Genomic DNA, 81,558 nt, shown 5'->3' with positions numbered 1-81,558 from the left:
TGCGCAGACTCAGCCCCTTCCCCCGCCGCATGATCGCCACATCGACACCCCATCAACACATGTGGAGCAAAATGTGTAGCAATTTGCGGAGCAAAACAAGACGCGATACTCTCGACACCCCGAGGAATAGCGGGCATATCGTTGAGATATCTACAGAAATTGTGTCATGTGAGAAGATTTTTTGGCGGAAGCGGTGGGATTCGAACCCACGATACGGTTCCCCGTACGCCAGTTTTCAAGACTGGAGCCTTCAACCACTCGGCCACGCTTCCGGTGCCGAGTGGATTAGCCTTCCAATCGCTGCAGTGCAAGGGTCGATCCGGGGTATCGGCCACTTGGGTGGCAAGACAGGAGCGCGATGGTGGCTCAACCCCGCCGATCACGGGTCTGTGCCCTTTTCCTTCGTGACGGCAGTCGTTATCATACCCTCAATATCCGGACGACAGGTTGTTCGGCAAAATGACAGGCAGATGGACCCGGACGCGGGTTCCAAACGGCGCGCGCCGCCAGTCGCGCGCCCTAGGGGGCAAAGAATGGCAGGTGGGCTGGTCAGACATCTGATTCTGGCGGGGTTAGCGGCGACCCTTCTTGCAGGATGCATGCCGGGATCCGACAAGGATGCACCGACGGACGCGGCTCCGAAGCCTCTGCTCGGCTTGGGCAAGTCCAAGTCACAGGGCGAGGAAGTCGAGGCGCCCGAGGTATTCCAGACAACTGATATGGCGCTGTGGGACGGTCGTCCTTCGCTGGGCGGCGTTTGGGTTGCCGCGCCCGAGGCCAAGGACCCCGAGCGGGTCATCATCCGCAACACCGAGAACGGCAAGTCGGTCGTGGGTGCCCTGTTCCGCCGTGAACGCGAGCTTCCCGGTCCGCGCCTGCAATTGTCATCGGACGCTGCCGCCGCAATCGGCCTGCTTGCCGGGCAACCCGGCAAGGTCAGCGTGACTGCGCTCAGGCGTCAGGAAGCCGCCGCCGAAGCCCCGGCCGAGACCACCGCACCTGCCGCCGCGACGGCAGCCGCTGCTGCAGCGGCTGCGCCGGAAGTGAAGGCTGCACCTGCCACGACAAAGCCGCCCGCAAAGCCTGCAGCTCCAGCGCCCGCTGCGCCTGCCGCGGCACCCGCGGCCGCACCGCCGGCCGCCGGCGCACCCATCCCGGCTGGCACCATTGCAGAACGTCCGATCGCCGCGCCCCAGGCTGCGCCCGCCAAGGCGGCACCGGCAGCAAAAGCGGCGCCCGCCAAAGGCGCGCAGAGCGTGCGTATCGGCACCTTCTCGCAAGAGGCAAATGCAAAGGCAGCCGCCAAGATGTTGGGCGATGCAGGAATTGCGGCGACCACAGTCAAAGGCCAGACGGATGGCAAGGACTACTGGCTTGTCACCGCGACGGGCTCTGATGGCGATGCCCTGCTCGCCAAGGTCAAGGGCCTTGGCTTTGCTGACGCCTACAAGAACAACTGAACACGCCCGGCGACGGGGATACGCCCCGGCCTAACCGGCAGAAGGAACCGAACATGCTGCGCCGCTTCAGCCTTGCACTCGCCCTGATCCTGACTTCAACGCCGGTCTGGTCGTTTGAGACGCAAGCCACCGCCGCCTGGGTCTATGATGTCACCACCGGAACCGTGCTGATGGACAAGAACGCCCAGACGCCGATCCCTCCCGCCTCGATGTCCAAGCTGATGACCCTGAACATGCTGTTCGAGGCGCTCGCCGAGGGCCGCTACAACAAGGACACCACATTCGCCGTGTCTGAAAAGGCATGGAAAATGGGCGGCTCGAAGATGTTCGTAAAGCCGGACGACCGGCCCACGGTGGATGAGTTGATCCATGGCATCATCGTGAACTCGGGCAACGATGCCTGTGTCGTTGTGGCCGAAGGCATGGCCGGAAGCGAGGACGAGTTTGCCCGCAAGATGACGGCGCGCGCGCAAGAACTTGGCATGAACAACTCGCATTTCAGCAACTCCTCGGGCTGGCCCGACCCGGATCACCGGATGAGCGCGCATGATCTCGGTCTGCTGGCCGTGCGGCTGATTGAAGAGTTTCCCGACTACTACCCTTACTTCGCGCTGGAAGAATACAGCTATCAGGGCCGCGTTCCCGCAAATAGCCGCAACCGGAATCCGCTGTTGCGCATTCAGGGCGGCGACTGGCAGGCAGACGGTCTGAAGACCGGCCACACTCAGGAGGCAGGCTATGGCCTTGTCGGCTCTGCCGTACAGGACGGTGGGCGACGGATCGTCTTTGTCATCGCGGGCCTCTCATCCGAACAGGCGCGGGCCGAGGAAAGCGAACGGATCGCCAACTGGGCCTTCCGTGAGTTCGCCATGAAGACGCTCGCCAAGGGTGGTCAGCGCGTGGCCGAGGCCGAAGTCTGGATGGGCGCCGCAGATACCGTCGGGCTTGTCCCCGCGCAGGATGTAGAGCGACTGATCCCCGCAGGTGCCGCCGGCAAGATGACCGCCGAGGTGGTCTATGCCGGTCCGCTGAAGGCCCCGATCGCCAAGGGTGATCAGATCGCCGAGCTGGTGGTGCGCATCCCCGGTCTGCCGGACTCGCGTATTGCACTTGAGGCGGAGGCCGATGTTCCTGCCGGTGGGTTCACGAAAAAGCTGATGACGGCGGCGCAGGTGCTGATGCAGCGCTTCTTCCCTGCCGACGCTCCGGCAACCTGACGGCCACGGAATGCCAGGCGGGTTCATCAGTTTCGAGGGGATCGACGGTTCGGGCAAAAGCACGCAGGCGCGGCGTCTGGCTGATGCCTTGCGCCAATTGGGCCGGGATGTGACCCTGACGCGCGAACCCGGCGGCAGCCCCGGCGCGGAAGAGATCCGCCGCCTTGTGCTTGAGGGCGCGCCTGACCGCTGGTCGCCCGAGACCGAGCTTCTGCTTTTCACCGCCGCGCGGCGGGACCATCTGGAAAAGACCATCCGCCCTGCCCTGGAACGTGGCGAGGTGGTGATCACCGACCGTTTCGCCGACAGCAGCCGGATGTATCAGGGCATCTCGCGCGGCGATCTGGCGGCCACGGTCGATGCGCTGCACGCGCTGATGATCGGGGTGGAGCCTGATCTGACGCTGCTCATCGATATCGACCCCGAGGTGGGCCTGTCCCGCGCGGTCGCCCGCAAAGGGCACGAGCAGCGGTTCGAGGATATGGGGCTGGATCTGCAACGGCGAATGCGGACAGGATTTCTGGACCTTGCCGCCCGCTATCCGTCGCGCTTTCGGGTGATCGATGGCGCGCGCGCGCCTGACGCAGTGGCCGCCGACGTTCTGGCCGCCGCCCGCACCCATCTGGGGCTCTAGATGCCCTCGGTTTATCTGGCCGATTTCCCCGAGCCCGACCGGATCGAAGGCGCCCCCCACCCGCGCGAGACCGCGCATTTGTTTGGGCATGAGGCCGCGCAGGCCGAGTTTCTGGCCAGCTACACCGCGGGCAGGCTGCATCATGGCTGGATGATCACTGGCCCGCGAGGCTTGGGCAAGGCGACACTTGCCTGGCGGCTGGCGCGGTTTCTGCTGGCAACGCCTGCCGACGATGGCGGCATGTTCGCCCCGCCCCCGCCAACGTCGCTCGACATTCCCGACGACCATCCGGTTGCCCGGCGCCTGGCCGCGCTGTCCGAGCCCCGCCTCTATCTTCTGCGGCGCGGACTGAACGACAAGGACACGCAGCCCTCACAAGAGATCCTCGTCAAGGAGGTTCGCAAGCTGAAAGAGTATTTCGCGCTTTCCGCCGCGGACGGTGGGCGCCGTGTGGCGATCGTTGACAGCGCGGACGAGCTGAACACCAACGCCGCCAATGCGCTATTGAAGCTGCTGGAAGAGCCACCCGCAGGTGTGACCTTCTTTCTAATTGCGCACCAGCCCTCTGCCCTTCTGCCGACGATCAGGTCGCGCTGTCGGGAACTGCGTCTGTCAGCGCTGCACCCGCATGAGATGGCTGCGGCGCTGGCGCAGGCCGGAACCGAGGTTACCGACCCGCAAGCGATGGCCGAGCTTGCCGGTGGTTCGGTTGGCGAGGCGATCCGGATCGCCCAGCTCGACGGGCTGGAGCTTTACGGTGATCTGATCGGGCTTTTCGCGGAACTGCCCCGGATGGATCGGCGTAAGCTGCTTGCGATCTCGGAGATGGGGGCTGGCAAGGGCAACGAGGCGCGCTTCGATCTGGCGGTCACGCTGCTTGATCTGGCACTGGCGCGGCTCGCGCGGGCGGGCACTCTGGGCCAGCTGCCGCCAGAGGCAACGCCGGGCGAAGCCGACACGATCGCCCGCCTGTCGCCCGATCCCTGGGCCGCCCGCGCATGGGCGGATCTGGCGCAAAGCCTGTCGGCGCGGGCCAGGCGCGGCAAGGCGGTCAACCTTGACCCTGCTGCACTTCTCATGGATATGTTCCTCCAGATCGAACAGACTGCGGCCACGCTCGCCGCCAGGTGACGCATGACCCCGCCAGACGCCCCGATACCGCACGCTGCGCTGCCCGAACTGGTGGACAGCCATTGCCATCTCGACTTTCCGGATTTCGAGGGCGAGCTGCCGCGCATTATCGCCTCGGCCCATACGGCGGGCGTGCGTCGCATGGTGACCATCTGCACGCGCCTTCGGAACGAACCCGCCGTCCGCGCCATTGCCGAGGCGCATGAGGGCGTGTTCTTCGCCGCTGGCACCCACCCGATGAGCGCGGCGGAAGAGCCGCTGGCCACAGTGGATCAGCTGATCGCCCTGTCGCGCCACCCGAAGTTCGTGGGCATCGGGGAAAGCGGGCTTGACTATCACTATACCGCCGACAGCGCCGAGGTGCAGAAGACCTCGCTGCGCATCCATATTCAGGCCGCGCAGGAAACGGGACTGCCGTTGATCATCCACGCCCGCGCGGCGGATGACGACATGGCTCGCATCCTGACCGAAGGCTACCGCGCGCGACCCTATTCCTGCGTGATGCACTGCTTTTCCTCGACGGCAGAGCTGGCGCGTGCAGCGCTGGATCTGGGGTTCTACCTGTCCATGTCGGGCATCGCGACATTCCCCAAAAGTCAGGAACTGCGCGACATCTTTGCCGCCGCGCCGCTGGACCGGATCCTGCTGGAGACCGACAGCCCCTATCTGGCGCCGGTGCCCTATCGCGGCAAACGGAACGAGCCGGCCTATACGGCCTTCACGGCCCGGACGGGCGCTGCGATCTTCGGCCTTGACGTGGCGGATTTTGCGGCGGCCACGACCGCGAACTTTGACCGGCTGTTCACCAAGGCTCGCATCAAGGCCGAGGTGATCTGATGCTGCGCTTTACCATCCTTGGCTGCGGGTCGTCAGGCGGCGTGCCGCGCCTTGGCGGCGATTGGGGCGCATGCGATCCGTCGAACCCGAAGAACCGCCGCCGCCGCTGTTCGATGCTCGTCGAACGCATTGGCGGCGACGGCGTGACGCGGGTACTGATCGACACCTCTCCCGATATGCGGGAACAGCTGCTTGACGCAGGCGTCGGCACGCTGGATGCGGTTGCGTTTACACATGCCCATGCCGACCACACCCACGGGATTGACGACCTGCGGCAGGTGGTCTTCAACATCCGGCGCCGCCTTGCCGTCTGGGCGGATGGCCCCACACAGGGCGCACTGATCGACCGCTTCGCCTATGCCTTCGTGCAGCCCGAAGGCTCGCCCTATCCGCCGATCCTTGATCTGCACACCATCGATGGCCCCTTCACCATCGAAGGCGCCGGCGGGCCGGTGACGCTGCATCCGTTCCTCGCCAATCATGGCACGATCGATGCGCTTGGTTTCCGTATCGCGGGCCTTGCCTATCTGCCCGACGCGGTGGCGATCCCGGCGGAAAGCTGGCCCATGCTCGAGGGGCTGGACCTCTTTGTCATCGATGCGCTGCGGCGCAAGCCGCATCCGACCCACGCACATCTCGACATGACACTGGGCTGGATCGACCGGTGCAAGCCCGCGCGGTCGATCCTGACCAACATGCACAACGATCTGGACCATGCCACCCTCTCGGCCGAGCTACCGGCAGGGATCGAGCCCGCATTCGATGGCATGGTGCTAGAGCTTCCGGCCCCGGCCCGGGTATGACGGTCGCCTTTGACGTCATCCTGCCGGTCTTTCTGGTGATCGCCGCAGGCTGGTTTGCAGCACAGCGCGGCCTGATGACCGACAATATGGTGGACTCCCTGATGCGCTTTGCACAGGGCATCGCAGTGCCGGTGCTACTTGCGCAGAGCATCGGACGGCTCGATCTGGGCGCAAGCTACGATATGGGCCTGTTCATCAGCTTTTACGCAGGCGCCCTTGCCAGCTTTGGCCTTGCCATTCTGGGCGCGCGCCTTCTGGGACGGCCCGGACAGGATGCGGTCGCCATCGGCTTTGCCGCGATGTTTTCGAACTCGTTGCTGCTTGGCGTGCCAATCACCGAGCGCGCCTTTGGACCTGATGCCCTGGCGGCAAACTTCGCAATCATCTCGATCCACTCGCCCCTGCTCTATGCAATCGGTATCGTGACGATGGAGCTTGTGCGCAGCCATGGTCGGGGTCTGCCGGGCGGTCAGATCGCGGCACAAGTCGGGCGGGCGATCGTCACGCAGCCGATGGTCGTCGGCATCACTGCAGGCTTTGCGATCAACCTGACCGGAAACCCCCTGCCCGGTTTCGTCTGGGACGCGATGAAGATCATCTCGGGCGCGGCCATTCCCTGCGCGCTGTTCGGGTTGGGCGGGGTGCTGCTGCGCCTGCGCCCTGAGGGTGACGGGCGCGCCATCGGCATGGTGATGGCGCTGTCGATCCTTGTGCACCCGGCGATCGCCTGGACCTTGGGGACCATGGTCTTCGATCTCTCGACAGACCAGCTCCGCTCGGCGGTCGTGACGGCGTCGATGGCTCCGGGGGTTAACGCCTATCTCTTCGCCAATGCCTATGGCGTGGCCAAGCGGGTCGCAGCCTCGGCGGTGCTGCTGGCAACACTCGCCTCGATTGGAACGATCTGGATGTGGTTGCACATCCTGCCCTGACATCAGGACACCAGACATGCAAACGGGGGGCACTTGGCCCCCCGTTTCCGTTTGTCGTTGCGTCCCGCCCGCTTACTGCGGCGTCACGCCCCGGATGCGTTCCGACCGACGGCGCAGCAGCTCGACCGTGGCCAGAAGCGAGATCGAGATCAGCACGAGGATCGTCGCGACCGACAGGATGGCCGGGCTGATCTGTTCGCGGATGCCATTCCACATCTGGCGCGGGATGGTCTGCTGATCGGGGCCTGCGATGAACAGCACCGCAACAACCTCGTCGAACGAGGTGACGAAGGCGAAGAGCGCACCCGAAATCACACCCGGCAAGATCAATGGCAGAACGATCTTGAAGAAGGTGTAGGACGGCGATGCCCCAAGGCTGGCCGCCGCACGGCTGAGCGACTGGTCAAATCCGATCAGCGTGGCAGTCACCGTGATGATCACGAAGGGAATGCCCAGCGTCGCGTGCGCCAGAACGACCCCCGTGTAGGTCGAGGTCAGCCGGCCGCATTCTGTGCCAAGGATCGAGCAGGGGTTCGAATAGAAGAAGAACAGCCCCGTCGCGATGATGATGATCGGGACGATCATCGGCGAGATCAGGATCGCCATGATCGTGCGGCGGAAGGGCATCTCGCTGCGCGCCAGACCAAGTGCCGCAAGGGTGCCCAGAACGGTCGCCACGATCGTCGACCAGAAGCCGATGATGATCGAGTTCTTGGCGGCTTTCACCCAGGTTGCGTTCTGCCACACATCTGCCCACCAGCTGGAATCGCGCACCCCATCAGGGGCGGCCATGCCGAAGGTCAGAAGCAGGTCATACCAGCGCAGGCTGAACCCCTCGGGATCAAGGCGCAGCATTTTTGGCGTGAAGGTGAAGTAAGGCTCGGCGTTGAAGCTGAGCGGGATGACGATCAGGATCGGCGCGATCAGGAAGATGAAGATCGCCACGCAGATCGCGTGATAGGTGTAGTACCACACACGTTCCAGCGGGTCGGCGTAGACGGGAAGGGCCATTGGTCTCTCCTTCAGCCGGGGGTCTGGGGACAGGTGCCTTGGGCGCGGCCCCCCGGTCCCCCGGAGTCGTTGGATCAGGTTGAAGTTGAGGGGGCGCGGGGCACGCGCCTCAGCCCAGTTTCAGTTTGTCGATGCCGATCAGGCGGTCATAGAGCCAGTAGAGCACCAGCACGCCCGCAAGCAGCATCCCCGACAGCGCCGCCGCCAGTGACCAGTTCGATTTCGACATATGGAACTGGATCAGGTTCGAGATCAGCTGACCATCAGCACCGCCGACCAGCGCCGGGGTGATGTAGTAGCCCACCGCAAGGATGAAGACGAGGAGTGCCCCTGCCCCGATCCCCGGCAGCGTCAGCGGCAGGTAGATGCGGCGGAAGGTGGTCCAGCTGGTCGCGCCAAGGCTGCGTGCCGCACGGGCGTAGGTCGGCTTGATCGTCCGCATGACCGAGTAGAGCGGCAGAACCATGAACGGCAGCAGGATATGCGTCATCACGATGATCGTGCCGGTCTGGTTGTAGATCATTGCCAGTCGCCCATCGTCGCCGACAATGCCAAGCGAAACCAGGATGTTGTTGACCACACCCTGTCCCTGCAGCAGCACGATCCAGCTTGTCGTCCGCACCAGAAGCGAGGTCCAGAACGGCAGCAGGACAAGGATCATCAGCAGGTTCGCCTTGGCCATCGGCAGCGTCGCCAGCAAATGCGCGATCGGGAAGGCCAGAAGCAGGCAGATGAAGGTGATCAGGCCCGACAGAACGAAGGTCTTTCCAAAGAGCCAGAGGTAGATCCGCTCATTCTCGGGCACCTTCTCGATGCCACCGTCGGCGGTGCGCTGGCGGTCGGTTGCGATCAGATAGAAATCCGTCGTCCAGGGCGACGAGGCCGCGCGCATCGACGCCCAGATGATGGGATCGCCCCATTTCTTGTCCTCGGCCAGAAGCGCCTCCTTGAAGGGGGGCTGCAACTTGTCGGCGCCGCGCGCGGTCGAGGTGAAGAGCGAGCGCGTTCCGGGCACGGTGTAGTTCATCCGCGTCCCTGCCTCACCGGCGGTCTTGTCGGCCTTCATCTTCGCCAGATCGGCAGCAAGTGCGGCGAAGGCAGCCTCGTCAGGCTCTGTCCCCTCAGGGTTGGCGGCAAACCATTGGCCGAGGTTCGGGGTCACCGCTGAGAACCCGTCGTGATAGAGCGAGCGCGTCAGCATCTGCCCGATCGGCAAGATAAAGGTGATCAGCACGAACAGCAGCAGCGGCGCGACGAGGAAGAAAGCCTTTCGTCTGGCGCGCGCCTGTGCCGTGGCCAATGCCGCCTTAAGCGGTCGGCCGTCTGCGGTGGTTAGTTGCGAGGTTGCATCGCTCATCGTCGCTCCATGCGGTCTGGCCTTGTTTCAAAGCCGGGCGGTTCAGCGAACGGGGCCGGGAAATCCCCTGCCCCGGCGGGGTCAATTGGCCGCGAGCCAGGCGGCAGAGACCGGGGTGCACCTTGCAGTGGATCGGACGCAAATCTTCTTCACTCTGACGACTCCCGGTCTTTCTTGGTTTTTCAGGACTTCTTTTTTGGTGCCGTGTCCCTGCGGCAGTCCAAGGCGCGCGCGCCTTGGTTGATCAGTTCAGGTCAAGCGCCCGTGCATCAGCGGGGTGCCAGCCGATCTTGATGTTCTGGCCCGGCGTCAGCTTGGTCTGGCCAAGCGTGTTGCGCATCTTCATGACAAAGTCGTCAGCCCCGGCCACGCGCAACCGCACGCGCAGGATGTCACCCATGTAGATGACCTCGAGCACCGTGGCGTCGATCATATGGGCGCCCGGCGGCATCATCTCGGGCTTAAACTCCACCCGTTCGGGCCGGATCGACACAAGCGTCTGCTGGCCCTTGCTGGTCACGTTCACCGGCGTCGCGTCGATCAGCTCGCCCGTGGCCAGACGCACCAAGGCCTTGTCGCCTGAAAGCTCTTCGATCGTTCCGGGCAGCTTGTTGTTCTCACCGATGAACTGCGCGACAAAGCTGTTGTCGGGGCGTTCGTAAAGATCGGCGGGCGGCGCAAGCTGCTGGATCTTGCCATCGTTGAAGACCGCGACACGGTCGCTCATCGTCAGAGCTTCGCCCTGGTCGTGGGTGACGTAAACGACCGTGATGCCAAGGCTTTCATGCAGGTGCTTGATCTCGAACTGCATATGCTCGCGCAATTGCTTGTCGAGAGCGCCAAGCGGTTCGTCCATCAGGACGAGCGCCGGATCGAACACAAGCGCGCGGGCCAGTGCGATCCGCTGTTGCTGACCGCCCGAAAGCTGCGCAGGCCGGCGGTTGGCAAATGCCCCCATCTGAACCATGTCGAGCGCGCGCTTGATCTTGGCTTCGCGCTCGTCTTTGCCCATGCCACGCACTTCCAGCGGGAAGGCAAGGTTCTCACCCACGGTCATGTGCGGGAACAGGGCGTAGTTCTGGAACACCATGCCGATGCCGCGCTTGTGCGGCGGCACCAGATTGATATTGCGGCCATCCAGCCTGATTTCGCCGTTGGTCGCGGTCTCAAACCCCGCCAGCATCATCAGACAGGTCGTCTTGCCCGACCCTGAGGGGCCAAGCATGGTCAGGAACTCGCCTTTTCCGATGGAAAGGTTCAAGTCCTTCACCACCAGAGAAACGCCATCGTAGCTCTTTTGAACGCGATCAAATACGACGAAACCGTCGTTTCGGGCTGCTGTCGTCACCCCGTTCTCCCCGTGTTGCGGCAGGTGTTCCTGCACTTGTCTTGGTCCGACTAAAGCGGAAGGTCCGGCACAATGCAACGCCGATGTCCAAGGTTTAACCTTCAACGACGCTGGCACGGATGACCGGGAAAAAAGCGACCCATCACCAGAGCTAAGCGCCGATAACGACCGATCAGGCTAAAATGACGCCACCGGCCAACCCTGTCTGCACATTGCCTGCGCCAGCGCGAAACTCGATTCGCGAGGGCGCAGGCACCATGACACTTTCCCTCAGCCCAGTTGATACCCGGGCGTCGAGAGCGACAGGGCGCGCTCTTCCTCATCCATATCGTCGGCGATATCCTGAAACAGCGGCGTCGAAAGGTAGCGCTCGCCCGTGTCCGGCAGCATCGCAAGGATGACAGAGCCGGGTTCCGCCCGTTGCGCGACCTGCATCGCCACCGCAAAGGTCGACCCGCCGGAAATGCCCGTCAGGATCCCCTCTTGCGCGGCCAGCTTGCGCGCCCATGCGATGCCATCGGCACCAGCCACGGGGATCATCTCGTCAAACCCGCCGTTGTCGAGGCACTCTTGAAGCACCAGCGGGATGAAGTCCGGGGTCCAGCCCTGAATCGGATGCGGCTCAAACGCCGGATGGGCGCTGGCGGGTGAGCCATTCTCAAGTCGCGGCTGCGCAATGCCGCTGGAGACAAGCGCCGCGTTGGCAGGCTCAGTCAGCACGATCCGCGTTTCGGGACGGGCCTTGCGCAAGACGCGTGCAAGGCCAGTGACAGTGCCCCCGGTGCCGTAGCCGGTTACCAGATAGTCCAGACGGTCGCCGGCAAAATCGTTCAGGATCTCTTGTGCGGTCGTGCTTTCATGAATGTCGGCGTTCGCCTCGGTCTCGAACTGGCGCGCAAGGAACCAGCCGTTCTTCTCGGCAAGTTCCACCGCCTTATTGTACATGCCTGTCGCTTTCTGCGCGCGCGGCGTCAGGATGACCTTCGCCCCAAGAAGCCGCATCAGGCGCCGCCGCTCGACCGAAAAGCTTTCCGCCATGGTGATGACCAGCGGATAGCCCTTCTGCGCGCAGACCATGGCAAGCCCGATGCCGGTATTGCCGCTTGTGGCCTCAACCACGGTCTGTCCGGGCTTGAGCTTTCCCGACCGTTCGGCCGCCTCGATGATATTCAGCGCGAGCCGGTCCTTGACCGAGGCTGCGGGGTTGAAGAATTCCGCCTTCACATACAGGCGCACGCCTTCGGGGGCGAGGTTGTTGATGCGGATGACCGGCGTATCGCCGACCGTGTCGAGGATGCTGTCAAACAGTCGGCCGCGCCCGCGCGTGCTGCGTATCGTCGAAGATGTCATGACGTCATGTTCCCTGTCGTCCCGCCGCCAGAGCGGCCCCGGCGCCAGCATACGACAAATGTCGGATCGTGCATGCGGAAACCGCAAGGACCGCGCATGAGGGGAAACCCAAAAGGGCGCGCTATCGGGCGGCGACAACATCGCCACGCGGTTAACACCGAGTCATCTCTATTCGACGACGCCAATCGACGAAGGTGGCCCGAGGACCACCTTCAACCACTCCCGTGCTTCCTGTTCTTGCGGAGTGTGATCGCGTAGTAGACCATTTGGGCAGGCAGCGCCAAAAACAGGAACAGCGGAATAAGGCTACCCTTAATACCGGTTTCGTTAACGAACAAAAGAATAATTTCCGAGTACACCGAGAGCCCGAAAATCGCCGCAAAAATCGCAAACTCCAGAGCGCGCCCCTTTGTTGACGCATCACTGTTCACGCCTCGCATGTATCTGAAGTTGAGCAACAGGCACGCGATCATGTTCACCATGATTGCGGATGAGATGAGTACCCTAGTTGGCAGATCGCTTTCCCACCTTATGTCATAGGCCACGAATACCAAGACGCAGTGCAGCAGGCACATCGCAACTGTTGTAGCAGTCCTGATCATCTAGGATCTCCAATCGCGGCACCCAATCGTACGCTGAAAGCAATACCCAAAGAGATTGGAAGCCCTGCCGATATCGTTACTCAAACCATCTTCCGTCGTTGAACAACTTTGGGGATCCGTAAATGGAAATTGCAGTTCGCCATACAACGGCAAAGGGTGCGGCGGTATGTAGATATGCAGCCATGCTAGTCGCAAATCCGCATGCCAGAACGTCAGCCGCGCCATCCCGCAGGGCCGGAGAGCCGCAAAAGTCAATGAATTGATTGAGAGTCTGATGGTCGGGGCGGCGGGATTCGAACTCGCGACCTACGGTACCCAAAACCGTCGCGCTACCAGGCTGCGCTACGCCCCGACTGGCGCCTCTCTAACCGCAGGTTGGCGCGTTGAAAAGCCCCAAACGGCAGAAAGGCCGATGAACCTTGCCCAGGCTCTAGGGCGTGCAGGGCCAGACGGCGGAGTCCGAGGGAATTGCGGGGTGCCGCATCTCGGCCCCCGGCCCGATTCCAAGGCGGGCGGCAAGGCCGCCGTTCACCTCCAGCACGAATTGTACCCCCTCGCCTCCATCGATTGGCGTGCGATCAAGCGGGCGGGCATCAGAGTGGACATGCGTCACCCTGCCCGATGCATCGGCAAAGATCATGTCGAGCGGGATCAGCGTGTTCTCCATCCAGAAGACGGCCGCTTGCGGCGCCTCATAGACAAAAAGCATGCCTGCGGATCGGGCCATGTCCTCGCGGAACATCAGACCGCGGGCGCGCTCGGCGGGTGTGTCGACCACCTCAACGGAAAACTGCGCCCGGCCCGAGGGTCCGCGCAGATCTACCCGCGACGCGTCGCAGGCGGCGTCAGCCCCGGCAATGGCCGCATGACACGACAGCACAAGGGCCAGACACCACGACTGCATTCCCGTCATGGCCGCGCCGCGGCCTCCCACGAGACAACCTGCACAGCCATACGACCGCGCTTGCCCTCTATGATGCGCAGGCAGACAGCCTCGCCCGCCGCCAGATCGGCAAAGCCCGACATCCGCAGCACCTCGACATGGATGAAGACGTCTTCCGGGCGACCAAAGACGTTGGCAAACCCAAATCCCTTCGATTTGTCGAACCACTTGACGCGCGCAGGCTCCAGTGGCCGGGCCGCGATCTCTTCGGGGGTGGCCAGCCCCTGATCCTCGCCCAGCGGAAAGGGCGTGCCGGTCGGCGGCTCGATCGAAAGCACCTCGACCGCCTGCACGCCGCGCTGCGTTTGTTGCACCATGATGGATATGCCGGTGCCATCGGCGACCGAGCTTTGGCCGTAGTTCCGCAAGACATTGGCATGCAAGAGGATGTCGGAACCCCCTTCATCCCCGACCACGAATCCGAACCCTTTGGCCGGATCGAACCATTTTACCTTGCCGTGCACCTTTCGTGGCGCGGCGACGTTTTCGTCTGACATCTCAGAGCCGTTCCCCAGTTTGACCCTTCAACCATTTCCTTCTGCCAATCGTTAAGCGTGTTCAAGCGAAAATCCTTACTCATTTCCGTCCGAAACCTCACGACGCGCATAAATCAAGGGCTTAGTCGTTCAACTTTCCATGGATGCTGCTGGCTTTCGCGGCGCCAGCAGAACCTGTCATGCAGCCGGAACGCCCCGTCGGACCAGAACTCGATCTCGACAGGGCTGATACGGAACCCACCCCAGAACGGCGGGCGTGCCGGATTGGGTCCTTTCAGCGCGGTCACCTTGGCCACTTCGGCCATAAGTGCCGCACGTGAGCCAAGCGGTCGGCTTTGTCGCGAAGCCCATGCGCCAAGCCGCGATTGCAGGCTTCGGCTTGCGTAATAGGCATCGGCCTGCGGCCCCTCCTCACGGGTCACATGGCCGCGGACACGAATCTGCCGCCTAAGCGACTTCCAGTGCATGACAAAGGCCGCCTGCGCATTGGCCGCCAGTTCCTGCCCCTTCGCGCTTTCGTAGTTTGTATAGAAAACGAATCCGCCGGGCGCCTCGGTCTCGATTTCCTTCAGAAGCACCATCCGCACATTCGGCAGGCCGCTGGCATCCACCGTTGCCAGCGCAATCGCATTGGGATCATTCGGCTCTGACGCCTCTGCCTCGTCCAGCCACACTTGGGCAAGCTGAAACGGGTTATCCCCAGCGAAAAGTCCAGTCCGATCCATCTACTAAGCCTTACTTACCTAACGTCAACGATCACACGCGCATGCCAGTCGTGCAAGCACTTCCACCATGGCATGCCGAGAAACCGCTCTCGCACCGAAATGCGACACCAATTAGGACCTTTTGTCGCGCCCTTGATGCGTCGCAGGCGATGCCCTACACCTGCACCCCTGACACCAAGAACGAGGGGACTTCATGGCTGGCGGATTGCTACAGGGGAAACGCGGGCTCATCATGGGTCTCGCGAACGACAAGTCGATTGCCTGGGGCATCGCGCAGGCCTGTGCGGCACAAGGCGCCGAGCTTGCCTTCTCCTACAACGGTGAGGCCCTTCTGAAGCGCGTCCAACCGCTTGCCGAGAGCATTGGCGCCAGCGTGTTCTACGATTGCGACGTGGGCGATGAGGCCACCCTCGATGGACTGTTCGCCCATCTGAAAGAGGTCTGGGGCAGCCTTGACTTCGTCGTCCACGCCATCGGGTTTTCCGACAAGAACGAGCTGCGCGGCCGCTATGTCGATACATCGCGCGCGAATTTCAGCATGACCATGGACATTTCGGTTTTCAGCTTTACCGCTGTTTGCCAGCGCGCTGCGGCGATCATGGGGCCGGGTGGAAGCCTGCTGACGCTGACCTACTACGGTGCCGAAAAGGTCATGCCGCATTACAACGTGATGGGTGTGGCCAAGGCCGCGCTCGAGGCGTCTGTCATGTATCTGGCCGAGGATCTGGGCAAGGACGGTATCCGCGTCAACGCCATCTCGGCAGGCCCGATCAAAACGCTGGCTGCCAGCGGTATCGGTGACTTCCGCTATATCATGAAGTGGAACGAGTTGAACTCGCCCCTGCGGCGCAACGTGACGCAGGAAGAAGTCGGCAAGGCCGCGCTCTATCTTCTCTCCGACCTGGGCTCTGGCACCACGGGTGAAAACCTGCATGTCGATGCGGGCTATCATGTCGTCGGCATGAAGGCCGTCGACGCACCGGACATTGATGTGGTTACGGGGCGCAAGGAATGACGATCACCGCCTTCGTTGCCGTTGCAACACTGCTGACCATGGGGGCCATCAGCCCCGGTCCGGCGGTGCTGATGTCGGCGCGAACCGGGGTAACCGAGGGGATGCGGACCGGTTTCTTCCTCGCCATGGGTATCGGCATTGGCGCGGTGTTCTGGGCCGCGCTCGCGCTCTCGGGGCTGGCTGCGCTGTTCAGGATCGCCCCGGCGCTGCTCTGGGCGTTCAAGATCGCGGGCGGGGTCTATCTAGTCTGGATGGGCATCCAGATGTGGCGCAGCGCCGCCAGACCCCTGCCCGACAGTACCGGACAGCCACCGCGCTCGGCCTGGTCGGCATTCCGACTTGGCGTGATCACACAGCTGTCGAACCCCAAACCGGCCGTCGTGCTATCGGCGATCTTCATTGGAACGGTGCCGCCCGGCACGCCGCTCTGGGTTCTGGCAGCGCTTCTGTCTTTCCTGTTCTTCGTCGAGACGCTGTGGAACACAATCGTCGCCCGACTATTTTCACTGCCCGCGACCCGACGCGCCTATATCGGGGCAAAATCCACGATGGACCGCACCTTTGGCGGTTTCCTTGCGCTGCTCGGCGCCAAGATCGCGGCCACCTGAAGGAGTGAGCACATGAACGACCGCCTGCCCCACGAAAAAGGCTTTCACGTCAGCTGGGACCAGATCCACCGCGATGCGCGCGCACTGGCCTGGCGGCTCGACGGCAAGGGTCCGGGCGAAGGCGGGACGTGGAAGGCCGTCGTCGGCATCACCCGCGGCGGGCTTGTACCGGCGATGATCGTCAGCCGCGAGCTGGATATCCGGGTCGTCGATACGATCTCGGTCAAAAGCTACAACCATCAGGAACGCACCGACGCCGTGGTGACCAAAAGCCCGCAGGTTGATCTGATGGGCGACGGCGAGGGGATCCTGGTGGTTGATGATCTGGTCGACAGCGGCAAGACGCTGGAGCTGGTGCGCCGCCTGTATCCCAAGGCGCATTTCGCAACCGTGTATGCCAAGCCCCATGGCAAGCCGCAGGTCGACACCTATATCACCGAGGTCAGCCAGGACACCTGGATCTTCTTCCCCTGGGATATGGCGCTGCAATATGTCCAGCCGATGCGCGGCCAGGACTGACAGCACAAGGGGGGGCTTTCCGCCCCCCACGCGCCCTTGGCGCTCCCCCCGAGGATATTTCGGAAAAGAAGAATGAGAGCGCTGCGGCTTTCTTCTTTTCCGAAATATCCTCGGGGGTGAATGGGCCGCAAGGCCCAGAGGGGGCAGACAGCCCCCCTTTCCCCCCGCAACCTTGACGATGCCCCTTCATTCAGCGAGCCCTGACATGGTCCACCCCCTGAACCCCGCCATCGCCGCGACCTTTCCGCCGCCGGTGATGGAAGCGCGGCGCTGGCTGCAGGGGCTGACCTTCAGCCATGAACGCCCGCTGATCAACGTGAGCCAGGCCGCGCCCGTCGACAGCCCCCCGCTCGCGCTACGCGAGGCGCTGGCCGAGGCTGCGATCAATGATCCTCAGGCGCATCTCTATGGCCCGGTGCTGGGCATGCCAGAGCTGCGGGCAGAGATCGCCGTGCAATGGTCACAGGCCTATGGCGGGGCAATCGCCCCCGATCAGGTCGCGATCACCCAAGGGTGCAACCAGGCCTTCACGGCGGTCATGTCCACCCTTGCAGGGGCGGGTGACGAGGTGATCGTGCCGACGCCATGGTACTTCAATCACAAGATGTGGCTCGATATGCAGGGCGTGCGCACAGTCCCGCTGGCCGCGGGCGATGGCCTGTTGCCCGACCCTGAGCGCGCCGCCGCGCTGATCGGCCCACGGACCCGTGCAATCGTTCTGGTCAGCCCGAACAACCCCGGCGGGGTTGAGTACCCACCCGCGCTGGTCGCGGCCTTCCGCGATCTTTGCCGCGCGCAAGGCATCGCGCTGGTTCTGGATGAGACCTACCGCGACTTCGACAGCCGCCACGGGCTCGAGATCGGCGGACGCCCGCATGAATTGTTCAGCGATCCCGACTGGGCCGATGTGCTTGTGCACCTCTATTCCTTCTCCAAGGCCTATCGGCTGACCGGGCATCGGGTGGGCGCAATCGTCGCCTCGGCCGCGAGACTGTCCGAGGTTGAAAAGTTCCTCGACACCGTCGCGATCTGCCCCAGCCAGCTTGGCCAGATCGGCGCGCTGTGGGGGATGCGCAACCTCGCGCAGTGGGTCGCCGGCGAGCGGGCCGAGATTCTCGACCGCCGCCGCGCGATGGTCGACGGTTTTTCGGCATTGGAGGGCTGGCGGCTTCTGGGCTGTGGCGCCTATTTCGCCTATGTCGAGCATCCGTTCGACGCCCCCTCGCCCGAGGTGGCGCGGCGACTGGTACGCGAACAGGCGGTGCTGATGCTGCCGGGAACGATGTTCCAGCCGGATGAACACCCCGAGGGCGCGCGCCAGTTCCGCATCGCTTTCGCAAATGCCGATCGCAAGGGCATCGCCGAGATGTTTGCGCGCCTGAAATCCTTCAGCTGGTAGCGCCGCTTCCGTCAAACGCCCCGAATGGCGCTGCGCGCGCCACCCTTGCCGCGCGCACGGGAACTGCATAGAACCAACGCGATCCTTTCACACGCAGGCCAGTCATGTCGCAAGATACCGCATCCGAAAGCCCGAAACGCAAGCGCCGCGGCGCTCCGGTCCTTTCGGGGGTCCTGCTTGCGATGATCGTGGGCGGCCTCGGGGGCTATGGCATTACCAACTTTGGATCAGGCCGTGTGGTGATCGGCTCGGTCGGCGAGCAGGAGATCGATGCCAACCAATACGCTCGCGCCCTGCAGAACGAGGTTGCGGCCCTCGGCCAGCAGACCGGCACGCAGATCGATCTGCAGCAGGCCATCGCGCTTGGAGTGGATGCGCGGGTGCGGCAATCACTTGTGACGCAAGCCGCGCTGGATGGTGAAGCCGCGCGCATTGGCCTGTCAGTCGGCGATGCAGTGCTTGCGCGCGAAATTGGCCGGATGCCGGCATTTCAGGGGCCGACAGGCACCTTCGACACTGCGATGTATGATGATGCGCTGCGCCGCAACAATCTGACGCGCGCCGAATTTGAAAGCGGCATGCGGGGCGATCTGTCCCGCGCCTTGCTATCGGGTGCCGTGGCAGGGGGATTTGCCGCACCCGACGCCCTGACCGATACGCTTCTCGCACATGCAGCAGAGCGCCGGGGCATCACCGTGCTGACCTTGCGCGAAAGCAGCCTTGCCACGCCGATTGCAGATCCCGATGATGCTGCCCTGCGCGCCTTCTATGACGCCAACATCGCCCAGTTCACCGCGCCCGAGGCCAAACGCATCCGCTTTGCGGCACTTCTGCCCGAGGCGCTGGCCGCGACCATGCCGGTCGACGAGGCCGAACTGCGCCGCATCTATGATGAGCGCAAGGCAGAATACATTCAGCCCGAGCGTCGCCTCGTCGAGCGCCTTGTTTTCCCGTCCGAGGCAGAGGCCAAAGACGCGCGTGCGCGCTTTGACGCGGGCGAAACCTTTGAGATGCTGGTCGCCGCGCGCGGGCTCAAGCTGATTGACGTCGACATGGGTGATGTCGGCAAAGACGAACTTGGAGCTGCGGCCGAAGACGTCTTTGCCCTGACAGAACCGGGTGTCGTGGGGCCGCTTCCCTCGGAATTCGGGCCTGCGCTCTATCGCATGAACGGCATCCTTTCGGCGCAGGAAACCACCTTTGAGCAAGCCCGCGCTGACCTTGCAACCGAACTGCAGATGGACGCCGCCCGCCGTGCCATAGGCGACAAGATCGAGGCCATCGATGATGCGCTGGCCGGTGGTGCCACCATCGACGACCTTGCCAAAGAGCAGGGGATGGAACTGGGCCAGATCGACTTCTCTGCTGCGTCGGATGACAAGATCGCAGGCTATCCGGCCTTCCGCACTGCGGCCGAGGCCCTGCAGGAAGGTGACTTCCCCGAAGCGATCCAGCTGAATGACGGCGGCGTGGCCGCGATCCAGTTCGACCAGATCGTCCCCCCTGCCCCTATCCCGTTTGATGAAGTGAAAGAGGATGTCGCCGAGGCCTGGCGGACCGATACCCTTGCGAAGGCCCTGAAGGCGCGGGGCGAGGAAATCCGTGCCGAAGTCGAGGCCGGGGCGCATTTGGGCCAGTTCGGGATTCTGGATGTCAGCCCGGATACCAGCCGCGCCGGCGCGATCGAAGGCGCCCCCGCTGAGGTCGTGGCCGAGGCCTTCAAGATGGATGTGGGTGACGTACGCCTTGTCGAGACGCCAGGCTATGTGGGGCTGGTGCAGGTCGACAAGATCACGCCGGTTGATGCAGCCAGCGCAGATGGCAAGGCGCTGCGTGATGGCATCGCCGCACAGGTCGAACAGGCGATTGCGCAGGATGCTTTCGTGATGTTCTCGACCGGGCTCGCCAACGGGGCCGGCATCCAGTTCAATCAGTCGGCCATCGATGCCGTCCACGCGCAGCTGCGCTAAGGAGGAAAGATGGCCCTGATCTCCTCTTATGAGGCCTTTGAGCGCGGCTGGAACGCCGGGCATAACCAACTGGTCTACGCCCGGCTTGCCGCCGATCTGGATACCCCCGTCAGCCTGATGCTGAAGCTGGGCGAGGCGCGCGCCGATACCTTCATGCTGGAAAGCGTCACCGGCGGCGAGGTGCGCGGTCGCTATTCGGTGGTCGGCATGAAGCCCGACCTGATCTGGCGCTGCCGGGGCGAACAGTCCGAGATCAATCGCGAGGCCCGGTTCGATCCGCAGGCCTTTGCGTCCCTGCCCGGTCACCCGCTGGAAACGCTTCGGACGCTTCTGGCCGAATGCCGGATCGAGATGCCTGACGATCTTCCGGCCATCGCCGCGGGCCTGTTCGGCTATCTGGGCTATGACATGATCCGGCTGGTCGAGCATCTGCCAGATGTGAACCCCGATCCGCTGGGTCTGCCTGATGCGGTGCTGATGCGCCCCTCGGTCATCGCGGTGCTGGACGGCGTCAAGGGCGAGGTCACGATCGTCTCGCCTGCCTGGGTCTCATCCGGCCTTTCGGCTCGCGCCGCCTATGCGCAGGCCGCCGAACGGGTGATGGACGCGCTGCGCGATCTGGACCGCGCGCCCTCTACCGCGACGCGTGACCTTGGCGAGGCGACACCCGTAGGGGCAGCGATCTCGAATTTCACGCATGAGGGGTACAAGCAGGCCGTCGAACGGGCCAAGGAATACATCCGCGCAGGGGACATCTTTCAGGTGGTCCCCTCGCAACGCTGGACCCAAAGCTTTGAGCTGCCGCCCTTTGCGTTCTACCGCAGTCTTCGGCGCACCAACCCCTCGCCCTTCATGTTCTTCTTCAATTTCGGCGGCTTTCAGGTCGTGGGCGCGAGCCCCGAAATCCTTGTCCGCCTGCGCGAGGGCGAGGTGACCATCCGCCCCATCGCCGGCACCCGCCCGCGCGGCGCCACACCCGAGCAGGACAAGGCGCTGGAACTGGACCTGCTGTCTGACCAGAAGGAACTGGCCGAGCATCTGATGCTTCTGGACCTTGGTCGCAACGATGTGGGCCGGGTCGCAAAGGTCGGCACCGTGCGTCCGACCGAGAAGTTCATCATCGAACGCTACAGCCACGTCATGCATATCGTGTCGAACGTCGTGGGTGAACTGGCCGAGGGAGAGGACGCCCTTTCCGCCCTGCTGGCAGGCCTGCCTGCGGGCACCGTGTCGGGCGCCCCGAAAGTTCGCGCTATGGAAATCATTGACGAACTGGAGCCTGAAAAGCGCGGCGTCTATGGCGGCGGCGTGGGGTATTTCGCGGCGAATGGCGAGATGGATTTCTGTATCGCGCTGCGCACGGCCGTTCTGAAGGATGGCAAGCTCTACACCCAGGCGGGTGGCGGCGTGGTCTTTGACAGCGATCCTGAATCCGAGTTTCAGGAAACCGTCAACAAGACCAAGGCCCTGCGCCGCGCGGCGGAAGATGCCGGGATGTTTGACCGGCGTCACAACAGCTGATTTCAGGAAAGGGGGCCATGGCCCCCTTTCTTACTCTGGCGTGACCAGCACAGCCGTCAACGGAGCAAGCGCAACAGATCCTGCGCGCCCCTCGATCGACCATTCCAGCAGCGCCGCGATCGTATCAGGCTGCGCGCGCCCCAGAACGGCAACACGGCCGTCCTGTGCCGCCTTGAATGCCGCCCGATCCAGATGGCGGCGCATGGCGGCGGTATCCTCACCCTCGGCATCGATCTCGCGGAAGATCAGTGCGGATGGCACCGCCTCGCGCTGCGCGACCTGATCGCCCGCGTTCAGCCCCTTGTCAAAAGTCACAAGGCCACGCCCCTGGTCCTTGATGAAGGGCACAAGGTCGGCTGCGATCTGACGGTTGTTCTGGAACCCACCCTCGGGCAGATCGACGACCGCGACCGATTGCGCCAGGACCTTGGCATGCGCTTCGAGCGTCACCTGCAAGTCGGACGGCGCCGCACCTTCAGGGATCTGGGTGGCCAGCATCGCCACTTCCTTGCCGCCGCGGCGGTAGAGTTCGGTCAGATACTCTGCACCAGGGGCGGCGGGATCGAGGACAATGGTGATAGGCAACTCCAGCGCGGCAAGCGCAGCACGGTCAATCTTTGCCTGTCCATCATCGATCAGGAGGATCGAGAACAAAGGCTTGGCCTGCGGGTTATCGAAGGCCGCGGCATAGCGCACCACGGGGCGCGGATCTGCGGGCGCGGCATTGGAGGCCTCGGGCGTGGCGGGCGCCTCGGCCTCGATGCGCGGCAACCGGTTGGTCGTGACACCTTCAACCTCGCCTTCCAGACCCGGTTCGGGGCGGTCGAGCAGCGGCTCGGCTGGCGCGGCGGGCTCCACGACAGGGGCTGGCTTATCTGACTCGGGCACAGGGGCCAGCGGGGAATGTGCGGGCACCTCGCCGGGCAGGGGCGCATCGGTGTCATCGACAGCCGCCTGATCGGGCGCGGGCTGCACCGGAACCGGGGGTTCTGCGGCGGCGGGTTCGGGCGACGGCGGGGCCGGCGGTGCCTCGGCCGGTGCGGGGGCCGCATCTGCGCCCTCACCCGTAATCGGTGCAACTGGCGCACTTGGCTGCGGCGCAGGTTCTGCCTCGGGGGTGGTGGCGGGACTGGGCGGCAGGCCCGCAGGCGCGGGCACGGCCGCAGGGGCAGTTGGCACTGATTTCGGTGGGGTCGCCTGAGGGGCGGGCTCGACGGGCGCAGGTTCGGCGGGGGCAGGTTCGGCGGCCGCTGGATCAGTCGGCGTTGGCTCAGTCGGCGCAGGAGAAGCTGCAGGCGCGGCAGGCTCGGCAGGCTCGGGTTCCGCCGTGGGGGTCGCCGGGGGCGCGGCGTCAGCCTCGGCGGGCGCGGCAGGCTCAGGCGTCGCGGGCGCTGCAACCTCAGCCGCAGGGGTCTCGGCGGTGGACACCGGCTCGGTCGATGGCACCTCGGCGGTGGCCGCTTCCGCGACGGGCGCCTTGTCCTGATTTGCCGGAAGCGGGGCGAGTTCGGATACCACGCCAAGCCCAATTGCCGCTACGATGCCACCCCAGAACAGACCCGCCACAAACCCGCGCAATCCCGCCTCCACCTGTTCGGGCGGTATCTTCCGCCCTGGACACTTCTGCCTCTCGTGGGGGTGGATTGACTTGACCTCCCCCTTCGGCTGGCCCCATGTATAGCGCGACGATGCGCGGGGTTCACCCCCAAACATCCCCTTTTTCGCAAGGCCCGGCACGATGCTTCTGTTGATCGACAATTACGACAGCTTCACCTACAACCTCGTCCATTATCTGGGCGAGTTGGGGGCGGATGTCCGCGTGGTGCGCAACGACGCGCTGAACGTGCAGGAAGCCATGGCCCTGCGCCCCGAGATGATCGTGCTGAGCCCCGGCCCCTGCGATCCGGCCCAGGCCGGGATCTGCCTTCCGCTGACCGCCGCCGCCGCCGAGGCGAAGATCCCTCTTCTGGGTGTCTGCCTTGGGCACCAGACGATTGGCGAGGCCTTTGGCGGCAAGGTTGTGCGCTGCCATGAGATTGTTCACGGCAAGATGGGCACCATGCACCATTCGGGCCAAGGCGTATTCCGTGGCCTGCCTTCGCCCTTCCTTGCCACGCGCTATCACAGCCTTGTCGTGGAACGCGACACCCTGCCTGACTGCCTTGAGGTGACGGCATGGCTTGACGATGGCACGATCATGGGATTGCGCCACAAGACGCTGCCCATCGAAGGTGTCCAGTTCCACCCCGAAAGCATCGCCAGCGAGCATGGGCATCAGTTGCTGAAGAACTTCCTTGAAAGCGCCCGGGTGCCAGCATGAGCGAGCGCCTGAAGCCGCTGATCGGTATTGCCGCCACCCGCCCCCTGACGCGCGCCGAGGCGGAAACTGCCTTTGCCGCCCTCTTTGAGGGCGAGGCCACGCCCGCACAGATGGGCGGCTTTCTGATGGCGCTACGCACGCGGGGAGAGACGGTCGAGGAATATGCGGCGGCTGCATCCGTCATGCGGTCAAAATGCCATGCGGTGCGCGCGCCTGCGGGCGCGATGGACATAGTGGGCACCGGGGGCGATGGCAAAGGCACGCTCAATATCTCGACCGCAACCGCCTTTGTAGTCGCGGGCGCGGGCGTTCCGGTCGCCAAGCACGGCAACAGGAACCTGTCGTCCAAGTCAGGTGCGGCCGATGCACTGACAGAGATGGGCATCAATGTGATGGTCGGACCGGAGATCGTGGAACGTTGCCTGGCCGAGGCCGGGATCGGCTTCATGATGGCGCCGATGCACCACCCCGCTATGCGCCACGTGGGCCCGGTGCGCACCGAGCTTGGGACGCGCACGATCTTCAACATCCTCGGGCCGCTGACCAATCCGGCGGGCGCCAAGCGTCAGTTGACCGGCACCTTCAGCGATGCCCTGCTGCGCCCCATGGCCGAGACGCTGCATGTTCTGGGGTCGGAAAAGGCCTGGCTCGTGCATGGCGGGGATGGCACGGACGAAATCTCGATCGCCGCGCCCACCCGCGTCGCGGCGCTTGAGGGGGGGCAGATCCGCGAGTTCAGCATCCATCCTGAGGATGCAGGCCTTCCCGCGCACCCGTTCGAGGCCATTATCGGCGGTACACCGCAGGAAAACGCCGCCGCCTTCCGCCGCCTACTGGAGGGCGAGACGGGGGCCTATCGCGATGCCGTTCTGCTCAACTCGGCGGCGGCACTCGTTGTGGCGGATCGTGCCCCCAGCCTGCCCGAAGGGGTGGAACTGGCCCGCGAGTCGCTCGATTCCGGCGCGGCACTCGGCAAGGTGGAAGCGCTGGTTGCCCTGACGGCGGCGTAAGGTGGGGCTGCCTGCCCCGCCCGCAAGCTGGGCCGATCTGCCGTTCTTTTCCCGCGACTGGCCTGCCCTTGCTGCGCGACTGACTGACAATCCTGGCTGGCAACCGGCCGCGATCTTTCGAGCGCTGGACCTGACACCACGCGAAAAGGTCCGCGTCGTCATTCTGGGCCAGGACCCCTATCACACGCCGGGCCGGGCCACGGGCCTTGCCTTCAGCTTTCCACCGGGCGAGCCAGCACGGGATTCGCTGCGCAACATCCTGACCGAGTTGCGGTCTGACCTTGGCGTTGATCGCAAGGATGGAGATCTCACCGGTTGGGCGCGGCAGGGCGTGCTTCTTCTGAACTCGGTCCTGACCGTGCCGGTCGGGCAGGCCTTTGGGCACAAGCGTTGGGGGTGGGAGGCGCTGGTGTCGCAGATTCTGATGGCGACCGCAGAGGACGGGCCGCGCGCATTTCTTCTGTGGGGACGACCAGCACAGGCAGCTTGCGCCCGACTGCCCCGCGCGCGGCACCTGTTCATCGAGAGCGCGCATCCCTCGCCGCTATCGGCCCATCGCGGCTTTTTCGGCTCGCGCCCCTTCAGCCGGGTCAACGACTGGCTGGCGACGCGGGAAGAACCCCCGATCGACTGGTCGGTCTAGACGCAAACGCCGGGTTTTCAAACGCTTCCGCAACGGCTAGACCTTTGGGAAGGAGACCAACATGAGCACCATTCTCGACCGCATCAAGGCCTACAAGCTTGAAGAAATCGCCGCCCGCAAGGCAGAGCGACCCTTGGCCGAGGTGGAGGCCGCGGCAAAGGCCGCGCCAGCCCCACGTGGATTTGCCCGCGCGCTGCGACAGGCCGCGACCACCGGTTATGGGTTGATCGCCGAGATCAAGAAGGCAAGCCCCTCCAAGGGCCTGATCCGCGCGGACTTCGATCCGCCCGCCCTTTCCAAGGCCTATGAGGAAGGCGGCGCCACCTGCCTTTCCGTCCTGACCGACGGCCCCTCGTTTCAGGGCGCCGATGAGTTTCTGACGCAGGCCCATGACGCAACCAGCCTGCCCTGCCTGCGCAAGGACTTCATCCATGACGCCTACCAGATTGTCGAGGCACGCGCGCTGAAGGCAGACTGCATCCTGCTGATCATGGCCTCACTCGACGATACCGAGGCGGCCGAACTGGAACAGGTCGCCATCCAGTGGGGCATGGATGTGCTGATCGAGGTGCATGACCGCGCCGAGCTCGAGCGTGCCGCCCGGCTGAAATCGCCGCTGATCGGCATCAACAACCGCAATCTGCACACCTTCGAGGTGACGCTGGACACGACCCGCGATCTGGCGCGCCGCGTGCCCGAGGATCGACTGATCGTGTCGGAAAGCGGCCTTTTCACCCCTGGCGATCTTGCGGATATGGCCCAGTATGGCGCGCGCTGCTTCCTGATCGGGGAAAGCCTGATGCGCCAGCCCGATGTCGCGGCAGCAACGCGCGCAATCCTTTCGCAGCCCTTGACCTCGCAAGGGAGGGCGTGATGGCGCTGACGCATTTCGACGCCGCCGGCCATGCCCATATGGTCGATGTGTCGGAAAAGCCCGTCACGGCCCGCATCGCCATCGCGCGCGGCACCGTCAGGATGAGCGCCGAGACGCTGGCCCTGGTAACCGAGGGCCGGGCCGAGAAGGGCGATGTGTTGGGCGTTGCGCGTCTGGCCGGTATCATGGGCGCCAAGAAGACGGCCGATCTGATTCCGCTCTGCCACCCCTTGCCAATCACCAAGGTCGCGATCGACCTGACGCCAGACCCTGACCTGCCCGGCATCGTGGTCGAGGCGACCGTCAAGACCGGCGGCCAGACCGGGGTGGAGATGGAGGCGCTGACCGCTGTTACCACCGCTTGCCTGACGATCTACGACATGGTCAAGGCTGTCGAAAAAACCATGCGGATAGAGGGGATACACCTCGTTCTGAAGGACGGCGGCAAATCCGGCCGCTTTGAGGCCGCGCCGTGATCACCGTCGAGGAAGCCTTGGGCCATGTGCTCGCGCTGGCCCGCGTGATGCCGGTCGAGACGGTTGCGCTGGCTGATGCCGCAGGGCGCTGGATGGCCGAACCGGTCGCCGCCCGTCGCGACCAACCGCCCTTTGACGCCTCGGCCATGGATGGCTACGCCGTTACGGACGAGGCCCCCCTTGGCGCGACATACACCGTCGTCGGCGAGGCGGGCGCCGGTCATGGCTTCGGCGGGCGGATCAACGCGGGCGAGGCGCTGCGCATCTTCACTGGCGCCCCGGTGCCCGATGGCGCACAGCGTGTGGTGCTGCAAGAGAGCGTCCGGCGCGACGGGGCGCAGATTACAATCACCGAAGCCTCGGCAAACACCAATATCCGCCCGCGTGGCGATGATTTCCGCCTTGGCCAAGCCTTTGGCCCCAAACGGATATCCGCTTCTGACCTCGCGCTGTTGGCCGCGATGAACCTGCCTGAAGTTCCGGTGCGCCGGAAGCCCGAGGTTGCGATCATTGCGACAGGGGATGAACTGGTCATGCCCGGCGAGACGCCGGGGCCCGACCAGATTGTCGCGTCCAACTCTTTTGCGATCAAGGCCCTGGTGGAACAGGCCGGGGGCCGGGTACGGATGCTTCCGATCGCGCGCGATACCGAAGCCTCGCTCCGCGCGGTGTTCGACCTCGCCGATGGCGCCGATCTGATCGTGACGATCGGTGGCGCCTCGGTGGGTGACCATGACGTGGTTGCGAGACTGGCCGAGGGGATGGGGCTAAAGCGCGCCTTCTACAAGATCGCTATGCGCCCCGGAAAGCCGCTGATGGCCGGAATGATGCGCGGCGCACCGATGCTGGGACTGCCGGGCAACCCCGTCTCTGCCATCGTCTGTGCGCATCTTTTCGTGCTGCCTCTGGTTCGCGCCATGCTGGGCGATCCCTCCCCCGTTCTGCCACTGCGGCAGGCAAGGCTCGGCTCTGATGTCGATGCGACCGGCCCGCGCACGCATTACATGCGCGCGAGCTTGACGATGTCGCCTGACGCGCCGGTGGTCACCCCTTTCACGCGGCAGGATTCCGCCCTGCTTGGGGTGCTGGCCGAGGCGGACGCCTTGCTGGTGCGCCCATTGGGCGACGGCCCGCGCCGGGCCGGCGATCTGGCCGAGTACCTGCCCCTTTAGGTGAAACCGCTTGACACAAACCGGGAACACGGGCAGAACATTACGATAACTCCGGACTATTCGTCACAAGGGGCAGGCCAAATGCTTACGCGCAAGCAACTGGAACTTCTGGATTTCATCCGCGTCCGGATGGAAAGTGACGGCGTCCCGCCTTCGTTTGATGAAATGAAGGAAGCGCTCGATCTGCGCTCCAAGTCTGGCATCCACCGGTTGATCACGGCACTGGAAGAGCGGGGCTTCATCCGCCGCCTTGCGCACCGCGCCCGCGCGATCGAGATCGTCAAATTGCCCGAGGCAATGGAACGACCCGGTTTCACCCCCCGCGTAATTGCAGGCGACCGTCCGGAAGCCCCTCCGCCGCGTGGCGCCCGCCCTGTTGAGGCGATACACGCGCTTGAGCTTCCGGTCATGGGGCGCATCGCGGCCGGTGTGCCGATTGAGGCGATATCAGAAGTGTCGCACCATGTTGCCGTGCCCGGATCGATGCTGTCGGGCAGCGGCCAGCACTATGCGCTGGAGGTGCGTGGCGACTCGATGATCGAAGCGGGCATCAACGACGGCGACATCGTTGTGATCCGCGAACAGTCAACCGCAGAGAACGGCGATATTGTCGTAGCACTGGTCGAGGATGCAGAGGCCACGCTGAAGCGCTTTCGCCGCAAGGGCAACACAATTGCGCTTGAGGCGGCGAACCCCGCCTATGAGACGCGCATCCTGCCTGACCATCTGGTGAAGGTGCAGGGTCGTCTCGTCGGGTTGATCCGTAGCTATTGACCCGGTTCTTTTGGCCGAGACAGGCGCATGACGGTGTCTGCCGGCAGGTCCTGAGGCGACCAGATACGCGCGCCCCTGCGTGACGGGATCAGGACAAGTCTTTGATCCGAAGGACTTACAGCAAGTCCCCCCGTTGCGCGAAGCAATTCGGGTCCGATAACACGGCAAGGGCCATCCGGTTCGACGTTCGGCTCGGAAGAGATCACCAGATCGAACTGGGCGCACATCGCGCCTGACATGGCGACACCCGCCTTTCCGCGCAGAAGAACTCCATTCCACGCACCGATCTGAAAGCTCCGCGCGGCGGCCTGCCCTGCAAACCCCGGACGAAGCGCTGCCTTCTCCTGATCGGCGAGATCGCCATCATTCTCAAGCCACGAGGTTGCCGCGAATCCGGCGCCACGGGCGGAAGACAGCGCGCGACCGTCCTGACCCAAGATACCCACAAGCCGCCCATCGGCGGATATGAGCATCTGCGGCCGGACCTGCGGCCAGTAGACGAAGGCCAGCGTCAGCGGCAGGAGTGCAAGCAGCCGCGTCCGCCCGCGTGGCAAAACCGCTATGACCGCTGCGAAGCCAAGTGCGGCAAGCACCCAAGTCTGCGGTGCTGGCACGGCAGTCACCGCCCCGTCCCATGCCGCGACGACCGAGGCGACATAAAGAATCCATTGGCACCCCAAGCCCATGATCCAGAGCGGAATGGCGGCTAAGCCAAACGGCGCCAATAGCGCGGCGACCGCGCCCGCAGGCATCACAACCGCACCCATAACAGGCACCGTCAACAGGTTGGCAATCAGGCCAAAGTCCGCGATCCGACCGAAATGGGCCGCACCAAATGGCGCAGTCGCGGCCCCCGCAAGGACCGAAGACAGGACCAAAGTGAAAACCGGCATGATCCAGCGCGGCAGACGTCCGCGCAGCATCCCCCGCTCCACCCCGGCGAAGCCAGCGATCAGCGCGGCGGTGGCGGCAAACGACATCTGGAACCCCGGATCGAGCAGGCTTTCCGGCCGGACCAGCAGCAGCACCGTGGCCGAAATCGCGACCGACCGCATCGACAGCGCCCGCCGGTCCAGCAGAACCGCCCCCAGCATCACGACGACCATCAGGAAGGCGCGTTCCGTTGCCACGTTTGCCCCGGACAGCAGCATGTAGAACCACGCCACAAACAACGAGACAACGGCCGCGATCTTCTTTGCGTTGATCCGCAGTGCAATCATGGGAATGAAGGCGATCGCGCTGCGGATCAACATGAAAACAAACCCAATCAGGAAGGCGAGGTTCATCCCCGAGATCGCCAACAGATGGGCAAGGCTCGATGCCCGCAAATCCTCGACCGCCGTAAGGCTGAGGCCTGCGCGATCCCCCGTCATCACGCCCGAGGCGAAGGCGCCTGGATCTCCGGCCACATGCGCCTGAATCCCGTGCGAGAACCAGGCGCGCAGCCGGGCAATCCACTGCTCGCTCGGCCCCGGATCGGACAACAGCAGCACCGGATGCGGGGTGTAGCCAACCGCGCCAAGGCGCTGGAACCATGCAACGCGCCTGAAGTCGAAGTCACCGGGCTCGACCGGACCTTCCGGGCCAGAAAGGTGGCCCGTCGTCTGGATCACTTGCCCCGGCTCTGGCGAAAGCCAGCTGCGCTTGCCACGCAGCGAGATCCGGATACGCAGGGGGGTGTTTTCCGGCGGCACATTATCAAGCACCACCTGGTCCAGGGTCAGCCGCAGCGCATCGGTTTGCGAGCGGTCAATCTCGATGATCCGCCCGGTGATCGGCCCATAGTAGCGGAAGTCGAGTACAGGTGCCGCGACCAGATGCGCGCGCGTACCCGCCGCGATCAGCCCGAGCGAAAGACACAGCACCGCGATGGCCACCGGGCCCAAGCGCTCGTCACTGGTCCATCCGACCCAGACCGCCGCCAGACTGATCGCCCCTAGACTTGCGTAGACGGCCAGACCCGGCTCAGCCGGGGACGCGAACCAGAGCCCGATCCCGATGGCTAGCCCGACCGGCACCCAGGGAAACAGGTTCCCCCGCGCCTCGGCCAGGGTCGCCGACGGCAGGTGCAGGATCCGCATGCCGCGTTCGGCCCAAGCCGCCACCTTGTTTCCCGCCCTCCTCTCGCCTATCACCGGACGCGATCCTATCGCCGCCAAGGTTTCCGAAAGGTTAACGCTGAAAGGCCCATGCACATGTCCATGAACTCTGGCGGAAAGCCCGTCGTCACCCGTTTCGCCCCGTCGCCCACCGGCTATCTGCACATCGGCGGCGGCCGGACGGCGCTGTTCAACTGGCTTTATGCCCGTGGTCGCGGCGGCAAGTTCCTGCTGCGGATCGAGGATACCGACCGCGAACGCTCCACCCCCGAGGCGACGGCAGCGATCCTGCGGGGTCTGAAGTGGCTGGGGCTCGATTGGGATGGCGATGTTGTCAGCCAGTTCGAACGCCGCGATCGTCATGCCGAGGTCGCGCACGAGATGCTTGCACGAGGAACGGCCTACAAGTGCTTCTCAACAAAGGAAGAAATTGAGGCATTCCGTGCCGAGGCCGAGGCGCGGGGCAGTTATGCGCTGTTCCAGAGCCCCTGGCGCGACGCCGATCCCGCGACCTACCCTGACAGGCCCTACGCGATCCGCATGAAGGCCCCACGGACGGGTGAGACGGTGATCGACGATCAGGTGCAGGGCCAGGTCATCATCAAGAACGAGACGCTCGACGACATGATCGTCCTGCGTTCGGACGGGACGCCCACCTATATGCTGGCCGTGGTGGTCGACGATCACGACATGGGCGTGACCCATGTGATCCGTGGTGACGACCATCTGGTCAACGCCGCGCGTCAACAGATGATCTATGACGCGATGGGTTGGGACGTTCCGGTCTGGGCGCATATCCCGCTGATTCACGGACCGGACGGCAAGAAGCTTTCCAAGCGCCACGGCGCCCTCGGCGTCGAGGAATATCAGGTCATGGGCTATCCGGCGGCGGGGATGCGCAACTACCTGACGCGGCTTGGCTGGGGGCATGGCGATGCCGAGTTTTTCACCAGCGAACAGGCCATGGAATGGTTCGACCTGAAGGGAATCGGTCGCGCGCCTGCCCGGCTCGACTTCAAGAAGCTGGAGAATCTTTGCGGTCAGCACATTGCAGCATCAGACGACGCTGCATTGCTGCATGAACTTGAGGCATTCCTGACGGCCGCCAACCTGCCCGCACTTTCAGAGGCACAGCGCGCCCTTATGCTCAAGGGCATGCCCAGTCTGAAGGAGCGCGCGAAGACATTCCCGGAACTTCTTGAAAAGGCGCGGTATATCACGGTATCACGCCCTGTCCCGCGCGATGAGGCTGCGGAAAAGGCGCTTGACACGGTATCCCGTGGTATACTGAAATTGTTGACGCCGCGCCTGCAAACTGCTAGCTGGACGAAAGAGAATCTTGAGGCCATTCTGACCGGGGCCGCCGCCGAGCACGGCATGGGCTTTGGCAAACTGGCAGCCCCCTTGCGTGCAGCCCTTGCTGGCCGCACGGTAAGCCCGAGCGTCTATGACATGATGCTGGTCATCGGTCAGGACGAGACCATTGCGCGGCTGGAGGATGCCGCGGCCTGAACAGGCCGCCCCTTCTGCCGGAGAGATACGCCGCAGCGCCAACACCGGCGCTGCAAGCCAACGCAGAGGGATGTGGAAATGGCAGAAACAGGTAAAAGCGCGAAGCTGACACTCGGCGACAAGGTCATCGACCTGCCGATCCTGTCGGGCACCGTCGGCCCCGACGTGCTCGACATCCGAAAGCTCTACGCGCAGGGTGACGTGTTCACCTACGATCCCGGCTTTACCTCGACTGCCGCCTGCGACAGCGCCATTACCTATATCGACGGCGATGTGGGCGAGCTTCTGCACCGCGGCTACCCGATCGAACAACTGGCGGAAAAGTCGCACTATCTTGAGGTCTGCTATCTGCTGCTGAATGGCGAACTGCCGAACGCCGCCCAGATGGCTGACTTCGAATCCCGCATCACGCGCCACACGATGGTGCATGAACAGATGCACAACTTCTTCCGTGGCTTCCGGCGCGACGCTCACCCGATGGCGACCATGGTCGGCGTGGTGGGCGCCATGTCGGCCTTCTACCACGACTCGACCGACATCAATGACCCGTGGCAGCGCGAGGTCGCTTCGATGCGGCTGATCGCCAAGCTGCCGACCATCGCGGCAATGGCCTACAAGTATTCGATCGGCCAACCCTTCGTCTATCCGAAGAACAGCCTCGATTATGCGTCGAACTTCCTGCACATGTGCTTCGCGGTTCCCTGCGAGGATTATGTGGTCAATCCGATCCTGGCCAAGGCCATGGACCGGATCATGATGCTGCACGCCGACCATGAGCAGAACGCGTCCACCTCGACGGTGCGTCTGGCGGGCTCTTCGGGCGCCAACCCGTTTGCCTGCATCGCGGCTGGCATCGCCTGCCTCTGGGGCCCCGCCCACGGCGGCGCCAACCAGGCCTGCCTCGAGATGCTGCGCGAGATCGGATCGGTCGACCGGATCCCCGAGTTCATCCGTCGCGCCAAGGATAAGGACGACCCGTTCCGCCTGATGGGCTTTGGCCACCGCGTTTACAAGAACTTCGATCCCCGCGCGAAGGTCATGAAAGAGTCGGCGGACGAGGTTCTGGGCCTTCTGGGTATCGAGAACAACCCGACCCTGCAGGTTGCCAAAGAGCTTGAGCGGATCGCGCTTGAAGATGATTACTTCATCTCGAAGAAGCTCTATCCCAACGTCGACTTCTACTCGGGCATCATCCTTGATGCGATGGGCTTCCCGACCGCGATGTTCACCCCGATCTTCGCGCTGTCGCGCACCGTGGGCTGGATCAGCCAGTGGAAGGAAATGATTGGCGACCCCACCCAGAAGATCGGCCGCCCGCGCCAGCTCTACACCGGGTCGGCCAAGCGCGACTACGTGGATGTGCGCCACCGCTGAGTGCAGCGCAAGGCGAGGAAAGGGCAGCCGCTGGGCTGCCCTTTTGCGTTGCGACGCGCCCGAAGCTGGGCCACAAGGGCAGCCAGAGGGGTGACGGATGGCAGGCCGGATCTGGATCATTGATGCCGCGCGGACACTTGCCCTTTTGGGCATGGTGGTTTTTCACCTGTGCTTTGATCTTCAGATGTATGGGTATCTCCCGCCCGGTACGACGCAAGCGCCTGCGCTCTTCTGGCTGGCCCGCATCGTGGCGGGGGGCTTCCTGTTTCTGGCCGGTGCGTCGCTCTGGCTGGGCCATGGCAACGGCATACGCTGGCAGGCCTTTTGGCAGCGCTGGCTACGGATCGCTGCGGCGGCAGCGCTGGTCAGTCTTGCCACCCGCATCGCCATGCCACAGGCTTGGGTGTTTTACGGGATCCTGCACAGCATCGCGGTCGCGAGCCTTCTGGGGCTGGCTTTCCTGCGACTGCCGCCGATGCTGACGATTGTCACGGGCGCGACTGTCATGGCGGCGTCTTACCATCTTCCACAGATCTTGCAGTGGAACGCCCCGGCCCTGCGCTGGCTGGGGCTTGCGAATATTCCGACGCAGACCATTGATTTTGAGCCACTTTTTCCGTGGTTCGGCCCCTTCCTGCTGGGGCTTGGCACGGCGCGGCTTCTTGGCCCGCTCTGGCCCTCCCTCGCAGGCATCACCGGACCGCGGTGGCTCGCTTGGCCCGGCCGGCACTCACTGGCGATCTATCTTCTGCACCAGCCTATCTTACTCGGGGCGATCTGGCTGATCGGTTTCCTCTGAGCCTTACTCTCGCAGCACCGCCACGTCGCGGCGCGGCAGATCGACCTGACGACCGGGCTCTGCCTGTTGCACCGAAGGGTGGATCGCCTCGGACCGGTCGCGCCCAACCCGGCGCGCTTTTCGCAGCAGGAACGCCGCACCGAAACCGCGCCACGCCCCCACCATCGGCGCCATCGCATCGCAGGGAAAGCGGTTGCGCCAATCCGCAGGCAGGTTCAGCCCGCAAGCCTCAGCCCGGTCCAGCATCCAGACGAGCGGGATATTCGCCAGCGGGCGGGCGGCCTCAAACTGGCCAAGCTGCCCACCGATATCGCCATGCGCCCCGCGAAACCACACCTGCTCGACGTTCCCTGCCCAGCCGGGCGGGCATTCCCAGAGGACGGGCTCAAAGACCTGCCGGTTTTCGTGCAGGGCCAGGGCATGAAAGCCATGGCGGATCGAGTGGCCAAGGTGGTGGTTGTGAAAGGCATGACGCCCTTCGGTCAGCTTCCACAGCAGCGGCAACCGCAACCCCAGTGCCTTGACGGTGTCCCAGACACCGATCATCTGGATCGAGGCCGCCGGGTGACAGTAGAGGCGCGCAAAGGCGCGCGACGTGGCGCTGTCGGGGCCATTCTGGTAATATCGATAGGCTTGGCGCACGTTGCGTTCCGTCGCAGCATCTTGGCGCAGCAGGCCGACACGGTCGATCACGCCCGCAAGGCTGCGCACGGCATAGGCGCCACGCGAATAGCCGAAAAGATAGATCCGGTCCCCTGCCCGATAATGGCTGGCCAGATAGCCATAGGCCCGGACAATCTGGCGATCAATCCCGCCCCCCTGCATCACATCAAGCGTGTCGCGCCATGATCGCCATTGAAGGCCGGGTTCGTAATAGAGGCTGCGGCGATTGCCCGGAACAGTCTCACGCAATAGCTGAAATGCGCGGCCTGCGTTGCTTTCATGTCCGGGGTGAAGCGAGGCAAGCGTGCCGTCGAGGACGATCACATGATCCACCTGCCCGCGCCGGACACCCTTTGGCGGGGCATCCGCGGGATCGGTACGCGGGACTTGCCTTCGCGCATACCATCGGACGAGACGGTCAAGAAGGCTCATGGGCTGGCCCTTGCCTTCCCGGTCCGTCCGACAGTCTGCGGTATCGTGACCATGCGCCCCCCTGGCTGATGTCGCCCAAGGCTAATGGTCAAATCGTAAACGCCCGGCAAAGATTGTCCAGCCGGGCGCTTGGAAACAGCCGGGTTTCAGACCTTCAACGACAGGACTGTCGCGATCGTCAGATCCCCAAAGCCGTTGAAGCGGGTATTGGTGGCGATCGAATAGGCGCCCATGCCGTGGATGATCAGATAGTCGCCCTCGGCAATATCCTCGGCCAGCATCAGCTCGCCCGGCAGACGGTCGACGGAATCGCAGGTGGGGCCAAAGACGATACGCGAGGCCAGCGCACCGTCCCGCTTGCGGCCCTGGCCGTCCACGGTTTCGATGCGGTCGATAATGCCGACCAGCGGCAGTTCGGCCAGCGCGCCATAGACACCATCGTTCAGGAAGACATGCATGCCATCCCGCACCGCCTTGACCTTGGCCGCGTGGGTGAAGGCATCGCCACAAAGCGCACGGCCCGGCTCGCAGACCAGCATGGGGCGCGCATCGCCAAAGGCCTCGGACGCCACGCGGTCGATCAGGGCAAAGGTCTCTTCGATCTGCGGGACCACGGCCTGCAGGCGGTAGTTCGGGAAGCCGCCACCCACGTTCAACCGCGCCACGGTAACGCCCGCCTCACGCCCGATATCGGCGGCGGCGCGGATATAGGCTTCCCACGCATGGGGGTCGGTGCATTGCGTACCAGGATGGAAGGTCAGCGAGGGGATGAACCCTGCCTCATGCGCCCGCTTCAGAAGCTGGGCTGCAAGTTCCACCGTCGCGCCAAACTTGGCGCCAAAGTTGTAGGCCGCACCCGCCACCGGCAGCTTGAAGCGGACAGAGATCTCGCAGTTTTCGGCCGGGACAAGCTCAATGAGCTTTTCCAGTTCCGACGCACTGTCGACCGACCAGCTTTTCACGCCCAGCTCAACCGCTTGTGCAATTTCGGCGCGCGCACGCACGGGGTTGTTGTAATGCAGCGCCGCATCCGGGGCGATGCGGCGGATCAGACGGATCTCGCCGGGCGAAGCCACGTCAAAGCCGCGCACGCCAGCGGCCGCCAGGTTCTCGATCACCACGTCCGAAGGGTTGGTCTTGACCGCATAGGTCACCATGCCCGGAAAGCCGTCGATGAACCGACGCGCCGCCGCCTGCAGAACCGTAGGCGAGAAGAAGATCACCGGATTTTCGGGCTGTGCCGTGCGAAGAAATTCAGTCGGGTTGGACCAGATTGTTTTCGAGAGTCCCATCGGCGTTTCCTTTCTGCCAACAAGACGCAACTGCCCGGCCCGCAAAAGCGGGGGTTCGGCACCTGCGCGGTCATTACAACCAGGCCAGGTGCGTATGAGCCGCCCTTTTCCTGAAAACGTGGAATGCGCATATGGGACCAAACTTCATCGATGAAAACTGCAAAAATATAGTGTAGAGATAACAAAATGACGAAATCGGCAGGCAAAATGAATGGACGAACTTGATCGCAACATCATCGGGCTTCTCAGCGCCGATGCACGCATGTCCGTGGCCACGTTGGCGCGCCGGATGAAGGTTGCGCGCTCTACCGTACAGGCCCGTCTGGAGCGGCTTGAGACGACCGGCGTCATCGCCGGCTACACCCTGAAACTGGGCGAGGCGGCACGTCAGGGGCGGCTTCGCGCCAGTGTCCTTCTGACGATAGAGCCGCGGGCGCAGGCTGCGATCATCACCCGCCTGAAGTCGATTGCCGAGATCGAGAAGGTGTTCACCACCTCGGGCCGTTATGACCTGCTTCTGCAGGTCGCAGCGCCTTCAACTCATGTTCTGGATCAGGTGCTTGACCAGATCGGCGCGCTGACCGGTGTTGTCAGTTCGGAAAGCCTGATCCACCTGACGACCAAGTTCGACCGCGCCGTATAGGGGCGATCCAGGGACGGAATCATCGACAGCCGCCCGTGGGCATGAGAGCCTTGCCCCGCAACTTTCGTGGAGGATCACCATGAACGCGATCGTCGGAAAGCCCACCTGGTATGAGCTTGCAACACCCGATCTTGCGGGCGCCGCCGCCTTTTATGGCCCGCTGCTGAACTGGCAGTTCCGCGATGCAGGCATGGAGGGATTTACCTATCACCTCGCCTCGCGCGGTGAGGCCATGGTGGCAGGGATGATGACGGTGATGCCCGAGGTGCCGCCGCATTGGCTTATCTACTTCGAGGTTGCTAGCGCCGATGCTGCTGTCGCCGCGACCGAGGCCGCAGGCGGGCGGGTGCTCATGTCGGCCAGCGACGTGCCTGAAACCGGGCGCTTCGCCGTTCTGGCCGATCCGCAGGGCGCCGCATTCGGGATTCTTGAGCCGCTGCCCGGCATGCCCTCGCAAGCCTATGACCCGATGCAAAGTGGCCATGGCAACTGGCACGAGTTGAACACCACCGAACCGGGCCCGGCACTGTCCTTCTACACCGCGCTTTTTGGCTGGACCCCGACCCAGGCCATGCCAATGGGCGAGATGGGGGACTATCAGCTCTTTGCCCAAGGCGGCCGCGATATCGGCGGCATGATGCGCCTGCAAAGCGCGGACGTGCCGCCCTACTGGATGCCCTATTTCGGCACCGCAAGCATCAAGGCGGCGATGGCGCAGATCACCGCCAGCGGCGGCAAGGTCCACCATGGCCCGCAAGAGGTTCCCGGCGGGGCGTTTATCTGTCTGGCCGAAGACCCGCAAGGCGTACACTTCGCACTGGTGGGCGGGGCCTGACCGACACGAGGGCCCGAGCGGGGCGTGGCACCCGCCACGAGGCCCGGCAAACCGCCGCCAGACTTCGGTCGTGCCGCTGAAAGGCTTTTCCTTCGGCGCCCGATTGGATACATCGTTGCCAACAGCTGCTGAACGCTTGGAAAGACCCTGATGCCGATGGAAAAGACCTTCAACGCCCCCGAAGCCGAGGCGCGGATTTCAAAGCTCTGGATCGACGCAAAGGTCGGCCGCGCGGGTGCCAACGCCCGCCCCGGGGCCGAGGCCTTCTCCATCATGATCCCGCCGCCGAACGTGACAGGCAGCCTGCACATGGGGCACGCCTTCAACAACACGCTGCAGGATATCCTGATCCGCTGGCACCGCATGCGCGGCCACGACACGCTCTGGCAGCCCGGCACCGATCACGCGGGCATCGCCACGCAAATGGTGGTGGAGCGTGAACTCACCCGCACGCAACAGCCCTCTCGCCGCGAAATGGGCCGCGAGGCGTTTCTGTCGAAGGTGTGGGAGTGGAAGGAACAGTCCGGCGGCACGATCATCAACCAGCTGAAACGCCTTGGCGCCACCTGCGACTGGGACCGCGAAGCCTTTACCATGTCGGGCAATTTTCCCGAAGCGGTGATCAAGGTCTTTGTCGACATGTACGAAAAGGGCCTCATCTACCGCGGCAAGCGGCTGGTGAACTGGGACCCGCATTTTGAAACCGCGATTTCTGATCTCGAGGTGGAGAATATCGAGGTGAAGGGCCACATGTGGCACTTCAAGTATCGTCTGGCCGGGGGAGAGACCTACGAATACGTCGAGAAAGACTCCGACGGGAACGTAACCCTGCGCGAGACGCGCGACTATATCTCGATCGCGACCACCCGCCCCGAGACAATGCTGGGCGATGGTGCAGTGGCCGTGCATCCCTCGGACGAGCGTTACCGCCCGATCGTGGGCAAGATGGTGCATCTGCCACTCTGCGACCGTCTGATCCCGATCGTGACCGACGAATATCCCGATCCCGATTTCGGCTCGGGCGCGGTGAAGATCACGGGCGCGCATGACTTCAATGACTATCAGGTGGCCAAGCGCAACAACCTGCCTATGTACCGGTTGATGGACCGGCAGGGCCGGATGCGGGCAGATGGCGCTTCGTACGAGGATTGCGTGGCCCGTGCGCGGGAGATCGCAGCAGGCTCACCCACGACCGAAACCGAGGTCGACAGCCTGAACCTCGTGCCCGAAAAATATCGCGGCCTTGACCGGTTCGAGGCGCGCAAACAGGTAATCGAGGACATCAACGCAGCAGGCCTTGCGGTGATGATCCCCGACCAGTCCGAGGACATCCCCGAAGAGCACATGATCCCGCTGGTGGACGCAAAGCCCATCATGCAGCCTTTCGGTGACCGCTCGAAAGTCGTGATCGAGCCGATGCTGACCGACCAGTGGTTCGTCGACACCGCAAAGATCGTGGGGCCGGCGCTCGATGCGGTGCGCTCGGGCCGTGTCAAGATCATGCCGGAGTCGGGCGAAAAGACCTATTACCACTGGCTTGAGAACATCGAGCCCTGGTGCATCTCGCGCCAGCTGTGGTGGGGGCACCAGATCCCGGTATGGTATGGTCTGGATATCTGGCCAACCGGTTTCCACGATGACGAAGGCGACAACGCGCTCGACGAGACCGAGATCTTCCGCCTGCTGGCCGACGGTGCGTTCAATCACGCCGAGCCGATCTACCGCTGCGCCGCCGATGTCGCGGGTGTGGCGGAACGGTTCAAGGACGCGCTGGCCCCGCTGCCCAGCCCGCTGAACCACGCCCGCATCGTCGAGGTCGCGGACCGTCATGAGGCGGTCGAGACGCTGGCCCGCGCGCTGGCGGACTATAACCTTACGCAGGACCCGACCCACCTTGTCTATCCGGTCTGGCGCGACGAAGACGTGCTCGACACCTGGTTCTCGTCGGGGCTCTGGCCCATCGGCACGCTGGGCTGGCCCGAGAACACGCCCGAACTGCAACGCTATTACCCGACCAGCGTTCTGGTGACCGGGCAGGACATCCTGTTCTTCTGGGTCGCCCGCATGATGATGATGCAGCTGGCCGTGGTGGAGGAAATCCCGTTCCACACCGTCTATCTGCATGGTCTCGTGCGCGACGCCAAGGGCAAGAAGATGTCCAAGTCGCTGGGCAACGTCGTTGACCCGCTGGAGCTGATCGACGAATACGGTGCCGACGCGCTGCGCTTTACCAATGCCGCGATGGCAAGCCTTGGCGGCGTGCTGAAGCTCGACACCCAGCGGATCGCCGGCTATCGCAACTTCACGACCAAGCTGTGGAACGCCTGCCGCTTTGCGGAAATGAACGGTGTCTGGGAAGGCCATGCCACCCAGCCCGAAGCGCCGCAGGCGACCGCGACCGCCAACCGCTGGATCATCGGCGAGACGGCAAAGGCGCTGGCCGAGGTGGATACCGCGCTGGCCGAATTCCGCTTCGACTATGCCGCGCAGGCGCTTTACGCCTTTGTCTGGGGCAAGGTCTGCGACTGGTATGTCGAATTCGCCAAGCCCCTGTTCGATGGCGATCAGGCGGATGAGACGCGCAAGACCATGGCCTGGGTGCTGGATCAATGCATGATCCTGCTGCACCCCTTCATGCCCTTCATCACCGAAGAGCTGTGGGGCACGACGGGGAAACGCGACAAGCTGCTGGTGCATACCGACTGGCCCGTTCTTGGCGCCGGTCTGATCGATGCGGCGGCCGATCACGAGATGACCTGGGTCACTGGCCTGATCGACGAGATCCGCTCGGCCCGCGCGCAGATGCATGTGCCGGTCGGGTTGAAGCTCGATATGCTGGCGCTGTCGATGGACGATGCCGCGCGTGACGCCTGGACGCGGAACGAGGTGCTGATCAAGCGCCTTGCCCGTATCGAAAGCCTGACACCGGCCAGCACCGCGCCCAAGGGTGCGCTGTCCATCGCGGCCGAAGGCGCAAGCCTGTCGATCCCGCTTGAGGGCATCATCGACATCGCGGCCGAGAAGGCCCGCCTTGGCAAGTCGCTGGAAAAGCTTGAAAAAGAGATTTCTGGCCTCAAGGCACGGCTTGGAAACCCGAAGTTCATCGAGAGCGCGAAAGAAGAGGTCGTGGATGAGACCCGCGGCAATCTCGAAGCGCGTGAGGCCGAGGCCGCATTGATCGCGAGCGCGGTCGCGCGACTGGCCGAGATCGTCTGACCTCCGGGCGCGCGGGGGCTTGCACCGCCGCGCGCTTCGCTGTCTGATCGGGCCATGACAGAGACGCCCCGCTACACACCAATTGCCGCCGCCCTGCCCGCCTCGGTGCCCTTCGTGGGCCCTGAAACCACCGAACGTGCGACAGGCCAGCCGTTTCGCGCGCGCCTCGGTGCGAATGAAAGCCTGTTTGGCCCCTCGCCCAAGGCCATTGCGGCCATGCAGGCCGCGGCGCAGGACGTCTGGATGTATGGCGACCCTGAGGTGCATGAGCTGCGCCACGCACTGGCCGCCCATCACGGGGTCAGCGCGGACCATGTCGTGGTCGGCGAAGGCATTGACGGCCTTCTGGGCTACCTGGTGCGGCTGACGGTTGGTCCGGGCGATGCAGTCGTCACCTCGGACGGCGCCTATCCGACGTTCAACTTTCACGTGACGGGCTTTGGCGGCGCGCTGCACAAGGTGCCCTACCGGGGCGACTTTGAAGACCCCGAGGCGCTGCTGGAACTCGCACACCGGGTTCGCCCCAAGCTGATCTACCTTGCCAACCCGGACAATCCGATGGGCTCGCACCATCCCGGTGCGACGATTGCAGCGCTTCTCGACCGTATCCCCGATGGCTCGCTTCTGGTTCTGGATGAGGCCTATGTGGAACTGGCACCCGAAGGGACCGCCGCCCCGATCATGGCGGATGATCCGCGCGTGATCCGTATGCGCACCTTTTCAAAGGGATACGGCATGGCAGGGCTGCGCGTGGGCTATGCGCTTGCGGCACCAGGGCTTGCGGCAGCCTTCAACAAGGTGCGCAACCATTTCGGGGTTGGGCGCGTTGCACAGGCCGGGGCGCTGGCCGCGCTTGCCGATCAGGACTGGCTTGCCCATGTGCGCGAGAGGGTGGACGCATCCCGCGCGGCCATTGCGCGCATCGCCAAAGAGAACGGCCTTACCCCGCTGCCTTCGGCCACCAATTTCGTGACGATCGATTGCGGGCGGGACGGCGCCTTTGCCCGCGCGGTGCTGAACCAGCTTGTCGCGCGTGGCATCTTTGTTCGCATGCCCTTTGTTGCGCCCCATGACCGCTGCATCCGCATCAGCTGCGGCGACGAGGCAGCACTTGCCGCCCTCGCAGGGGTTCTGCCACAGGCGCTGGCAGCAGCCCGGTCTTAGCCCTTCGCCGCCTCTTCGCGGGCGGGGCCAAGGGCGGGCACGCGCGCGGCCTCAGTGGAGGGAACGGCATCCAGATCGCGCGCCGAGCCAAGGCGCGGAGCGACCGGTTCGGACAGGATCAGGCTCGGCGCGGGCGCGTCGGCCATACGGGCAACCGCGCGGCGAAAGACCAGCATATTCTGATAGGTCGTGGTCTTGCCGGTCAGCCCGGCGCGCTCTTCACAGGGCAGTGTGTCCGCGCGCAGATACTCCCACCCCTCGCGCGCCATGTCGTTCATGGTTTGCGACAGCGCATGGGCAAAGCGCTCAGGGGTGGTTTTCAGGCCACGGGCCTTTTCGGCCTTACGGGGCGCGGGCACCACGCGATATTCGAATTGCTGCATCTGGTGCCTCCGGGCGGGTCAAGGTTTGGGCCAAAGGGAATCTCCGGCCAGCAAGTGATAGAAACCCGCAGGCCCCGACGCAACCGCGCGCGACGATGGCCCGCATCACGCCCGCGTCATTCGGCAGGGCATTGCCCATGAAAAAGGGCGCCCGAGGGCGCCCTGTAAGCCGGCGTGACGAGGGGAATCAGAGCCCCAGCTTCTGCGCGACCATCGCATTGACGACCGCCGGATCGGCCTTGCCGCCCGTGGCCTTCAGCACCTGACCGGTAAACCAGCCCGCAAGCTTGGCGTTGACCTTGGCCTTTTCCACCTGCGCGGGGTTGGCCGCGATCAGGTCATCCAGCGCCTTCTCGATTGCGCCGGTATCCGTCACGGCCTTCATCCCGCGCGCGGCGGCCACTTCGGCAGGATCACCCCCTTCGGTCCAGAGGATCTCGAACAGCTCCTTGGCCATTTTCGAGGTGATCTCGCCCTTGCCCAGCAGATCGAGCATGCCCCCCAGCTGTGCCGCCGAAACAGGGCTTTCGCTGATGGCATGGCCTTCCTTGTTCAGGCGGCCAAACAGCTCGTTGATCACCCAGTTCGCCGCAGCCTTACCGTCGCGGCCCTGCGCCACCGCCTCAAAAAAGGCGGCGCTGTCCAGCTCGGCCGTCAGCACATTGGCATCGTAATCGGTCAGCCCGAAGTCCGACATGAACCGCGCCTTCTTGGCGTCGGGCAGTTCGGGCATGGCGGCTGCGATATCATCGACCCAAGCCTGATCGATCTCCAGCGGCAACAGATCCGGGCACGGGAAATAGCGGTAGTCATGCGCCTCTTCCTTTGACCGCATCGACCGCGTCTCGCCCTTGTCAGGGTCATAAAGACGGGTTTCCTGCACCACGGTACCACCATCCTCGATGATGGCGATCTGGCGCCGGGCCTCATAGTCGATGGCCGCCTGGATGAAGCGCAGCGAGTTCATGTTCTTGATCTCGCACCGCGTGCCCAGGTGCGAAAAATCCTGCGTTTCCTGATACTTCTCATAGGCACCGGGACGGCAGACCGAGACGTTCACATCCGCCCGCAGGTTGCCGTGCTGCATGTCGCCGTCGCAGGTGCCCAGATAGCGCAGGATCTGCCGCAGCTTTGAGACATAGGCCGCCGCCTCTTCGGGCCCCCGGATGTCGGGGCGGCTGACGATCTCCATCAGGGCCACGCCGGTGCGGTTGAAATCGACGAAGGACATGTTGGGGTCCATGTCATGGATCGACTTGCCGGCGTCCTGTTCAAGGTGGATCCGCTCAATCCGCACATGGCGGGCAACGCCCGGACCCATTTCAACGATCACTTCCCCCTCACCCACGATGGGATGATAGAGCTGGCTGATCTGATAGCCCTGCGGCAGGTCGGGGTAGAAATAGTTCTTGCGGTCAAAGGCCGAGACCAGATTGATCTTGGCCTTCAGCCCAAGACCCGACCGGACCGCCTGCTCCACGCAGTACTCGTTGATGACGGGCAGCATGCCGGGCATGGCGCAATCGACGAAGCTGACGTTCGAGTTTGGCTCGGCACCGACCGTTGTGGACGCCCCGGAAAACAGCTTGGCATTGGACGAGACCTGCGCATGGATTTCCATGCCAATCACCAGTTCCCAGTCATGTTTCGCCCCGGCGATCACCTTCGGCTTCGGCGCTTCATAGGTCAGATCGAGCATCGGATACCCCTCGCAAACTTGCCCCTTCATAGGCGCCGAACCGGGCTGCGGCAAGGCGCGACGGGCGGATTTTCGCGCATCCGGAATCAGATGGGTTGCCCGACTCGGGTAGCCGGGGGCACAAACCCCGCGTCGCACAAGGATCGCGATGCCACCTCGGATAGCTCAATGCAGGTCAAACTCGGTATCATCGGACTCATGGCTGCGCTCGCCATGGCAGGATGCACGACCAACGCCACCGACGCGGTGAGCCGTGCAACGACTCCGCCTCCGATGGGCTGGGATCACCACCCGCAAGCTTCCGAATGGACTGTGAACACGCTGATGGCTGTCGCCCAAGAGGATGACACCCTGGCAAACCGCATCCCGCACGACATTGAAACCTGGTGCCCCGGGTATCAGGACGCCTCGCTGATGGATCGCCGCGCTTTCTGGGCCGGGCTGATCTCGGCGGTCGGCAAATATGAAAGCAGCTATAATCCGCGTGCAGCCGGCGGCGGTGGCCGCTACATCGGCCTGATGCAAATCTCGCCACGCTCGGCTGCCAACTATGGCTGCGATGCGACCTCCAGCTCGGCGCTGAAGGATGGCTCGGCCAATCTGGCATGCGCGGTCGAGATGCTGGCCTATCAGGTCGAACGTGATGGCGTGGCCGTGGGCAACGGCGCACAGGGCATCGGCCGCGACTGGATGCCCTTCCGCAAGGCTGACAAGCGCGCCGCAATGCGGAGCTGGGTCAGCCAGCAAAGCTACTGCCAACCCACCTGACCTTGCAGCGGGGGGCTGTTCCCCCGCCCGCTTTTGCTCAGCAGTGCGTCCGGCACGCAAGCGCGCCCCGATCCCCCCATTCCCGTGGTCCAAATACCCTCAGGGGGTGAACGAGCCGCAAGGCTCAGAGGGGGCGCGAGCGCTCCCTTCTGCCTTAACCCAGCATGCGCCCGACCATCTCGGCCAGATCCCGGCTCAGGCCCGGTGTCTGCGCAATGCGTGAAAGCTCTGCCCGGATCCTCTCTTGCCGTCCCGCGTCATAGCGGCGCCAGGTTTCAAAGGCGGTGGACATACGTGCCGCGGTCTGCGGGTTCTTGGCATCCAGCCGGATCAGCCAGTCCGCCAGCAGGCGATAGGCCGCGCCGCTCGCATGGTGAAAGCCTGCGTGGTTTGCCGACAAGGCCCCCATCACTGCGCGAAAACGGTTCGGGTTCCCCATGGTGAAATCCGGCCGGGCCGTCAGTCGGTTGACTGTATCAACCAGCGCATCTGGCAACGCATGCAGCACCTGCACCGAAAACCACTTGTCCATCACCAGCCGATCGCCCTGCCAGTCGTGCTCAAAGGCGGCAAGCTGAGAGCGGCCCTGCCCCACGGTTAGCAAGGAGACGAGCGCGGAAAGCCGGTCGGTCATGTTGGTCGCCGCATCAAAGGCCGCCCGCGCAGCCGTGCCACCGTCCAGACGCGTCTGAAGCGCCAGACAGGCATTGGCAAGGGCGCGTCGTCCAGCCGGTCCGGCCTCGGCCGAAAACGGGCCGGGCGTCGCCATTGCCTCGCGCAGGCCGGGCAGTTCGGGCGCAAGTTCAGCGGCCAGTGCATCCGACATACGCCCGCGCGCGTCATGAATCGCCGCGGGGTCTGGCACATGCCCAGCATCTGCCAGTGTCGCCGCCATGTCGTCCTCGGATGGCAACCGCATGGCAAGCGCCCGGAAGGCCGGATCGAGGCTTTCGTCCCGCACCAGCCGGGCAAGACCCGACAACCAGTGCCGCGAGACGGGCGCACCTTGCGCCACCATCGCCGCCAGCACCTCCTTGGACAGCGCCCGGCCCGCCTCCCACCGGTTGAACGGGTCGGTGTCATGCGCCAGAAGGAAGGCCCGCGTCTCGGTGCTGATGTCGTGTTCCAGCACCACCGGCGCCGAGAATCCCCGCAGGATCGATGGCACGGGCCGCGTGGCCAACCCCTCGAACCGGAAGCTCTCGACCGGCTTGGTCAACTCCAGCACGGTGGTTGGTACCACCTCGTCGCCATTCGGGTTCAGAAGGCCGACAGCAACCGGGATCACCTTTGCGCCCTTCGTGGGCTGGTCGGGCGTGGGCGGGTTCTCTTGCGCAAGTGTCAGGGTATAGACACCGCCCTCCGCGCCCGGCGACCATGCCTCATAGACCTTCACTCGCGGGGTTCCGGCCTCGAAATACCAGCGGCTGAACTGTGAAAGATCGCGGCCCGTCGCATCCTCGAACACTTTCAGCCAGTCCTCGATCGTGGCCGCCTGCCCGTCATGGCGGTTGAAATAGAGATCGAGCGCGCGTTGGTAGCCGTCATCCCCCACCAGAAGCTTCAGCATGCCGATGATCTCGGCGCCCTTCTCATAGACGGTGGCGGTGTAGAAATTGTTGATCTCGACAAAGCTGTCGGGGCGCACCGGATGCGCAAGCGGCCCCTGATCCTCGCGAAACTGGCGCGCGCGCAGGGCCAGCACGTCCTCGATCCGCTTGACGGCATGGCCGCGCAGATCGCCAGAGAACTGCTGATCACGATAGACCGTCAGCCCCTCCTTCAGGCACAACTGGAACCAGTCGCGACAGGTGATGCGATTGCCGGTCCAATTGTGGAAATACTCATGCGCGATGATGCCTTCGATCCGGGCAAACTCGTCATCCGTCATCGTCTCGGGTGTGGCGAGGACACATTTCGAGTTGAAGATGTTCAGCCCCTTGTTCTCCATCGCCCCCATGTTGAAATCATCGACGGCAACGATGTTGAACACGTCGAGATCATATTCGCGCCCATAGACCCGCTCATCCCACTCCATCGAGCGCTTTATGCTGTCCATGCCCCATTGGCAGCGATGCTCGTCTCCGGGCCGGACCCAGATGTTCAGCGCAACCTGCCGCCCCGAGGCCGTGGTATATGTGTCGCCATGCGCCCGCAGATCGCCGGCAACCAGCGCGAAGAGATAGGCAGGCTTGGGCCAGGGATCGTCCCACTCCGCCCAACCGGGGCCTGCTCCCATCGGGTTTCCGTTCGACAGCAGAACCGGCGCGTCGCCCTCGACCCGCACGCGGAAGCGGGCCATCACATCGGGGCGGTCGGGATAGAAGGTGATCTTGCGGAAGCCCTCGGCCTCGCATTGCGTGCAGTACATGCCGTTTGACATGTAGAGCCCCTCGAGCGCGGTGTTGGCCTCGGGTGCGATCTCCACCTCGGTCTCCAGCACAAAAGGTCCGCCCGGAAGATCTGCCGCAGGGATGGTCAGCCCATTGTCATCCGGCGTCGCGTCCAGCGGGCGGCCATCCAGCATCAGCGCGATCAGGCGCAGCCCCTCGCCATCAAGCCGCAGGTCATGGCGGCCTTCACGTGCAGGGTTCGGCCGCATGTGCAACCGCGCGCTCACCCGCGTTGAATTCGGAGCAAGCCGGAAGGTCAGTTCCACTTGATCGACGCAATGGGCAAAGGGTTGGTAATCGCGCAGGTAAACAGCGGTATCGGCCATATCGGTCTCCTTTGGCGCTACGCTATCGCATGCCGCAGCAGGCGCAACCGGCGGCTGCGGGGCAATCAGTGATTGCCCTGGCGTCAAGAAGGCGCAATACTACATATAGGACATTCCGCAAATCACTGCGCTACCTTTGGACTGCTCGACATGGCCAAACGCTTTCGCACCATCGTTCTGCATGTGGGCGACATGAAAACCGGATCCACTTCGATCCAGGCGGCGCTTGCCGGGGGGAACGTGCCGGATGTGGGGGTAAGCCTCGCCTATCCGGGGAGTGGGTTGAACCACAACATCATGAAAGGCCCCCTGACCACACGCGCCGCCGGTCGCAGGCCGAGGCTTGAAGAGTTCCGGGAGACGGTTGCCTCCCATTCAGCAGATCTTTGCGTGATTTCAGCCGAGCTTCTGTCGCTGGGCGATCCGCAGATCCTGCGCGAGGTGTTTGAGGCTTATCTGGCGGATCTCGCCGACGACTACGTGGTTCTGCACTATTTCCGGCCGCATTACGAAGCCGTCGTCTCGCGTTATGCCGAAGACATCAAGATTGGCCGGGCGACCGACACGTTTGAGGACCACGTCCACCTGTGCATCGACTCAGGCCTATATCATCACGCCGCCCGGATCGAGCAATGGCAGGGCGTCTTCGGCGCGCGCTATCGATATCGCCCGATGATCCGGGCAGAACTGGCGCGTCACGATGTGGTCGCAGACTTCTTTACGACGATCCTGGGCCCACTGCCGGACAGTTGGCAGCCCCCCGCGACCATTAACGAATCCCTGCCACCCGAGGCACTTGAGATTCTGCGTCTTCTTCAAAGGCACACGACTGAATTGCCGCAAGAGTTCCGCTCCACTCTGGGGCGTGAGTTTGCGCGCCTGCATTCCGAAGTCTGCGGCAAACGCCCAACCGCCCGCCTGCCAGTGCCGGCGGCCATGGCGCGCCTGATGGAGGCGGCCTTCGAGGCAGACGCGGCACGAATGGACAAGGCATATTTCGGTGGGCGGCCGCTTTACCTGCCCGCTCTGCAACGTTCGGTCGAGACCGCCGAGCCCGACTGCGCAACCGCGCCCCCACAACATTCAGGCCCAGAGATCGCCGAGCTTCTCTCGCGACTGGTCGCGCATGTCGCGGCGCACACCGACGCCCGAGCCTTGGGATTTGCGATGCGCGACAGCCGCACCAGCCGATTGGCGCGCGGACTTTCAGGTTGAACTGCAGAGGGTTTTCAGGAACCACAACGCCCGCCTTTTTGGGTCGGGCGGTGAATGGTGCGGCAGGCGTGACCGGTAAATGCCCCTATTGCAACCGCCTGCCGTAACGGGCTTGTAGATCTCCGATCCGTGAGGCGATCATAACATCATGTGGCATCGCAATCCACGACGACCGCCATTTCACGATTACCATCAGTTATAGGTAAAGAGCTTGCCATCCAGCCACGCGAAACCGCTCAAGGGCAAGTCGGGTCTGACGATCCAGACACCAACAAATCCGCGCTTATCCAGTTCCGCCAGTTCTTTGTCCAAACACTTTGAATAGACCCGATGTAACGCTACGGGGTCAAGCTTCGCTGCTTCCGGCGAAGTTGGATCAACTTCTTTCCTCGCGTCAACCCCATCCAAGTAAGATTTAAAGCACTTACTAGGACCAGGGCTAGCCTTGTTCACGAACTCAACAATACTCACTCTCGCCAGCGAATGATCTATTCCGCTACGGCTAGAGCCGTAATCAGAAAACGCCTCAGAAAATTTGCCCGTAGCCCTTACGTTCTTTCCAGTGAGTGTGGGCGCGAAGAACTCGATCCAGCATTCCCCCCCCCTTCAACACTGCAAATCTCCGCTCCCCCAAGGGAGATCCGCGACTTCCGAAGAGAACATTCGCTCCAGCCTCATCGCCGCGGGCAACAATTTCCGTATGATGACGCCCCCTGTAGAGCACCTTACCCTTTGGCTTCTTGCCGCATGTCACCTCTAGGCCGCTTGATACGGGCGCGGTTTCGGCAAGGGCGGAGAAGTCATGCACCGCTATGATCTGCATCATCAGCGCGATTGCTCCAAGCATCAAAAATCTCTTAACAGCCTTCGACATTATTTCTTCCTGCCGTCCTTATGTCTATTTGCCCTGCGATCACTTGTCCCATGGGTAGGTCTAATCCATCAGAGAAACGGCTCAAACACAAATTCAAGGCCAGTTCAATTGACAGACAGCAGACGATCACGATTGATGCAATAGATCGTTTCTAATCTTGTGCTCCCGCACATGCCTTAAGCCTTTAGCCCGAAGCCCTATCTTGGTGGCGTCAAGGGTCTGTCGCGACTTCCTGAGTCGCTTCCTGTATCGCGTCGGGTGTGTCGCAGGGTTTGCCTTCGGCGAAATGTCCATCCCGCACCCAGTGTGCCGGGCCGCCCGCTTGCGCAACAATACGTCTGCATTCCGACAAGAGCCGATCAAGGTCTTTGCACAAGACCGGAAAGGTTGAGGTCCCGATCGAAGTCAGAAAAGACAGGAGAATTGATTGTGGGGCGAGTTGTGGGGCCACAGGAGGCGAAAAAGAAAAAGCCCCGCAAAAGCGGGGCCTTATCTGCTTCAAATGGTGCGGATGAAAGGACTCGAACCTTCACGGGTGTTACCCCACAGCGACCTCAACGCTGCGCGTCTACCAATTCCGCCACATCCGCACGATCTGGCTTGGTGAGGCGCTGTCTAGCCTAGGCCTGCGGGGATGAAAAGGGGGTTTTCCGTCGAACCAGCGAAAATTTTGCGCTGATCGAACCACCCTGATTTCCGATTGGTTTCATGCTGTTTGTGGCGCAAAGGCCGGGCGGTGGTACCCGCCCGGCGCTTGGATCAGTTGCCCAGCATCAGCCGTGGCAAGGCGGTCATCACCGAGACCGCCTGCGCGGCGACAGGCTGCGTTGCAGGCGCGCCAGCCGTGTCCGACTCGACCGGGGCGGCCACCTCTACAGGGGCCGCGGGCATGGGCGCAGGCGCAGCCTCGACAAGGGTCGAGGGTGCCTCGGGCGCGAGAACCGGCAGCGGGGTGGCAGGCGCGACCGGGGCATCGCTGCGCCCGTTCAGCATGAAGATCGCCTTGTGAACCAGCTCTGCCTGTCCTGCCGAACTACCGGGTATCCCCGCGGCCCCGCCCGAAAGTTCGAACCACTGCATCGAGAGGTCTGGCCTGCGCGTCGCACCGATACCGTCAGCCAGATGGTGCCCCGGCACCGCTGCATAGCCAGACTCGCCAAGCGCGGTCAGCACCAGCGCCGAGCCGATGGCGACATTCGGGTCGTCCACGGCATAGCCCACCCCGAGGCAGATTTTCGAGGTGCCCGACAGCTGTGCGGGCGACATGCCCGACTGTGCGATGAACTGCGTTACACCGGCCACAACGTCAGAGGCAGGTTGCAGCGACACGGCGGTGACATGGTCCTTCAGCACCGGGCCATAGGCCTGGCACTGTTCGGCCATCTGCGCGGGCGTCACGCCAGCCACACCGCGCGACAGCTCTTCCCCTTGCTGGATCGCGGCGGCGCGCAGCAGGCAGAACTGCTCGGACAAGGCCTGCGAGGGGTCGGACATCGACGCAAGGGTTGCATAGCCGCCATTGGCACTGGTCTTGAGCGCAACCTGATTGCAATGCGAACTCAGCGAGACGAGGGTTCCACCGAAGACCGGCAGCGCCGTTGCAGGGGCCTCGGGCTCCGGTGCAGGCTCGGCCACCAGCGCAGGCAGTGCGGCGGCTGGCGGCTCAACCGGGGCCGGAGCAGCGGCCATGGTTCCAGCAGTTGACACCACGGGCTGTGACGGCACTCCCGCCATCTCGTCGCGCTGGACGATCAGCAGACCCTTGGTGCCCATCGGGTGGGTGCCGATCACCTGCATAACCTGCGGCCCGCCGGCCACGGCGCGGTGATAGGCCGTGACAAGGATCGTCTTCTCATATTCCGTCAACTGGCCTGTGGGCGGATAGCCCAGCGTCGCCTGATAGGACGAGATGCCCGACCGGCTGCGCGGCCCGATCGAGCCGTCCGGCGTGCCGACGTTGTATCCAAAGTAGTTCAGCGCGGTCTGCACCTCACGGTTCGACTCCCTCTGCGCCGAGGAAATGCCGCTTGAACGGGTTGACTTGCTGGATCTCGACGGCGCGACATAGGTCTGTCTGCGCTGCTGATCCCTGGCAATGGCATGGCCGATGATCCCCCCGACCAGCGCGCCCGCTATGGCATCGCCCGCATCAGCCCGCACAGGGGCCGCCGGCCCAAAGGCGAGTGCGGCTGCAAGCGTCGAGGATATGACTAAAGTTTGCTTCTTCATTGCGCATCTCCGGAAAAATAAGCGTTGAACAATCCCTCTCAGACTAGCATGACATCGCCTGAATGCGAGACTTTTCCGCGAGGATTTCATGGTCGAATGGACCCATCTGCCGGGCCTGAGCCCTTATGCCGAGACGCTTGCGGCGATGGAGGCCCGTGCCACCGCCATTGCCGAAGGCCGCGCGGATGAGGCGATCTGGCTGCTGGAGCACCCACCTCTCTATACGGCGGGCACTTCGGCCCGGCCCGAAGACCTCGTCGAGCCCGACCGGTTTCCGGTCTTTGCGGTCGGTCGCGGCGGGCAATACACCTATCACGGGCCAGGTCAGCGCATCGTCTATGTGATGCTCGACGTAAAGCGCCGGGGTGAGGACGTCCGCTGCTTTGTGCGACAGCTGGAAAACTGGGTGATCGCGGCATTGGCCGAATTCAACGTCAAGGGCGAGATCCGGCCCGGTCGGGTGGGTGTCTGGGTGACCCGGCCCGACCGCCCGGTCAGCGTTGACGGCACCCCGGCCGAGGACAAGATCGCAGCGCTTGGCATCAAGCTGCGGAAATGGGTCAGCTTTCACGGCATCTCGATCAATGTAGAGCCCGACCTTTCGCATTTCTCGGGCATCGTTCCCTGCGGCATCCGCGACCATGGGGTGACCAGTCTTGTCGACCTGGGCTTGCCCGTGACAATGGCCGATCTGGACGCCGCCTTGATGCGGACTTTTGATGCCTGTGTCGGAAATCCGCCCAGCTGTCGCTGACCCGTTCGCCTGCGACCTTCGTTCACTTGCCAGCAGGCGTGCGGGTCACCATCATGCGCAGGCCTTTTCCCAGCGGCGAAGCCGCAAGGTCAGACATGAGGACATGATGAAGACGCTGTATCTGCTTCCCGCCCTGGCATTTGCCTTCGCCGCCCCGGCCCTTGCCGGGGACGCGGCCAAGGGCGAGGCCGATTTCAAGAAATGCAAGGCCTGCCACGCCATCGTCGCGGACGACGGCACCGAGATTCAGAAGGGCGGCAAGACGGGCCCGAACCTCTACGGCGTGATCGGTCGCACCGTCGCAAGCGTCGAGGGTTTCAAATACGGGGATTCGATCGCAGCCGTCGGCGCGAAAGGAACCGTCTGGGACGAGGCCTCGCTGACCGAGTATGTGGCAGACCCCGCCGCCTGGCTGAAGAAGACGCTCGGCGACGATGCGGCAAAATCGAAGATGACCTTCAAGCTGACCAAGGGTGGCGAGGACATGGCCGCCTACCTCGCCTCGGTCAAGAAATAACCAGATCCCCTTGTCTGCAAAGTGGGGCCGCGTGGATGACTATCCGCGCGGCTCCATGCATTTGAGCCCCGCGCCCCACCTGCGACGTCGTGCCCCTGCGACCTTTGTGACATTCGACCTTTTTCTTGATTCAGATCAAAGTCAGCGATTGCCGCGCCCCCATCGCCCGACTAGTAATGCCTTATCAGGCGGCGGGAATCCCATTCCGACCGCCGTTTCGACGCAACATCACGGGAGGCGCCGATGGCAGACGCAGCCATTCATGGCCACGAACACGATACGCGGGGGTTCTTCACCCGCTGGTTCATGTCTACGAACCACAAGGACATCGGGATTCTTTACCTTTTCGTCGCAGGTCTGACCGGCCTGCTTTCGGTCGGCTTTACCATGCTGATGCGGCTCGAGCTCATGGAGCCGGGCGTCCAGCATATGTGCCTTGAAGGGTTCCGCCTGTTTGCCGACGCGGCAAACGCCTGTACCCCGAACGGACATTTCTGGAACGTCTCAATCACCGCGCACGGCATCCTGATGATGTTCTTTGTGGTGATTCCGGCGCTGTTCGGCGGCTTTGGCAACTACTTCATGCCGCTGCAGATCGGCGCGCCGGACATGGCCTTCCCGCGCATGAACAACCTGTCGTTCTGGCTCTATGTCGCCGGCACCTCGCTGGCCGTGGCTTCGGTCTTTGCGCCGGGCGGCAACGACCAGGCCGGCTCGGGCATCGGCTGGGTGCTTTACCCGCCGCTCTCCACCTCGGAGCCGGGCTATTCGACCGACCTCGCGATCTTTGCGGTGCACCTGTCGGGCGCGTCGTCGATCCTGGGCGCGATCAACATCATCACCACCTTCCTGAACATGCGCGCGCCTGGCATGACCATGCACAAGGTTCCGCTGTTCGCCTGGTCGGTCTTCGTGACCGCATGGCTGATCCTTCTGTCGCTGCCCGTTCTGGCTGGCGCCATCACCATGCTGCTGACCGACCGGAATTTTGGGACCACCTTCTTCCAGCCCTCCGGCGGCGGTGACCCGATCCTTTACCAGCACATCCTGTGGTTCTTCGGCCACCCGGAAGTGTACATCGTGATCGTTCCGGGCTTCGGGATTGCCAGCCATGTGATCGCGACTTTCTCGCGCAAGCCGATCTTCGGCTACCTGCCGATGGTCTATGCGATGGTCGGTATCGGCGCACTGGGCTTCGTCGTCTGGGCGCACCACATGTACACCGTCGGCATGTCGCTGACCCAGCAGGCCTACTTCATGACCGCCACCATGGTGATCGCGGTGCCCACCGGCATCAAGATCTTTTCGTGGATCGCGACCATGTGGGGCGGCTCGATCGAGTTCAAGACGCCGATGCTCTTCGCCCTCGGCTTCCTGTTCCTGTTCACCATCGGCGGCGTGACCGGCATCGTTCTGTCGCAGGCCGGGATCGACCGCGCCTATCACGACACCTACTATGTCGTGGCGCACTTCCACTACACCATGTCGCTGGGCGCTGCCTTCTGCATCTTCGCAGGGGTGTACTTCTGGATCGGCAAGATGTCGGGCCGGCAGTACCCGGAATTCCTCGGCAAGGTGCACTTCTGGATGATGTTCATCGGTGCGAACCTAACCTTCTTCCCGCAGCACTTCCTGGGCCGTCAGGGCATGCCGCGCCGCTACATCGACTACCCGGAGGCATTTGCCTACTGGAACAAGATCTCGTCGATCGGCGCCTTCCTGGCCTTCGCCTCGTTCCTGCTGTTCATCGTCATCGTGTTCTACACGCTGTTCGCCGGTCGCCGCGTGACCCAGAACAACTACTGGAACGAATATGCCGATACGCTGGAATGGACCCTGCCCTGTCCGCCGCCCGAACACACGTTCGAGCAGCTGCCCAAGCGTGAGGACTGGGACAAGGCCCACGCTCACTGAGCCCAAGGCACACCAAGACAAAGGCCCCGGAGAGATCCGGGGCCTTTTTCATTGCACCTTGATCTAGGGGGCGACCTTTAGAGCGCGCCCTCGCTGCCGGTGTAGGATACTTCCGCAACCGTGCCGTCATTCGCAGACAGACAGCGCCATGGGGCAACGGCACCTGCGACAGTGGCCTGTATCTGCGTCCCTGCCTCCGAGAACTGATAGTCGAACACAGCAACGTCCTTCGTCGATACGCCGACCTGCTTTGCAATCGCTGCGACGCACGACTTGTAGGCCGGCGTCGCGCGGTCGGCGCTGGTCGGTGCGATGGTCAGCACATCAACCTCTTCAACGACGGGCACGGCATCCACGCAGGCGGTCAACGCAAGGCCGGTGATCGCGGCCAGCAGGAATGTGGTCTTGGTCATCTTGTGCATCTCCCTGTCGACCCGCCGAATGACGGGCATTGTGATAGAATGCCCGATGCTGCCGGTGCGGCTATCCGGAATGCGAAAACCCTCTTGCATAGCCAGGCGGGCAGCGGTTTCCTGCATCAAGGATCGCGCGCGGGTTTTCATGCCTTACCAATGGCTTCATCCTTCGGATGCGGGCAGGTCACTGCACCTGTGGCCCCATCGGTCATTGCCCCGACGCGGGTTCGTCTGGTTCATCGGCGCGACTGCGACGATGATTTCGCTACCCTTGCTTGCGGTCTTGGGGACGCCCGTCCTCTGGGCGCTTTTGCCATTTCTGCTGACAGCGATTGCCGCGCTCTGGTGGGCGCTTGAACGGTCCTACCGCGATGGCGCGATCTTTGAGCGTCTGGAGCTTGCCGAAAACCAGGTTCGACTGCAGCGGGACGGGCCCCACGGGCAGCGCGCCGAATGGCAGGCCAACCCGCATTGGGTTGTGGTGACGCTCTACCCCAAGGGCGGGCCAGTGCCGCACTACCTTACCTTGCGCGGAAGCGGTCGAGAGGTGGAGATCGGCGCCTTTCTCTCTGAAGAGGAGCGCATTGCCCTGCACGACGAACTGCGCGCGGCCCTTCTGCGCGGCTAGCACAGGCCCTATCGCACGGTCGACGGCACGCCGCACCCCCGAGACTGGCCCCGGAAACCTCCACCTGCCCCGTTTCTGATCTGCCCCGTTCTGATCTGCCCCGTTCTGATCTGCGACGTGGGTCCTGCGATGTGATACCATAGGCCCGCTGGCGGAATTCAAGGCCAGCGGGCAATGGGAGGACGACATGGCCCTACACATCGTCACAGGAAATTACACATCCAACGGGCTCAGAAGCCTGATCGCCAACCCCAGTGACCGCGAAGCTGCCGTGCGGACGCTGATCGAGTCGACGGGTGGAAAGCTTCGATCCTATCTCTTGACCACGGGCGAGACCGACTTTCACATGACGGTCGAAACCGATGATACCCAAGCCATGCTATCGGCGCTGATGGTTGCAGGTGCCTCGGGCAGCGTGGCGAACCTCAAGACGGTTCAGGCGTTTACCTCAGCCGAATTTCTTGCGGCGCAAAAGCGTGCAGGCACGATCGCGGCCCATTACAAGGCACCGGGCTGAGGCGCGAGAACTGCGCCGGCGGTTCAGCGCCGCCGGCGCGCCCTGTCAGGCCAGAAGTTCCTTGATCCGCGGGCCCGCCGCACCGAAGTCCATCTGGCCGGTGTACTTGGCCTTCAGCGCCGCCATGACCTTGCCCATGTCACGGATTGAGGTCGCCCCCGCCTCGGCAATGGCCTCGGTGATCGCCTGACCGACCTCGTCCTGCGACAGCTGGCGTGGCAGGAACTCCTCGATGACCCGGATCTCGTTCAGCTCACGCTCGGCAAAGTCGAGCCTGCCGCCTTCTTCATAGATGCGCGCGCTTTCCTGACGCTGCTTCACCATCTTGCCCAGTATCGCAAGGATCGCGGCATCATCAACTTCGGCGCCCTCACCCTCGCCCCGCAGGGCAATCTCGCGGTCCTTGATCGCGGCATTGATCAACCGCAGCGTCGAAAGCCGCTCGGCGGCCTTGGCTTTCATCGCTTCTTTCAACGCGGTCTGCAGCTGTTCGCGCAGGCTCATGTCTCACCCATTCCCCTATGGCAGTCAGCAAACACTCTATCCCGACCGCCGCGCAGGCACAACCATTCAGTCCCGCTACATACTATTGATATCATTGAGGAAAATTACCTTGCGCCGCATCTGCGCAAAAGGCTTGACCCCAGACGCCCCTGCCCATAGGTTCCGGGCGTTTATCCGGAGAGTCGCCATGCCCAAGTCAGCCGCCCCAACCGCCTGCCTCGCCCTCGCAGACGGCACGATCTTCTACGGACACGGGTTTGGCGCGGTGGGCGAGACGGTGGCCGAACTGGTCTTCAACACCGCGATGACCGGCTATCAGGAAATCATGACGGATCCATCCTATGCCGGCCAGATCGTCACCTTTACCTTTCCCCATATCGGCAACACCGGCGTGACGCCGGAAGATGACGAGACCACCGAACCGGTTGCCGCCGGCATGGTGGTGAAATGGGACCCGACCGAGCCGTCGAACTGGCGCGCGACATCTGACCTGCAGGCGTGGATGCTGCAAAAGGGCCGCATCGGGATCGGTGGCCTTGACACCCGGCGCCTGACGCGTGCGATCCGTCAGCAAGGGGCCCCGCATGTGGCGCTGTCGCACAATCCCGAGGGCCGCTTTGATATCGAGGCGCTTGTGGCGCGCGCACGCGGTTGGTCTGGTCTGGTCGGGCTTGACCTCGCCAAGGACGTCACCTGCGCGCAATCCTATCGCTGGGACGAGCAACGCTGGGCCTGGCCTGAGGGCTACACCCGGCGCGAAGGGCCTGGCCTGCGCGTCGTGGCGGTGGACTATGGCGCCAAGCGCAACATCCTGCGCTGCCTCGCCTCGGCCGGCTGCGAAGTGACGGTGTTGCCCGCGACCGCAACTGCGGAAGAGGTGCTGGCCCACAATCCCGAAGGTGTGTTCCTGTCGAATGGTCCTGGCGATCCGGCCGCGACCGGCACCTATGCGGTTCCGATGATCCAGGAGGTTCTGAAGCGCGATCTGCCGGTCTTTGGCATCTGCCTTGGCCACCAGATGCTTGCGCTCGCCCTTGGTGCACAGACCGTGAAAATGAGCCACGGGCATCATGGCGCCAATCACCCGGTGAAAGAGGTTGGCACTGGCAAGGTCGAGATCACCTCGATGAACCACGGCTTCACCGTTGATGCCCAGACCCTGCCCGCAGGCGTCGAGGAAACGCACGTTTCGCTTTTCGACGGCACGAATTGCGGCATCGCGGTCAAGGGCAAGCCTGTCTTTTCGGTGCAGCACCACCCCGAAGCCAGCCCCGGCCCGCAGGACAGCTTCTATCTGTTCGAACGCTTTGCCGAGGCGATGCGGGCGCGCCGTTCTGCTTGACACCTTGCCGCGCGCCTGATGCGCCCGGCTTAACCTTGCCTTAACCATTTCGCTGCTACCCCGGTGGGAACCGGGGCTTAGACGGCGAAGGGCAATGGTCATACGACTGGCACGTGCAGGCCTGACCGCCATCGCCGCTCAGCCGGCCGGGGCTGGGCTGCAGCTGGTTTCCACTCCTCCGCGCCAGAATGAGGGGGCGGCACTCGCGTTGGCCTCGAGCCTGCTTCGCGAGGGGCTTGTCGAAACCGAGGATCTGATCAATGCGCTGCGCCTGCAGGCGCAGCTCGGCTGCCGTCTGGACGAGGTGCTGCTGGCGCGCGGTCTTGTAGCTGAGACCGCACTTGCCCGCGTCACTGCCCGGCACTGGGGGGCCCCACAGGCCGACCTGGATAAAATTCCCGCCGACCGCGCGCTGATCGATCGCCTCGGGGCCGAGACATGCTTGCGTGAAGGTCTTCTGCCATGGCGGGAAACAGGTGAGCTCACCTTGATCGCGACACCTTGGCCCGAAGCTTTTGCCGAAATGGAGCCGCGCCTGACCGACATCTTCGGACCGGTCGCCATGGCGCTGATCCCGCGCGACCGGTTAGAGGCAGCCGTGCTCGACCTGTGCGGCGAAGAGTTGGACCTCGCCGCCCGACAGTCCGTGCCCGCGCCCGAAAGCTGCCGAAGCTGGGGCGGCGCTCGGCAGCTGCGGTTCGGTCGCATCTGCCTTGGCGTGCTGGTCATGCTTGCGCTGCTGGTGCCCATGGCAATGCTATGGGCAATGACGGTCTGGGCGGTGCTCTCGCTTGCCCTCTCGACTGCCCTCAAGACAGCCGCCATTTTTGCCGCCCTGCGTCGACGCCAGGTGCAGGACCGGCTACCCTCGCCTGACCCCCTGCCAAGGGTCACGATCCTTGTCGCCCTCTTTCATGAGCGTGACATCGCAGGCAGGTTGGTACGCCGCCTGTCCCGGCTGGACTACCCGCGCGAGTCCCTGGAGATCCTCCTCGTCGTCGAACGCAATGACCATGAGACACAGGCTGCCCTTCGCAAATCCGTGCTTCCGGCATGGATGCGCGTGGTGACTGCACCGGATGGCGCGCTGCTGACGAAGCCCCGCGCGCTCAATCACGCGCTGAAGATGTGCCGGGGCGAGATTGTGGGCGTCTACGATGCCGAGGACGCGCCAGAGCCAGACCAGATCCGCAAGGTGGTGCGCCGCTTTGCGAACCGAGGCTCGAGGGTTGCTTGCCTGCAAGGGGTGCTCGATTTCTACAACCCCCGCACCAACTGGCTTAGCCGTTGCTTCACGATGGAGTATGCAAGCTGGTTCCGCATCATCCTGCCGGGGATGGAGCGGCTCGGCCTGCCAATCCCCTTGGGTGGCACGACGCTGTTCTTCCGGCGCAAGGCGCTGGAAGAGCTGGGTGCGTGGGACGCCTGCAACGTGACCGAGGACGCCGATCTGGGCATTCGACTGTCACGCCACGGCTATCGCACCGAATTGATTGATACCACGACCTTTGAGGAGGCGAACTGTCGCCCCCTGCCCTGGATCCGGCAGAGATCCCGCTGGCTCAAGGGCTACTTCATGACCTATGCCGTGCATATGCGCGACCCCGCGCTTCTGCTGCAGCAACTGGGGTGGTGGCGCTTTGCAGGCTTTCAGGTTTTCTTCCTGACAACGCTTTCGCAATATGTGCTGGCGCCGGTGCTCTGGACCTTCTGGCTGGTGCCGCTCGGCGTTCCGCATCCGGTGATCACGGCACTTCCGCCCTTGGCCTATCAGCTCCTCTTCGGCCTCTTCCTCTTTACCGAGGCGCTGTTGATCACGCTGACGCTGGTCGCCATGCGGCTGACGCCGAACCGCCTGTCGCCGCTATGGACGCCGATGCTGCATTTCTACTTCCCGCTTGGCTCGCTCGCTTCTTACAAGGCCATTCGCGAGCTGATCGATCGCCCGTTCTGGTGGGACAAGACAAGCCACGGACAGCACGACCCTGACTGAGGGAGCGCAGCCCAGGCCGCCGGACCGGGGCTCTGCCCCGGACCCCGGGATATTTGAGAAAAGAAGAAGCGAGGGGCGTCTTGTCCTTCTCAGGCGCGCGCGGGTGCCCCTCGGCCTGTCATTCCACGGCGCGCAACATCTCGGTCAGGGCGCGCATGTCCGGCGGCAAGGGCGCCTCGAACTGAAGTTCCTCGCCCGTGACGGGGTGGACAAAGCCCAGTGTCGCGGCATGCAGGGCCTGACGCGGGAAGCTGTTGGCGGCCTCGGCCGCACCCTCGCCCACTGCTTTCGCAGCGACCCGGCGCTTGCCGCCGTAGGTCTGGTCACCGATCAGCCCATGCCCGACATGCGCCATATGCACCCGGATCTGATGGGTGCGACCAGTCTCCAGCCAGCATTCGACAAGGCTCGCCGATTCAGGATGCCCGTAGGCTTCCAGAACCCGCACGCGGGTCACGGCGTGGCGGCCCTCGTTCCAGACGACGGCCTGACGCTGGCGGTCGGTCTTGTGGCGCGCAAGATGTGTCGCGATCTTCAGGATGCCGCCATTTTCAAAGCTGACCCCCTTGACCCCGCGCAGACGCGGATCGGCAGCCGAAGGCATGCCGTGCACAAGCGCAACGTAGTGGCGGTTCACGGTATGACGTTCGAACTGCGTGGCAAGCCCGTGATGGGCGCGGTCGCTTTTCGCCACGACCAGAAGACCGGACGTGTCCTTGTCAATCCTGTGCACGATGCCGGGGCGTTTCTCACCGCCCACACCCGAAAGTGTATCACCACAGTGGAAGAGCAGCGCATTGACCAGCGTGCCTGACCACGAGCCCGGCGCAGGGTGAACGACCATACCAACGGGCTTGTTGATGACGATGAGATCAGCATCCTCCCACACGACATCAAGCGGGATGTCCTCGGGTTGGGTATTCACTTCGACGGCTTCGGACAGGACAAGTTCATAGGTCTCGCCCGGCAGGACGCGTGCCTTGGGATCGGTGACCGCTTGCCCCTCCTTGCGCACGTCACCCGCCGCGATCATCTTGGTCAGGCGCGACCGCGAAAGTGCCGCCTCCTCTGGCACGGCGGCGGCAAGTGCCTTATCCAGACGCTCGGGCGGGTCATCACCGATCACCACGCGCAGAACGCCAGACGCGGCATCTTCGTCATCAAGGGAATAGCTCATGGACGACACCTCTGAAAAGCTGGAGCTTCCGCCCTCGCTGCGCTGGCTCAAATGGCTCGTGACGGGGTTGACCCTCACGCTGATCCTGGGCGTCATAGCGATCGTGACGCTGCTTGTCACGCGGCTGCCGATCCCGTCCAATCAGGAAGCGGCGGCATTTCCGGACACGCTCGCCCTGCCCGATGGGGCCGTGCCCGAGGCGATCACGAGGGGCAAGGGTTGGACCGGGGTCGTCACAACGGATGGGCGGATGTTCATCTTTGATCCTGCCGGAACACTGACGAAGGAAATCCTGATCCAGAGATAAGGAAAATCCGACGCACGCTTGTCGCATATGGCATTGCCCCAAAGGGTATTGCCGGTCCAGCTTATGATCAAATCATGGCAATGGGGGCGACATGCTGGATCGTTTCGGGGCGCACGATGCGACCGACCTTGCGGCGCTTGTGGCGCAGGCAAAAGTCTCGCCCACTGAACTGCTTGATGCCGCACTCGCCGCATCGGCAGAGATAAACCCGCAGGTCAACGCCGTCGTGCTGACACAGGAAGACGTGGCCCGGCACGCCATCGCAAAGGGACTGCCGCGTGGCCCGTTCTCCGGCATCCCCTTCCTTCTGAAGGACCTCGGGGCCGAGGCGGTGGATTTCCCCTCGCATAACGGCTCGCGGCTGCTTGCGAATACCCGATATGACCGCGACAGCGCGATCTATGACCGTATCCGCGCAACCGGCGTTGTCACATGGGGTCGCACGACGAGCCCCGAAGGCGGCGTCGGTGCGGCCACGGAATCCGCGGTCTATGGCGGCCCCACGCGCAACCCCTGGAACCTTGACCACACCCCTGGCGGATCGTCGGGCGGCGCTGGCGCTGCAGTCGCAGCCGGGATCGTGCCCTTTGCCCATGGGTCGGACGGCGGCGGATCTGTGCGCATCCCGGCTTCATGCTGCGGCCTCTTCGGCTTCAAGCCGACGCGCGCGCGCCTGCCCGATGGCCCCTATGCAGGCGAGGGTTGGGCCGGGATGGCGATCGATGGCTTCCTGACCCATAGCGTGCGCGATACCGCAATCATGCTCGATGCCTGCGCCGGGCCGGATCTGGGCGCGCCCTATGTCGCCCCGCCCCTGCAGCGCAGCCATGCCGATGCGATCAGCCGGCCACCGCGCCGCCTGCGGGTGATGATGGTCGAGACCACCTTTACCGGCACAGCCATCCACCCCGAGGTCCGCAGCGCCGTGCTGAATGCCGCGCGACTGCTTGAAAGCCTTGGCCATATCGTGACGCCAGGATTGCCGCGCGCCGATATCGGGGGGATGATGCGGGCGTGGACCGATATCGTCGCGGTGGGGTCTGCCCTTGGTATCCGCAAGGCCCTGCGCGGACGACCGCTGACGCCCGATCTGGTTGAAGGCGTCGGACGCGGTGCCCTCGCCCATGCCGAGAGACTGCACCCCACCCGATATCTTGAAGCCGTCGGCGAGATCCATGCCTTTGGCCGGCAGATGGCGGCGGTGTTCGATGATTGCGATGTGATCCTGTCGGCCACGCTGGCAGAGCCGCCCGCGCGGGTTGGGCGCTTTGCTCATACGACAGAGGATTATGTCGCCTACCGCACTGGACCAGAGGGCATCTTCGCCTATTCGCCCTTCTGCGCGGTGTTCAACGCCTCGGGCCAGCCCGCAGCCTCGGTCCCTATGGGGATGAGCGCATCAGGCCTGCCGATCGGGATTCACCTCGCCGCCCCCTATGGCGCGGATGAGGAATTGATCGCGCTTTGTGCGGAGGTGGAAAAAACAGGCGCCTGGGTTCGGGAAAAGCCGCCACTCCGGGCAAAATGACTTGCCCGAATCCGAATCGTCGAAAAATATGATCAAAAATCAGAACAGGGACGGGAACGGCGAGTGAGCGAGATAGCCATCGAGGTACGGAACGCAGTCAAGGCCTTTGGCCAGGGCGGCATGGCAGTTCGGGCATTGGACGATGTGTCGGTCGATATTCGCAAGGGCGAGTTCTTTACGCTGCTCGGCCCCTCCGGCTGCGGCAAGACCACGCTTCTGCGTCTGATCGCGGGGTTCGAGAGCCCAACATCGGGACAGATCCTGCTTGATGGGCAAGACATCACCCACCTGCCGCCCAACAAACGACCGGTCAACACGGTCTTTCAAAGCTATGCGCTGTTTCCGCATCTGACGGTTCTGCAGAACGTGGGCTTTGCGTTGCAGATGCTGGGCAAGCCCAAGGCCGAGGTGGCAGAGACCGCGCGGCAGATGCTGGCGCTGGTCAAGCTTGACCAGATGGCCGACCGCAAGACCAGCCAGCTTTCGGGCGGTCAGCAGCAACGCGTGGCGCTGGCCCGTGCGCTGGCGCCGAAACCCAAGGTGCTGCTTCTGGACGAGCCGCTTTCGGCGCTGGACCTGAAGTTGCGCAAGGAGATGCAGGTCGAATTGAAGCGCCTGCAGCATGAGACCGGCATCACCTTCATCTTCGTCACCCATGATCAGGAAGAGGCCCTGACCATGAGCGACCGGATCGGCGTGATGAGCGCGGGCAAGATCCAGCAGATCGGTGCCCCGCGCGAGATCTATGTCCGGCCGGTGAACCGATTTGTCGCAAGCTTCATCGGCGAGACGAATTTCCTGCCGGTGACCGTCTCGGGCGGGCATGTCACGTTGAAATCCGGTATCCGTATCGCGGCAGGCAATACCCACCGCCACCACGGCGACTTTACTGTCACCGTGCGCCCCGAACATGTGCGCATCGTGCCGCGCGACGCGGAGGGTGCAATCCCCGCCACGATCCGGGATCAGGTCTATTTCGGAACTGATACGCATTACCACCTGGTGCTGGGCGACGGCACCGAGATCGTCGCCCGCCAGCAAAGCCGCACGGCGACTGAGAGTGGCCTTATGAACGGCACCACCGTGGGCGTGCAATTCGCCGAGGGCGCAACCCGCGTGCTGGAGCAATGACCATGGGTACGCGTGATGACGCCCCGCCAACCTACGAGGAAGCCGCCCGCGCGCGCTCGATCCGCAACGCATGGGCGCTGTCGGCGCCTGCGCTGTTCGTGCTGCTCATAGCAGCCTCAGGGCCCTTGCTGATCGTTCTGGTCTATTCGTTTCTGACGCCCGGAAAATACGGCAATGTCGAATGGGCGTTCAGTCTGGACGGCTGGAGGGGGATCCTGTTCACCAAGGATATCTTCGACGACACGCTGCAACTGGCCGACGCGCATCTGACGATCTTCTGGCGGTCGGTGAAGCTTTCGCTGCTGACCACGCTGTTCACCTTTCTGGTGGGCTTCCCCACCGCCTGGTTCATCGCGACGCGCCCCCCCAAGGCGCGCGCGGTCTGGCTGTTCCTGATCACGATCCCCTTCTGGACAAACCTGCTGATCCGGACCTTCGCGATCAACGAGGTGATCCGAAACGAGGGGCTGTTCAACACCGTAATGATCGCGCTTGGCATCTTCGAGACACCCTTGCGCATCATCAACACGGATGCCGCTGTGCTGATGGGGATGACCTATGTCTATCTGCCACTGATGGTGCTGCCGCTCTTCGCCGCCATCGACCGGTTCGACATGAAGCTGCTGGAGGCGGGCTATGACCTGTATGCCAGCCGCTGGCAGGTTCTGCGCCGCATCATCCTGCCCATCGTGAAACCGGGGATCGTTGCGGGCTCCATCCTCGTCTTTGTCCCCTCGCTTGGCGCCTATGTGACGCCGCGCGTGCTGGGCGGCGGCAAGAACATGATGATCGGCAATTTCATTGAGCTGCAGTTCGGACAGGGCCGCAACTGGCCACTGGGCGCGGCGCTGTCGATGACGCTTCTGATCATCGTCATGGCGGCCCTGCTGATCTATGTGCGCGCAGCCAGCAAGGGGGGCCATGGTCATGGCTGAGGCAAACTTTCAACCGACGCGCATTCCGGGCTTTGCCACCATCGCGATCCTCGCATTTGTCTGCCTTTACCTGCCGATCTTCACGCTGGTGGCCTATGCCTTCAACGCAGGCACCTCTATCGCGGTGTGGGAGGGGTTCTCTCTGCACTGGTTCGGCAAGGCCTGGGCGAACGAGGCCGTCAAGGACGCGACGCTGCGGTCGTTGACCATCGCGACAGTGGCGGCGATTATCGCAACGTCGGTGGCGACGCTGGCGGCCCTTGGAACCACGCGGCGCGCCGGATTCCGCGGGCAAACCGCGATCTATGTGATGATCAACCAGCCACTGATGGTGCCCGAGATCGTGACGGCCGTAGCGCTGCTCATCTTCTTCGGCATGGTCAAGACATGGACGGGATATCAGGGCCTGGGCTACCTGATCCTCGCCCACAGCGCGTTCTGCATCCCATTTGCCTATCTGCCGATCCGCGCACGGCTTGAAGGGATGGACCTCAGCCTCGAGACGGCGGCGAACGATCTTTATGCGTCGGACTGGCAGACCTTCCGCCATGTCACACTGCCGCTGCTGGCTCCGGGGATCCTCGCCGGTGCGATGCTGGCCTTCGTCATCAGCCTTGATGATGTGGTGATCACCGAATTCGTGAAATCGGGCGGGCAGGATACGCTGCCCACCTACATGCTGGGCCAGATGCGCCGTGCCATCACGCCCGAAGTAAACGCAATCTCGACCGGGCTTCTGGGCCTGACCGTGATCCTGCTGACTGCCTTCTTCCTGCTGACGCGGAAGAAGGACTGACCGCCACCAAAGAAAACCGACAGGGAGACAAGAATGAAGACGCTACTGACCACCACGGCCTTGCTGCTGGGCTGCTCTTCCATCGCCTCGGCCGAGGGCGTCCTGCAGCTTTACAACTGGGGCAACTACACCAGCCCCGAGCTGCTGACCAAGTTCGAGAAAGAGACCGGCATCAAGGTCACCGTGACCGACTTTGACAGCAACGATACCGCGCTGGCCAAGATCGAGGCCGGTGGGCACGGGTTTGACCTTGTGGTCCCCTCGGCCAACTATGTGCCGATCTGGGTCGAAAAGGGGTTGGTGACCGAGTTCGACATGTCGAAATTGTCGAACCACGGCAATATCGCGCCCGAGTGGAAGGACGTTGCATGGGATCCGGGTCGCAAGTTCTCGATCCCGTGGCAGTGGGGCTCGACCGGGGTTGCGGTCAACACCAAGGTCTATGGCGGTGACATCAACACCTCGAACGTGTTCCTGAATGTGCCCGATGAGCTCAAGGGCAAGATCAACGTCGTGCCCGAGATGAATGACATCGTCTCGATGGCAGTCATGTGGGCGGGTGGCGAGCCCTGCTCGGAAGACACCGAGGTCCTGAAGAAGGCACGGGATGCGCTGCTGGCGGCCAAGCCCGACTGGATCAGCATGGACTACGGTGCCACCGAGAAGCTGTCGAACAATGACTGGGCGGCCAGCGTGAACTGGAACGGCTCGACGATGCGCGCGCGCATCGCCAACCCGGATGTCGCCTATGGCTATCCGAAGGAAGGCTATCCCCTGTTCATGGACTCGGTGATGCTGCTCAAGGACGCGCAGAACGTCGAAGAGGCCTACAAGTTCCTCGATTTCATCATGGTGCCCGAGAATGCCGCGATGATCTCGGCCTTTGCCCGCTATGCCAACGGGATCTCCGGGTCGGAAGCCTTCATGCCCGAAGACATGAAGACGGCGCCCGAGGTGGTGATCCCGGAAGAGTTCAAGGCAGCGGGCGTGTTCCTGCCTACCTGCACCGGCAAGGCGCAGGAATATGTGACCGCGATCTGGACCGAACTGCAGAAGTGATCGCAGCTGGCGATGGAAGAGCGGGGGGCTGTCAGCCCCCCGTACCCCCCGAGGATATTTTTGAAAAGAAGAAGAGAGAGAAGGCGTGGCACTTGCTGACTTGGGTGCATCCGAACTGTCGCGGTTGATCGCCGCACGGCAGGTCAAGCCATCAGAGGTGATGGAAGACCACCTGCGGCAGATCGAGGCACGGAATGGCCGCATCAACGCCATTGTCAGCCTGCGCGATGGCGACGCCCTGATGGCCGAGGCTCGGGCCGCGGATGATACCGCGCCCGTCGGCTGGATGCACGGGCTGCCGATTGCCGTGAAGGATCTGGTTGCAGTCAAGGGACTGCGGACAACGTACGGGTCGCCCCTTTTTGCCGACTATGTTCCCGAGGCAGACGATCTTGTCGCGGCGCGGATGCGGGCGGCGGGAGCGATATTCATCGGCAAGACAAACACGCCGGAATGGGGCCATGGCAGCCATTCCTTCAATCCGGTATTCGGCGCGACACGAAACCCCTATGCCCTTTCGCAAAGCGCGGGCGGATCATCGGGGGGCGCGGCGGCCGCATTGGCGGCACGTCTGGTGCCGGTCGCTGACGGATCGGACATGATGGGCAGCCTGCGCAACCCGGCCGCCTTTTGTAACATCTATGGCTTTCGTCCGACATGGGGTCTGGTGCCGTCGGACGCGGTGGGCGACACCTTCATGGCGACAATGGCGACCGAGGGCCCGATGGGTCGGAACATCGAGGATGTCGCGCGCCTGCTGGGCGTTCTTGCCGGAGAGAATCCCGAGGTGCCCTTCGGGCGCAGCGCCGAACCCTTTGCCGACCGGCTGAACATTGAACCGAAGGGCCTGCGCATCGGCTGGCTGGGCGATTGGGGCGGGGCCTACCCCTGCGAGCCGGGCATCCTGACATGCTGCGAGGCGGGTCTGCGCGTGCTTGAGGATCTTGGCGCGATCGTCGAGCCCGTGGCCCCACCCTTCCCGGCAGAGAGGCTGTGGAAGGCATGGCTGACCCTGCGGGCCTTTCTGAACGCGGGCAGCAAGGGTGTGCTTCGCAATGACCCGGTGATATGGGCGCAACTGAAGCCCGAAACGCAATGGGAGATCGAGCAGGGCCTGCAGGTTACAGCCGCCGACGTCTATGAGGCGAGCGTCATCCGTTCGCGCTGGTATGCGCGTGCAGCCAAGCTCTTCACCCGGTTTGATGCGCTGGTGATGCCCTCGGCGCAGGTCTGGCCCTTCCCGGTTGAGTGGCGCTGGCCGCAATCCATCAACGGGCAGGCCATGGATACCTATCACCGATGGATGGAAGTGGTGGTGCCGGTCAGCCTGATTGGCCTGCCAAGCCTTGCCGTACCTTGCGGCTTTGGCGCGGCGGGTCTGCCCACCGGCATGCAGATTTTCGGCCCAACTGGCTCCGATGCCCGCATGCTGGCGATTGGTCAGGCCTATCATCAGGCAACCAACTGGCCCGGTGTCGCGCCGCCCTCCCTCTGACGGGCGGCGCTGGCGCCGATTACTGGATCTCGGACGTCGGGCGCGGCGTCGTCGCGGTCTCGGCCGGCAGAACCGGCACCACAACTTCGGGCATGGTTCCGGTAAGGCTGTCGAGGAAGGCGACCAACGCCTTGGTCTCTTGCGGCTGTAGCGCCTCACCAAGCTGGCTTTCGGCCATGATGTCGACTGCCACGCTCAGGTCCCAGACCTTGCCCGAGTGGAAATAAGGCGCGGTAACACCAACGTTGCGCAAGGGGGCAGCGCGGAAGACATATTCATCATCCGCCGTTTCGGTCACGGCAAAGCGGCCCTTGTCACCGGGCGGCAGCACTTCGGATCCGGGTTTTTCGATCAGACCGAAGGGGTAGTAGCCATGGCCGCCCACGTTGACTCCCGAATGGCAAGACGAGCAGCCCTTGTCGACAAAAAGCTGAAGCCCCGCCTTCGCCTCGGCCGTCAGGGCATGGTCATCACCGTTCAGCCAGGCGTCGAAGGGGGCCGGGGTGATCAGCGTGGCCTCGAACGCCTCGATCGCGCGCGCCATGTTGTCAAAGGTTACCGCATCCCCCTCGCCGGGGAAGGCCGCCCTGAACTTGCTGACGTAGTCAGGCATCGAGGCAAGGGTCGCCACCACATTGTCGGGCGTATTCGCCATCTCGACCCCGGCCTGGATCGGGCCTTTTGCCTGCGCCTTCAGGTCATCGGCACGGCCGTCCCAGAATTGCGCCTCATTCAGCACGGCATTGAGGGCGGTGGGCGCATTGCGTGGTCCCTTTTGCCAACCATGGCCGACCGAGGTTTCCATGTTGTCGTCCCCGCCCGTCGCAAGATTGTGGCAGGAGTAGCAAGAGAACACACCAGATGCCGAAAGGCGCGGATCAAAGAAGAGCGACCGACCGAGGGTGATCTTCTCGGGCGTCACCGGGTTATCCTTGATTGCCGGGATGGTTGACGGCAACGGCTTGAACAGGTCAAGCGCCTGATCCCGCAGCGCATCGGCATGGGCGGCGGCAGGAATGCCCGCAACGGCAATCAGCAAGGCAGGAAGAAGTCGCATCTTGGGTGATCCTCATGATGGCTTCGCGCGTCGGGGCGACAGTCGCAGACCGGGGGCTTGGCGCTTTGACTTGGATCAATTCTAAGTTTCGCACCACTGCGACAAACTGCGCGGCGCTTGCCCCGGATGCGCCTTCGGCCTATGGCTTTGGCGCTGCCCCAGAGGGGCCAGACCGGAGAGGACATGGGCCTTTATCGCGCAATACTGTGGATTCTGACGCCAGCGCTGGCGCTGCATCTGCTTGTCTTGCGGGTGCGCGGACTCGTCGGTGCGGGGGCCTTTGCCGAGCGCTTTGGTCTGGCTACTGGCGGCGAGGCCGAGTTGTGGCTGCACGGTGCGTCGAATGGCGAGCTGACATCAGCGCGATGGCTTATCGAGCGGATCATCGCAGCGCGACCCGATCTGCGGCTGGTCATCACCTGTAACAGTTGGACCGCGCGGCAGATGGTATCAGACTGGCACCTGCCCCGCACCTCGGCCCGTCTTGCGCCCTTCGACACGGCAGGGGCAGTCCGGCGGTTCCGCAAGGTATGGCGCCCCCGCGCGCTGGTCTTTCTGGAAAACGAGCTCTGGCCCGAGCGGATCTTGCAGATGGCTGACGCAGGCCCGGTGATCTGCATCGGTGCGCGCATGTCCGAAAGGTCGGCCCGCCGTTGGGCACGGGTGGCACCCAAGCTGATGGCGCTGATCATGGCGCGGCTGCGGCTGGTTTCGGCACAGGATGCGGGATCGGCCAAGCGGTTCGTCACACTCGGATTGCCGCAAGAGCGGCTTGGGCCGCAACTGATGCTCAAGGCGCATGGCCTGGACGATGCCGAGCCGGGTCCTTCCGCCCCCGTGGGTGCTGCGCGGGATCGTGTCCTTCTGGCCGCCTCCACGCATGAGGGCGAAGAGGCGATCGTGCTGAACGGCTTTGCCGAGGCGCATCGCGACGGGGCCTTCGATCTGCTGATCCTCGCCCCACGCCATCCGCGCCGGATTGCCGAGGTGCGCGCGCTGGTGCAGGCGACGGGCCTTCCCTTCGCAATCCGTTCGGCAAACCAGCCGCTGACTCCCGGCATTGCGGTCTACGTGGCCGACACGCTGGGCGAGATGGCGCAATGGTACGCGATGGCGGGTGTCACCCTGGTTTGTGGCAGCTTCGGGGATGCCGGCGGCCACACGCCCTATGAACCTGCGGCACATCGCTCGGCCATCCTACATGGTCCCAATGTCGCGAATTTCGCCGATGCCTATGCAGCGCTCGATGCCGCGGGCGGTGCGCTCGCGGTCACGGCCGAAACCTTGGGCGCGGCTCTGAAGACGCTGGACATGGATCGCCAACTGGCCCTTGCGAGTGCCGCGCGGGCTGCGCTGACGCCTGCCGACGAAAGCGCGCTGGTCACGGCCGTCCTGCAGGCGCTGCCCGGTCAGGACAACGGGTAAGAGGTCAGAACCTCATACTTCGGGCCGCGTGACCGGGAGTGTGAGGCATAAAGGGCAAATTCGCTGACCTGCCATGGCCCGGCGCGATAGTCCTGCCGCATGGCCATCGCGGCAGACAGGCGAGCAACCGTATCGGGATCGGGCGCATGCAACCGCGCCAGCGTGACATGCGGCGCATAGCCCTTGGCCTGCGCGTGGACGCCTGCGCGCACCACGACCTGCGCGACCTTTGCCTGCAGACGCGACAGCGCCTCGGACGGGGCGACGCCCGCCCAGACGACCCGCGGCTTTGCGCCGCCAAAGCTGTTGACGGCGGCAAGTTCCAGCGTGAAGGGCGGCATGCGCAGCTCTGACAGCCCCTCATGGATGTCTTGCAGCACATGGTCGGGCTGTTCGCCCAGAAAGACCAGGGTCAGGTGAAAGTCGGCCTCGTCCACAGTCGCGGGCATGGGCAGACGGGCCTGCAACAGGCGCAGGCTGGCGCGGATCTCATCGGGCAGCGGAATGGCAACGAAGGCGCGGATCATCGACGCTCCAACAGGGTCAGCCGGGTGCGGATCACGTCGCGCACGGGGCCCGGCCGGGGTTCGTCAATCAGCGTGGTGCAAAGCGTATCGGCTGGCAAGGGGCGCGCGCCACCGTTCCAGCCGACACCGCGCAAGACCGCCTCGGCATCGGGCGGCAGCCGGTCGGGCATCTCGCGTCCCGAAAGGCGCCCCCATATAGCCGTCCAGAGCCGCGCCACCGACCACGGATTATACCCCCCACCGCCGGTCACGATCAGACGGGGCGCAAGCGGGCGCAGCGCATCCAGCACCCCAAGATGCGCCCGGTTCGAGAGCGACAGCCGGGCCAACGGATCCTCCTCAAGCGCGTCCGCACCGCATTGCAGCACGATTGCCTCGGCCCCGTGGGCCGCGACGCGCGGCGCGATCAGCCGCTCGCAGACCTCGACCATCTCGCTGTCGTTGAAGCCGCGCGGCACCGGCAGGTTGAACACATTGCCCACGCCCTGATCGCTCAGGCCGCCGGTGAACGGCCAGCGCCCTTCTTCATGGACCGAGATCACCAGCACATCGGGATCATCGGCAAAGGCAAGCTCAACCCCGTCGGCATGATGGGCGTCAATGTCCACATAGGCCAGACGCCGCAGCCCGGCACGTCTGAGCGCCGTCAGCCCAAGTGCCACATCATTCAGATAGCAAAAGCCCGAAGCCCTGCCACGCAGGCCATGATGCGTGCCACCGCCCGGAACATGGATTGTGCCAGATGCGCGCAGGGCGAGCGTCTCGGCCGCCCAGATCATACCGCCCGCCCCGGTCGCTGGCCGACGGAACATCTCGGGGAAGGCGGGGTTTGACAAGGTCCCCAGACCAAACCGCGTCCTCCACGCCTCGGGCAAAGGCTGCCCCGCGCGGGTCATCGCCTCGGCCTCATGCAGGGCGTCGACATAGTCAGGATCATGCCATTGGCGCAGGGCGGCGGGCTTTGCACGCGGGCTTGTCCGATAGCGCGCGGCAGGCAACCAGCCCAATGCGCGCGCGAGGTCCATCACCGTCGAGACGCGCGGCACGCGTAGGGGATGAAGTCCGCCGTAGGACGAGCCGCGATAGATTTCCGATCCGACAAAGATGGCCTCTTCCGCCGCCCACGCCCCGGTCGGCGCGCAAGCGAATGCCAATTGGCCTGCGTCCATCGCGCCCTCGCCCGTCAACCACTGCCCGAAAGCGCCCTGCTGGCCGCCCGTCATGCCCTGACCCCGCTGCCCCTTTTGCGTTCAGAGATTAGCGTGATCCGTGGCCTCGGCAATGGCGCATCAACGCATCATGCAGGGCTGTCAGCTCGCCGGAGCATCCGCGCCCCTTGAATTACAGGGCAGACATGCCAATACTCTACCAACGACCTCGTGCAGGCAGGAGCATTCCTAAACGACCCAGGTGACCGCAGAGCCACCGCAAAGAACAGGCATTGATCGTGACGATTGACATCAAAGGCGGCACTCTGTCCGCAATCGGGACAGAACCCAGAACTCAGTATGGCGCAATTTGCTGGCGCCCCTCAAAGGACGGTGTGCAGGTCCTTCTTGTCACCAGCCGTGAGACGGGTCGCTGGGTGGTGCCGAAGGGCTGGCCCATCAAGGGAACGACGCCAGAACAGTCCGCCGCCCGCGAAGCTTGGGAAGAGGCCGGGGTGCGCGGCCCGACACGTCCGCATTGCCTTGGGATATACTCCTATGACAAGTTGATCGGCCCGACCCGCAGCGCCCTGCCGTGCGTCGTGGCACTTTATGGGATCAAGGTCGCGGAACTCGCCAAACGATTTCCTGAACGTCAGCAGCGTCGGCGCAAGTGGTTTTCCGCGACCAAGGCCGCAACCAAGGTTGATGAGCCGGAACTGCAGATCCTGCTGGCGGGTTTGGTGCGCGCAAACGACGGTACGCTGGCTTTCAGACCCGCATCTGACGATACGCCATCGCCCGGCGCCGATCCGGGGGGTTCTTGAACTTTTCCGGCGCACAGGCCATGTCTGTTGACTGACCTGCCAAACCGACGGCGATCCGAATGATCCGATATGCGCTGCATTGTGAAGAAGGCCACGACTTTGAAAGCTGGTTCGGCTCCGCCGCCGCATTCGAGGATCTGAAGGCGCGTGGCCTGCTGTCCTGCGCGATCTGTGGCGGCAACCGGATCGAAAAGGCCTTGATGACCCCCGGCGTTGCCACGCGTGGAGCGCCTGCGGCACATGAGGGCGTCTTGCAGACACCGGAATCCGAAGTGGAGCAAGCTATCGCCGCGCTGCGGCGCGAGATCGAGGCAAATTCGGAATATGTCGGGATGAACTTCGCGGCCGAGGCGCGGAAGATGCATGATGGCGACGCACCAGAGCGCGCCATCCATGGAGAGGCGCGCCCCGATGAAGCGCGCAAGCTGATCGAGGACGGCGTGCCGGTGGCCCCGCTGCCGTTCCTGTCGCGCCGCAGGGCGAACTGACGCCGCGCCCTGCGCGCAAGCGGCGATCAGATCTGCTTTTCGGGCAGGTAGACGACCAGACCGTCCAGCGCATCGCTGACCTTGAGCTGGCAGGTCAGACGCGAACGCTCAGGATCGGGCTGCCAGGCGAAATCCAGCATGTCCTCTTCCATCGCGTCTTTTTTAGGCAAACGTCCCACCCACTCGGGCGCCACATATACGTGGCAGGTGGAGCACGCGCAGGCACCGCCGCAATCCGCCTCGATGCCGGGCACGCCATTGTCGCGCGCGCCTTCCATCACGGTCATACCGCTGGGTACGTCGATGATGTGCTGTTTGCCACCAAATTCCACATAGGTGATCTTCGCCATTTGCCGGGCCCCGTTTAACCTTCGCTGCCGCACACATAGGCGAATTCGCGGGCAGCTTCCAGCCCGGCCGGGGTGACATCTTTGCAGCCCTTCCGCCGCTGCGGAAACGCCGGTATGTTCGCCCCCGCATCACAGGTCCGCCCGATTGGTCCGCATAACAGCAAGGAGACGCCCATATGATCCTGCGCGCAGCAACCAGCCTTTTGCTGTTGATCAGCCTTGCGGCCTGTCAGCCCAAGTCGCCGCTGGTGAAGCCGCCGCAAAAAACGGATCTGCTGGCGAGTGTCATCGTGGAAGGCACCGCACCAATCCCAGAACCTGCAGAGGGTGAGTGTTGGGACAGCCGCAGCGCGAACCTGGTTCCGCCGGGCCGCGCGCCATCTGCCAATACCCCGGCGACACCCGGCACGATCCATTTCCGCGTTCCCTGCCCCGAGGTGATGACGCCCGAGTTCCTCGCCTCGCTGCAACGCGCATTGCAGGCGCGCGGGTTCTTCCGGGGTGCGGTCACGGGCGCGATGGATGCCCCGACCCAGCAGGCCGTGCGCGCCTATCAGCAATCGCTGGGCCTTGACCTGCCGGTCCTGACGCTGGCTGCCGCACAATCGCTGGGCCTTGTGCCGGTCGCACGGGCAGACCTGTGATGGCACCCTCGACGGACGCCTTCCGCCAAGCTTGCGAAGCCGAGGTTCTGCGCCTTTGGGGTGGCAAGCCCGATGGCGCGCATGACCTTGGGCATCTGCGGCGGGTCTGGGCAAATTGCCAGACCATCGCGATGGATGAACCGGGCGCCGATTTGCAGGTACTGCTGCCCGCCGCCATCTTCCACGATGCGGTGAACCTGCCGAAGACTCATCCTGACCGGGCGCAGGCGTCGCAGGCGTCTGCAAAGGTCGCTGTGGATTGGCTTGGCACACAAGCCTACCCGGCCGACAAGCTGGATGCCGTGGCCCATGCCATTGCGGCACACAGTTTTTCCGCCGGGATCGAGCCCACGACGGTTGACGCGCGCATACTGCAGGACGCAGACCGGCTGGAGGCGCTTGGCGCGCTTGGCATCGCCCGGATGTTCCATGTGGCGGGCGCGACGGGGGGCCTGCTTTTCGATGCGGATGATCCGCTGGCCCGGCACCGCCCTTTGAATGATCGCGCATTTGCGCTCGATCATCTGGAGGTGAAGCTCTTTCGCATCGTCGACACGATGAAGACCGCAACAGGGCGCCGCATCGCCGAAGAGCGCGCAGAATGGATGGCATCCTTCCGAAGCCGCCTGCTGCGCGAGATCGGCTGAACGTGCCAAAGGAAAAGGGCGGCGCCGATGGCACCGCCCCTTCCGCACGTGTTCGGCGGTTCACTCGACCGACAGGGCCACAAATCGCGGATCACCCTCGCGGCGGATCAAGAGAAGGATCGACTTGCGTCCGGCGTCCTTGGCCTCGGACACGCGGTCACGCAGGTCCTTTAGCGTCGCGACCTTTTGCTGGCCCGCCTCGGTGATCACGTCGCCCTCGCGCAGCCCCTTGGTATAGGCCTCGGACGTCGCGTCGACCTTGGTGACAACCAGCCCCTCGGCGTCCTCGGGCAGGTTCAACTGCTGGGCGATCTCCGGGCTGATCGGCTGCACGGTCAGGCCCAGAAGCTCCACCTCGGCCGGCATATCGGCACCGGGCTTCGCAACGGCTTCCTCGACCGCCTCGGCCTCTTCCCGGCGCCCCAGCTTGACCTGCAGGGTCTCGCTCTTGCCCTCGCGGACGATCTCCAGCGGGACCTCTTCACCGATCGGCGCATCGGCCACACGGCGGGTCAGATCATGCACGTCCTTGATGGTCTGGCCGTTGAACCCGGTGATCACGTCGCCGGCCATCAGCCCCGCATCCTTGGCCGGACCGTCAGGCACATCCGTTACCAGCGCGCCGGCGGTGCCTTCGCCAAGGCCCATCGCCTCGGCCACGTCCGGGGTCACGTCCTGAATGCGCACGCCCAGCCAGCCGCGGCGGGTTTCACCGAACTCGCGCAGCTGATCGACCACCTTGCTGACGACGTTCGAGGCCATCGAGAACCCGATCCCGATCGAGCCGCCGGTGGGCGACAGGATCGCGGTGTTCACGCCGATCACCTGCCCATCCATGTTGAAGAGCGGCCCGCCCGAGTTGCCCTTGTTGATCGCGGCATCGGTCTGGATGAAATCGTCATAGGTGCCCTGAAGCTCGCGCCCACGGGCCGAGACGATCCCGGCCGAAACCGAGAAGCCCTGCCCCAGCGGGTTGCCCATGGCCATGACCCAATCGCCCACGCGCGTCAGGTCGCTGTTGCCGAAGTTGACAAAGGACAACGGCTCTTCCGATTCCACCTTGAGCAGCGCGATATCGGTCTTGGGGTCGCGCCCGACCAGCTTGGCCGGAAGGCGTTTGTGCGAGAAGAACTCGACCTCGATCTCGTCGGTGCCCTCGATCACGTGGTTGTTCGTAACGATATAGCCGTCTTCCGAGATCACGAAGCCCGAGCCAAGCGCTTCGGACCGGCGCGGGCCGCTCGGGCCGCCGGGACCGTTCTCGAACTGGTCGAAGAAGTCCTGCAGCCCCTCGGGCAGCTCGGGCGCCTCGGTGGTCGCCGTTTCGACCACGGACGATGTGGTGATGTTCACCACCGCCGGGCTGATCTGTTCGGCAAGGTCGGCAAAGCTTTCAGGGGCGCCGCGCGCTTCGGCGAAATGTGCAGGCCCCGTGGCCAGCGCAGCCCCCAAGAGCAGGGCGCCAGCCAGCCGCGTCATCCGCAGGCGTGCGGTCACGGGCGATATGCCAGAGGAAATGGTGTGGAACAGCACCGCGAAACTCCTTTTCGGTCGCATGAATGTCCCGGCGCGACAGCCGGGTTGGCCACAGCAAACAACCAAGACCACAATAACGCAATGCAAACCCCCGTCGCGGCGCGTCAAACGGGCGTGAGCCTTTGTTTCAAGTCCCGTGATCGCTTCGTGTGGTTGCCGCTAGGGAAAGATAACGCCCCCGAGAGGCTGGCTTTCGGGGGCGTCAGGATCATGTGATCGGACCGGTCCGGATTATTGCTGCGCAGGCGCCGCAGGCCGTCCGTTCGGATCGTTCAGATAGTCAAAGAACACGCTGTCGGGCTGCATCACGATCGAGGCATTTCCCTCGCGCATCGAACGCTCATAGGCTGTCAGTGACCGGGTGAAGGTAAAGAACTCGGGGTCCTGACCAAAGGCTTCCGCGTATATTGCGTTCCGCTTGGCATCGGCTTCACCCCGGATCACCTCGGCCTGACGCCGGGCATCAGATGTCACCTCGACGACCTCGCGGTCGGCCGCCGCGCGCAGGCGGCTTGCCGCCTCATTACCGCGGGCGATCTCGTCGGCGGCCTCGCGCTCGCGCTCGGCGCGCATCCGGGCGTAGGTCGCGGCAAGGTTCTGTTCCGGCAGATCGGTCCGCGTCAGCCGAAGGTCGATCACCTCGACCCCAAGGCTTCCAGCCTCGCGCCGGGCAATGTCACGGATGCGGTTCATCAGCCCGGTCCGGTCTTCGGACAGGACCGCGTTCGAGACAACCGAACCCAGAACCTCGCGGATGGCCGCGCTCACGATCCGGTCGATGCGCGCCTGTGCGGATTCGACACCACCGGGGCCAACCGCCTCACGGAAGGACACCAGATCGACGATCCGCCAGCGGGTAAACGCATCAACGATCAGGCGGCGGTTGTCCTTCAACGTCACCTCGAGCGGCTGTGTCTGCAGGCCGAGGATACGATCCTCATAGCGCACCACGTCCTGTATGAAGGGCACCTTGAACCCCATACCCGGATCGCGGATCTCTTGCTTGACCTGCCCAAACTGCAGGACCAGCACCTGTTCTCGCTCATCAACGATGAACACCGAGGATAGCGCAAGCGCCCCCACTGCAAAGACCGCCGGAAGGATGTACTGGATACGCGACATGTCAGTTGCCTCCCTGCTGGGCGGGAGCCGCCGGGCGCGTCAGTTCGTTCAGCGGCAGATAGGGCACCACACCGCCCTCGCCGGTTACACCGTCAAGGATGACCTTGTTGATGCCACCCAGCACATTTTCCATGGTTTCCAGATACATGCGCCGGCGCGTAACCTCGGGCGCCTTCACATACTCGGCATAGACCGCAAGGAAGCGGCTCGCCTCACCCTGCGCGTCGTTGACCACGCGGGCGCGATAGGCCTCGGCGTCTTCAAGAAGGCGGGCAGCCTCACCGCGCGCGCCAGCCGTCACGCGGTTGGCATAGGCGTCAGCCTCTTTCTGCAAACGATCGCGCTCTTGCTGGGCGGCCTGAACCTCGCGGAAGGCATCCGACACCTCGCGAGGCGGGTCAGCGCGGTCAAAGTTCACCCGGATCACGCTGATCCCGGCCTGATAGCTGTCGAGCGTCGCCTGAACATTCTCACGCAGGTCGGCTGCGATGTCTGCCCGCCCGGTGTTCAGAACCGGCGTCAGTTCCGACCGCGCAATGATGTCGCGCATGGCCGAGGCCGAGACCGCACGGATGGTGTCGGCCGGATCGGCAAGATTGAAAAGATAGGATTCGGGGTCAGAGACGTTCCAGACCACCTGGAACTCGATATCCACGATGTTCTGATCGCGCGTCAGCATCAGGCCGCTGTCGGCATCGCCATTGCGGCCGGTGCCGATGTCGGTGGTGCGTTCGCCAGTCACCTGCACGATTTCCGCCGTCATCACCGGCCATGGCGCGAAGTTCAGGCCCGGCTGACCGATGTCGGAAAAGGCACCCAGAAACAGCTCGACCGACCGCTCCTCCGGCTTGACCGTATAGAACGACATCCAGGACCAAAGCGCAGCCAGCGCCAGCACACCAAGCGCCGCGCCCTGGGCCGACAGGATCGGGCCCGGACCACCGCTGCCGCCGTTGCCGCCGCCCCCGCCAGAGCGCCCACGACCGCCCATAAGGACGCGAAGCTGCTCCTGCCCCTTTTTCACGATCTCATCTATCTCGGGAATCTGCGGACCTTCGCCACCCGGACGGCGCGGCGGCCGTCCGTCATTCCTGCCATCATTACGGCCATCGCGATTGTCACCACCGCCGCCCCAGGGGCCTCCGTTCGACATGCCTGCTTTCCTATTGTTGCGTTCTGATCAAACTGGTGATTGTGGCGCGGTTTTCAACCCTTTGGCGCGTTATCCGCGACGTGTCGGGCTGCGCATCGTGACCAGTTCTTCGGAAATTGTTGGGTGCACGGCCACAGTGCGGTCGAAATCCTCTTTCGTCGCGCCCATCTTCACCGCGATCCCGGCAAGCTGGATCATCTCGCCGGCGCCGGGACCGACGATGTGGCAGCCCAGCACCTTGCGGCTGTCCTCGGCCACGATCAGCTTCATCAGCACGCGATCCTGCCGACCTGCGAACAGGCTCTGCATCGGACGGAAGGTCGCCACGTAGACCTCGATCGGGCCTTGCGCGCGGGCATCCTCTTCGGTCAGCCCGACGCTGCCCAGTTCGGGCTGGGTGAAGACCGCGGACGCCACAAGATCGTGATCCGCCTGCCGGGGGCGGGCGTTGAACACCGTATCGGCAAAAGCATGCCCCTCACGGATCGCAACCGGCGTCAGGTTGATGCGGTCTGTCACGTCCCCCACGGCATAGATCGAAGGGACATTCGTCTGGC

Annotated in this window: 76 protein-coding genes and 3 tRNA genes (1 of these 79 running past the window's edge); 48 read left to right on the top strand and 31 right to left on the bottom strand. The window is 63.8% G+C overall.

Annotated elements, in window-relative coordinates; translation table 11 throughout:
- Nucleotides 1-182: 182 nt before the first annotated feature.
- Nucleotides 183-272, bottom strand: a tRNA-Ser gene (locus tag FQU74_RS11700).
- A 327-nt stretch (nucleotides 273-599) separates the two neighbouring features.
- On the opposite strand from FQU74_RS11700, the gene FQU74_RS11695 reads away from it, so the two are divergent.
- Genes FQU74_RS11695 through FQU74_RS11665 form a run of 7 tightly spaced genes read left to right on the top strand, consistent with a single transcriptional unit; the run spans nucleotide 600 to nucleotide 7,014 of the window.
- On the top strand, nucleotides 600-1,460 hold the full coding sequence (locus FQU74_RS11695; RefSeq protein WP_146286634.1) for an SPOR domain-containing protein: 861 nt from the start codon (nucleotides 600-602) through the stop codon (nucleotides 1,458-1,460).
- 53 nt (nucleotides 1,461-1,513) lie between these two features.
- On the top strand, nucleotides 1,514-2,677 hold the full coding sequence (locus FQU74_RS11690; RefSeq protein WP_146286633.1) for a D-alanyl-D-alanine carboxypeptidase family protein: 1,164 nt from the start codon (nucleotides 1,514-1,516) through the stop codon (nucleotides 2,675-2,677).
- Between the two features lie 10 nt (nucleotides 2,678-2,687).
- Nucleotides 2,688-3,311, top strand: coding sequence for a dTMP kinase (gene tmk / locus FQU74_RS11685; RefSeq protein ID WP_146286632.1), 624 nt, complete (start codon nucleotides 2,688-2,690; stop codon nucleotides 3,309-3,311).
- Nucleotides 3,312-4,442: a DNA polymerase III subunit delta' gene (locus tag FQU74_RS11680; RefSeq protein WP_146286631.1), complete on the top strand. Its 1,131-nt coding sequence runs from the start codon at nucleotides 3,312-3,314 to the stop codon at nucleotides 4,440-4,442. It begins immediately after the preceding gene.
- A 3-nt stretch (nucleotides 4,443-4,445) separates the two neighbouring features.
- Nucleotides 4,446-5,279 (top strand): TatD family hydrolase, encoded by an 834-nt coding sequence (locus tag FQU74_RS11675; protein ID WP_146286630.1) that lies wholly within the window; start codon nucleotides 4,446-4,448, stop codon nucleotides 5,277-5,279.
- Entirely contained in the window at nucleotides 5,279-6,082 is an 804-nt protein-coding gene (locus FQU74_RS11670; protein ID WP_146286629.1) for an MBL fold metallo-hydrolase, read from the top strand. Before FQU74_RS11675 ends, FQU74_RS11670 begins: the two co-directional genes overlap by 1 nt.
- Nucleotides 6,079-7,014 (top strand): AEC family transporter, encoded by a 936-nt coding sequence (locus FQU74_RS11665; RefSeq protein WP_146286628.1) that lies wholly within the window; start codon nucleotides 6,079-6,081, stop codon nucleotides 7,012-7,014. The genes FQU74_RS11670 and FQU74_RS11665 overlap by 4 nt, the downstream gene beginning before the upstream one ends.
- Before the next feature lie 72 nt (nucleotides 7,015-7,086).
- On the opposite strand, the gene FQU74_RS11660 is transcribed toward FQU74_RS11665, so the two are convergent.
- The 9 genes from FQU74_RS11660 to pdxH form a co-directional block, all read right to left on the bottom strand.
- A complete protein-coding gene (locus FQU74_RS11660) occupies nucleotides 7,087-8,025 on the bottom strand; it encodes an ABC transporter permease (RefSeq protein WP_146286627.1) in 939 nt (312 codons plus the stop codon).
- Between the two features lie 109 nt (nucleotides 8,026-8,134).
- On the bottom strand, nucleotides 8,135-9,382 hold the full coding sequence (locus tag FQU74_RS11655) for an ABC transporter permease (protein WP_146286626.1): 1,248 nt from the start codon (nucleotides 9,380-9,382) through the stop codon (nucleotides 8,135-8,137).
- Nucleotides 9,383-9,626: 244 nt separating this feature from the next.
- Complete coding sequence (locus FQU74_RS11650; RefSeq protein WP_146286625.1) at nucleotides 9,627-10,730, bottom strand: ABC transporter ATP-binding protein; 1,104 nt, start codon at nucleotides 10,728-10,730, stop codon at nucleotides 9,627-9,629.
- Between the two features lie 270 nt (nucleotides 10,731-11,000).
- Nucleotides 11,001-12,080 carry a cysteine synthase A gene (gene cysK, locus FQU74_RS11645; protein ID WP_146286624.1) on the bottom strand — a complete coding sequence of 360 codons (1,080 nt, stop codon included), beginning with the start codon at nucleotides 12,078-12,080 and terminating at the stop codon, nucleotides 11,001-11,003.
- A gap of 212 nt (nucleotides 12,081-12,292) precedes the next feature.
- A complete protein-coding gene (locus FQU74_RS11640; protein ID WP_206665019.1) occupies nucleotides 12,293-12,562 on the bottom strand; it encodes a hypothetical protein in 270 nt (89 codons plus the stop codon).
- Nucleotides 12,563-12,957: 395 nt separating this feature from the next.
- Nucleotides 12,958-13,034 (bottom strand) — tRNA-Pro (locus FQU74_RS11635).
- A 78-nt stretch (nucleotides 13,035-13,112) separates the two neighbouring features.
- Nucleotides 13,113-13,586, bottom strand: coding sequence for a DUF192 domain-containing protein (locus tag FQU74_RS11630; protein WP_146286664.1), 474 nt, complete (start codon nucleotides 13,584-13,586; stop codon nucleotides 13,113-13,115).
- A gap of 5 nt (nucleotides 13,587-13,591) precedes the next feature.
- Nucleotides 13,592-14,122 carry a cold-shock protein gene (locus tag FQU74_RS11625; RefSeq protein WP_146286622.1) on the bottom strand — a complete coding sequence of 177 codons (531 nt, stop codon included), beginning with the start codon at nucleotides 14,120-14,122 and terminating at the stop codon, nucleotides 13,592-13,594.
- A gap of 113 nt (nucleotides 14,123-14,235) precedes the next feature.
- Nucleotides 14,236-14,847, bottom strand: coding sequence for a pyridoxamine 5'-phosphate oxidase (pdxH, locus tag FQU74_RS11620; protein ID WP_146286621.1), 612 nt, complete (start codon nucleotides 14,845-14,847; stop codon nucleotides 14,236-14,238).
- 193 nt (nucleotides 14,848-15,040) lie between these two features.
- Between pdxH and fabI the strand changes: the two genes are divergently transcribed.
- From fabI to trpE, 6 genes are all read left to right on the top strand, one after another.
- Nucleotides 15,041-15,862 carry an enoyl-ACP reductase FabI gene (fabI, locus tag FQU74_RS11615; protein WP_146286620.1) on the top strand — a complete coding sequence of 274 codons (822 nt, stop codon included), beginning with the start codon at nucleotides 15,041-15,043 and terminating at the stop codon, nucleotides 15,860-15,862.
- Nucleotides 15,859-16,470 carry a LysE family translocator gene (locus tag FQU74_RS11610; RefSeq protein ID WP_146286619.1) on the top strand — a complete coding sequence of 204 codons (612 nt, stop codon included), beginning with the start codon at nucleotides 15,859-15,861 and terminating at the stop codon, nucleotides 16,468-16,470. Before fabI ends, FQU74_RS11610 begins: the two co-directional genes overlap by 4 nt.
- A gap of 12 nt (nucleotides 16,471-16,482) precedes the next feature.
- Complete coding sequence (gpt, locus tag FQU74_RS11605) at nucleotides 16,483-16,989, top strand: xanthine phosphoribosyltransferase (protein ID WP_146286618.1); 507 nt, start codon at nucleotides 16,483-16,485, stop codon at nucleotides 16,987-16,989.
- A gap of 205 nt (nucleotides 16,990-17,194) precedes the next feature.
- A complete protein-coding gene (locus FQU74_RS11600) occupies nucleotides 17,195-18,388 on the top strand; it encodes an aminotransferase (RefSeq protein WP_146286617.1) in 1,194 nt (397 codons plus the stop codon).
- A 104-nt stretch (nucleotides 18,389-18,492) separates the two neighbouring features.
- Nucleotides 18,493-20,358 (top strand): peptidyl-prolyl cis-trans isomerase, encoded by a 1,866-nt coding sequence (locus FQU74_RS11595; protein WP_146286616.1) that lies wholly within the window; start codon nucleotides 18,493-18,495, stop codon nucleotides 20,356-20,358.
- A 9-nt stretch (nucleotides 20,359-20,367) separates the two neighbouring features.
- The gene (trpE, locus tag FQU74_RS11590) at nucleotides 20,368-21,879 is read left to right on the top strand and encodes an anthranilate synthase component I (RefSeq protein WP_146286615.1); all 1,512 of its coding nucleotides are present in this window, start codon (nucleotides 20,368-20,370) and stop codon (nucleotides 21,877-21,879) included.
- A gap of 30 nt (nucleotides 21,880-21,909) precedes the next feature.
- Here the strand turns inward: trpE and FQU74_RS11585 are convergent, their stop codons facing one another.
- Entirely contained in the window at nucleotides 21,910-23,457 is a 1,548-nt protein-coding gene (locus FQU74_RS11585) for a divergent polysaccharide deacetylase family protein (protein WP_158635581.1), read from the bottom strand.
- Between the two features lie 160 nt (nucleotides 23,458-23,617).
- Between FQU74_RS11585 and FQU74_RS11580 the strand changes: the two genes are divergently transcribed.
- The 7 genes from FQU74_RS11580 (at nucleotide 23,618) to lexA (ending at nucleotide 29,148) form a co-directional block, all read left to right on the top strand.
- Nucleotides 23,618-24,199, top strand: a complete 582-nt coding sequence (locus tag FQU74_RS11580; RefSeq protein WP_146286613.1) for an anthranilate synthase component II — start codon at nucleotides 23,618-23,620, stop codon at nucleotides 24,197-24,199.
- Nucleotides 24,196-25,209 (top strand): anthranilate phosphoribosyltransferase, encoded by a 1,014-nt coding sequence (gene trpD, locus FQU74_RS11575; protein WP_146286612.1) that lies wholly within the window; start codon nucleotides 24,196-24,198, stop codon nucleotides 25,207-25,209. Before FQU74_RS11580 ends, trpD begins: the two co-directional genes overlap by 4 nt.
- Nucleotides 25,210-25,216: 7 nt before the next feature.
- Complete coding sequence (locus tag FQU74_RS11570; RefSeq protein WP_146286663.1) at nucleotides 25,217-25,852, top strand: uracil-DNA glycosylase; 636 nt, start codon at nucleotides 25,217-25,219, stop codon at nucleotides 25,850-25,852.
- Nucleotides 25,853-25,913: 61 nt separating this feature from the next.
- A complete protein-coding gene (gene trpC, locus FQU74_RS11565) occupies nucleotides 25,914-26,726 on the top strand; it encodes an indole-3-glycerol phosphate synthase TrpC (RefSeq protein ID WP_146286611.1) in 813 nt (270 codons plus the stop codon).
- Entirely contained in the window at nucleotides 26,723-27,202 is a 480-nt protein-coding gene (moaC, locus tag FQU74_RS11560) for a cyclic pyranopterin monophosphate synthase MoaC (RefSeq protein WP_146286610.1), read from the top strand. Before trpC ends, moaC begins: the two co-directional genes overlap by 4 nt.
- Nucleotides 27,199-28,374, top strand: coding sequence for a molybdopterin molybdotransferase MoeA (locus FQU74_RS11555; RefSeq protein WP_146286609.1), 1,176 nt, complete (start codon nucleotides 27,199-27,201; stop codon nucleotides 28,372-28,374). The genes moaC and FQU74_RS11555 overlap by 4 nt, the downstream gene beginning before the upstream one ends.
- Nucleotides 28,375-28,455: 81 nt before the next feature.
- Entirely contained in the window at nucleotides 28,456-29,148 is a 693-nt protein-coding gene (gene lexA, locus FQU74_RS11550; protein ID WP_146286608.1) for a transcriptional repressor LexA, read from the top strand.
- Here lexA and FQU74_RS11545 read toward each other — a convergent pair.
- The gene (locus FQU74_RS11545) at nucleotides 29,142-31,253 is read right to left on the bottom strand and encodes a ComEC/Rec2 family competence protein (RefSeq protein WP_146286607.1); all 2,112 of its coding nucleotides are present in this window, start codon (nucleotides 31,251-31,253) and stop codon (nucleotides 29,142-29,144) included. The genes lexA and FQU74_RS11545 overlap by 7 nt on opposite strands.
- A 96-nt stretch (nucleotides 31,254-31,349) precedes the next feature.
- Here FQU74_RS11545 and gltX point away from each other — a divergent pair, with 96 nt between their 5' ends.
- The 3 genes from gltX (at nucleotide 31,350) to FQU74_RS11530 (ending at nucleotide 34,932) form a co-directional block, all read left to right on the top strand.
- Nucleotides 31,350-32,759: a glutamate--tRNA ligase gene (gene gltX, locus FQU74_RS11540; RefSeq protein WP_146286662.1), complete on the top strand. Its 1,410-nt coding sequence runs from the start codon at nucleotides 31,350-31,352 to the stop codon at nucleotides 32,757-32,759.
- Nucleotides 32,760-32,837: 78 nt separating this feature from the next.
- The gene (gltA, locus tag FQU74_RS11535) at nucleotides 32,838-34,133 is read left to right on the top strand and encodes a citrate synthase (RefSeq protein ID WP_146286606.1); all 1,296 of its coding nucleotides are present in this window, start codon (nucleotides 32,838-32,840) and stop codon (nucleotides 34,131-34,133) included.
- Between the two features lie 97 nt (nucleotides 34,134-34,230).
- Nucleotides 34,231-34,932, top strand: a complete 702-nt coding sequence (locus FQU74_RS11530) for a heparan-alpha-glucosaminide N-acetyltransferase (protein ID WP_146286605.1) — start codon at nucleotides 34,231-34,233, stop codon at nucleotides 34,930-34,932.
- Between the two features lie 3 nt (nucleotides 34,933-34,935).
- On the opposite strand, the gene FQU74_RS11525 is transcribed toward FQU74_RS11530, so the two are convergent.
- The gene (locus FQU74_RS11525; protein WP_146286604.1) at nucleotides 34,936-36,027 is read right to left on the bottom strand and encodes a DUF2235 domain-containing protein; all 1,092 of its coding nucleotides are present in this window, start codon (nucleotides 36,025-36,027) and stop codon (nucleotides 34,936-34,938) included.
- Nucleotides 36,028-36,173: 146 nt separating this feature from the next.
- The gene (locus FQU74_RS11520) at nucleotides 36,174-37,319 is read right to left on the bottom strand and encodes a type III PLP-dependent enzyme (protein ID WP_146286603.1); all 1,146 of its coding nucleotides are present in this window, start codon (nucleotides 37,317-37,319) and stop codon (nucleotides 36,174-36,176) included.
- A gap of 211 nt (nucleotides 37,320-37,530) precedes the next feature.
- Here FQU74_RS11520 and FQU74_RS11515 point away from each other — a divergent pair, with 211 nt between their 5' ends.
- The 4 genes from FQU74_RS11515 to FQU74_RS11500 all read left to right on the top strand — a co-directional run bounded on the left by FQU74_RS11515 (nucleotide 37,531) and on the right by FQU74_RS11500 (nucleotide 43,177).
- Nucleotides 37,531-37,962 carry an Lrp/AsnC family transcriptional regulator gene (locus tag FQU74_RS11515; RefSeq protein ID WP_146286602.1) on the top strand — a complete coding sequence of 144 codons (432 nt, stop codon included), beginning with the start codon at nucleotides 37,531-37,533 and terminating at the stop codon, nucleotides 37,960-37,962.
- Nucleotides 37,963-38,041: 79 nt separating this feature from the next.
- Nucleotides 38,042-38,797 (top strand): VOC family protein, encoded by a 756-nt coding sequence (locus FQU74_RS11510; protein ID WP_170246231.1) that lies wholly within the window; start codon nucleotides 38,042-38,044, stop codon nucleotides 38,795-38,797.
- Between the two features lie 150 nt (nucleotides 38,798-38,947).
- A complete protein-coding gene (locus tag FQU74_RS11505; RefSeq protein ID WP_146286601.1) occupies nucleotides 38,948-42,013 on the top strand; it encodes a valine--tRNA ligase in 3,066 nt (1,021 codons plus the stop codon).
- 54 nt (nucleotides 42,014-42,067) lie between these two features.
- Complete coding sequence (locus FQU74_RS11500) at nucleotides 42,068-43,177, top strand: pyridoxal phosphate-dependent aminotransferase (RefSeq protein ID WP_146286600.1); 1,110 nt, start codon at nucleotides 42,068-42,070, stop codon at nucleotides 43,175-43,177.
- Here the strand turns inward: FQU74_RS11500 and FQU74_RS19630 are convergent.
- The gene (locus tag FQU74_RS19630) at nucleotides 43,174-43,560 is read right to left on the bottom strand and encodes a DUF4177 domain-containing protein (RefSeq protein WP_229704361.1); all 387 of its coding nucleotides are present in this window, start codon (nucleotides 43,558-43,560) and stop codon (nucleotides 43,174-43,176) included. The two genes, FQU74_RS11500 and FQU74_RS19630, sit on opposite strands and share 4 nt — an antisense overlap.
- A gap of 187 nt (nucleotides 43,561-43,747) precedes the next feature.
- Complete coding sequence (gatB, locus tag FQU74_RS11490) at nucleotides 43,748-45,259, bottom strand: Asp-tRNA(Asn)/Glu-tRNA(Gln) amidotransferase subunit GatB (protein WP_146286599.1); 1,512 nt, start codon at nucleotides 45,257-45,259, stop codon at nucleotides 43,748-43,750.
- Between the two features lie 168 nt (nucleotides 45,260-45,427).
- On the opposite strand from gatB, the gene FQU74_RS11485 reads away from it, so the two are divergent.
- Nucleotides 45,428-46,027, top strand: a complete 600-nt coding sequence (locus FQU74_RS11485; RefSeq protein ID WP_146286598.1) for a transglycosylase SLT domain-containing protein — start codon at nucleotides 45,428-45,430, stop codon at nucleotides 46,025-46,027.
- A 154-nt stretch (nucleotides 46,028-46,181) separates the two neighbouring features.
- Here FQU74_RS11485 and pepN read toward each other — a convergent pair whose 3' ends face one another.
- Nucleotides 46,182-48,746: an aminopeptidase N gene (gene pepN, locus FQU74_RS11480; protein WP_146286597.1), complete on the bottom strand. Its 2,565-nt coding sequence runs from the start codon at nucleotides 48,744-48,746 to the stop codon at nucleotides 46,182-46,184.
- 150 nt (nucleotides 48,747-48,896) lie between these two features.
- Here pepN and FQU74_RS11475 point away from each other — a divergent pair, with 150 nt between their 5' ends.
- Nucleotides 48,897-49,961 (top strand): hypothetical protein, encoded by a 1,065-nt coding sequence (locus FQU74_RS11475; protein ID WP_146286596.1) that lies wholly within the window; start codon nucleotides 48,897-48,899, stop codon nucleotides 49,959-49,961.
- A gap of 526 nt (nucleotides 49,962-50,487) precedes the next feature.
- On the opposite strand, the gene FQU74_RS11470 is transcribed toward FQU74_RS11475, so the two are convergent.
- The 3 genes from FQU74_RS11470 to FQU74_RS11460 form a co-directional block, all read right to left on the bottom strand.
- Nucleotides 50,488-50,835: a hypothetical protein gene (locus FQU74_RS11470; protein ID WP_146286595.1), complete on the bottom strand. Its 348-nt coding sequence runs from the start codon at nucleotides 50,833-50,835 to the stop codon at nucleotides 50,488-50,490.
- Between the two features lie 503 nt (nucleotides 50,836-51,338).
- Nucleotides 51,339-51,425: transfer RNA gene (locus FQU74_RS11465), tRNA-Leu, on the bottom strand.
- Nucleotides 51,426-51,594: 169 nt separating this feature from the next.
- Nucleotides 51,595-53,064 carry a peptidoglycan-binding domain-containing protein gene (locus tag FQU74_RS11460; protein WP_146286594.1) on the bottom strand — a complete coding sequence of 490 codons (1,470 nt, stop codon included), beginning with the start codon at nucleotides 53,062-53,064 and terminating at the stop codon, nucleotides 51,595-51,597.
- Between the two features lie 88 nt (nucleotides 53,065-53,152).
- Here FQU74_RS11460 and lipB point away from each other — a divergent pair, with 88 nt between their 5' ends.
- From lipB to ctaD, 3 genes are all read left to right on the top strand, one after another.
- A complete protein-coding gene (lipB, locus tag FQU74_RS11455; protein ID WP_146286593.1) occupies nucleotides 53,153-53,818 on the top strand; it encodes a lipoyl(octanoyl) transferase LipB in 666 nt (221 codons plus the stop codon).
- A gap of 106 nt (nucleotides 53,819-53,924) precedes the next feature.
- Nucleotides 53,925-54,335 (top strand): c-type cytochrome, encoded by a 411-nt coding sequence (locus tag FQU74_RS11450; protein ID WP_146286592.1) that lies wholly within the window; start codon nucleotides 53,925-53,927, stop codon nucleotides 54,333-54,335.
- Between the two features lie 243 nt (nucleotides 54,336-54,578).
- Nucleotides 54,579-56,249, top strand: a complete 1,671-nt coding sequence (gene ctaD, locus FQU74_RS11445; protein ID WP_146286591.1) for a cytochrome c oxidase subunit I — start codon at nucleotides 54,579-54,581, stop codon at nucleotides 56,247-56,249.
- A 77-nt stretch (nucleotides 56,250-56,326) separates the two neighbouring features.
- Here ctaD and FQU74_RS11440 read toward each other — a convergent pair whose 3' ends face one another.
- Nucleotides 56,327-56,662, bottom strand: a complete 336-nt coding sequence (locus FQU74_RS11440; protein WP_146286590.1) for a hypothetical protein — start codon at nucleotides 56,660-56,662, stop codon at nucleotides 56,327-56,329.
- A gap of 148 nt (nucleotides 56,663-56,810) precedes the next feature.
- Between FQU74_RS11440 and FQU74_RS11435 the strand changes: the two genes are divergently transcribed.
- Together FQU74_RS11435 and FQU74_RS11430 are read left to right on the top strand one after the other, a co-directional pair.
- Nucleotides 56,811-57,293: a DUF2244 domain-containing protein gene (locus tag FQU74_RS11435; protein ID WP_146286589.1), complete on the top strand. Its 483-nt coding sequence runs from the start codon at nucleotides 56,811-56,813 to the stop codon at nucleotides 57,291-57,293.
- Nucleotides 57,294-57,480: 187 nt separating this feature from the next.
- Nucleotides 57,481-57,810: a GYD domain-containing protein gene (locus FQU74_RS11430; RefSeq protein WP_146286588.1), complete on the top strand. Its 330-nt coding sequence runs from the start codon at nucleotides 57,481-57,483 to the stop codon at nucleotides 57,808-57,810.
- A 45-nt stretch (nucleotides 57,811-57,855) separates the two neighbouring features.
- Here FQU74_RS11430 and FQU74_RS11425 read toward each other — a convergent pair whose 3' ends face one another.
- A complete protein-coding gene (locus FQU74_RS11425) occupies nucleotides 57,856-58,314 on the bottom strand; it encodes a GatB/YqeY domain-containing protein (protein ID WP_146286587.1) in 459 nt (152 codons plus the stop codon).
- Between the two features lie 187 nt (nucleotides 58,315-58,501).
- Here FQU74_RS11425 and carA point away from each other — a divergent pair, with 187 nt between their 5' ends.
- Nucleotides 58,502-59,656, top strand: a complete 1,155-nt coding sequence (gene carA / locus FQU74_RS11420; protein WP_146286586.1) for a glutamine-hydrolyzing carbamoyl-phosphate synthase small subunit — start codon at nucleotides 58,502-58,504, stop codon at nucleotides 59,654-59,656.
- A 94-nt stretch (nucleotides 59,657-59,750) separates the two neighbouring features.
- Nucleotides 59,751-61,649, top strand: coding sequence for a glycosyltransferase (locus FQU74_RS11415; RefSeq protein ID WP_146286585.1), 1,899 nt, complete (start codon nucleotides 59,751-59,753; stop codon nucleotides 61,647-61,649).
- A gap of 118 nt (nucleotides 61,650-61,767) precedes the next feature.
- Here the strand turns inward: FQU74_RS11415 and FQU74_RS11410 are convergent, their stop codons facing one another.
- Nucleotides 61,768-62,826 (bottom strand): RluA family pseudouridine synthase, encoded by a 1,059-nt coding sequence (locus FQU74_RS11410; RefSeq protein WP_146286584.1) that lies wholly within the window; start codon nucleotides 62,824-62,826, stop codon nucleotides 61,768-61,770.
- On the opposite strand from FQU74_RS11410, the gene FQU74_RS11405 reads away from it, so the two are divergent.
- The 7 genes from FQU74_RS11405 to FQU74_RS11375 all read left to right on the top strand — a co-directional run bounded on the left by FQU74_RS11405 (nucleotide 62,825) and on the right by FQU74_RS11375 (nucleotide 70,077).
- Complete coding sequence (locus FQU74_RS11405) at nucleotides 62,825-63,133, top strand: DUF6476 family protein (protein ID WP_146286583.1); 309 nt, start codon at nucleotides 62,825-62,827, stop codon at nucleotides 63,131-63,133. The two genes, FQU74_RS11410 and FQU74_RS11405, sit on opposite strands and share 2 nt — an antisense overlap.
- 91 nt (nucleotides 63,134-63,224) lie before the next feature.
- Nucleotides 63,225-64,661 (top strand): amidase, encoded by a 1,437-nt coding sequence (locus FQU74_RS11400; protein WP_146286582.1) that lies wholly within the window; start codon nucleotides 63,225-63,227, stop codon nucleotides 64,659-64,661.
- A gap of 120 nt (nucleotides 64,662-64,781) precedes the next feature.
- Nucleotides 64,782-65,792 carry an ABC transporter ATP-binding protein gene (locus FQU74_RS11395; RefSeq protein ID WP_146286660.1) on the top strand — a complete coding sequence of 337 codons (1,011 nt, stop codon included), beginning with the start codon at nucleotides 64,782-64,784 and terminating at the stop codon, nucleotides 65,790-65,792.
- Between the two features lie 2 nt (nucleotides 65,793-65,794).
- Nucleotides 65,795-66,727, top strand: a complete 933-nt coding sequence (locus FQU74_RS11390) for an ABC transporter permease (RefSeq protein WP_146286581.1) — start codon at nucleotides 65,795-65,797, stop codon at nucleotides 66,725-66,727.
- The gene (locus FQU74_RS11385; RefSeq protein WP_146286580.1) at nucleotides 66,720-67,523 is read left to right on the top strand and encodes an ABC transporter permease; all 804 of its coding nucleotides are present in this window, start codon (nucleotides 66,720-66,722) and stop codon (nucleotides 67,521-67,523) included. Before FQU74_RS11390 ends, FQU74_RS11385 begins: the two co-directional genes overlap by 8 nt.
- Nucleotides 67,524-67,556: 33 nt before the next feature.
- Nucleotides 67,557-68,582, top strand: a complete 1,026-nt coding sequence (locus FQU74_RS11380) for an extracellular solute-binding protein (protein WP_146286579.1) — start codon at nucleotides 67,557-67,559, stop codon at nucleotides 68,580-68,582.
- 85 nt (nucleotides 68,583-68,667) lie between these two features.
- Nucleotides 68,668-70,077, top strand: a complete 1,410-nt coding sequence (locus tag FQU74_RS11375; protein ID WP_146286578.1) for an amidase — start codon at nucleotides 68,668-68,670, stop codon at nucleotides 70,075-70,077.
- A gap of 19 nt (nucleotides 70,078-70,096) precedes the next feature.
- Here the strand turns inward: FQU74_RS11375 and FQU74_RS11370 are convergent, their stop codons facing one another.
- Nucleotides 70,097-71,134: a cytochrome-c peroxidase gene (locus tag FQU74_RS11370; RefSeq protein ID WP_146286577.1), complete on the bottom strand. Its 1,038-nt coding sequence runs from the start codon at nucleotides 71,132-71,134 to the stop codon at nucleotides 70,097-70,099.
- 183 nt (nucleotides 71,135-71,317) lie between these two features.
- Between FQU74_RS11370 and FQU74_RS11365 the strand changes: the two genes are divergently transcribed.
- Complete coding sequence (locus FQU74_RS11365; protein ID WP_158635580.1) at nucleotides 71,318-72,559, top strand: 3-deoxy-D-manno-octulosonic acid transferase; 1,242 nt, start codon at nucleotides 71,318-71,320, stop codon at nucleotides 72,557-72,559.
- Here the strand turns inward: FQU74_RS11365 and thpR are convergent.
- Entirely contained in the window at nucleotides 72,544-73,086 is a 543-nt protein-coding gene (gene thpR / locus FQU74_RS11360) for an RNA 2',3'-cyclic phosphodiesterase (protein WP_146286575.1), read from the bottom strand. The genes FQU74_RS11365 and thpR overlap by 16 nt on opposite strands.
- Nucleotides 73,083-74,255 (bottom strand): acetoin utilization protein AcuC, encoded by a 1,173-nt coding sequence (locus tag FQU74_RS11355; RefSeq protein ID WP_146286659.1) that lies wholly within the window; start codon nucleotides 74,253-74,255, stop codon nucleotides 73,083-73,085. The genes thpR and FQU74_RS11355 overlap by 4 nt, the downstream gene beginning before the upstream one ends.
- A gap of 278 nt (nucleotides 74,256-74,533) precedes the next feature.
- On the opposite strand from FQU74_RS11355, the gene FQU74_RS11350 reads away from it, so the two are divergent.
- Together FQU74_RS11350 and FQU74_RS11345 are read left to right on the top strand one after the other, a co-directional pair.
- Nucleotides 74,534-75,061, top strand: a complete 528-nt coding sequence (locus FQU74_RS11350) for an NUDIX hydrolase (RefSeq protein WP_146286574.1) — start codon at nucleotides 74,534-74,536, stop codon at nucleotides 75,059-75,061.
- 59 nt (nucleotides 75,062-75,120) lie between these two features.
- Nucleotides 75,121-75,549 carry a DUF1178 family protein gene (locus FQU74_RS11345; protein WP_146286573.1) on the top strand — a complete coding sequence of 143 codons (429 nt, stop codon included), beginning with the start codon at nucleotides 75,121-75,123 and terminating at the stop codon, nucleotides 75,547-75,549.
- A 26-nt stretch (nucleotides 75,550-75,575) separates the two neighbouring features.
- On the opposite strand, the gene FQU74_RS11340 is transcribed toward FQU74_RS11345, so the two are convergent.
- Nucleotides 75,576-75,899 carry a 2Fe-2S iron-sulfur cluster-binding protein gene (locus FQU74_RS11340; protein WP_146286572.1) on the bottom strand — a complete coding sequence of 108 codons (324 nt, stop codon included), beginning with the start codon at nucleotides 75,897-75,899 and terminating at the stop codon, nucleotides 75,576-75,578.
- A 176-nt stretch (nucleotides 75,900-76,075) separates the two neighbouring features.
- Between FQU74_RS11340 and FQU74_RS11335 the strand changes: the two genes are divergently transcribed.
- Nucleotides 76,076-76,543 carry a peptidoglycan-binding domain-containing protein gene (locus tag FQU74_RS11335; RefSeq protein ID WP_146286571.1) on the top strand — a complete coding sequence of 156 codons (468 nt, stop codon included), beginning with the start codon at nucleotides 76,076-76,078 and terminating at the stop codon, nucleotides 76,541-76,543.
- Nucleotides 76,543-77,190, top strand: a complete 648-nt coding sequence (locus FQU74_RS11330) for an HD domain-containing protein (RefSeq protein WP_146286570.1) — start codon at nucleotides 76,543-76,545, stop codon at nucleotides 77,188-77,190. Before FQU74_RS11335 ends, FQU74_RS11330 begins: the two co-directional genes overlap by 1 nt.
- Nucleotides 77,191-77,250: 60 nt before the next feature.
- Here the strand turns inward: FQU74_RS11330 and FQU74_RS11325 are convergent, their stop codons facing one another.
- From FQU74_RS11325 to gor, 4 genes are all read right to left on the bottom strand, one after another.
- A complete protein-coding gene (locus FQU74_RS11325) occupies nucleotides 77,251-78,747 on the bottom strand; it encodes a DegQ family serine endoprotease (protein WP_146286569.1) in 1,497 nt (498 codons plus the stop codon).
- Between the two features lie 210 nt (nucleotides 78,748-78,957).
- On the bottom strand, nucleotides 78,958-79,848 hold the full coding sequence (gene hflC / locus FQU74_RS11320) for a protease modulator HflC (protein WP_146286568.1): 891 nt from the start codon (nucleotides 79,846-79,848) through the stop codon (nucleotides 78,958-78,960).
- Nucleotide 79,849: 1 nt separating this feature from the next.
- Nucleotides 79,850-81,001: an FtsH protease activity modulator HflK gene (hflK, locus tag FQU74_RS11315; RefSeq protein WP_146286567.1), complete on the bottom strand. Its 1,152-nt coding sequence runs from the start codon at nucleotides 80,999-81,001 to the stop codon at nucleotides 79,850-79,852.
- Between the two features lie 69 nt (nucleotides 81,002-81,070).
- A protein-coding gene (gene gor / locus FQU74_RS11310; RefSeq protein WP_146286566.1) for a glutathione-disulfide reductase crosses the window boundary here: on the bottom strand, nucleotides 81,071-81,558 show its 3' portion. The gene runs 871 nt beyond the window's last position; 488 of the gene's 1,359 nt are visible here — the last part of the coding sequence; its start codon lies off the right edge, out of view; its stop codon occupies nucleotides 81,071-81,073.

The sequence above is a fragment of the Gemmobacter aquaticus genome (assembly GCF_007859075.1).
Taxonomy (GTDB): Bacteria; Pseudomonadota; Alphaproteobacteria; order Rhodobacterales; family Rhodobacteraceae; genus Gemmobacter; species Gemmobacter aquaticus.
This window is presented reverse-complemented; position numbering and strand designations above follow the sequence as displayed.

What these genes read in the sequence shown, in the direction of transcription:
- FQU74_RS11425 (WP_146286587.1), bottom strand. Translation starts at nt 58,314, where the DNA reads ATGAGCCTGCGCGAACAGCTGCAGACCGCGTTGAAAGAAGCGATGAAA.
- FQU74_RS11345 (WP_146286573.1), top strand. Translation starts at nt 75,121, where the DNA reads ATGATCCGATATGCGCTGCATTGTGAAGAAGGCCACGACTTTGAAAGC.
- FQU74_RS11380 (WP_146286579.1), top strand. Translation starts at nt 67,557, where the DNA reads ATGAAGACGCTACTGACCACCACGGCCTTGCTGCTGGGCTGCTCTTCC.
- FQU74_RS11440 (WP_146286590.1), bottom strand. Translation starts at nt 56,662, where the DNA reads ATGACCAAGACCACATTCCTGCTGGCCGCGATCACCGGCCTTGCGTTG.
- lipB (WP_146286593.1), top strand. Translation starts at nt 53,153, where the DNA reads ATGGTCGAATGGACCCATCTGCCGGGCCTGAGCCCTTATGCCGAGACG.
- FQU74_RS11415 (WP_146286585.1), top strand. Translation starts at nt 59,751, where the DNA reads ATGGTCATACGACTGGCACGTGCAGGCCTGACCGCCATCGCCGCTCAG.
- FQU74_RS11400 (WP_146286582.1), top strand. Translation starts at nt 63,225, where the DNA reads ATGCTGGATCGTTTCGGGGCGCACGATGCGACCGACCTTGCGGCGCTT.
- FQU74_RS11330 (WP_146286570.1), top strand. Translation starts at nt 76,543, where the DNA reads ATGGCACCCTCGACGGACGCCTTCCGCCAAGCTTGCGAAGCCGAGGTT.
- FQU74_RS11410 (WP_146286584.1), bottom strand. Translation starts at nt 62,826, where the DNA reads ATGAGCTATTCCCTTGATGACGAAGATGCCGCGTCTGGCGTTCTGCGC.
- FQU74_RS11500 (WP_146286600.1), top strand. Translation starts at nt 42,068, where the DNA reads ATGACAGAGACGCCCCGCTACACACCAATTGCCGCCGCCCTGCCCGCC.
- gltA (WP_146286606.1), top strand. Translation starts at nt 32,838, where the DNA reads ATGGCAGAAACAGGTAAAAGCGCGAAGCTGACACTCGGCGACAAGGTC.
- FQU74_RS11520 (WP_146286603.1), bottom strand. Translation starts at nt 37,319, where the DNA reads ATGGGACTCTCGAAAACAATCTGGTCCAACCCGACTGAATTTCTTCGC.
- lexA (WP_146286608.1), top strand. Translation starts at nt 28,456, where the DNA reads ATGCTTACGCGCAAGCAACTGGAACTTCTGGATTTCATCCGCGTCCGG.
- FQU74_RS11485 (WP_146286598.1), top strand. Translation starts at nt 45,428, where the DNA reads ATGCAGGTCAAACTCGGTATCATCGGACTCATGGCTGCGCTCGCCATG.
- gatB (WP_146286599.1), bottom strand. Translation starts at nt 45,259, where the DNA reads ATGCTCGATCTGACCTATGAAGCGCCGAAGCCGAAGGTGATCGCCGGG.
- hflC (WP_146286568.1), bottom strand. Translation starts at nt 79,848, where the DNA reads ATGTCGCGTATCCAGTACATCCTTCCGGCGGTCTTTGCAGTGGGGGCG.
- FQU74_RS11630 (WP_146286664.1), bottom strand. Translation starts at nt 13,586, where the DNA reads ATGCAGTCGTGGTGTCTGGCCCTTGTGCTGTCGTGTCATGCGGCCATT.
- FQU74_RS11695 (WP_146286634.1), top strand. Translation starts at nt 600, where the DNA reads ATGCCGGGATCCGACAAGGATGCACCGACGGACGCGGCTCCGAAGCCT.
- thpR (WP_146286575.1), bottom strand. Translation starts at nt 73,086, where the DNA reads ATGATCCGCGCCTTCGTTGCCATTCCGCTGCCCGATGAGATCCGCGCC.
- FQU74_RS11610 (WP_146286619.1), top strand. Translation starts at nt 15,859, where the DNA reads ATGACGATCACCGCCTTCGTTGCCGTTGCAACACTGCTGACCATGGGG.
- trpE (WP_146286615.1), top strand. Translation starts at nt 20,368, where the DNA reads ATGGCCCTGATCTCCTCTTATGAGGCCTTTGAGCGCGGCTGGAACGCC.
- FQU74_RS11470 (WP_146286595.1), bottom strand. Translation starts at nt 50,835, where the DNA reads ATGTCGAAGGCTGTTAAGAGATTTTTGATGCTTGGAGCAATCGCGCTG.
- gpt (WP_146286618.1), top strand. Translation starts at nt 16,483, where the DNA reads ATGAACGACCGCCTGCCCCACGAAAAAGGCTTTCACGTCAGCTGGGAC.
- FQU74_RS11655 (WP_146286626.1), bottom strand. Translation starts at nt 9,382, where the DNA reads ATGAGCGATGCAACCTCGCAACTAACCACCGCAGACGGCCGACCGCTT.
- FQU74_RS11665 (WP_146286628.1), top strand. Translation starts at nt 6,079, where the DNA reads ATGACGGTCGCCTTTGACGTCATCCTGCCGGTCTTTCTGGTGATCGCC.
- FQU74_RS11675 (WP_146286630.1), top strand. Translation starts at nt 4,446, where the DNA reads ATGACCCCGCCAGACGCCCCGATACCGCACGCTGCGCTGCCCGAACTG.
- FQU74_RS11405 (WP_146286583.1), top strand. Translation starts at nt 62,825, where the DNA reads ATGGACGACACCTCTGAAAAGCTGGAGCTTCCGCCCTCGCTGCGCTGG.
- FQU74_RS11595 (WP_146286616.1), top strand. Translation starts at nt 18,493, where the DNA reads ATGTCGCAAGATACCGCATCCGAAAGCCCGAAACGCAAGCGCCGCGGC.
- FQU74_RS11340 (WP_146286572.1), bottom strand. Translation starts at nt 75,899, where the DNA reads ATGGCGAAGATCACCTATGTGGAATTTGGTGGCAAACAGCACATCATC.
- FQU74_RS11450 (WP_146286592.1), top strand. Translation starts at nt 53,925, where the DNA reads ATGAAGACGCTGTATCTGCTTCCCGCCCTGGCATTTGCCTTCGCCGCC.
- gltX (WP_146286662.1), top strand. Translation starts at nt 31,350, where the DNA reads ATGAACTCTGGCGGAAAGCCCGTCGTCACCCGTTTCGCCCCGTCGCCC.
- FQU74_RS11365 (WP_158635580.1), top strand. Translation starts at nt 71,318, where the DNA reads ATGGGCCTTTATCGCGCAATACTGTGGATTCTGACGCCAGCGCTGGCG.
- ctaD (WP_146286591.1), top strand. Translation starts at nt 54,579, where the DNA reads ATGGCAGACGCAGCCATTCATGGCCACGAACACGATACGCGGGGGTTC.
- FQU74_RS11515 (WP_146286602.1), top strand. Translation starts at nt 37,531, where the DNA reads ATGGACGAACTTGATCGCAACATCATCGGGCTTCTCAGCGCCGATGCA.
- trpD (WP_146286612.1), top strand. Translation starts at nt 24,196, where the DNA reads ATGAGCGAGCGCCTGAAGCCGCTGATCGGTATTGCCGCCACCCGCCCC.
- trpC (WP_146286611.1), top strand. Translation starts at nt 25,914, where the DNA reads ATGAGCACCATTCTCGACCGCATCAAGGCCTACAAGCTTGAAGAAATC.
- fabI (WP_146286620.1), top strand. Translation starts at nt 15,041, where the DNA reads ATGGCTGGCGGATTGCTACAGGGGAAACGCGGGCTCATCATGGGTCTC.
- FQU74_RS11660 (WP_146286627.1), bottom strand. Translation starts at nt 8,025, where the DNA reads ATGGCCCTTCCCGTCTACGCCGACCCGCTGGAACGTGTGTGGTACTAC.
- hflK (WP_146286567.1), bottom strand. Translation starts at nt 81,001, where the DNA reads ATGTCGAACGGAGGCCCCTGGGGCGGCGGTGGTGACAATCGCGATGGC.
- FQU74_RS11395 (WP_146286660.1), top strand. Translation starts at nt 64,782, where the DNA reads ATGGCAGTTCGGGCATTGGACGATGTGTCGGTCGATATTCGCAAGGGC.
- FQU74_RS11530 (WP_146286605.1), top strand. Translation starts at nt 34,231, where the DNA reads ATGGCAGGCCGGATCTGGATCATTGATGCCGCGCGGACACTTGCCCTT.
- FQU74_RS11325 (WP_146286569.1), bottom strand. Translation starts at nt 78,747, where the DNA reads ATGCGACCGAAAAGGAGTTTCGCGGTGCTGTTCCACACCATTTCCTCT.
- FQU74_RS11390 (WP_146286581.1), top strand. Translation starts at nt 65,795, where the DNA reads ATGGGTACGCGTGATGACGCCCCGCCAACCTACGAGGAAGCCGCCCGC.
- FQU74_RS11525 (WP_146286604.1), bottom strand. Translation starts at nt 36,027, where the DNA reads ATGAGCCTTCTTGACCGTCTCGTCCGATGGTATGCGCGAAGGCAAGTC.
- FQU74_RS19630 (WP_229704361.1), bottom strand. Translation starts at nt 43,560, where the DNA reads ATGCAGCAATTCGAATATCGCGTGGTGCCCGCGCCCCGTAAGGCCGAA.
- tmk (WP_146286632.1), top strand. Translation starts at nt 2,688, where the DNA reads ATGCCAGGCGGGTTCATCAGTTTCGAGGGGATCGACGGTTCGGGCAAA.
- FQU74_RS11335 (WP_146286571.1), top strand. Translation starts at nt 76,076, where the DNA reads ATGATCCTGCGCGCAGCAACCAGCCTTTTGCTGTTGATCAGCCTTGCG.
- FQU74_RS11680 (WP_146286631.1), top strand. Translation starts at nt 3,312, where the DNA reads ATGCCCTCGGTTTATCTGGCCGATTTCCCCGAGCCCGACCGGATCGAA.
- FQU74_RS11355 (WP_146286659.1), bottom strand. Translation starts at nt 74,255, where the DNA reads ATGGACGCAGGCCAATTGGCATTCGCTTGCGCGCCGACCGGGGCGTGG.
- FQU74_RS11460 (WP_146286594.1), bottom strand. Translation starts at nt 53,064, where the DNA reads ATGAAGAAGCAAACTTTAGTCATATCCTCGACGCTTGCAGCCGCACTC.
- pepN (WP_146286597.1), bottom strand. Translation starts at nt 48,746, where the DNA reads ATGGCCGATACCGCTGTTTACCTGCGCGATTACCAACCCTTTGCCCAT.
- FQU74_RS11690 (WP_146286633.1), top strand. Translation starts at nt 1,514, where the DNA reads ATGCTGCGCCGCTTCAGCCTTGCACTCGCCCTGATCCTGACTTCAACG.
- FQU74_RS11510 (WP_170246231.1), top strand. Translation starts at nt 38,042, where the DNA reads ATGAACGCGATCGTCGGAAAGCCCACCTGGTATGAGCTTGCAACACCC.
- cysK (WP_146286624.1), bottom strand. Translation starts at nt 12,080, where the DNA reads ATGACATCTTCGACGATACGCAGCACGCGCGGGCGCGGCCGACTGTTT.
- FQU74_RS11640 (WP_206665019.1), bottom strand. Translation starts at nt 12,562, where the DNA reads ATGGTGAACATGATCGCGTGCCTGTTGCTCAACTTCAGATACATGCGA.
- FQU74_RS11580 (WP_146286613.1), top strand. Translation starts at nt 23,618, where the DNA reads ATGCTTCTGTTGATCGACAATTACGACAGCTTCACCTACAACCTCGTC.
- FQU74_RS11475 (WP_146286596.1), top strand. Translation starts at nt 48,897, where the DNA reads ATGGCCAAACGCTTTCGCACCATCGTTCTGCATGTGGGCGACATGAAA.
- FQU74_RS11385 (WP_146286580.1), top strand. Translation starts at nt 66,720, where the DNA reads ATGGCTGAGGCAAACTTTCAACCGACGCGCATTCCGGGCTTTGCCACC.
- FQU74_RS11370 (WP_146286577.1), bottom strand. Translation starts at nt 71,134, where the DNA reads ATGCGACTTCTTCCTGCCTTGCTGATTGCCGTTGCGGGCATTCCTGCC.
- FQU74_RS11505 (WP_146286601.1), top strand. Translation starts at nt 38,948, where the DNA reads ATGCCGATGGAAAAGACCTTCAACGCCCCCGAAGCCGAGGCGCGGATT.
- FQU74_RS11430 (WP_146286588.1), top strand. Translation starts at nt 57,481, where the DNA reads ATGGCCCTACACATCGTCACAGGAAATTACACATCCAACGGGCTCAGA.
- pdxH (WP_146286621.1), bottom strand. Translation starts at nt 14,847, where the DNA reads ATGGATCGGACTGGACTTTTCGCTGGGGATAACCCGTTTCAGCTTGCC.
- FQU74_RS11600 (WP_146286617.1), top strand. Translation starts at nt 17,195, where the DNA reads ATGGTCCACCCCCTGAACCCCGCCATCGCCGCGACCTTTCCGCCGCCG.
- FQU74_RS11435 (WP_146286589.1), top strand. Translation starts at nt 56,811, where the DNA reads ATGCCTTACCAATGGCTTCATCCTTCGGATGCGGGCAGGTCACTGCAC.
- FQU74_RS11625 (WP_146286622.1), bottom strand. Translation starts at nt 14,122, where the DNA reads ATGTCAGACGAAAACGTCGCCGCGCCACGAAAGGTGCACGGCAAGGTA.
- FQU74_RS11670 (WP_146286629.1), top strand. Translation starts at nt 5,279, where the DNA reads ATGCTGCGCTTTACCATCCTTGGCTGCGGGTCGTCAGGCGGCGTGCCG.
- carA (WP_146286586.1), top strand. Translation starts at nt 58,502, where the DNA reads ATGCCCAAGTCAGCCGCCCCAACCGCCTGCCTCGCCCTCGCAGACGGC.